The organism is Cupriavidus sp. UGS-1, assembly GCF_021213615.1.
In the GTDB taxonomy this organism is placed as follows: domain Bacteria; phylum Pseudomonadota; class Gammaproteobacteria; order Burkholderiales; family Burkholderiaceae; genus Cupriavidus.
On record NZ_JAJQJF010000021.1, the window covers coordinates 1 to 95,367 of the forward strand.

Genomic DNA, 95,367 nt, shown 5'->3' on the forward strand with positions numbered 1-95,367 from the left:
ATGCCTGGTGACCATAGCAAGTCGGAACCACCCCTTCCCATCCCGAACAGGACCGTGAAACGACTTCGCGCCGATGATAGTGCGGACTACCCGTGTGAAAGTAGGTCATCGCCAGGCTCTCCATTCAGAAACGCCCCAGATCTCACCAGGTCTGGGGCGTTTTGCTTTGCGGCAGGCCGAAATAGAACGACATTGTGTGCCCCAGCCCGCAGACGGAATACAACAGATTGGCCGCCAAGGTGAAGTCACCGGTTCCGCACCCGATCGGGCTCTGCTATGGTGTCGCTCGGCGTTGGCACCCGCCCTGTTTCAGGGCATGGCAGGCCGGCGTCGTGCAATCACAGCCGCGGCCGATCCAGCGCCCGGCGATCGGAAGTTCGGGAGAGAGGGATGGCCGCAAACAGGCCCGGAATCATCGGCATGGACCTGCGCAGGCCCGCGGTTGCAGCCGCACTTTGTGTGCTGACCGCCGCATTGGCGGCATGTTCGACCTCTTCATCACCACCGATCGACTCAGCGGCCCGCGCGCCGTCGGCGAAGCCATCGATCAAGATCGCCGCGACCGACTGCCGCGGCTTTCATAAGCGGCTCGCCGCTTCTTCCACCGCCAGAATGCTGCGCACGCAAGCATCGGCCGGCACGGGCGCTGCGGGGGTGTTTCACAAAGTTGCCGACGGAAGCGAGCAAGAAGGCGGCGAGCCGACGCCGTTGCCGCATCTTCCATTATTTTCCGCGTCCGATCCCGAGCAATCGCTGCCGGCCGGCTGGCGCAGTTGGACCGTCAACCGCAGCAAGACGCCGACGCAATATGCGCTGGCCGAAGTCGACCAGCGTGTCGTGCTGCATGCCCGCGCCGAGGGCTCGGCGTCGGGGCTCTATGTCCCGCTGACGCCGCGCGATCCCGGCAAGCTGCGTTGGGCCTGGAAGACCCGCGACGTCATCGCCGACGGCGACAACGCCGCCGGGCCACGCGAAGACGCGCCGCTGCGGGTGTTCGTGGCGTTCGATGGCGACAAGAGGACGCTGTCGCTGAAGGACCATCTGATGGACGAGATGGCACGGCTGATGACAGGCCGCGAGATGCCTTACGCGACGTTGATGTACATCTGGGGTTCGAAACGCGCGGAAGGGACCGTCATTCCGAATCCCCATACCGAGCGGGTTCGCATGATCGTGGCCGACTCGGGCACGCGTCACGCGAGGCAATGGCGCTGCCATGAGCGAGATCTGCGGGCCGACTATCGCGCCGCCTTCGGCAAGGAGCCGGGCCGCCTGCTCGCGGTCGGCATCATGACGGACACCGATAACACCAAGAGCCAGGCTGAAGCCTGGTATGGCGACATCGCGCTGGATTAGCGGCGGGCAGACCGATACGACGGTCCATCGCCGAAAATCAATCGCCGAAAATTCGATCGGCGAGGACCAACCGGCGAAGAACAGGCGCTCACGCCGCGAGCACGGGATCGGTCAAGGCCAGCGCCGCGAACGAAGCCAGCCAGTGCGTACCGACATAGTCCCCACTGACCGCCTGCGCCAGCGACGCGTCCAGATGATCGGCCCACGCGGCCGCCGCTTTCGTCCGCAACGGTTCCGGCAGCGACGGCCCCAGCAGGCGCCAGCACCAGGCGCGCGACAGGTTCAGTCCGTCGAGGTGCACCAGCTTCGGATCGGTGCGATCGGCGACCACCACCGGCGTCAGCCAGGTCGCCAGATCGCTGGGCGCCGGCGCAAACATCTCCCACCATTCGGCGAACGCGCAGTCGTCCAGCGCCCTGCGCATCAGCACCGCCTCCATCAGGCCGCCTGACAGGAACTCGTCGCCGCCCGGCTCATAGCGGGCCGGGTAGCGCTGGTCGTGGCCGAACCAGCGATGCGCGCGCCGCGCGATGGCCCGGCGCAGCGCCGGATGGCCCTCGGTGCGCGCATAACCGTCCGCCAACACCAGCGCGAAGGCGCTGTTGGCGTGCGTGCCGGTGCGGATCGGGAAGTCGGCGATATCGAGATAGTCGGTCAGCCGGCCGGCCAGATCGGTCGCCAGCGGCTCGCAGGCCTTCGCCCAGCGCTGGACCTGCTCGTCGGCCCCGGGAAATTCGCGCAACTCCGCCTGCAGCCGCAGGATCCAGGCCCACCCATAGGGACGTTCGAAGGTCGCGCACCCCGGCCGCTGGAAATAGGCAAGTTCGGCCGCGACCGCCTGCGCCTGCCACTGGATATCGAGCGTCGAGCGGATCGCGCCGGCCTCGGGAAGATCGGGCCGCTGCGCCAGCAGCCGGACCAGCAGCCAGTGCATATGCACGCTGGAGTGCCAGTCATAGCTGCCGAAATAGACCGGATGCAGCGTGCGTGGCTCGGCCAGGTCGCCGGCGCCCATCATCATGTGGTCGACGCGGTAGGGATAGGGCCGCAGGATGTTCTCGAGCGCGACCTGGGCGAAGGCGCTGGCGGTCGCGATATCGAGTGCCGGCAGCGCGGCCCGCCCGGCCGTGCCAGTCACGCCGGCAATGTCCTCGCCGCTCACGCCGGCGCCAGCCACTTCTCGACCAGCTTGACGAAGAACGTCGAGCCGACTGGAAGGATCTCGTCGTTGAAGTCGTAGCTGGGGTTGTGCAGCATGCAGGGCCCGATGCCGTGGCCCGCCTCGCGGTGCCCGCCCTCGCCGTTGCCGATGAACAGATAGCAGCCGGGCCGCTCGAGCAGCATGAAGGAAAAGTCCTCGGCGCCCATCGTCGGTTCGACGTTGGCCTCGACGTTGTCGACGCCGACCAGCTCCCGTGCGACCTCGACCGCGAAGGCCGCTTCGGCGGCGCTGTTGACGGTCGGTGGATAGTTGCGGTCGAAGTTGAATTCGATGGTGCAGTCGAAGGCCGTGGCGACGGCGCGCGCCACCTCTTCCATGCGCCGTTCGATCAGGTCGAGCACCGGCAGCGTGAAGGTGCGCACGGTGCCGCCGATCCATGCCTCGTTGGGCACGATATTGGTGGCGTCGCCGGCGTGGAACTGCGTGACCGAGATCACCGCCGCGTCGATCGGCCGCTTGTTGCGGGTGATGATGCCCTGCAGCGCCCCCACGATCTGGGCCGCGGTGAAGACCGGGTCGTTGCCGTTATGCGGCATCGCGGCATGCGCGCCCTTGCCGCGCACGACGATGCGGAACTCGTTGCTCGATGCCATCAGCGGGCCGGGGCAGGTGCCGAACGAACCGGCCGGCATGCCGGGCCAGTTGTGCATGCCGAACACCGCGTCGCACGGGAAGCGCTCGAACAGGCCGTCGCGAATCATCTCGCGCGCACCGCCGCCGCCTTCCTCGGCCGGCTGGAAGATCAGATGGACGGTGCCGTCGAAATTGCGGTGCCGCGCGAGGTAGCGGGCGGCGCCGAGCAGCATCGCGGTATGGCCATCGTGTCCGCACGCGTGCATCTTGCCCTCGTATTGCGAGCGGTGGCCGAAGGTGTTCGCCTCCTGCAGCGGCAGCGCGTCCATGTCGGCGCGCAGTCCGATGCTGCGCGCGCTGCTGCCGTTGCGGATCACGCCGACCAGGCCGGTCTTGCCCAGGCCCCGATGGACCTCGATGCCCCAGTCGGTCAGCGTGCGCGCAACCACGTCGGCGGTGCGCTGCTCCTCGAATCGCAATTCCGGATGAGCGTGAATATCGCGGCGGATCGAACGGATCTCGTCTTGCGCCTGGAGGATTTCGGGGATCAGGGTCATGGCCGTGGCAGCAGCGGTAAGCGGTGATAAACGAGAAGGTAATGACCCGGGGAGAAACACCGGGTCGGCAATACGGAATGGGGAAACCGCAGGGGGTGAAACAACCGGATCATACGACGCCCCGCCGGAATGCGCCAAAACCGGCGCCGAAACCGAGGGTCAACACCAGCGGCCACCATGAAGGGCCAAGGCGCGAGGTTTCCCCCCAGGAGATTTCCCCTATATGCCGCCCAATATACCGCGCGATTTGCCGTCGGCATTCGCCACCGTTGCGCCCGGAGGTGGGTTTCCCCGCATTGCCGCCGGTGCTTCTCTACTGGAACAGTTAATGCTTGCCGTACCGCGTCCGCGAGCCGGGCCCCGCGAGTATCACGACGCCTGCACCAATTTGCGGCGTCGCAGCTTGCGACGGTCACAGGCCGCTCGTTATAGTTGCCCCCACTTTTCGGGAGAATCGCTCGATGCCGCTACGCCACCACCAGAAGGCACTTGCAACCGCCCTGCTCGCCGCAGCCATCAGCTTCGGTGCCGGCGGTCAGGCACTGGCAGCCGATTTCAAGCTGGCCATGAGCTCGCCGCCCACCTCGATGGACCCGCACTTCTACAACCTGTTCTCGAACATCAACGTGTCGGAGCACATCTTCGACAGCCTGATCAAGATGGACGCGGACAGCCGCATCATTCCGGGCCTGGCCGAGTCGTGGAAGCTGGTCAACGAGACCACCTGGGAGTTCAAGATCCGCAAGGGCGTCAAGTTCCATGACGGCTCGCCGCTGACCGCCGAGGACATCCTGTGGTCGCTCGATCGACCCGCGACGATCCAGAACAGCCCGGGCAAGTTCGACGTCTATACCAAGGCCATCGTCGCCAAGAAGGTCATCGATCCGAACACGATCCAGCTGATCACCGCGCAGCCCTATCCGCTGGTGCTGAACGACCTGACCTCGATCTTCATCGTGCAGAAGAAGGCCACGCAGGGCCTGAACTCCGACGACTTCGCCCAAGGCAAGGGCATGATCGGCACCGGTCCGTTCAAGTTCGTCAGCTATGCGCGCGACGACCGGGTCGAACTGACGCGCAACCCCGACTACTGGGGCCCGAAGCCGGCGTGGGACAAGGTGACGCTGCGCTTCATTCCGAACCCCGCCACGCGTCTTGCCGCCCTGCTGTCCGGCGACGTGCAGGCGATCGAGAACGTGCCGACGCCGGATCTTCCGCAGGTGCGCAAGAACCCGAAGCTGTCGTTCTTCTCGAAGATCTCGCACCGCGTGATCTACCTGTATTTCGATGCCAAGCGCGACAAGTCGCCGTACGTCACCAGCAAGGACGGCCAGCCGATGGACAAGAACCCGCTGAAGGATGCGCGCGTGCGCAACGCCATCAGCATGGCCATCAATCGCCAGGGCATCAAGGACCGGCTGATGGAGGGGCTGTCCGAGCCGACCAACAACCTGGTGCCGGCGACGCTGTTCGGCCATAACCCGAACCTGAAGACCGTCAAGTACGACCCCGAGGGCGCCAAGAAGCTGCTGGCCGACGCCGGCTATCCGAACGGCTTCGGCGTGACGCTGCATACGCCGAACAACCGCTACGTCAACGACGAGAAGATCGCGCAGACCATCGCGCAGAACCTGACGCGGATCGGCATTGCCACGCGCGTCGAAGGCATGCCGATGGCGACGTACTCGTCCAAGGGCATCAAGCACGAGTGGTCGTTCGGCCTGCTGGGCTGGGGCGCGCAGACCGGCGAGGTCAGCTCGCCGCTGCGCGCGCTGCTGGCGTGCGAGGATGCCAAGAAGGGCTTTGGCACCACGAACTGGGGCGAGTACTGCAATCCGAAGATGGACGCGGTACTGGAGAAGGCGCTGTCGACGGTCGACGACGGCGAGCGCTCGAAGCTGCTGCAGGAGGCGACCGCGATCGCGATCAACGATGGCGGCATCATCCCGATCCATCAACAGGTGACCACCTGGGCCACGCAGAAGGGCATCACCTACGTGCCGCGGACCGACGAACGGACCTACGCGCACAACTTCAAGCCGCAGCAATAACGCGGCAGGGCCGGCGCCAGGCTGTCGACTTGACAGCCGTGCAGTGCGCGGTGCCCAATGGCGCCGCGCGCTCGACCGGACCGCCGGGCCCAAGCGGACCGCCGCGTGCGGCCGGGGCCCCGCGGGCCGTGGGCCCTCGGACCCGGCCACGCGCCGATCGCCACCCAAACAGCCGCCCGGCGACGATCGGGCGGCGCTAGCCGTCAGCCGGTGCCGCGTCCCGCCGCATGCCTTCGCGCGACTTCTCGCGCGAGCCATGACGGAGGGCGGTGCCGGCGGCGAAGGAAAAGCGTCCCGACTATGCTGGTCTTTATCATCCGGCGCCTGATGCAGAGCGTGGTCGTGCTCTTCGTCATGTCGCTGCTGGTCTTTCTCGGTGTGTTCGCCATCGGCAATCCGGTGGACATCCTGATCAATCCGCAGGCCGATCAGGAGGACATCAAGCGCACCATCGCCGCGCTCGGCCTCGACAAGCCGCTGTGGGAGCAGTACTGGATCTTCCTGACCAATGCGCTGCAGGGCAATCTGGGCATCTCGTTCGCGCACGGCACGCCGGCGCTGAAGCTGATCTTCGAGCGGATGCCGGCGACCATGGAGCTGGCGGTCTGCGCGATCCTGCTGGCGATCGTGCTCGGCATTCCGCTCGGGCTGTGGGCCGGCCTGCGGCCCAACGGCATCGCCGGCAAGTCGATCATGACGGTGTCGATCCTCGGCTTTTCGCTGCCGACCTTCTGGGTCGGCCTGATGCTGATCATGGTGTTCGCGGTGCAGCTGGGCTGGCTGCCATCGAACGGGCGCGGGCAGACCGTCCCGGTGCTCGGCATCCCGGTCAGCTTCCTGACCGTCGACGGCATTCGCCATCTGGTGCTGCCCGCCGTCACGCTGTCGCTGCTCAACATCGCGATGGTGATCCGGCTGACGCGCGCCGGCACGCAGGAGGCGATGCTGCAGGACTACGTCAAGTTCGCGCGGGCCAAGGGGCTGTCGAACACGCGGATCGTCGGCGTGCACGTGCTGAAGAACATCCTGATTCCGATCGTCACCGTGATCGCGCTGCAGTTCGGCTCGATCATCGCGTTCGCCATCGTCACCGAGACGATCTTCGCCTGGCCCGGCATGGGCAAGCTGATCATCGATTCGATCCAGCTGCTGGACCGGCCGGTGATCGTCGCCTACCTGATGGTGATCGTGACGCTGTTCATCCTGATCAACCTGGCGGTCGACATCCTCTACAGCGTGCTCGACCCGCGCGTGCGCATCGCCGACAACAAGGGCTGATCCCATGACCATTGCTACGCAACCGGGCACGCCGGATGGGCTGCCGGTTCCCCCCTCCGATATTCCCGCCGGCCCCCCGGGCACCCCGACCGGCACGCCGACGCCGTCAGCGGCGGCCGTCGATACGCCGTGGCGCCGCTTCGCCCGGCAGTTCTTCTCCAGCAAGATCGCCGTGGCGGGCCTGGCGGTGCTGATCGCGATCGTGCTGGTCGCGATCTTCGCGCCGTGGCTGGCGCCGCAGGACCCCTACGACCTGGCCACGCTGGACGTGCTGGACGCGCGCCTGGCGCCGGGCGAGGTGGCGGGCAACGGCATGACGTTCCTGCTCGGCTCGGACGAGCAGGGCCGCGACATCCTGTCGGCCGTGATGTACGGCCTGCGCATCAGCATCGGCGTCGGCGTGGTCAGCACGGTGATCGCGCTGGTGCTGGGCGCCACGCTCGGGCTGATCGCGGGCTTCGTCGGCGGACGCGTCGAGGCGCTGATCATGCGCGTCGCCGATCTGCAGCTGTCGTTCCCGCCGATCCTGCTGGCGCTGATCCTGCTGGCCTTCCTGCGGCCGGGCATCGGCAACATTGTGATCGCGCTGGTGGCGGTGCAGTGGGCCTACTACGCGCGCACCACGCGCAGCGCGGCGCTGGTCGAGCGGCGCAAGGAATATATCGAGGCGGCCACCTGCCTGGGGCTGCCGGCGCGGCGCATCATGTTCCGCCACCTGCTGCCGAACTGCCTGCCACCGCTGATCGTGATCGCCGCGCTGCAGGTGGCGTCCGCGATCACGCTGGAGGCAACGCTGTCCTTCCTGGGACTGGGCGTGCCGATCACCGAGCCGTCGCTCGGATCGCTGATCTCGAACGGACAGCAATACATGCTGTCCGGCAAGTACTGGATCAGCTTCTTTCCCGGCATCGCGCTGGTGGTGACCATCGTCGCGATGAACCTGGTCGCCGACCAGCTGCGCGACGTGCTGAATCCGCGCCTGCAGACGCTTTGACAGACGACGCCAACAAGGGAATGACCGCATGAGCAGCAAACCAACCCTGCTGGTCGAGGATCTGGAAACGCATTTCTTCACGCGCGGCGGCGTCGCGCGCGCGGTCGATCGCGTCTCCTTCTCGATCGGCCGCGGCGAGATCATGGGCCTGGTCGGCGAGTCCGGCTCGGGCAAGTCGATGACTGGCTATTCGATCATGGGACTGATCGACCCGCCGGGGCAGGTGGTCGGCGGACGCATCGAGCTGACCAGCCGCGACGGCGTCACGCGCGACCTGCGCAGGCTGACGCCGGCGCAGATGCGCAACGTGCGCGGCAACCGCATCGCGATGATCTTCCAGGATCCGATGATGACGCTGAACCCGGTGCTGCGCATCGACACGCAGATGATCGAGGCGGTGCTGGCGCACGAGAAGGTCGACAAGGCGGTGGCGCGCGAGCGCGCGCGCAATGCGCTGGCGCGGGTCGGCATTCCGTCGCCGGACGAGCGGCTGCAGGCCTATCCGCACCAGTTCTCCGGCGGCATGCGCCAGCGCGTCGCGATCGCGATCGCGCTGCTGAACAAGCCGGACCTGATCATCGCCGACGAGCCGACCACCGCGCTGGACGTGACGATCCAGGGCCAGATCCTCTACGAGATGCAGAAGCTGTGCCGCGAGTCCGGCACCGCGCTGATCTGGATCACGCACGACCTGTCGGTGATCGCGGGGCTGGCCGACAGCGTCTGCGTGATGTACGCCGGCAGGATCGTCGAGGCTGGCGACGTGCGCCAGGTGCTCGAGCGTCCCGAACATCCCTATACGCACGGACTGATCGGCTCGGCGCCGTCGCGCAATCCGCGCGGCGCGCCGCTGCGGCAGATCCCCGGCATGACGCCGTCGCTGCTGAACCTGCCCGGCGGCTGCGCGTTCCGCGAGCGCTGCCCGCGCGCCACCGAGATCTGCCGCACCGAGCCGCCGCTGAGCAGCGCGCCCGACGGACGGCGCCTGCGCTGCTTCCACCCGGTGCTCGAAACCCAGGAGGCCGCATGACCGATATGTCCGTGATCGACGCGCCCGCCGACGCGGCAGCGAAGCCGGCCTCGGCGTCGGCAGCCGGCACGCCGCTGCTCGAGCTCCGCGGGGTCTCCAAGCGCTTCGTCAAGTCGCTCGACGCCGCCGCACGCATCGCCAATCTGTTCGGCGCGCATGCGAAGGAAGAAGTGGTGCACGCGGTCGACCATGTCGACCTGGCCATCCGCGCCGGCGAGGTCGTCGGCCTGGTCGGCGAATCCGGCTGCGGCAAGTCGACGCTGGGCCGGATGGCCGTCGGCCTGCATACGCTGACCGAAGGCACGCGGCTGTGGAAGGGCGAGGACCTGGAGCAGCTGCCGGCGGAGAAAAAGCGCGAGAAGCAGCTGGCGATCCAGATGATCTTCCAGGATCCGTACGCCTCGCTGAACCCCCGGCTGCGCGTGCTCGATATCGTCGGCGAGGCGCCGGTGGTGCACGGCATCGTGCCGGCCTCGGGCCAGAAGGCCTATGTCGAGGAGATGCTGACGCGGGTCGGCATGGACCCGACCGTGCTGCGGCGCTTTCCGCATCAATTCTCGGGCGGCCAACGGGCGCGCATCGGCATTGCGCGCGCGCTGGCGGTCAGGCCGGAGTTCCTGGTCTGCGACGAATCGGTGGCGGCGCTGGACGTGTCGATCCAGGCGCAGGTGCTGAACCTGTTCATGCGGCTGCGCCAGGAGCTGAACCTCACCTACCTGTTCATCAGCCACGACCTCGGCGTAGTCAAGCACATCAGCGACCGCGTGGTGATCATGTACCTGGGCCGCGTGGTCGAATCCGCGCCGACCGAGCAGGTGTTCGCCGCGCCGAATCATCCGTACACGCAGGCGCTGCTGGCCGAGGCGCCCAAGCTGGAGGTCGGCAAGAAGACCTATGTGGCGATCCAGGGCGAGATCCCGTCGCCGCTGCATCCGCCGTCGGGCTGCCACTTCCATCCGCGCTGCCCGCATGCGATGCCGCGCTGCCGGGAGGAGGCGCCCGCGCTGAAGGAGATCGCGCCGGGACGGATGTCGGCCTGTCATCTGAACGACCAGCGTTGAGCGCCTGACGCGGACGACGGGACCACTGGCCGGAGGAGGCGAGCAGGGGACGCAGGGAGGCGGCGGCGCCTGCGCCGGCCGCCCCTGGATGGAATCCGATCGAATCCGACGGAATCCGATCGAATACAATCGGCCACAAAGACCATCGCCCCCGGAGAACCCATGTCCACCCGCATCGTCCGCGCCGCCTGCCCGCACGATTGTCCCGACAGCTGCGCGCTGCTCGTCACCGTCGAGGACGGCCGCGCCGTCAAGGTGGCCGGCGATCCCGACCATCCGGGCACGCAGGGCGTGCTGTGCACCAAGGTGTCGCGTTATACCGAGCGCACCTATCATCCCGACCGCCTGCTGACCCCGATGAAGCGGATCGGCCCGAAGGGAAGCGGACAGTTCGCGCCGATCGGCTGGGACGAGGCGCTCGACATCGTCGCGCAGCGGCTCGGCGCAATCGCCGCGCGCGATCCGCAGGCCATCGTGCCCTACAGCTACGCCGGCACGATGGGGCTGGTGCAGGGCGAAAGCATGGCCGCGCGCTTCTTCCACAAGCTCGGCGCCTCGCTGCTCGATCGCACCATCTGCGCCAGCGCCGGCGCCACCGCGCTGCGCTACACCTACGGCGCCAGCGTCGGCATGGACATCGAGCATGTCGAGGACGCGAAGCTGATCGTGATCTGGGGCGGCAATCCGATCGCCTCGAACCTGCACTTCTGGACCCGCGTGCAGCAGGCCAAGCGCCGCGGCGCGACGCTGGTGGCGATCGACCCGTACCGCTCGCTGACGGCCGAGAAGTGCCATCGCCATCTCGCGCCGATGCCGGGCACCGACGGCGCGCTGGCGCTGGCGATCATGCACGTGCTGATCCGCGACGACCTGCTCGACCACGACTACATCGCCCGGCACACGGTCGGCTTCGACGCGCTGCGCGACCGCGCGGCGCAGTATTCCCCGGCGCGCGCCGCGCAGATCTGCGGCATCGATGCGCAGGACATCGAATGGCTGGCCGGCCTGTACGGCACGCTGGCCGTGCGCGAGCGGCAGCCGGTCGCGATCCGCCTGAACTATGGCATGCAGCGCGCCCACGGCGGCGGCCAGGCGGTGCGCGCGGTGGCCTGCCTGCCGTCGCTGGTGGGCGCATGGCGCCACGCCGCCGGCGGGCTGCAGTTGTCGACGTCGGGCTTCTTCCCGATCGACAACGCGGCGCTGCAGCGCCCGGACCTGCTGCCGAGCTGGCCGAAGCTGCCGCGCACGATCAATATGTCGACGATCGGCGATGCGCTGCTGGGCGAGGGGCTGCCGGCCGGCACACCGCCGGTCGAGGCGATCGTCGTCTACAACAGCAATCCGGTCGCGGTCGCGCCGCAATCGAGCAAGGTGGCGGCGGGCTTTGCCCGCGAGGACCTGTTCACCGTGGTGCTCGAGCACTTCCGCACCGATACCGCCGACTATGCCGACATCCTGCTGCCGGCCACCACGCAGCTTGAGCACGTCGACGTGCACAAGGCCTACGGCCACACCTACTTCCTCGCCAACAACCAGGCGATCGCACCGCTGGGCGAGGCGCTGCCCAATACCGAGATCTTCCGCCGGCTGGCACGGCGCATGGGCTTTACCGAGCCGTGCTTCGCCGACAGCGACGAGGACATCGCCGCGCAGGCGATCGCGCGCAACGATCCACGCGCGGCCGGCATCGACTGGCCGACGCTGAAGGAAAGCGGCTGGCAGAAGCTGAAGCTGCCGGCGGCGCCGTTTGCCGAGGGCGGCTTTCCCAGCTCCACCGGCAAGTGCCAGTTCTACGCCGCCGAGATGGTCAAGGACGGCCTCGATCCGCTGCCGGGCTACGTGCCGCCGTACGAGGCGCCCGCCAGCGCGCCGGAGCTGGCGGCGCGCTATCCGCTGGCGATGATCTCGCCGCCGGCGCGCAACTTCCTGAACAGCACCTTCGTCAACGTCGACAGCCTGCGCGCGACCGAGGGCGAGCCGCATCTGGACATCCATCCGGACGACGCCGCCGCGCGCGGCATCGTCGACGGCATGATGGTGCGCGCCTTCAACGACCGCGGCAGCATGCAGGCGCGTGCCCGCGTCACCGACCGCGCGCGCCAGGGGCTGGTGGTCGGGCTGTCGATCTGGTGGAAGAAGCTGGCGCCGGACGGCAAGAACGCCAACGAGCTGACCAGCCAGCGCCTGACCGACATGGGCCGCGCGCCGGTCTTCTACGACTGCCTGGTGCAGGTGGAGGCCGCCGCGCAGGCGGTGACGTGATGGCACGGCGGCCGGCTCGCGTCCGCGTGGCGGCCGCGCTGGCCGCCCTTGCCGCCCCAGCGCTCGGCGCGCTGCTGGCCGGCTGCGAGGCCGTCGGCTACTACGCGCAGTCGATCAGCGGCCATCTGGGCGTGATGGCCCAGGCCACGCCGCTGTCCGACGCGATCGCCTACGCCAACGGCAGCAACGACAAGCGGCTGGCCGACCGGCTCGCGCTGGCCGGACGCATGCGCGACTTTGCCTCGCGCGAACTGGCGCTGCCGGACAACGGCAGCTACCGGCACTACGCCAACCTGCATCGTCCCTATGTGGTGTGGAGCGTCTTTGCGACGCCCGAGCTGTCGATGGAGCTGCACAAGTGGTGCTTCCTGGTGGTCGGCTGCATCAACTACCGCGGCTACTACGCGATCGAGGACGCGCACCGCTATGCCGCGGGGCTGCGCAGCCAGGGGCTGGAGACCTATGTGGCGGGCGTTCCCGCCTATTCGACGCTGGGCTATTTCGACGATCCGCTGCTGAACACCTTCGTCTATCTGCCCGAGGGGGAACTCGCGCGGATGATCTTCCACGAGCTCGCGCATCAGGTGGTCTACGTGCGCAACGACACCACCTTCAACGAGTCGTTTGCCTCGGCGGTGGAGATCGCCGGCGTCGAACGCTGGCTGGCGCGCGAGGCCTCGGCCGACGCGCGCGCCAGCTATCGCCAGTACGATGCGCGCCGCCGGCAGTTCCGCGCGATGCTGCTGCAGGCGCGCGCCGAACTGGACGCGCTGTACCGCAGCCCCATCGACGACGACGCCAAACGGGCCGGCAAGGCGGCGATCTTCGCCGCGCTGCGCCAGCGCTATGCGGCGCTGAAGGAATCGTGGGGCGGCTACAGCGGCTACGACCGCTGGTTCTCGCAGCCGCTGACCAACGCCCATCTGGCCGCGGTCGCCACCTATCAGCAATGGGTGCCGGCGTTCCTCGCGCTGCTGGAGCAATGCGGCGGCGACTGGAAGGCCTTCTATGCCGAGGCCGAACGCATCGGCAAGCTCAAGCCCGAGCAGCGCAAGGCGCGGCTGCGTGCGCTGGCGCCGAATGAGCCGGCGATCGGCGCGGCGACGGTGAACGCCGACGCCGGCGGCGGCGGCGACGCGGCGGGCCATGCCTCGGCCGGCCCGGGTACCGCCCCCGGGCAGTCCGGCGGGTCCTAGGGTATTCCCGCGCCGGCGTGCACACCGACGGCGCGATCGGGCGCCATTACACTGGCAGCGGTCCAGAGGACTTCATCTAACGTGTCGTCCTGGTGTTGTCTTAAGGGGGCCCGCCGTTTAGCATCGCCGTTTAGCGTTGCAAAAATCGAACGATCATTCAGAAACCAGGAGACGGCATATGGAAAAGCAGTGGCTGAAACACTATCCGGCAGGCGTCCCCGCCGAGATCGACGCCAGCCAGTACCGGTCGCTTGCCCAACTGCTGGAGGAATCCTTTCGGGACTACGCGGACCGGCGCGCCTTCGTCTGCATGGACAAGGCGATCACCTATGCCGAGCTGGACCGGCTGTCCGGCCACTTCGCCGCCTGGCTGCAGGCGCGCGGACTGAAGCCCGGCGCGCGCGTCGCGATCATGATGCCGAACGTGCTGCAATACCCGGTGGTGCTGGCCGGCGTGCTGCGCGCCGGCATGGTCGTCGTCAACGTCAATCCGCTGTACACGCCGCGCGAGCTCGAGCACCAGCTCAAGGACAGCGGCGCCGAAGCGATCGTGATCCTGGAGAACTTCGCCGCCACGCTGCAGCAGGTGCTGTCGGCCACGCCGGTCAAGCACGTGGTGGTGGCCAGCATGGGCGACATGCTCGGCGGCCTGAAGGGCGCGGTGGTCAACTTCGTCGTGCGCAACGTCAAGAAGATGGTGCCCGCATGGGAGCTGCCGAACTGCGTGCGCTTCCCCACGGCGCTGGCCGAGGGCAGCCGGCTGCAGCGCAAGCCGGTCGATACCGGCCCGGACGACATCGCCTTCCTGCAGTACACCGGCGGCACCACCGGCGTGTCCAAGGGCGCGGTGCTGCTGCACCGGAACGTGGTCGCCAACGTGCTGCAGTCGCATGCGTGGATGCAGCCCGCGCTGGCCAAAGGCGCGCCGATCGACCAGGTGGTGACGATCACCGCGCTGCCGCTGTATCACATCTTCGCGCTGACGGTCTGCGGGCTGCTGGGCATGCGCAGCGGCGGCCTGAGCGTGCTGATTCCGAATCCGCGCGATATCCCGGGCTTCATCAAGGAGCTGCAGAAGTACCGCTTCCACATGTTCCCGGCGGTCAACACGCTGTACAACGCGCTGATCAACCATCCCGACATCGACAAGGTCGATTTCTCGGGCCTGCGCGTGGCCAACGGCGGTGGCATGGCGGTGCAGGAGGCGGTGGCCAAGAAATGGCTGGCCAAGACCGGCTGCCCGATCATCGAAGGCTATGGCCTGTCCGAGACCTCGCCATCGGCGACCTGCAATCCGACCGACAGCGACGCGTTCTCGGGCACCATCGGACTGCCGCTGCCGTCCACGGAAATCGCCATCCGCGACGACGACGGCCGCGACGTGCCGCTGGGCCAGCCGGGCGAGATCTGCATCCGCGGACCGCAGGTGATGGCCGGCTACTGGAACCGGCCGGACGAGACCGCCAAGGTCATGACGCCGGACGGCTTCTTCAAGACCGGCGATATCGGCATCATCGACGAGCGCGGCTATACCCGCATCGTTGACCGCAAGAAGGACATGATCCTGGTATCGGGCTTCAACGTGTACCCGAACGAGATCGAGGGCGTGGTCGCGGAGTGCCCGGGCGTGCTCGAGGTCGCGGCGGTCGGCGTGCCGGACGAACATTCGGGCGAGGTGGTCAAGCTGTTCGTCGTCAGGAAGGATCCGGCGCTGACCGAGCAGGACGTGATCGCGTTCTGCAAGGACCGTCTGACGGGCTACAAGCGGCCGAAGTACGTCGAGTTCCGCACCGAACTGCCGAAGACCAACGTCGGCAAGATCCTGCGCCGCGAGCTGCGCGATTCGCGCAAGGCCGCCTGATCGCCGCCACGGCGCCGACGATGACGGCGCCGGCTCAGCACTCGTTGGACGGCGCCAGCCCCGGCTCGCGCCGTCCGTCCGCGTAGACCACGCGCACGCAGCTGCCGACATCGAGCCCTGGCGCCGCCGGGCCGTTGACCGTCGCAGCGGTGCCGTCGTTCAGCTTGATCTCGTAGGCAAAGATGTCGACTTGCTGCACCGGCGGGCGATTCAGCAGCCGGCCCAGGTCGAAGGCCAGCCCGACCCCGACGCCGCCACCGCTCCAGCCGCCCCCGCTGGCGGCGCCCACCCCCACGCCATAGCCGGAATAGCCGCGCGCCTGTTCGACGTCGACGCGCGTGACGAAGCGTTTCTCGGCGATCCTGCCCAGCTTGACGGTGGCGTTGACTGGCGTGATCTGCGGCGCCGGCGGCGCGCTCGGCGGCCTGGCGCAGGCGCACGCGAGAACGGCCACGGCGGCGGCCATGGCGGCCACCGCGGCCGTCCTCGCGGGCGCCGGCTGGCGCAAGACACGCAACGCTTGCGCTTGCGGCCGCTGTTGCAACCTCGGTTGCGGCATCAGGGATTTCATGCGGACACCAGAGTCGATTTGAGACGGCCCAGCAGCTTGAACAGCGCGCGCCGCTCGGTCTCGGCGAGCCCTTCGAACAGCTGCTCGACCCATTGCTCGTGCGCGCGCGCCATGCGCGTGAAGGCCGCGCGGCCGGCCGGCGTCAGCCGGATCAGATAGGCGCGCCGGTCGTTGGCGAGCGGCTCGCGCGAAACCAGCCCTTCCTGCTGCAGCTGATCGGTGATGCCGGTTACGTTGCCGCCGGTCACCATCATGCGGCGCGACAGCTCGCCCATCTTCAGGCCCTCGGGATGGCGCTCGAGCTGCGCCATCAGGTCGAAGCGCGGCAGCGTGCAGCCGAACGATTCGCGCAGCCGGCCGCGGATATCGGCCTCGACCAGGTTGGTGCAGGTCAGCAGACGCAGCCACAGGCGCAGCGCCTCGTGGCTGGCGTCATCGGCACGGGTTTCGAGATCGACTGGCGCCGCGTTGGGCGCGGCGTCGGCGGCGGAGGTCGGCATTGCAGGCGGGCATCGAAGAAAAATGGTTGACGCCTGAAGTATATGCGTTTGGCCGACCGCGAGGCTGGCTCAGGCAGCCGGCGCGGCCCGAGTGCGGCGAGGCGGTCAGTCGACCTTGGCGCCCGAGTCCTTGACCACCTTGGCCCACTTGGTGGTTTCCGCGCGGATATGCTGCGCGAACTGCTCCGGCGTATTGCCGACGGGCTCGGCGCCCTGGGCCTGCAGCTTTTCGCGCATTGCCGGGGTGCCCAGCGCCTTGGCGACTTCCTGCTGGATCCTCGACACGATCGCGGGCGGCGTGCCGGCCGGCGCCAGCAGGCCGAACCAGGAACTGGCCTCGTAGCTGGGCAGCTTCGCGGCCTGCGCGATGGTCGGCAGGTCGGGCAGCGCCGGCGACGGCCTGGCGCTCGTTACCGCCAGTGCCTTCAGCTTGCCGGCCTTGATCAGCGACATCGACGACGGCAGGTTGTCGAACATCACCTGCATGGTGCCGCCGGCCAGATCGGTCAGCGCCGGGCCGCTGCCCTTGTACGGGAAGTGGACCATGAAGGTCCGGGTCTGCGTCTTGAACAGTTCGCCGGCCAGGTGGATCGAGGTGCCGTTGCCGCTCGAGGCCATGTTCAGCTTGCCGGGATTGGCGCGCGCGTACGCGATCAGGTCGTTGACGCTGTTGATCTTGTTCTGCTGCGCGAACGCCGGGTTCAACACCAGCACGTTGGGCACCGCGGCGACCAGCGTGATCGGCGCGAAGTCCTTGATCGGGTCGTACGGCAGCTTGCCGTACAGCGACTGGTTGATGCCATGCGTGCCGACCGTGCCCATCAGCAGCGTATAGCCGTCGGGCTCGGCCTTCGAGACGATCTCCGCGCCGATATTGCCTCCCGCGCCGGGACGGTTGTCGACCACCACGTTCCAGCCCGGCAGCTTCGACAGCTCGGCGGCGACCGCGCGCGCCAGGATGTCGGTGGTGCCGCCGGGGGCGAAGGGTACGACCATGCGGATCGGTTTGGCGGGATAGCTGCCGGGATCGGCGGCGTGCGCGGGAATCTGCCATGCCGTCGCGGCGAGCCCGCTCAGGGTGGCGGCCAGGGTCAGGCGCAGCGCGCGGCGGCGGGTTGCTTGCATCGGTTCGTCTCCTCGGGCGCCTGCTGGCGCATCGTCTTGTGCCTGCCGGCGGGCCGGCGGGACTGCTGCATTCTAGTGGCGCCGGCGCAGCGCTGCCGATGAGGTGAAGCCCTATGGCGGCGTGGCCAGCCCAACAAAAAAGGCACCCGGAGGTGCCTTTCGAAAGCGGGCGTGCCCGCGGTGTTGCCGTTGTTCTTAGAACTTGTGGCGGATGCCGATGCCCACGCCGACCATATTGTCTTCGCCGGCGCCCAGCGGGTAGCCGTTGGCGAAGCTGATCACGGCGCTGTCGAAGTTCAGGCCGGCGTTCTTCGTGTAGGCCGCGGTCAGGTAGATGTCGGTCCGCTTGGTGATGTTGTAGTCCGCCACGAAGCTGACCTGCCACGGGTTCGGAGCGTTGACGCCGTTCAGGTTCTTGACGTCGGCGTAGTAGTACGCCAGCGTCAGGCCCAGCGCGGCGGTGGCCTGGTAGTTGGCGCCGGCCCAGTAGTAGTCGTCGCGATAGATGGTGGCGTCGTTCGGGGCCTTGTTCTGGCCCCAACGATAGCCGGCCATCAGCTTGGCCGGGCCGAACGCGTAGCTGGCCGCGGCGCCTGCCTTGCGGAACGTCGCGGTGTCGCCGCCGGTGTTGGCCACCGTCGGGTTCGACTGGTCGTAGGCGATGGTCACGCCCAGCGGACCGGCCGCGTACGCCACCGCGCCACCGTAGCCGGTGTCGCGCCGGAACTGGCCCGGGACTTCGCCGGTGCCGGCCACGCCGTTGCCGAACGACCAGTGCGCGATGGCCGTGACCGGACCGAACTTGCCGGTGTACTTGGCGGTGTTGTCCGAACGGAAGTTGGTGCCCAGCTGATAGGCGATCGGTTCATACTGCGTCGCGTAGCCGGTCGGCGAGAAGTTGGCGAACGCATCGAACATCGAGGTGTACTGGCGGCCGAAGGTGAAGCGGCCGACCTGGTTGCTCTCGATCCCGACGTACGCCTGACGACCGAACAGGCGGCCGCCCTGCTGCATGCGGCCATCATCGACGCCGAAGCCGCTTTCGAGCACGAACAGCGCCTTCATGCCGCCGCCGAGATCCTCCACGCCGCGCAGACCCCAGCGCGAACCGGACAGGCCACCGGAAGTCACCCCGAACTTGTTTTCTCCACGACCCGGAAATCCAGCCGTGCCGGCCGCGGTCGAAGACATGTTGCTGACGTATTCGATGTTGGCGTCGACCACCCCGTACAGCGTGACGCTCGATTGGGCCTGTGCGGTGCCGGCGAAAGCGCCGAGCGCGGCCAATGCAAGAAGCGACTTCTTCATGCTGGTTTATCTCCTGTAGTAAGAATTATTGGTGTGATGCGCGAGGCAGCCTCCTGAGCTCTCCATGGCCCACGCACCCAACTTCGCGAGAAGTTGTCAGGTACTGTAACAAACGGCCTTGTTTGCACAATCGCACAGTCGTTCTATTGTCGGCTTTTCACAACTCAGGGTTTTGGAGTAGCCCGCCAGCCCAAGCCAGTACTGGCAAGGCGCCCGGTGCGGGACGTCCGAAACGGGGGCGGTACAATGCGGGAATTCCCCGAACCGACCCAAGGCGGCTCGTCGTCACTTTCACCGTCACGCGCGCCGCCTCCGCCGTACCGACATGGACAAGCTGATCCACGAATTCGACGTCGCCCTGCGCGCCATCACCGGCGCGACCCGAGCGGGGCGGCCCAGCCCGGCCGAGCCGCTGGGCGAGCATGACGACACGCAACTCGACGCCGGGGAGCGCCGGCATGTCGCCGGGCTGATGCGGGTCAACCATGTCGGCGAGGTCTGCGCCCAGGCGCTGTACCAGGCGCAGAAGCTGACCGCCCGCGATGGCGCGGTGCGCGCGCAGATGGATGCCGCCGCGCGTGAGGAAGAGGATCACCTCGGCTGGTGCGCCGAGCGCCTGCGCGAACTGGGCTCGCGACCGAGCCTGCTGAACCCGCTGTGGTATGCCGGCGCCTTCGCCATCGGCTGGCTGGCCGGACGCGCCGGCGATCGCGCCAGCCTCGGCTTCGTGTCCGAGACCGAACGCCAGGTCGAGCAGCACCTGACCGGCCATCTCGAGCAACTGCCCGCGGCCGACGCGCGCTCGCGGGCGATCCTCGAGCAGATGCGCGACGACGAGGCCCGCCACGGGGCCAGCGCGCGCGAAGCGGGGGGTATCACGCTGCCGGCTCCGGTACGTGCGGCGATGCGCGCGGCCTCGCGCGTGATGACCACCACCGCCTATCGGATCTGACTGGTCATCCCCGACCTTGCGCGCGGCGCCGGACCGCCTGGACCGGCGCGCGCTGCGGGCTCGCCCCAAGGGCCCCCGGCACCGAATCGTTGTATCCTTTGGCCGGGCTCGGGACCGCGGTATTTCCTTGCGCCAGCGACTTCTCCCCGCGTAGTTCTCAGGTGGTTTCTCGGCTTTCTCCCCTAAGACCTTCATTTCATTAGGAATTCACCTTCCTGGTGCGCGCTCGCCCTGCGCTAAGTCTTTGTTCTGATTCCGAAAAACGCCTTTTTGGCACCGTTGACGAGCCTTGACCGCCCAATAGGCTTCCTCTAAAGTGGGGAATAGTGTGAGGAAGTGTATTTTTGTGTGAGGAAAGAGCTTCGGTGTGGGATGATGTGCACTAGCCGAAGCGGACCAGTCAACGCCACGCCAAGCCGCCGCAGGCAGGCGCGGGACGGGGGTGAACTTGTTTCAGGGAGCATCGGCGCTCTCCCTCGATGCCAAGGGTCGGATGTCGATTCCGACGCGGCACCGGGAAGCGCTGCAACAACAGGCCGAGGGCCGGGTGACGCTGACCAAGCACCCGGATGGATGCCTGCTGCTCTTTCCCCGGCCGGAATGGGAAACCTTTCGCACACGGATTGCGGCGTTGCCGATGGACGCGCACTGGTGGAAGCGCATTTTTCTGGGCAATGCCGCGGACGTCGAAATGGACAGCGCCGGGCGCGTGCTGATCGCGCCGGAGCTGCGCAGCGCCGCCATGCTGGACAAGGAAGTGATGCTGCTCGGCATGGGCAGCCATTTCGAGGTCTGGGATGCCGCGACCTACGCCGCCAAGGAACAGCAGGCGATGGCCCAGGGCATGCCTGAAGCATTGAAGAACTTCTCTTTCTGAAGTGGTTATGGAACCGACCCGTACGCCGGGGCCCACCCCCCTGCGCCATCGCACCGTGCTGCTCGACGAAGCCGTCGATGCGCTCGTGTGGCGGCCCGACGGCGTGTACGTGGACGGTACCTTCGGCAGGGGAGGCCACAGCCGGGCCGTGCTGGCGCGGCTGGGACCCGAAGGGGCACTGGTCGCCTTCGACAAGGATCCGGCAGCAATCGCAGAAGCGGGCACCATCAAGGATGCCCGCTTCTCTATTGAGCACGCGAGCTTCGCCGCCATGGGCGAGCGCCTGGCCGGCGCGAAGGTCGCGGGCGTGCTGCTCGACCTGGGGATCAGCTCGCCCCAGATCGACGACGCAGCGAGGGGGTTTTCGTTTCGGTTCGAGGGCCCGCTCGACATGCGCATGGACACCACGCGCGGCATCACTGCCGCCGAGTGGCTGGCGCAGGCCGACGAGCAGGACATCGCGAGGGTGATACGAGACTATGGGGAAGAACGGTTTGCTGTACAGATTGCAAAGGCGATTGTTGCTCGCCGGAGCGAACCCGGCGATGGCGGACGCCTCGCCACTACTGCCGACCTTGCCGCGCTCGTGGCGAAAGCCGTCAAGACACGCGAGAAGGGTCAGGACCCTGCGACCCGCACCTTTCAGGCTCTACGGATTTTCATCAATCAAGAGCTTGCGGACCTCGAAAGTGGTCTGAGCGCGGCCTACGATCTGCTCGAGGTAGGGGGACGGCTGGTGGTGATCAGCTTTCATTCGCTGGAGGACCGCATCGTCAAGCGGTTCATGCAGGCGCACGCACGCCCGCAGCAGGACGCCGATCCGGCGCTGCGGCGCGCGCCGCTGCGCGCGGCCGACCTGCCCCAGCCCACCATGAAGCTGCTCGGCCGGCTCAAGCCCGGCCCCCAGGAAGTCGCCGACAATCCCCGCGCGCGCTCGGCCGTGATGCGCGTCGCTGAAAAACTGGCGCCCACGGCGCCGACACCGCAGGGCGGGGCGCGCGCATGAACCGCCTGACCTTCTTCCTGCTCGGCGCACTGATCCTGTGCGCGCTGTCGCTGGTCAGCGCCCAGCACGAGGCGCGCACGCTGTTCGTCGCGCTCGAGCGCGAGCAGTCGGAGGAGCGCCAGCTCGAGACCGAGTGGTCGCGGCTGCAATACCAGCAGAGCGCGCTGTCCAAGAGCGCGCGCATCGCCGACGCGGCCCGCGCGCAATTGAAAATGTCGCCGGTCAGCCCCGGCCGCACCCAATACCTGCAGGGCATCGTGCTGCCGCGCGCCGAGGGCGCCGCGGCCGGCGAAGGGGCCAATGGCGCAGACAAGCAGCAGTCCAGCGCCAACGCGGAGGCCCGTCCATGACGATGGCCCGCCCCAGCCTGAACCGCCCGCGCGCCGCGCGGCCGGCCGCCACGCGTCCGCGCTCGGGCCAGTTCTCGGCCAGCCCGGTGCTCGGCCTGCGCCTGCCGATGTGGCGCTCCAAGCTGGTGGTGTTCCTGATGTTCGCGGCCTTCGTCGCGCTGGCCGTGCGCGCGCTGTGGATCCAGGGCCCGGGCAACCAGTTCTACGAGGCCGAGGGCAAGAAGCGTTTCCAGCGCACGCTCGAGCTGCCCGCCACGCGCGGCAAGATCCTGGACCGTAACGGCCTGGTGCTGGCCACCAGCCTGCCGGTCAAGGCGATCTGGGCCGTGCCCGAGGACGTACCGTCGAGCCTCGATGCAAGCAAGCTGCGCCAGCTCGCCCGGCTGCTCGACATGTCCGAGAAGGAGCTGCGCAAGAAGCTGACCGAGGACAAGAGCTTCGTCTACCTGAAGCGCCAGGTGCTGCCCGATGTCGCCGAGAAAATCGCCGCGCTGAAGATCGACGGCGTGCACCAGAGCGGCGAGTACAAGCGCTTCTACCCGGAAGGCGAGGCGATGGCGCACATCGTCGGCTTCACCAACGTCGAGGACCGCGGCCAGGAAGGCATGGAGCTGGCCCGCGAAGGCGTGCTGGCCGGCAAGGCCGGCGCGCGCCAGGTCATCAAGGACCGGCTCGGCCGCGTGGTCGAGGACATCGGCGTGCTGCGCAGCCCGCGCGACGGCCAGGACCTGCAGCTGTCGATCGACGCCAAGATCCAGTACCTGGCCTTCAACGAGGTCAAGGCGGTGGCCGAGCGCAGCAAGGCCAAGGCGGCCAGCGCGGTGGTGCTCGACGCGCAGACCGGCGAGGTGCTGGCGCTGGCCAACTGGCCCAGCTACAACCCGAACGACCGCGCGCGCCTGTCCGGCGAGCAGCTGCGCAACCGCGTGCTGACCGACACCTTCGAGCCCGGGTCGATGATGAAGCCGATCACCGCCGCGCTGGCGCTGCAACTGAAGCGCGTGACGCCGTCGACGGTGTTCCAGACCGACGGCCGCTACACCTTCGAACGCGCGACGATCTCGGATACCCACAACTACGGGCCGCTGACCGTCGCCGGCGTGATCCAGAAGTCCAGCAACATCGGCACCATCAAGATGGCGATGCTGATGAAGCCGCAGGAAATGTGGGACATGTTCACCAGCCTGGGCCTGGGCCAGGCGCCCAAGCTCGGCTTCCCCGGCGCCGCCGCCGGCCGCGTGCGCCCGTACAAGAGCTGGCGGCCGATCGAGCAGGCGACGATGTCGTACGGCTACGGCCTGTCGGTGTCGCTGATGCAGATGGCGCACGCCTATACGATCTTTGCCCACGACGGCGAACTGATCCCGATCACGATGTTCCGCACCGACGGTCCGGCCAGCGGCGAGCGCGTGATCTCGCCCCAGGTCGCGCGCGATGTGCGCGGCATGCTGGAAATGGTGACGGCTCCGGGCGGCACCGCGACGCAGGCCCAGGTGATGGGTTACCGCGTCGGCGGCAAGACCGGTACCGCCTACAAGCACGTCGGCCGCGGCTACGACCGCAGCAAGTACCGCGCCTCGTTCATCGGCCTGGCGCCGATGTCGAACCCGCGCATCATCGTCGCCGTCAGCGTCGACGAGCCGACCTCCGGCAGCCACTATGGCGGCGCGGTCGCCGGCCCGGTGTTCGCCGCGATCACCGGCGGCACGCTGCGCGCGCTGAACGTCCAGCCCGATTCGCCGATCCGGCAACTGGTGGTCACCGAGAGCGTGCCCGAGACCCTGCCCGATACGCCGCCCGAAACCCTGTCCGCCCGCGGATCCGGGAGCACCGCCCGATGACCGCCCGCAGCAAGCACGCCGCCCTCGAACAGGCCGCTGCCAAGGCAGCGGCCTGGTTGCGCCAGCACGCAGCGGACACGGCCCGCCTGACCGGCGACACGCGCCGGCTGCGCCAGGGCGACGTCTTCTTCGCCTATGTGCTCGGCAACGCGCGCCTGTCGACCGACGCCCGCCCGTATATCGCCGAGGCGCTGGCGCGCGGCGCCGCCGCGGTGGTCTACGAGAGCCGCGGTTACGACTGGCCGCATGGCGACGCCGTGCCGCATCTGCCGATCGAAGGGCTGGAGCGGCTGGCCGGGCCGATCGCCGCCGCCTGGTACGGCAACGCGGCGCGCGGCCTCGCGATCACCGGCATCACCGGCACCAACGGCAAGACCTCGTGCAGCCAGTGGCTCGCGCGCGTGCTGCAGGCCGCCGGCACCCGTTGCGCGACGATCGGCACGCTCGGCAGCGGCTTTCCGGACGCGCTGCAGCACACCGGCTTCACCACGCCCGACGCGGTCCAGCTGCAGGACAGCCTGGCCGAGCTGCATGCGGCCGGCGCGGCCGCGGTGGCGATGGAAGTGTCCTCGCACGGTCTCGAGCAGGGCCGCGTCGCCGGCACGCCGTTCCAGGTCGCGGTGCTGACCAACCTGACCCAGGACCACCTCGACTATCACGGCACCATGGCCGAGTACGAGGCAGCCAAGACGCTGCTGTTCCATTGGCCGAAGCTGCAGGCCGCGGTGATCAACCGCGACGACGCGATGGGCCGGCGCCTGCTGGCGGCCGGCATGGCGGCGCGGCAGGTGATCGAGTACGGCATTGGCGGCCCCGCCGGGCCGACCGGCTTCAGCGGCGGCGCGGCATGGCTGCGCGCGACCGGCGTCAAGGCGACCCCGACCGGCACGGTGTTCAAGGTCGACGGCAGCTTCGGCAGCGCCGAGGTCACCACGCCGCTGATCGGCGAGTTCAACGTCAGCAATCTGCTGGCCGTGCTCGGCGCGGCGCTGGCCAACGGCGTCGCCTGGGACGCGGCGCTGGCCGCGCTGCGCGCGCTGCGCCCCGTGGACGGCCGCATGGAGCTGTTCGGCGGCCAGGAAGGGCCGCTGGCCGTGGTCGACTACGCGCATACGCCCGACGCGCTGGAGAAGACGTTGAACGCGCTGCGGCCGGTGGTGGCGGCGCGCCAGGGCCGGCTGTGGTGCGTGTTCGGCTGCGGCGGCGACCGCGATCCGGGCAAGCGCCCGCAGATGGGGGCGGTGGCCGAACGCCTGGCCGACGAGGTGGTGCTGACCAGCGACAACCCGCGCAGCGAGGACCCGCAGGCGATCCTCGATGCGATCGCCGACGGCATGCGCGACTTCCGCCGCGGCCGCCAGATCGAGGACCGCGCCGCGGCGATCCTCTATGCGGTCAAGCATGCCGGCACGAACGACGTGGTGCTGGTGGCCGGCAAGGGCCACGAGGCCACGCAGGAAATCCAGGGCCGCAAGCGGCCGTTCTCCGATCGCGAGCATGTCCGCCTGGCGCTGGCGGCGCGCGGGGTATCGGCATGACTGTCGGCATGAGTATCGATATGAACGCGAAGGCGATACCGGAACAGACGATGACCGACCTGCAGCAGGCCGCGGGCTGGATCGCCGGCGCGCGCGTCGAAGGCGATGGCGCGCGGCAGTTCGCCCGCGTGCATACCGACAGCCGTACCGTCGAGCCCGGCGACCTGTTCGTCGCGCTGCGCGGCGAACGTTTCGATGCGCACGACTTCATTGCCGACGTGGCCGCCAGGGGCGCCGCCGCGGTGCTGGTCGAGCGCGATATCTGCGCCGCCGCGCCGGGTCTGCCAGCGATCGTCGTGCCGGATACGCGCGTCGCGCTGGGCCAGCTCGGCGCCGGCTGGCGCGCCCGCTTCACGCTGCCGACGGTGGCGGTGACCGGCAGCAACGGCAAGACCACGGTCAAGGAAATGATCGCGGCGATCTTCGCCGCGGCGGTCGGCGAGCCGCAGCGGCTCGCCACCGGCGGCAACCTGAACAACGACATCGGGCTGCCGCTGACGGTGCTGCGGCTGCGTCCGAGCCACCGGCTCGCGGTGCTCGAGCTCGGCATGAACCATCCGGGCGAGACCGCGTCGCTGGCGGCGATCGCGCAGCCCACGGTCGCGGTGATCACCAACGCGCAGCGCGAACACCAGGAATTCATGGTCAGCGTCGAGGCCGTCGCGCACGAGCACGCCAGCATCCTGGCCGCGCTGCCGGCCGACGGCACCGCGGTGTTCCCGCTCGACGCGGCCAGCGGCGGCGCGCATGCCGGCATCTGGCGCGCCGCCGCCGGCAGCCGGCCGGTGCTGACCTTCGGCCTGGCCGAGGGCGGCAATGCGAGCCAGGCCGACGTCAGCGCCGAAGTGAGCCTGGACGACGGCGTGCAGCGGCTGCAGGTGCGCGCGCCCGGCCGCACGTTCGAGGTCCGGCTGGCGCTGCTCGGCATGCACAACGTGCGCAATGCGCTGGCGGCGATCGCCTGCGCGCTGGCCGCCGGCGTCGAGATCGACGCGATCCAGCGCGGCCTGGCCGGCTTCGCGCCGGTCAAGGGCCGGCTGCAGGTCAAGCGCGCCGCTGTCGGCACCGTGGTGATCGACGACACCTACAACGCCAACCCCGACTCGATGCGCGCCGCCATCGACGTGCTGGCCGGCTTCGCGCCGCCGCGCGTGCTGGTGATTGGCGACATGGGCGAGGTCGGCGATCAGGGACCGGCGTTCCACGCCGAGATCGGCGCCTATGCGCGCGCGCGCGGCATCGAGACGCTGTGGGCCACCGGCGAGGCCTCGCCGCATGCGGTGCAGGCGTTCGGCGAGGGCGCGCGGCACTTTGCCGGCGCCGGCGAACTGGCGGCGACGCTGGCCGCGGATGCCGACGGCACCGTCGCGCGCGCGAGCGCGGTGTTGGTCAAGGGTTCGCGCTTCATGCGGATGGAACGCATGGTGGAAGCGCTGGTGGCGCCGCCGGCGCCGGCGACGCAGGGTTGATGCTGAACGGTAGTGAAGCTTAACGATTGATTGGAATTGGCCGCAGGCCCCGAACCAGGGACACCGCGGCAGCAGACTGGAAACCGAAGAACGATGTTATTGGCCCTGGCCCAATGGCTGCAAGATGACTACAGCTTCCTGCGGGTCGTCAACTATCTGACCTTCCGCGCCGTGATGGCCAACCTCACGGCGCTGGTGATCGGCCTCGCGCTCGGTCCGTGGGTGATCCGCAAGCTGACCGAGATGAAGATCGGCCAGGCGGTGCGCACGATCGGCCCGCAGACCCATCTGGTCAAGTCCGGCACGCCGACCATGGGCGGCGTGCTGGTGCTGCTGTCGATCGGCATCTCGACGGTGCTGTGGTGCGACTGGGGCAACCGCTTCGTCTGGGTGGTGATGCTGGTGACGTTCGGCTACGGCGCGATCGGCTGGGTCGACGACTACCGCAAGGTCGTCTACCGGGATCCGCGCGGCATGTCGAGCGGGGAGAAGTATTTCTGGCAAACGCTGATCGGGCTGGTCGCCGCGGTCTATCTGGCCTTCTCGATTTCCGAGGCGAGCAACGTCAAGGTGTGGGAGCTGTTCCTCAGCTGGGTCGAGGGCGGGCTGTCGCTGGACATGCCCTACAAGTCGAACCTGCTGGTGCCCTTCTTCAAGGAGGTCAGCTATCCGCTCGGCGTGGCCGGCTTCATCGTGCTGACCTATTTCGTGATCGTCGGCTCGAGCAACGCGGTCAACCTGACCGACGGCCTCGACGGCCTGGTGATCATGCCGGTGGTGCTGGTCGGCAGCGCGCTCGGCGTGTTCGCCTACGTGATGGGCAATGCGGTCTACAGCAAGTACCTGCTGTTCCCGCATATCCCTGGCGCCGGCGAGCTGCTGATCTTCTGCTCGGCGATGGCCGGCGCCGGTCTCGCGTTCCTGTGGTTCAACGCGCATCCGGCGCAGGTGTTCATGGGCGATGTCGGCGCGCTGGCGCTGGGCGGGGCGCTCGGCACCATCGCCGTGATCGTGCGCCAGGAGATCGTGCTGTTCGTGATGGGGGGCGTGTTCGTCGCCGAGACGGTGTCGGTGATGCTGCAGGTCACCTGGTTCAAGTTCACCAAGCGGCGTTATGGCGAAGGACGGCGGCTGTTCCGCATGGCGCCGCTGCACCACCACTTCGAGTTGAGCGGGTGGAAGGAAACGCAGGTCACGGTCCGCTTCTGGGTGATCACGCTGCTGCTGGTGCTGATCGGCCTCTCGACGCTGAAGTTGCGCTGAAGCCGGACTGACTGAATTCGCGCGGATGCGCGTTCGCAAGATCGATCGACGACAGGAAATCAAAGGCAGGAAACGAAGTGTTTGGCGAGTTGCAGACCCCTGATGTGCTGGTACTGGGCCTCGGTGAATCGGGCCTGGCGATGGCGCGCTGGTGCGGCCGGTATGGCTGCGCGCTGCGCGTCGCCGATACCCGTCCGGCGCCCGCCAATCTTGCCTTCCTGCAGGCCGAGCTGCCCTCGGCCGAATTCGTCGGCGGCCCGTTCACCGCCGCGCTGCTCGACGGCATCGGGCTGATCGCGATCAGCCCGGGCCTGTCGCCGGCCGAAGCCGACACCGGCGCGCTGCTGGACGCGGCGCGCGAGCGCGGCATCCCGGTGTGGGGCGAGATCGAACTGTTCGCGCGCGCGCTGGCGCATCTGCAGGCCGAAGCGGGCTACGCGCCGAAGCTGCTGGCGATCACCGGCACCAACGGCAAGACCACCACCACCGCGCTGACCGGCCGGCTGGTCGAGCGCGCCGGCAAGACCGTCGCGGTGGCCGGCAATATCAGCCCGTCGGCGCTGGACAAGCTGTCGGCCTGCATCGCCTCGGCGACGCTGCCCGATGTGTGGGTGCTCGAACTGTCCAGCTTCCAGCTGGAGACCACGCATACGCTGGCGCCGCACGCGGCCGCGGTGCTGAACGTCACGCAGGACCACCTGGACTGGCACGGCACGATGCAGGCCTACGCGGCGGCCAAGCAGCGCATCTTCGGGCCGGCCGGCGGCGATGGTTCGCAGTGCGTGCAGGTGCTGAACCGCAACGACCGCCTGACGATGGAGATGGCGCGCCCGGGCACCGTGCCGGTGACCTTCGGCACCGACCTGCCGGAAGTGCCGGGCAGCTTCGGCATCCTGCGCGAGGGCGGCATGCCCTGGCTGGTGCTGGCCGAGCCCGATGGCGAGGCCGACGAGGCGAAGCCGCGCCGCCGCAAGGGCGCCGCCGGCGACGAGGCCGCGCCGGTGCCGGTGCGGCACAAGCGCCTGATGCCGGCCGACGCGCTGCACATCCGCGGCATGCACAACGCCACCAACGCGATGGCGGCGCTGGCGCTGTGCCGCGCCATCGATCTGCCGCTGAACGCGCTGCTGCACGGCCTGCGCGAATACCGCGGCGAACCGCACCGGGTCGAGTGGCTCGCCACGATCGACGATGTCGAGTACTTCGACGACAGCAAGGGCACCAATGTCGGCGCGACCGTCGCCGCGCTGTCCGGGCTGGACAAGCGCGTGGTGCTGATCGCCGGGGGCGAGGGCAAGGGCCAGGACTTCTCGCCGCTGGCCGCGCCGGTCGCGCAGTACGCGCGCGCGGTGGTGCTGATCGGCAAGGCCGCCGCCGAGTTGCGCGCGGCGCTGGAAGGCACCGGCGTCGCGCTGCTCGATGCGGGTTCGCAGGAGGGCGCGCTGGAGGCCGCGGTGCGGCTGGCCGCCGAGCAGGCGCAGCCGGGCGACGTGGTGCTGCTGTCGCCGGCCTGCGCGAGCCTGGACATGTTCCGCAACTACGTGCACCGCGCGCAGGTGTTCCGCGCCGCGGTCGAAGAACTGGCGCTGTCCCGGGGGATCATGCCATGAGCGAGATGCAGGCAGAGCGCCAGGCCAAGCGCAGCGGCTTCGTCGGCGCCACCATCGTCGGCGCGACCATCGGCAACGCCTGGGAAGGGCTGCGCGATGCGGTGTCTGGCGTCAAGCCGACCCGTTCGCGGATGATGGAATACGACCAGCCGCTGCTGTGGGTCGCGATCGTGCTGCTGTCGCTCGGCCTGGTGATGGTCTACTCGGCGACGATCGCGCTGCCCGATTCGCCGCGCTTTGCCAATTACCGCGAGAGCCATTTCCTGATCCGCCATGCGTTCTCGCTGCTGATCGGGTTGGGCGTCGGCCTGCTGGCCTTCCAGATCCCGGTCAAGTACTGGGATCGCTATGCGCCCAAGCTGTTCGTGCTGGCGCTGATCCTGCTGATCATCGTGCTGGTGCCCTTCATCGGCAAGGGCGTCAACGGCGCGCGCCGCTGGATTCCGCTGGGCCTGATGAACTTCCAGCCGTCCGAGCTGATGAAGCTGGCGGTGGTGCTGTACGCGGCCAACTACACGGTGCGCAAGCAGGAATGGATGCAGAGCCTGGGCAAGGGCTTCCTGCCGATGGGCGTCGCGGTCGCGGTGGTCGGCATGCTGCTGCTGCTCGAGCCCGACATGGGCGCGTTCCTGGTGATCGCCGCGGTGGCGATGGGCATCCTGTTCCTCGGCGGCGTCAACGGCAAGCTGTTCGGCGCGCTGGTGGCGATCGCGGTCGGCACCTTCGCGCTGCTGATCGCGGTGTCGCCGTGGCGGCGCGAGCGGATCTTCGCCTATCTGGACCCCTGGCGCGAGGAATACGCGCTGGGCAAGGCCTATCAGCTGACCCATTCGCTGATCGCGTTCGGCCGCGGCGAATGGGCCGGGGTCGGGCTGGGCGGCAGCATCGAGAAGCTGCACTACCTGCCCGAGGCGCATACCGACTTCATCCTGGCCGTGATCGGCGAGGAACTGGGCTTCATCGGCGTGCTGGCCGCGATCGTGCTGTTCTACTGGCTGGTGCGCCGCGCCTTTTCGATCGGCCGCACCGCGCTGCAGCTGGACCGCACCTTCGCCGGCCTGGTCGCCAAGGGCATCGGCATCTGGATCGGCTGGCAGGCCTTCATCAACATGGGCGTGAACCTGGGACTGCTGCCGACCAAGGGGCTGACGCTGCCGATGGTCAGCTATGGCGGGTCCGGGATCCTGATGAACTGTGTGGCGTTGGCGCTGCTGCTGCGCATCGATTACGAAAACCGCGTATTGATGCGTGGAGGGAAGGTATGACCGGAACGCAGCAATACGCGGTTTCGGCGCAGGCTAACTTCCCGCGCCAGCGGGAAGTTAAGCGCAGCGGCCGTAGCCACAATCAGGTATTGATGCGTGGAGGGAAGGTATGACCGGAACGCAGCAATACGCGGTTTCGGCGCAGGCTAACTTCCCGCGCCAGCGGGAAGTCAAGCGCAGCGGCCGTAGCCACAATCAGGTGTTGATGCGTGGAGGGAAGGTATGAGTTCCACGCAGCAGCGCACGCTCCTCGTGATGGCGGGCGGCACCGGGGGCCATGTGTTCCCGGGGCTCGCCGTCGCGCATGCGTTGCGCGCGCAGGGCTGGCGCGTGGTCTGGCTCGGCAACCGCACCGGCATGGAAGCGACGCTGGTGCCGAAGCACGACATCCCGATGGAGTTCATCCAGTTCGGCGGGCTGCGCGGCAAGGGACTGCTGACCAAGCTGCTGCTGCCGCTGAACCTGCTGCGTGCGTTCTGGCAGAGCATCGGCGCGCTGCGCCGGGTGCGCCCGAGCGTGGTGCTCGGCATGGGCGGCTATATCACCTTCCCGGCCGGCATGATGGCCTCGCTGCTGGGCCGGCCGCTGGTGCTGCACGAGCAGAACTCGATCGCGGGGCTGGCCAACAAGGTACTGGCCAGGGTCGCCGACCGCGTGCTGTGCGCATTTCCCCAGACGCTGCCCGGCGCCGAGTGGACCGGCAATCCGGTGCGCGACGAAGTGGCGGCGCTCACCGAACCGGCCGCGCGCTACGACGGCCGCCAGGGTGCGCTGCGGGTGCTGGTGGTCGGCGGCAGCCTCGGCGCCGCGGCGCTGAACTCGGTGGTGCCGCAGGCCCTGGCGCTGCTGCCCGAGGGCGAGCGGCCGCTGGTGCGGCACCAGGCCGGCGTCAAGCAGATCGATACGCTGCGGGCCAATTACGCCGCGGCCGGGGTCGCGGGCGAGGCCGTGCCGTTCATCGACGACATGGCGCAGGCCTACGCCGAAGCCGATCTGGTGATCTGCCGCGCCGGCGCGATGACGGTATCGGAGGTGGCGGCCGCCGGCGTGGCGGCGCTGTTCGTGCCGTTTCCGCATGCGGTGGACGACCACCAGACGACCAACGCGCGTTTCCTGTCGGAACAGGGCGCCGCGCTGCTGGTGCAACAGGACGCATTGACCGCGGAAGGGCTGGCGCAGACGCTGGCGCAGCTGTCGCGGCCGCAATTGAAAGAGATGGCGCTGCGCGCGCGCGGACTGGCCAAGCCGGATGCGACCCGGCGCGTGGCGCAGGTCTGCAGCGAGCTGGCCAGGGATTAGTACGGGGAACCGACGGGATCGAGGTCCACCGACAAGCAGGATTCATGAAGCATATCGTCAAGAACATCCACTTCGTAGGCATCGGCGGCGCCGGCATGAGCGGCATCGCCGAGGTGCTGCTCAATCTCGGCTACCGGGTGTCCGGTTCCGACATGGGCAGCAACGCCGCGACGCGCCGCCTCGCCGCGCTGGGCGCGACGGTGATGCACGGCCACGATGCCGCGCATATCGCCGGCGCCAACGCGGTGGTGGTGTCGACCGCCGTCAGCGGCGACAACCCCGAGGTGCTGGCCGCGCGCGCCAAGCGAATTCCGGTGGTGCCGCGCGCGGTGATGCTGGCCGAACTGATGCGCCTGAAGCAGGGCGTCGCGATCGCCGGCACGCACGGCAAGACCACCACCACCAGCCTGGTGGCGTCGGTGCTGGCCGAGGGCGGACTCGATCCGACCTTCGTGATCGGCGGCCGGCTGAACTCGGCCGGCGCCAACGCGCGGCTGGGCACCGGCGACTTCATCGTCGCCGAGGCGGACGAATCGGACGCGTCGTTCCTGAACCTGTTCCCGGTGATCGAGGTGATCACCAACATCGACGCCGACCATATGGACACCTACGGGCATGACTTCGCCCGTCTGAAGCAGGCGTTCGTCGAATTCACGCAGCGGCTGCCGTTCTACGGCATCGCGGTGCTGTGCGTCGACGATCCCAACGTGCGCGAGATCCTGCCCTTCGTGTCCAAGCCGGTGGTCCGTTACGGCTTCGCCGAGGACGCGCAGGTGCGCGCCGTCAACGCCCGCGCGGTCGACGGCCAGATGCATTTCACGGTGCTGCGCCAGCTGAACAACCATGCCGAGCCGCCGCTGGACGTGGTGCTGAACCTGCCGGGCCTGCACAACGTGCAGAACGCGCTGGCGGCGATCGCGATCGCCACCGAGCTGGAAGTGCCCGATGCCGCCATCGTCAAGGCGCTGCGCGAATTCCACGGCGTCGGCCGGCGCTTCCAGCGCTACGGCGAGGTGGCCTGCGCGGACGGCAGCGGCACCTTCACGCTGGTCGACGACTACGGCCACCACCCGGTCGAGATGGCCGCGACGCTGGCCGCCGCGCGCGGCGCGTTCCCGGGCCGCCGGCTGGTGCTGGCGTTCCAGCCGCATCGCTTCACGCGCACGCGCGACTGCTTCGAGGACTTCGTCAAGGTGCTCGGCACCGTCGACGCGCTGCTGCTGGCCGAGGTCTATCCGGCCGGCGAGGCGCCGATCGTCGCCGCCGACGGCCGCGCGCTGACGCGCGCGCTGCGCGTCGCCGGCAAGGTCGAGCCGGTCTTCGTCGAGCGGATCGACGACATGCCGCAGTCGATCCTGGACGCCGCGCGTCCGGGCGACGTGGTGGTGACGATGGGCGCCGGCACGATCGGCGCGGTGCCGGGCCTGCTGGTGTCGGGCCAGGCCGGGGCCTCATCGACGGCCACGCCTTCCACGGCATCGGCGGCATCTTCCTCTTCGCAACCCGCTGCCCAGCCAGCGTCGCAACAACCAGTGCAAGCGGCCGTGCCGCAAGCCGGAGGCCAGGCATGAGCTTCGTCCCCAATCCCCAAATCGATCCAAAGACGCTCGGCAAGGTCGGCGTGCTGATGGGCGGCCGTTCGGCCGAACGCGAAATCTCGCTGCTGTCGGGCCAGGGGGTGCTGGCCGCGCTGCAGTCGCGCGGCGTCGACGCGCATGCCTTCGATCCCGCGGTGCAAGGCGTCGCCGAACTGGCCGCGGCAGGCTTCGACCGTGTCTTCATCGCGCTGCACGGCCGCTACGGCGAGGACGGCACCATGCAAGGGCTGCTCGAGCAGCTGGGCATCCCGTACAGCGGCAGCGGCGTGCTGGCCTCCGCGCTGGCGATGGACAAGCCGGCCACCAAGCGGCTGTGGAGTACCCATGGCTTGCCGACGCCGCGCTTCGCGATGCTGACGGCCGACTGCACCGAGCGCGAGTTCGACGCGGTGGTGGCGGACCTGGGCCTGCCGCTGATCGTCAAGCCGGCGCGCGAAGGGTCGTCGATCGGGCTGACCAAGGTCACGAACGCGAGCCAGATGCGCGCCGCCTACGAGAAGGCCGCCGCGCTGGACAACGACGTCATCGCCGAGGCGTTCATCGACGGCGCCGAGCTGACCTGCCCGATCGTCGGCGAGGGGCGCGACGCGCGGGCGCTGCCGGTGATCCGCATCGTCGCGCCCGACGCCAACTACGACTATCAAAACAAGTACTTCACGGACGTTACCCAATACCTGTGCCCCGCGAACCTGGGCGAAGAACTCGAGCAGCGCGTGCGCAGCCTCGCGGTCGAGGCCTTCCGCGTGCTGGGCTGCCGCGGCTGGGCGCGCGCCGACGTGATGCTGACCGCCGACGGCCAACCCTACCTGCTCGAGATGAACACCTCGCCCGGCATGACCGGCCATTCGCTGGTGCCGATGTCGGCGCGCGCGGCCGGCATCAGCTACGAGGACTTCGTGCTGCAGGTGGTCGCCGCGGCGACGCTGGACCTGCATCCGAACGAGCACTGGAAACCCGAATAACCCGCACAACGAAGCCTTCGCGCGCACCGAACCGACATGTGGCACAACGCACGCCTGCTTAACCTGATCGCCACCACGCTCTATGCCGTGGTGGTGGTGATGGCGCTCGCGGCCGGCCTGATGTGGCTGGCGCAGCGGCCGGTGTTCGCGATCACCCATGTCGAGCTGGCGCCGATGTACGGCGGCACGCTGCGGCACGTCAACGCGCCGGCGGTGCGCGCCAACGCGCTGGGCAAGCTGTCGGGCAATTTCTTCACGCTGGACCTGGACGCCGCGCGCCAGGCCTTCGAGTCGGTGCCCTGGGTGCGCAAGGCCAGCGTGCGGCGCGAATGGCCGAGCGGCCTGACGGTCAGGATCGAGGAACACGAGGCGCTCGGTACCTGGGGCGCGCCCGATACCGGCCGGCTGATCAATACCTATGGCGAGCTGTTCGTGGCCAATCCGGCCGAGGCGGAAGAGGACGCCCGCCTGCTCGCGCTCGATGGCCCGCCCGGCAGCGAGGCGGACGTCGTCGACAAGCTCGAGATCATGCGCGAGTGGTTCCGGCCGCTGAAGGCCGAACCGCTCGCGGTGACGTTGTCCGGGCGTTACGCCTGGCGGGCCAGGCTGTCCAACGGCATGGTGGTCGAACTGGGACGGGAACAGACCGACCTTGACCGGATGGCGATGGAGGAGCGCGTCAAGCGTTTCGTCATCGCCTGGCCGCAGGTGACGGAGCAGTGGGGCAAGCAGATCGAGTATGCGGATTTGCGCTATCCGAACGGGTTTGCCATCCGGGCAGCCAATGTGCGCTTCCTGACCGAGGCCCAGGCGGCAGCCGCCGCCAAGGCCCGCGAGCAGGGAGCGAGCAATGCGAACGGCGCCAACCGTGCCAATGCCAGTGCCAGTGCAAGCAGCGCGAAGCGTGGCCCGGCTTCCAACAACAATCCGACGCGACTGAGAAAAGAGAACGCGGAGAAAACCCGATGAGCAAGGAATACAAGGACCTGTTGGTTGGTCTGGACATCGGCACCTCGAAGGTGGCGGCGGTGGTCGCGGAATTGCGCCCCGACGGCAGCTACGAAGTGATCGGGATGGGCCAATCCGAGTCCAAGGGGTTGAAGAAAGGGGTCGTGGTCAATATCGAGGCCACCGTGCAGTCGATCCAGAAGGCGCTCGAGGAAGCCGAGCTGATGGCCGACTGCAAGATTGCCGAGGTCTTCACCGGCATTGCCGGCAGCCACATCCGCTCGTTCAACTCGAGCGGCATGGTGGCGATCAAGGACAAGGAGGTGACCCAGACCGATGTGGCGCGGGTCATCGAAACGGCGAAGGCGGTCAACATCCCGACCGACCAGCAGATCCTGCACATCCTGACCCAGGAATTCATCATCGACGGCCAGGAGGACGTGCGCGAGCCGATCGGCATGAGCGGCATCCGCCTGGAGGTCAAGGTCCATATCGTGACCGGCGCGGTCAGCGCGGCGCAGAACATCGTCAAGTGCGTGCGCCGCTGCGGACTGGAGGTGCACGACCTGATCCTGCAGCCACTGGCGTCGAGCCTGGCGGTGCTGACCGAGGACGAGAAGGAGCTCGGCGTGGTGCTGGTCGACATCGGCGGCGGCACCACCGATATCGCGATCTTCAGCGAAGGCGCGATCCGCCATACCGCGGTGATTCCGATCGCCGGCGACCAGATCACCAACGACATCGCGATGGCGCTGCGCACGCCGACGCCCGATGCCGAGGACATCAAGATCCAGTACGGCATCGCCAAGCAGGCGATCGCCGATCCGGAGGAAATGATCGAGGTGCCGGGCGTGGGCGACCGCGGCACGCGCACGCTGTCGCGCCAGGCGCTGGCGGCGGTGATCGAGCCGCGCATCGAGGAGCTGTACTCGCTGGTCCATCAGGTCGTGCGCGAGTCCGGCTACGAGGAATTGCTGTCGTCCGGCATCGTGATCACCGGCGGCACCGCAATGATGCCCGGCATGGTGGAACTGGGAGAGGACATCTTCCTCAAACCGGTTCGGGTTGGCGTTCCCGAGTACCGGGGCAACCTGCACGAGGTCGTCAAGAGCCCGCGCTATTCGACGGTGATGGGCCTGCTGCTGGAAGGCCGCGTGCAACGGATGCGCGGACGCAAGGTGGCGGTGCAGAGCGGTTCGGTCAAGCAGATCTGGACGCGCATGAAGGAATGGTTCGTCGGCAATTTCTGATCGGCGACAGGCATTGATGACACGAATTGGCGACGCGCCGATTGCCGACTGTCCACCGTGGCGGGCCCGGCGCGTTGATGGAGCAGTTTCTTTCTTTTGGTTCTTTGTTCAGGAACCAAGGGTTGCGGCGGGGAGGCCGCAGCGTTTGGCGACTGATTTTTCTCGGAGGCAGTGATGGACTTTGACATGATCGAATCGGAAATGCAGGACGGCACCATCATCAAGGTGGTCGGCGTGGGCGGCGCGGGCGGCAACGCCGTGCAGCACATGATCAACCGCGGGGTGCAGGGCGTCGAATTCATCTGCATGAACACCGATGCGCAGGCGCTCAAGCGCTCGACCGCGGCGCGCGTGCTGCAACTGGGCAATACGGGCCTGGGCGCCGGCGCCAAGCCGGAGGTCGGCCGCACCTGCGCCGAATCGGCGCGCGAACAGATCGCCGACGCGCTGCGCGGCGCGCATATGGTCTTCATCACTGCCGGCATGGGCGGCGGCACCGGTACCGGTGCGGCGCCGATCGTGGCGCAGGTCGCCAAGGAGATGGGCATCCTGACCGTCGGCGTGGTCAGCAAGCCGTTCGACTTCGAAGGCGCGCGCCGCGCGAAGGTCGCCGAGCATGGTTCGGCCGAGCTGGAGAACAACGTCGACTCGCTGATCGTCGTGCTCAACGAGAAGCTGTTCGAGGTGATGGGCGACGACGCCGAGATGGACAAGTGCTTCCAGTGCGCCGATGACGTGCTGCACAACGCGGTGGCCGGCATTGCCGAGATCATCAACGTGGACGGCCTGGTCAACGTCGACTTCGAAGACGTCAAGACCGTGATGGGCGAGCAGGGCAAGGCGATGATGGGCACGGCCACGGTGTCGGGCGTCGATCGCGCGCGCCTGGCCGCCGAGCAGGCGGTTGCCAGCCCGCTGCTGGAAGGCGTGGATCTGTCCGGCGCGCGCGGCGTGCTGGTCAACATCACGGCCAGCCGCTCGCTGAAGCTGTCGGAGACCAAGGAGGTCATGAACACGATCCGCAGCTATGCCGCGGAAGATGCGACCGTGATCTTCGGTACCGTCTACGACGACTCGATGGGCGATGCGCTGCGCGTGACCGTGGTCGCCACGGGCCTGGGCCGCTCGGGCAAGAAGCAGCAGCCGATGACGCTGCTCAAGACCGGTACCGACAACATGCCGGTGCAGATGATGGCCGGCCTGCAGCATGGCTCGGCGCTGCACAGCGCGCCGGACTACAGCGGCCTCGATACGCCGGCGGTGTTCCGCAGCTCGCGCGAGACCGCGTCGGCGCACGTGGCCGCGCTGCAGGAAAAGGGTGTCGACACGTACGACATCCCGGCTTTCCTGCGCAAGCAGGCGGACTGAGCACGGCGCGAAGTCGATCCGCGGCGAGCCGACCCCTCGGCTGGCCGATTGCATCGCCGGCAGGTTGCCGGCCGCGCATCCGCGACAGCGGGGCACGATGGGCGCTCCCCATCCGCCCGTGCCCGCGCTCCGGATGACGGCCGCCGGCCTTTCGCGCGAGCGAGGAGATTGACGCCGCCCGCTGTCCTCCGTCCGCATCCCGTGCCGGGACAGGCGCGCCGCCGGCCGCCTCCCCGGACTGGTCTCCCGCCGTATCCCGGCCGGGATGTGCCTTCCGTCCGCGCGGCGAGCGCAAGCTCGCCGCGCCTGTTTTTGTCAGTTCTGCTTGCCGGCCTGTCGGCATGCGCCGACAGCCGTGCGCGCCGCCGTCCCACTTGGGATGCCGGAAGGCGGCAACTATGATGCAGACTGGGTTTGGCCAAGGCGATCGCCGTCGTTGCCGCGCCGTCGTTGCCGATGGGCGACGTGGACGCCGACGCCGCGGCTACCTGAGGAAAACGCCATGATCGAAATCGGTGCACGCGTGCCCGACGCGACGCTGTACGAGTACTTCGAAACCGAGGCGGGCGGCTGCGCGCTCGGTCCCAACGCCTTCTCGGTCGCCGAGCTGGCCAAGGGCCGCCGCATCGTCGTGTTTGGTCTGCCCGGCGCGTTCACGCCGACCTGTTCCGCACGCCATGTGCCCGGCTTCGTCGAGCAGGCCGAGGCGCTGCGCGCCGCGGGCGTCGACGAGATCTGGTGCGTGTCGGTCAACGATGCGTTCGTGATGGGCGCCTGGGCGCGCGAGCAGGGCACTGCCGGCAAGGTCCGGATGCTCGGCGACGGCAGCGCCGACTGGACCCGTGCGCTGGGCCTGGAGCAGGACCTGGGCAAGCGCGGCATGGGCGTCCGCTCGCAGCGCTATGCGATGGTGATGGACGATGGCGTGGTCACGCACCTGGCCGTCGAAGCCCCGGGCAAATTCGAGCTCAGCAGCGCGGAAGCGGTGCTCGCGATGTTGCGCGCGTAAGACGGCATGCCGTGCTCCATGGCCGCCGTGACCCGGAGGGCGCGGCGTTGAAAGTGCTTGACGAGTCCCTTATAACGCGCCCGTCGACGACTTCGCCGCCATTTCCCGCATCTTTTTCGGGCCTTTACCCGTCGAATGCCACACCGTTAACACGACGAAACAAAACTGGTGCAGCGCAATATTCTCGCCGGTGGTAAGATGCGGTTTATTGGATTTCAAGCCCGATAGATTTTAATAATTAGCAGAGGCCGTCATGCTTAAACAGCGCACCATCAAGTCCCTGGTCAAGACCGTTGGCATTGGCTTGCACTCGGGCCGTAAAGTGACGCTGACATTGCGGCCCGCCCCGACCGACACCGGTATCGTGTTCACCCGGGTCGACCTGCCCGAGCCGGTCGAGATTCCGGTCAAGGCATCGGCGATCGGCGATACGCGGCTGGCCTCCGTGCTGCAGAAGAACGGCGCCCGCGTGTCCACCATCGAACACCTGATGTCCGCCTGCGCGGGTCTCGGCATCGACAACCTGTTCGTCGACGTCGACGCCGAGGAAATTCCGATCATGGACGGCAGCGCGGCGTCCTTCGTGTTCCTGCTGCAGTCGGCAGGAATCGAGGAGCAGCCGGCGGCCAAGCGCTTCATCCGCGTCAAGAAGGCGGTGGAGGTGCGCGAGGGCGACAAGCTGGCGCGGCTCGAGCCGTATTTCGGCTTCAAGCTGTCGTTCACGATCGACTTCCGCCATCCGGCCGTCGACAAGACCGGCCAGACCTTCGAGATCGATTTCGGCGACACCAGCTATGTGCGCGAGATCGCGCGCGCCCGTACCTTCGGCTTCGCGCACGAGGTCGAGGCCCTGCGCGAGATGGGCCTGGCGCGCGGCGGCAGCCTGGACAACGCGATCGTGCTCGACGAGCACCGCATGCTGAACAACGAGGAACTGCGCTATGGCGACGAGTTCGTGCGCCACAAGATCCTCGACGCGATCGGCGACCTCTATGTCGTCGGCCATCCGCTGATCGGCGCCTACGTCGCCAACAAGTCCGGCCACGGGCTGAACAACCAGTTGCTGCGCGCGCTGCTGGCGGACGAGCAGGCCTACGAGATCGTCAGCTTCGAACGCCAGGAAGAGGCCCCGGCCGCCTTCCTGCCGCAGCTGCAGCCGGCCTTCGCCTGATTATTCAAGGGTGGGTTTGCTCCCCTCGCCCGCTTGCGGGAGAGGGGCGGGGGAGAGTGCAACGGCGCTTGCCAGGCGCGCCTGGCCTCAGCGATGCCGCGACAGCAGCGTCTGCACCGCGTCCCGCAGCGGCGAGTCCGGCAAGGTCTGCGCCAATTCCCCCAGGCTGTTCAATCCCGCCGCCGGCACGCCCGTTCTCTTGGGCCGCTCGGCCGGCTCCACGTCCCAGTCGCCGCGCGCGGCGTCGGGCTGTACCCGCACCTTGACCGCATCGATCCGTGCCCCGCGTTGCTGCAGCCGCGCCAGCAGGCTCGGCACGATCTGCCGCACCCGCGCCGCGGCCGCGCCGTGCGCGGCCAGCAGCAGCAGCGTGTTCGGCTGCCCCGGGCTGCGGGTGTCCTGGCGCACACCCCCGACCGCGATGCCGGCGCGCATGCCCGGCGGCAGCAGCGCCATCACCTCGGCTTCCAGCGCGGCCAGCTCGCGCGCCGCCTGCATCAGCGACGACATCGGTCCGGCCTTGGCCAGCCAGTCGTTCAATGGCTTGGCGTGGGGTGTTTGCAGGGCGTGGTGGGTGAACAGGCGCATGCCGGCATTCTAGCCGCTGCCTGCCTCGAGCGGCCCCGGCGCGGCACCCGCGGTGCCGTGCGCGAGACGCCGTGCCGGCACGGTCGGCAGCCACGCCCGGCATGTCCGAAACCGCGCGGGACCGGCCACGGAACCGCCCGCCGCGCGTGATAAACTCGGCGTTTTGCGCTAATCCTCTCTTCGCCACGCGCGCTTCGCGTCCGGCCCTGCGGCTCGGACGGCGGGACCGCAATCGTGCGCAGGTGACACCAATCGATGATCACGGGCCTTCTCAAGAAAGTCTTCGGCAGCCGTAACGAGCGGCTGATCAAACAATATCGACGGACAGTCGAGCGGATCAACGCGCTGGAGCCGAAGTTCGAAGCGCTGTCGGACGACGAGCTGCGCGGCATGACCGAACAGTTCCGCCAGCGCCACGCCGGCGGCGAATCGCTCGAGTCGCTGTTGCCCGAAGCCTTCGCGGTCTGCCGCGAGGCCAGCAAGCGCGTGATGAAGATGCGCCATTTCGACGTGCAGCTGATCGGCGGCATGGTGCTGAACGACAACAAGATCGCGGAGATGCGTACCGGCGAGGGCAAGACCCTGACCGCGACGCTGGCGGTCTACCTGAACGCGCTGACCGGCAAGGGCGTGCACGTGGTCACGGTCAACGACTACCTGGCGCAGCGCGATGCCGAGTGGATGGGCCGGCTGTACAACTTCCTCGGGCTGTCGGTCGGCGTCAACCTGTCGCAGATGCCGCACGACCAGAAGCAGGCGGCCTACAACAGCGACATCACCTACGGCACCAACAACGAATTCGGCTTCGACTACCTGCGCGACAACATGGTCTACGACCCGGGTCAGCGCGTGCAGCGGCCGTTGCACTATGCGATCGTCGACGAGGTCGACTCGATCCTGATCGACGAGGCGCGCACCCCGCTGATCATCTCGGGCCAGGCGGAGAACCATACCGACCTGTACCAGCGCATGAACGGCATCCCGAAGCTGCTCGAGCGCCAGATCGGCGAGGAGAAGGCGGACGGCACCGGCGTCGAGAAGCCGGGCGACTACTACGTCGACGAGAAGGCGCACCAGGTCTACCTGACCGAAGCCGGCCACGAGAAGGCCGAGCAGATCATGGCGCAGCTGGGCCTGATCGGCGAGGGCGAGTCGCTGTACGCGCCGCAGAACATCACGCTGATGCACCATCTGTACGCCGCGCTGCGCGCGCACAGCCTGTTCCATCGCGACCAGCACTACGTGGTGCAGAACGACGAGGTCGTCATCGTCGACGAATTCACCGGCCGCCTGATGACGGGCCGCCGCTGGTCCGACGGCCTGCACCAGGCGGTCGAGGCCAAGGAAGGCGTGACCATCCAGCAGGAAAACCAGACGCTGGCGACGATCACGTTCCAGAACTACTTCCGGATGTACGAGAAGCTGGCCGGCATGACCGGTACGGCCGACACCGAGGCCTATGAATTCCAGGAGATCTACGGCCTGGAAGTGGTCGTGATCCCGACCAACAAGCCGACCCAGCGCAAGGACTTCCAGGACCAGATCTTCAAGACGTCCAAGGAGCGCTACGACGCCGTGGTCCGCGATATCCGCGAATGCTACGAGCGCGGGCAGCCGGTGCTGGTCGGCACCACGTCGATCGAGACCTCGGAATACCTGTCGGACCTGCTGAACAAGGAAAAGCTGCCGCACCAGGTGCTCAACGCCAAGCAGCACGCGCGCGAGGCGGAGATCGTCGCGCAGGCGGGCCGGCCGCAGATGATCACGATCGCCACCAACATGGCGGGCCGCGGTACCGACATCGTGCTGGGCGGCAACGTCGAGAAGCAGGCCGGCTTCATCGAGGCCGATGCCAATCTGTCGGACGACGACAAGGCCTCGCGCATCGCGCAGCTGAAGTCGGAATGGCAGTCGCTGCACGAGCAGGTCAAGGCCGCGGGCGGCCTGCATATCGTCGGCACCGAGCGCCACGAGTCGCGCCGGATCGACAACCAGCTGCGCGGCCGCGCCGGCCGCCAGGGCGACCCGGGTTCGTCGCGCTTCTATCTGTCGCTGGACGACCAGCTGCTGCGCATCTTCGCCGGCGACCGCGTGCGCGCGATCATGGACCGCCTGAAGATGCCCGAGGGCGAACCGATCGAGGCCGGCATCGTCACGCGCTCGATCGAATCGGCGCAGCGCAAGGTCGAGGGCCGCAACTTCGATATCCGCAAGCAGCTGCTGCAGTACGACGACGTCGCCAACGACCAGCGCAAGGAAATCTACAAGCTGCGCAACGAGGTGCTCGAGGCGCAGGACGTCGGCGAGATGATCAAGAGCCTGCGCGAGGGCGTGCTGGTCGATCTGTTCCGCGAGTACGTGCCGGCCGAATCGATGGAAGAGCAGTGGGACATCGCCGGCCTGGAGAAGCGCCTGCGCGACGACTTCGGCCTGGAGCTGCCGCTGGCGCAGACCATCGAGAACGCGCAGAGCATCGAGGACGAGGAACTGCTGCAGATGATCGTCTCGGCCGCGGCCGAGCGTTACGAGGCCAAGGTCGCGCAGGTCGGCCGCGAGGCCTTTGCCGGCTTCGAGCGCTCGGTGATGCTGCAGAGCATCGACACGCACTGGCGCGAGCACCTGGCCGCGCTGGACCATCTGCGCCAGGGCATCCACCTGCGCGGCTATGCGCAGAAGGATCCGAAGCAGGAGTACAAGCGCGAGTCGTTCGAGCTGTTCGCGCGGCTGCTGGACGTGATCAAGAGCGAAGTCACCCGCGTCGTCTTCAACGTCCAGATCCAGTCGCCGGAAGAGCTCGAGCACGCCTCCGAGCAGATCGAGGACGACCTGTCGCATCTGGGCAATGTGCGATACCAGCATGACGAGTTCGGCGGCGCCGGTCCCGACACCGGCGAGCGCGCGATTGCCGCCGCGGCACGCGGCGCGCGCGACGACAGCGAAGTGGCGACCATGCCCCGCGTCGGCCGCAACGACCCGTGCCCGTGCGGCTCGGGCAAGAAGTTCAAGCAGTGCCACGGCCGGCTGAGCTGAGCCGGCCGCAAGACACCGGCACTGGGTATCGCATCGAAGCAAGGAATCGAACATGGCCGTCAACTTGCCGCTGCCGCAGGCAGAGAATCTGAAACCGGTCGCCGGCGTCGAGCTCGGCTGGGCTGAAGCGGGCATCCGCAAGGCCAACCGCAAGGACGTGCTGGTGGTGCGCCTGGCCGAAGGCAGCACCGTGGCGGGCGTCTTCACGCGCAACCGCTTCTGCGCCGCGCCGGTGCAGGTCTGCCGCGAGCATCTGGCGGCCGGCCGCGGCATCCGCGCGCTGGTGATCAATACCGGCAATGCCAATGCCGGCACCGGCGAGCCGGGCCTGGCCAACGCCCGCGCGACCTGCGACGCGGTCGCCGGCGCGCTGGGCATCGGAGCCGATCAGGTGCTGCCGTTCTCGACCGGCGTGATTCTCGAACCGCTGCCGATGGACCGCCTGCTGGCCGGCGTGCCGAAGGCGATCGCCAACGCGCGCGAGGACAACTGGCTGGCGGCGGCCGAATCGATCATGACCACCGACACGCAGCCGAAGGCCGCGTCGCGCACGGTGGCGATCGGCGGCAAGACCGTCACGCTGACCGGCATCAGCAAGGGCGCCGGCATGATCCGTCCCAATATGGCCACGATGCTGGGCTTCATCGCCACCGATGCGACCGTGGCGCAGCCGGTGCTGCAGGCGCTGGTGGCGCACGCGGCGGACCACTCGTTCAACAGCATCACGATCGATGGCGATACCTCGACCAACGATTCGTTCGTGCTGATCGCCACCGGCCGCGCCGGCGCGCCCGCGATCGAGCGCGCCGACGGTGCCGAGTTCGCGGCGCTGCGCGATGCGGTGACGTCGCTGGCGCAGGAGTTGGCGCAGATGATCGTGCGCGACGGCGAAGGCGCGACCAAGCTGATGACGATCCGGGTCGAGGGCGGCCGCGATGTCGCCGAGTGCCGCCAGATCGCCTATGCGGTCGCCCACTCGCCGCTGGTCAAGACCGCGTTCTACGCGTCCGACCCCAATCTGGGCCGGATCCTGGCCGCGGTCGGCTATGCCGGTGTCGACGACCTCGATGTCGGCGGCGTCAACCTGTGGCTCGACGATGTCTGGGTCGCCAGGGACGGCGGCCGCCACCCCGACTACCGCGAGGAAGACGGTCAGCGCGTGATGAAGCAGGCCGAGATCACGGTGCGTATCGCGCTGGGCCGCGGCAATGCCACGGCCACGGTCTGGACCTGCGACCTGTCGCACGACTACGTATCGATCAACGCGGACTATCGTTCCTGATTGCTGCCTGACGATGCCTTGCCGATTGGCGAGGCATCGCGCACGCCGAGGGCCGGGCATCGGCCCATCGTGCTCGCCTCGCTGTTCCGCTTCTGCCATCCCCCGCCTTTCCGGATTGCCGCCATGTCCGATCTCGCCTCCCGTCTCGACCAGTTTCTGTCCCGGCTCGAACAATGGCTGCCGCCGCAGCTGACCGAGGACGATTGGCAGCAGGCCGTCGCCTTCCGCTGGCGCAAGCGCCAAAGCCTGTTCGGCAATATCGGCTACCTGCAGGCCATCCGGCAGTTGCCGCCGATCCATCTGGACGACCTGAAGAACATCGAGCGCCAGAAGGACGCGATCGTCGCCAATACGCGCCAGTTCGTGCACAGGCTGCCGGCCAACAACGTGCTGCTGACCGGGGCGCGCGGCACCGGCAAGTCGTCGCTGATCAAGGCCTGCCTGAACGCCTTCGTGGATGAGGGGCTACGCCTGGTCGAAGTCGACAAGGCCGACCTGGGGGACCTGGGCGATATCGTCGAGCAGCTGACGCAGCGGCCGGAACGCTTCGTGATCTTCTGCGACGACCTGTCGTTCGAGGACGGCGAATCGGGCTACAAGTCGCTGAAGTCGGCGCTCGACGGCTCGGTCGCCGCGCAGTCGGACAACGTGCTGGTCTATGCGACCTCGAACCGCCGCCATCTGCTGCCGGAGTACATGAAGGACAACGAGACCTACCAGCACACCGCGGATGGCGAAATCCATCCCGGCGAGGTGGTCGAGGAAAAGATCTCGCTGTCCGAGCGCTTCGGCCTGTGGCTGTCGTTCTATCCGCCGAAGCAGGACGAATACCTGAATATCGTCGCGCACTGGTTGCGCCAGTTTGGCTGCAGCGACGACGATATTGCCGCGGCTCGCGGCGATGCGCTGGTCTGGGCGCTCGAGCGCGGCTCGCGCTCGGGGCGCGTCGCGTGGCAGTTCGCGCGCGACTGGGGCGGCAAGCATGGCAAGCCTTACGGCGGACATCCGGGCGCGCACCAGGGCGAGCCGGCATGAGCGGGGGACGCAAGGTCACCGAGGTCGCGGTCGGCGTGCTGGTACGGCCGGACGGCCGCTTCCTGCTGGCACAGCGGCCGGCCGGCAAGCCCTACGAGGGCTACTGGGAGTTTCCCGGCGGCAAGCTCGAAGCCGGCGAATCGGTCGAAGCGGCGCTGGCGCGCGAGCTGCACGAGGAACTGGGCCTGGACATCACGGCCTCGACGCGCTGGCACGTGCTCGAGCACGATTACCCGCACGCCTATGTGCGGCTGCACTTCTGCAAGGTCACAGGCTGGACCGGCGAACCGGTCGGGCGCGAAGGCCAGGCGTTCTCGTGGGAGCAGGTGCCCGTTGCCGTCGGCCCCCTGCTGCCGGCGACGATTCCGGTGGTCCAGTGGTTGGGGGAGGAGGCGGCCTGAGCGTTGCCGCCGTGCGAGCGCGGGCGTTCAGTCCTCGTTCCGGTCCTGCTCGTCCTCGGTCGGATCGGCCGGCTTGCCGCCGATCACGTATTTCTCCGAGGCCCAGGCACCCAGGTCGATCTGCTTGCAACGTTCGGAACAGAAGGGACGGAACTTGTTTTCCGGCACCCAAACCACGTCCTTGCCACAGGTCGGGCATTTGACTACGGATGGCATGGCAAATCAGAAGTTGCAGAGTTTGAGCAGGAAGGGGATGTCGGCGTCGACCGAGCGCGGTCGCATGTCGCCGTCCTGCTGGGTGAAGCGCACCCACAGCATGTACTTGTTGGCGCTCATCTCGGGGATGAAGGCCAGCAGCGAATCGTCGAGCAGCACCTGCATCAGCTGGTAGCTGCGGCCGGACAGCATCTGCTGATAGCTGCCGCCGGTGGCGATCACCTTGCCGCTCTGTCCGGATTCGCGCAGCAGCTTCAGCACCGCATCGGTACCCACGCGCAGCGGAATCAGCGGACGTACCCACTTCAGGATGTCGGCGCGCCGTTCCTCGGCGGGCCGATGCTGCCAGGCATAGTACGAGGGCAGGTCGAACTCGCAGGTGCCGCCGGGAATGATCGCGCGGCTGCGGATGCTGGTCAGCCACTCGTTGTCGGTCAGCAGCTGGCCCGCCTTGCCGACGGTCTGGTTCAGCTGCGCGATGGCCTGCTCGAGCTCGCCGATCACCGCGTCGAGCGTCTGCTGGTCGATCTGCGGGCTCGAACGCAGCGCGCTCAGCGCCTGTCGCTGGCGGTCGAGTTCCTTGATCAGATCGGTCTTCAGGTCGGCGCGGCCAGCGACGTCGATGATCTCGAACAGCGTGGTCAGCGCGACATGATGCTGCAGCGCATGTTCCTGTCCGAGAAAGTAATCCAGCCGATCGAACAGGTCCTCCAGACGCAGGAGTGTCCTGATGCGTTCGTTGAAAGGATATTCGTACAGAATCAAGGGGAAGTCCGTGCAGCGCGGCGTCGGTCAGCTTGCCGGCCCGGTGCTGGATTCGACAGACGAATCGGCTCAGGCTGGCGCGCGAGGCGATCGGTACAGAATGCATGCGAAGCTCGCATGCGGCCGTATGCATGCACTTGGCAGCATATTCCAACGCATTCTATGCGAGACAGCGCGCAAGGACAATGAAACGCCGCCGATGGTGGCCTCGGCGGCGCCTGATGCAAAGTGCAGTGGTACGCCGGCTCCGGCTCAGCGCGCAGTCGGTTTGGCGGACAGCGCTTGCATCGCACGATAGCGGCGATCGAGCGCCTCGACCTGCGGCGGCAATGCCTCGACCGGGCCATCGTTGTCGATCACGTCGTCGGCGACGGCCAGCCGCTGCGCGCGCGTGGCCTGCCGGGCCATGATCGCCTCGACCTGCTCGCGCGAGAAACCGTTGCGCGCCATCACGCGGGCGATCTGCGTCGCTTCGCTGCAGTCGACCACCAGCACGCGGTCGACGCGCTCGCGCCAGCGGCCAGATTCGACCAGCAGCGGCACCACGTGGATCAGATACGGATGGGTGCCGTCGGCGCGAATACGCGCGGTCCGCTGTTCGGTGATCTCGCGGATCAGCGGATGCGTGATTGCCTCGAGCCGGGCCTTGGCGGTCGGATCGGAGAACACCAGCGCACGCATCGCATCGCGGTCCATCGCGCCGTCGGCGCGCAGGCAGGTGGGGCCGAAGGCCTCGACCAGCGCGGCAATCGCCGCGCCGCCGGGGGCGGTGATCTCGTGCGCGATCAGATCGGTATCGATCAGCGCGGCGCCGCGTTCGGCAAACAGATCGGCGACGCGGCTCTTGCCAGAGCCGATGCCCCCGGTCAATCCGATTTCCAGCATAAGTCTCCAGGGTCAGTGGGTCTGCATCGCGCCCGCTTCGATGGCAATGTCGGGCGCCAATGCCGGCAGCAGCCAGTCGGCACCGGCGAACAGCACCAGCAGTCCGGCGCCGGCAATGAACGGCCCGAACGGGAACGGCGTATCGCGATCGTGGCGGCGCAGTGCGATCTTGGCAAGACCGTACATCAGTCCCACCACCGACGACACCAGCACCAGCGCGGGCAGCGCCTGCCAGCCGAACCAGCCGCCCAGCGCGGCCATCAGCTTGAAGTCGCCATAGCCCATGCCCTCCTTGCCGCGCAGCAGCTTGAACAGCCAATAGGTGGTCCACAACAGCAGATAGCCGGCGGCCGCACCAATGACCGCATCGCCGATCGGTGCGAACAGGCCGGTCATGTTCAGCAGCAGGCCCAGCCACAGCAGCGGCTGCGTGATCTGGTCCGGCAGCAGCTGCGTGTCCGCATCGATCAGCGCCAGTGACAGCAGCGACCAGATCAGCACCAGCGCGGCCGCCGCCTGCCAGGTCGGTCCGAAATGCCAGGCCGCCAGCGCGCACAGCGCCGCGCTGATCAGCTCGACGGCGGGATAGCGCAGGCCGATCGGCTTGCGGCAGCTCGAGCAGCGGCCGCGCAGCAGCAGATAGCCGAGCACCGGGATGTTCTCCCACGGCGCGATCGCATGGCCGCAGTGCGGGCACGACGAGCGCGGCACCACGAGGTCGTAGCGGTCCGGGAAGGGCGCGGGCTCGTGGCGCAGCGCCGCCAGATAGTTGGCCTCCTCGCGCTCCATCATGCGCGGCAGCCGATGCACCACCACGTTGAGGAAGCTGCCGACCACCAGTCCGAGCAGCGCCGCCGCGCCCAGCAGGAACCATGGCGGCAGCGCGGCCAGTGCGGCGATGGTCCAGGTACCGGCGGGCATGGCCGCGTTCCAGTTCGACAGGAAGCCTTGCATCTCAGACCACCTGGGCGAGCCTGAAGATCGGCAGGTACATCGCGATCACCAGCGCGCCGATCAGCACGCCCAGCACCACGACGATCAACGGCTCGACCAGGCCGGCGAGCGCGGCGACGCCCTCGTCGACCTCGCGCTCGCAGCATTGCGCGACATGCAGCAGCATCGTGTCGAGCGCGCCGGATTCCTCGCCGATGCGCGTCATCTGCAGCGCCATCGGGTCGAACGCGGCACTGGCGCGCATTGCCGTCGCCAGGCTGGCGCCGCAACGCACCGCGCGTTCGATCTGCCGGGTGGCGTCGCGGTACACGCGATTGCCGGCGGCGCCCGCGACCAGCGCCATGGCCTCGATCAGCGGCGTGCCCGCGGCCGACAGCGTCGCCAGCGTGCGCGTCCAGCGCGCCACCGCCGCCTTGCGCAGCAGCGGACCGGCCAGCGGCAAGCGCAGCAGCGCGCGATCGCGCGCATGGCGCAGCGCAGCCGAGCGCCGCAGCGCATGCCGCAGGCCCAGCCACGCCAGCGCCGGCAGCGCCAGCAGCAGTTGCCAGTTTGCAACCAGGCCATCCGACACCGCGATCACGAATTGCGTCGGCCCAGGAAGTTCGGCGCCGGTGCCGAAGCCGACGAACACCTGCTTGAACGCGGGAATCACGAACAGCATCAGGATCGTCGTCACGGCGGCGGCGACCGCCAGCACCACCAGCGGATAGCGTAGTGCGGCGCGTACCTGGCCGCGCAGCGCGATCGCTTGTTGCTGATAGGCGTACAGCCGGTCAAGCATGCCGCCCAGCGCGCCGCTGTGCTCGCCGGCTTCGACCAGGCTGCAGTACAGCGCGTCAAACGCGCGGGGATGGCGGCGCATGGCCTGCGCCAGGCTGCTGCCGCCTTCGATGTCGCCGCGCAGCTGGGCCAGCAGGCGGCGCCACGCCGGGTCGCCATGGCCGCGCGCGATGATGTCGAGCGCAGGCAGCAGCGGCACGCTGGCGCCCAGCAGCGTCGACAGCTGACGCGTGAAGCGCACGATGTCTTCGGCTCGGAAGCGGGGTGGCGCGATGGTGCGCGCCATGGCCGGAAGGCGGAGCGCGGCGCGTGGGGCCGGCGCCGCCATGGTGGACCCGGATGGCATGATCGTTCGGTCGATCGTCGTTGTGGATTGTCGTTATGGACTGGTGGCCGCCAGCACCTCGGCCAGCGAGGTCGTGCCCGCCCTGACCTTGAGCAGCCCGGCCTCGCGCAACGATAGCACGCCCTCGCGGCGCGCCTGCTGCGCGAGCGCGCGGGCGCTGCCACGCGACAGGATGATGCCCTGCATCGCGTCGGAGACCGGCATCACCTGATGGATGCCGCAGCGGCCGCGATACCCGCTGCCGCGGCAGGCGGCGCAACCGACGGGCTGGCAGGGCTGCCAGTCGCCGTCGAGCAACGTATCCGCGAAACCGGCCTCGCGCAGCACCGACAGCGGCACCGAGCCGGGACGTTTGCAGGCGCACAGCACGCGGGCCAGCCGCTGCGCGGTGATCACCAGCACGCTGGCGGCCAGGTGAAACGGCGCGACGCCGAGCTGCGCGAGCCGCGTCAGCGTGCCCGGCGCGTCGTTGGTATGCAGCGTCGACAGGACCAGATGGCCAGTCTGCGCCGCCTTGACCGCGACATCGGCGGTCTCGGCATCGCGGATCTCGCCGACCATGATCACGTCCGGGTCCTGCCGCAGCAACGCGCGCAGCACGGTGGGGAAGCTCAGGCCGATCTTGTCGTGGATATTGACCTGGTTGATGCCGGCCAGCTGGATCTCGGCAGGATCCTCGGCCGTCGAGATATTGCGCTCCTCCTGGTTCAGCAGGTTCAGGAAGGCGTACAGCGAGACGGTCTTGCCGCTGCCGGTGGGACCGGTGACCAGCACCATGCCGTGCGGGCGGCGCAGCCGCTCGCGCAGCACGGCAAGCTGCGGCGGCTCGAGACCGAGGCCGTCCATGTCGAGCCGCACGCTGGACGCGGCCAGCATGCGCAGCACGATCTTCTCGCCGAACAGCGTCGGCAGCGTCGATACGCGCAGGTCGACCGCGCGGCCGGCGGCCCCGTCAGTCGTCGCCTCGCCGTCGCGCCGCGGCACCACGAAACGCATGCGGCCATCCTGCGGTATCCGCCTCTCGGCGATGTCCAGCCGCGCCAGCACCTTGATGCGCGTCGCGATGCGATCGCGAATGTCCAGCGGCGGACGCGCGACCTCGTGCAGCCGTCCATCGATGCGAAAGCGCACGCGGTAGAAGCCTTCGTACGGTTCGAAGTGCAGATCCGAGGCGCCGCGCAGGCAGGCCTCGGTCAGCAGCCTGTGGACGAAGCGCACGACCGGCGCGTCGTCGGCCGACGGCATGGCGGGGTCGTATTCGATCGGCGCATCGATAGGCGCATCGATAGGCGCATCGGACGGGGCGGTCACGGCGATCATGGCGGGCGGGGCGCAGTGGAGGAGTGGCCCAGTGTGCGATGCACGGGCAGGGAGGGGAATGCGCCCAGTCTCAAATGGGAAGCGCCGGCCAAAGCCAAAACGACCAAAACAAAAGGGCCGTGCATCGCTGCACGGCCCTTTCGGAAAAACTGGTCGGGGTGAGAGGATTCGAACCTCCGGCCTCTACGTCCCGAACGTAGCGCTCTACCAGGCTAAGCTACACCCCGTTTTTTGTTCCCCGCCGCGTCAGGACTGACGTTGCAGCGAGAAAGCACATAACTTTATCAGCGTTTCCTTCAGTTGTGAAGAGGGAAATTGCATTGCCGCGCGTTCGGCCGCATCGGCCTCGCGTTTTGCGGCCTCGAAGGTCGCATCCAGGGCCCCGCATTGATGGATGGCCGAGAACACCGCGTCGAAGTGTTCGGTGCCGCCTTCGACGATCGCCTCGCGCGCCAGCGCGCGTTGCTCGGCGGTGCCATGCTCCATCAGATGCAGCAGCGGCAGCGTCGGCTTGCCCTCGCGCAGATCGTCGCCGGCGTTCTTGCCCATCTGCTCGGCGCTGGCCGTGTAGTCGAGCATGTCGTCGATCAGCTGGAAGGCGGTGCCGATGCGGCGCCCGTATTCGGCGGCCGCCTCTTCCATCGCCGCGTCGGCGCCCGCCAGCACCGCGCCCAGCTGGGCCGAGGCCTCGAACAGCTTGGCCGTCTTGTAGCGGATCACCTGCAGATAGCGCTCCACCGTGACGTCGGGGTCGTGCATGTTCAGCAGCTGCAGCACCTCGCCCTCGGCGATCACATTGGTCGCGTCCGACAGGATCTGCATGATCCGCATGCTGCCGGCGTCGACCATCATCTGGAACGCGCGCGAATAGAGGAAGTCGCCGACCAGCACGCTGGCGGCATTGCCGAACACCGCGTTGGCGGTCTGGCGGCCGCGGCGCAGCTCGGATTCGTCGACCACGTCGTCGTGCAGCAGCGTGGCGGTGTGGATGAATTCCACCACCGCGGCCAGTTCGTGATGGCGATGTCCGTCATAGCCCAGCGCGCGCGCGGACAGCAGCAGGATCACGGGGCGCAGGCGCTTGCCGCCCGCGCCGATGATGTATTCGCCGATCTGTTCGATCAGGGGCACTTCGGAAGACAGGCGCTGCCGGATGACTGCATCGACGGCGCGCATGTCGGCAGCGACCGGAGCGAGCAAGGCAGAAGCGGAAGACTCGGACAAGATGATCACCGTTACGCAGAACGAGCGATTATATGCGATGGCCGTGTCCAGATGGCCCGGATGGCACCTGCTGCGCGCGGTGGCGCGGCGCGCTCTTCGCCGCCGAACCCGGGGGCAGGACGGGCCGGCCGGCGCCTATAATGCCGCCATGAACAAGCCCGCCGCTCCCGATGGCCATGGCCGCCGTCCGTCCCGCCGCCTTGCGTGGTGGGTGGCGTTCGCCGCGCTGGCCGGATTTCTGCTCGCCGAGGCGACCTGAGGGCCGTCAGCGCAAGGGCGCGGGCAAGCGCGCAGTAAGTGCGCTGCCCGTCTCTGCGGGTCTATGTGTTTGTTTTCTTTGCACTTTTCCCGCTGCTCGTATAGAATGCCGAGTTTCCTCCGGCTGAACTGCTGTTGTTGCGTCCGTGCCGGCGGGAGATAACCGGGCCGAAAGCGCGTTGCATGGCCGCTTCGCCTAGCCGCGAAGCCGCGCCAGCGCTGGCTTTTGGGCGTTTATTCACATCGAGAGGTTCGACAATGTACGCGGTCGTAAAAACCGGCGGCAAGCAATACAAGGTTGCTGCTGGCGAAAAACTGAAAGTAGAACAGATACCGGCAGACATTGGCGCAGAAATCACGCTCGACCAAGTGCTCGCAGTGGGCGCTGGCGACCAGATCAAGTTTGGTACGCCGCTGGTCAGCGGGGCTTCCGTCAAAGCTACCGTTATCTCCCAGGGTCGTCACGACAAGGTGAAGATCTTCAAGATGCGCCGTCGCAAGCATTACCAAAAGCGCCAAGGCCATCGCCAGAATTACACCGAACTGCGCATCGAAGCGATCGTTGCCTGAGTCCCCGCGGACCGCAACGAGACAACGCAATCGAGCGACATCAGGTATAGCGACAGGAGTTAAGTCATGGCACAGAAAAAAGGCGGCGGTTCCACACGGAACGGCCGCGATTCCGAATCGAAGCGTCTGGGCGTGAAGGTGTTTGGTGGCCAGGCCATCAACGCCGGCGGCATCATCATCCGCCAGCGCGGTACCCGCGTGCATGCCGGCGAGAACGTCGGCGTGGGCAAGGACCACACCCTCTTCGCCCTGGTTGACGGCCACGTGAAGTTCGCCGTCAAGGGCGCTGCCAAGAAGCAGCAGGTCAGCGTCGTTCCGGCAGCCTGACCACTGCCTTGCAGCACGAAGGCCCCGCAACCCTTGCGGGGCTTTTTCTTTTCTGGCGACAATGTCGCACGTCGCCCGCCGCCGGCAGCGCCTGACAAGGTCTTTCGACGCGGCACGCTCCAGCACGGATCACCATCATGAAGTTCATCGACGAAGCCCGAATCGAAGTCATTGCCGGTAACGGCGGCAATGGCAGCGCGTCGTTCCGGCGCGAGAAGTTTGTGCCGTTCGGCGGGCCGGACGGCGGCGATGGCGGCCGTGGCGGCAGCGTCTACGCGGTGGCCGATCGCAACATCAACACGCTGATCGATTTCCGCTACGCCAAGAAGCATGTCGCCCGCAACGGCGAGAACGGCCGCGGCTCCGACTGCTACGGCGCGGCCGGCGAGGACGTGACCCTGCGCATGCCGGTCGGCACGCTGATCACCGACATGGACAGCGGCGAGGTCATCGCCGATCTGACCGAGCACGGCCAGAAGGTGTGCCTGGCCGAGGGCGGCATCGGCGGCTGGGGCAATCTGCATTTCAAGTCCAGTACCAACCGTGCGCCGCGCCAGCAGGTCGACGGCAAGCCGGGCGAGCGCCGCATGCTCAAGCTCGAGCTGAAGGTGCTGGCCGACGTCGGCCTGCTGGGCATGCCCAATGCCGGCAAGTCGACCTTCATCTCGCACGTGTCCAACGCGCGGCCCAAGGTGGCGGACTATCCGTTCACCACGCTGCATCCGAACCTGGGCGTGGTGCGCGTCGACCACGAGCAATCGTTCGTGATCGCCGATATCCCGGGGCTGATCGAGGGCGCCGCCGAGGGCGCGGGCCTGGGCCACCAGTTCCTGCGCCATCTGCAGCGCACCGGACTGCTGCTGCATATCGTCGATCTGGCACCGTTCGACGAATCGGTCGATCCGGTCGCCGAGGCGCGCGCCATCGTCAACGAGCTGAAGAAATACGACGCCGAGCTGTACGAGAAGCCGCGCTGGCTGGTGCTGAACAAGCTCGACATGGTTCCCGAGGACGAGCGTGAGGCGCGCGTCAAGGACTTCATCAAGCGCTACAAGTGGAAGGGGCCGGTGTTCCGCATCTCGGCGCTGACCGGCGAGGGCTGCCGTGAGCTGGTCTACGCGATCAAGGACCACCTGGCCGCGCTGAAGGCCGAGGAGGCCGCGGCGCTGGCCGAGCCGGACGTGCGTCTGGACGAGCGGCTGCACAACGTCGATCGCGACGAAAATCGCGACGAGCGACAAGGCTGATCCCGCGCCGGAAATCTGCGCCGGAACATCGCCCGGCACGACCCCACTTCAGGAGACACAGTTGCCCACCCAATCGGTCATCGCGCAGGCCCGGCGCATCGTCGTCAAGGTCGGATCGAGCCTCGTCACCAACGACGGCAAGGGGCTGGACCACGATGCCATCGCCCGCTGGGCGGCGCAGATCGCCAGGCTGCGCACCGCCGGCAAGGAAGTGGTGCTGGTCAGCTCGGGCGCGATCGCCGAGGGCATGCAGCGGCTGGGATGGGCGCGCCGTCCGCGCGAGATCCATGAACTGCAGGCCGCGGCCGCGGTCGGGCAGATGGGGCTGGCCCAGGTCTACGAAAGCCAGTTCGGCCGCTATGGCATCCGCACCGCGCAGGTGCTGCTGACCCATGCCGACCTGGCCGACCGCGAGCGCTACCTGAATGCGCGCTCGACGCTGCTGACGCTGCTCGGCCTGGGCGTGGTGCCGATCATCAACGAGAACGACACGGTCGTCACCGACGAAATCAAGTTCGGCGACAACGATACGCTGGGCGCGCTGGTCACCAACCTGATCGAGGGCGATGCGCTGGTGATCCTGACCGACCAGCGCGGCCTCTACACCGCCGATCCGCGCAAGGATCCGGCCGCCGAGTTCGTGCACGAGGCGCTGGCCGGCACGCCACAGCTCGAGGCGATGGCCGGCGGTGCCGGCACCGCGATCGGCCGCGGCGGCATGCTGACCAAGATCCTGGCGGCCAAGCGCGCGGCCAAGTCGGGCGCCCATACCGTGATCGCGTCCGGACGCGAGGCCGACGTGCTCGCGCGTCTGGCCGGCGGCGAGGCGATCGGCACGCAGCTGCTGGCGCCGACCGGGCGGCTGACCGCGCGCAAGCAGTGGATGGCAGACCATCTGCAGCTGCGCGGGCGCGTCGTCATCGACGCGGGCGCGGTCGACAAGCTGACCGCGGGCGGCAAGTCGCTGCTGCCGATCGGCGTGGTGGAGGTGCAGGGCGAGTTCGCGCGCGGCGAGGTCATCGCCTGCGTCGATGCGCAGGGGCGCGAGGTGGCGCGTGGCCTCACCAACTACTCGAGCGCCGAGGCGCGGCTGATCGCCCGCAAGCCGTCATCGGAAATCGAAGCGGTGCTCGGCCATCTGAACGAGCCCGAGCTGATCCACCGGGACAACCTCGTACTCGTCTGAGCGGACGCAAAAAGGCCGGCGATGGCAATCCGCCGCCGCGGGCCTTCATCGTAGGCTGTCGATAGCCCTTACTGGTACGCGCCCTGCCGGGCCACGCCGTCGCGGATCGCGCGCACGATGTCCTCGGTCTTGCCCGCCACCGCGCGGCCGTCGCACAGATATTCGGACGCCAGCGTCGCCGCATAGCTGTTGCGCACGCTGGTGCTCATCGTCCGCCATTGCTCGGCGCCCGCGCTCTGGTTCGGCACCCAGGTCTTGCTGCCGGGCGGCATGGTGGCGAACAGCTTGCGCTGGAACACGTCGCAGCGCACCCCTTCGTAGCTGATGTTGCGCACGCCGGTCGGGCTGGTGATCACCGCGGTGTAGCGCACCGCGCCGTCCTCGCCGACCAGGATCGACTTGGCGTCCACCGCGAACGACAGGCGCCCGGTCGTGCTGACGTCAAACGGCAGCAGATCGGCGTCGGCCGGCGGCGGCGGCAGCTTGGTCGCGGCCTCCTGAAAGCCCTTGGAGGCGAGCCGGTCGAGCAGGAAGACCGGTTCCTCGGCCTCCTCCGCTTCGAGCTGGGCGGCGCGCTTGGGCGTCTCGGTGCTGGTCGAACAGGCGCTCACCAGGGCGAGTGCCAACAGCGTGGCAAGTCCGGCAGCCAGACCCGTGGGGGTTGCGCTGCCGGTGCGGCGTCGGCCGAAGCCGGCGGGTTTAGTCATCAGTGCTCCGCGTTTGCACGCAGACCGGCGCTTCCGGCTGCGTCAGGGTAGGGGACGGCTGGCTGGCGGCCGGCGCATTGCCCGGACCTTGCCGGCCCGCGCGCTGGCCGCCGGCGCGGCCGGCGTTGCCATGGGTCCCGGCATGGTGGTTGCCGTAGGGACTGAGCGGCGCCCGCTGGCCGCGATGCAGAAAGCGCGACAGCTCCGTCAGCGCCATCTGGTAGACCTCGCGCTTGAATTCGATCACCGCGTCGAGCGGCACCCAGTACTGGCTCCAGCGCCAGGCATCGAATTCCGGGTGGTCGGTGGCGCGCAGGCAGATATCGCAATCGCGCGCCGCCATGCGCAGCAGGAACCAGATCTGTTTCTGCCCCTTGTAATGCCCGCGAATCTCGCGGCGTATGAACTTGTCCGGCACCTCGTAACGCAGCCAGTCGCGCGTGCGACCGACGATCCTGACGTGCTCGGGCAGCAGTCCGACCTCTTCATGCAGTTCGCGGTACATCGCCTGTTCCGGCGTCTCGCCGTATTTGATGCCGCCTTGGGGAAACTGCCAAGAATGTTCGCCGATTCGCTTGCCCCAGAACACCTCGTTCCGTGCGTTGATGAGGATGATGCCGACGTTCGGGCGGAAGCCTTCACGATCGAGCATGACTGCACCTCGAATCCTTTAGAATTACGTCGATTATAAAGGAAGCGCGGGGTCCGTCCGGGCCGGTCCGGCGTGCTGGTTTTCCCCGACGAAATGCGCCGTTTCAGGCGCCTTTCGCCGGCCCAGACACCGTGTCGCGACCGTGTGCCCGGCCGCATTTTTTTACCCAGTCCTTGCCCTGTCGGACCCCTTACCCTTTTTCCCATCGATCCGCGCCGCGCGCGCTGTCCCAACCCGCTGTCCCAACCGAAAGCCACGGATGAAAGCTTCGCAATTCTTCATTTCCACTCTCAAGGAAGCCCCCGCCGACGCGGAGATCGTCTCGCACAAGCTAATGATGCGCGCCGGCATGATCAAGAAGCTGGGTGCCGGCATCTATAGCTATATGCCAACCGGCCTGCGCGTGATCCGCAAGATCGAGCAGATCGTCCGTGAGGAGATGAACCGCGCCGGCGCCGTCGAACTGCTGATGCCGTTCGTGCAGCCGGCCGAGCTGTGGCAGGAGACCGGCCGCTGGGACAAGATGGGGCCGGAGCTGCTGCGCCTGAAGGATCGCCATGAGCGCGACTTCGTGCTGCAGCCGACTTCCGAAGAGGTTGTCACCGACATCGTCCGCACCGAGATCCGCAGCTACAAGCAGCTGCCGCTGAACCTGTACCAGATCCAGACCAAGTTCCGCGACGAGCGCCGGCCGCGCTTCGGCATCATGCGCGGGCGCGAGTTCACGATGAAGGACGCCTATTCGTTCGACCGCGACGAGGACGGCATGAAGGTGTCGTACCGCCAGATGTACGACGCCTATATCCGCATCTTCCAGCGCTTCGGGCTGGAGTTCCGCGCGGTGGCGGCCGACAACGGCGCGATCGGCGGCTCGGGCTCGCATGAATTCCACGTGATCGCGGACACCGGCGAGGACGCGATCGTCTACTGCCCCGAGTCGGACTACGCCGCGAACATGGAGGCCGCCGAGGCGCTGCCGCTGCTGGCCGAGCGTGCGCCCGCGCGCGAGCCGCTGACGCGCACGCCGACGCCGGGCAAGGCCAAGTGCGAGGACGTCGCCGAACTGCTCGGCATTCCGCTGGAGCGCACCGTCAAGTCGATCGTGCTGGCGACCGAGGGCACGGCCGGCGAGCCCGCGCAGATCTGGCTGCTGCTGCTGCGCGGCGACCACGACCTGAACGAGATCAAGGCGTCGAAGGTGCCGGGCCTGGGCGAGTTCCGCTTCGCCACCGAGGCGGAGATCGTCGCCACCTTCGGCACGCCCCCGGGCTATCTGGGCCCGATCGGTGCCAAGGCGCCGATCCGCGTGGTGGCCGACCGCACCGTCGCCAACATGAGCGACTTCGTCTGCGGCGCCAACGAGCGCGACTATCACCTGACCGGCGTCAACTGGGGCCGCGACCTGCCCGAGCCGGTGGTCGCGGACCTGCGCAACGTGGTCGAGGGCGATGCCTCGCCCGACGGCAAGGGCCGGCTGGCGATCTGCCGCGGCATCGAGGTCGGCCATGTGTTCATGCTCGGCACGCGCTATTCGGCGGCGATGAACGCGACCTTCCTCGACGAGAACGGCAAGACCCAGCCGATGCAGATGGGCTGCTACGGCATCGGCGTGACGCGCATCGTCGGCGCGGCGGTCGAGCAGAACTACGACGAGCGCGGCATCATCTGGCCGGCCGCGATCGCGCCGTTCGAGGTGGTGGTGTGCCCGGTCGGCTACGACCGCTCGGAAGCGGTCAAGGCCGAGGCCGACCGTATCCATGCCGAGCTGCTGGCGGCCGGCGTCGATGCGATCCTGGACGACCGCGGCGAGCGCCCCGGCGTGATGTTCGCCGACTGGGAACTGATCGGCGTGCCGCATCGCGTGGTGGTCGGCGACCGCGGCCTGAAGGAAGGCCAGGTCGAGTATCAGGGCCGGCGCGATGCCGAGGCGAGCCGCGTGGCGGTGGCCGACATCGTCGGGCATGTCCGCAAGCTGCTGGCCAACTGACGCCATGCCCAGGCCGCGATGCGCCGCCATCGCGGCGCTGCTGACAGCGCTGGCGTTGCTGACCGCGCCGCCCGCGCACGCCGGCGCCCAGCGCGAGGAGCAGCTGGCCGACGCCGTGCGCGGCGCGCTGGCCGCGGCGATTGCCGATGCGCGCCCCACCCGGCCGGTGTTCGTCTCCGCCGGCGAGCGTGACGCCTATCTGCGCTGGGTCGCCGAGATGTCGCGCCGCCTCGAGCGGCGCATTCCCGAGCCGCTGATCCGCACCGAGCTGGTCGAGACCGTCTACTACGAGGCCAAGCGGGCCGGACTCGAGCCCGCGCTGGTGCTGGGGCTGATCCAGGTCGAGAGCAATTTCCGCAAGTACGCGATCAGCACGGCGGGCGCACGCGGGCTGATGCAGGTGATGCCGTTCTGGGCGCGCACCATCGGCGACGGCGACGCCCGCAAGCTGTTCCATCTGCAGAGCAATCTGCGCTACGGCTGCACGATCCTGCGCCACTATCTGGACCGCGAGTCCGGCGACCTGTTCCTCGCGCTGGGCCGCTACAACGGCAGCCGCGGCCGGGCCGACTATCCGAACGCGGTGCTGGCCGCGTGGAAGCGCTGGCAAGAGGCCGAGGCCGCGGTGACGGTGGCGAACACCGCCGCGCCTGCCGCGTTCCCATCCACCCGCCTGTCCGATCCGTCATGACTTCGCGCCCGCATCCGGCGGCCGGCAAGACCGGCTACGCCACCTCGTCGCCCGAACTGGAACGCTGGCTGGCCCGGCATATCGCGCAAGGCTTCGGCGCCGACGCGCTGGTGCGGTCGATGTGCCAGTCCGGCTACGACGCGGCCTTCGCGCGCGCCACGGTGCAGGCCGCCTTTGCCGGATCCGGGCAGCGCGGCGCGCGGTCGGGACATTCGCCATCGCCGACCGCCAGGGCGAAGGCCGCTGCGCAGTCCATGCCCAACGCCGCGCACCACGCTGCCACCGCGGCGGCGGCGACCCCTGCGATCACCGCGCCCAATGCATTGCCAGCCGGCGACGGCCGCGACGTGCCGGTGCTGTTCGCGATCGAGTCGCCGCGCATCGCGCTGTTCCAGCGGCTGTTGATGCCGGACGAATGCGAGGCGCTGATCGCGCTGTCGCGCGGCCGGCTGGCGCGCTCGCCGGTGGTCAATCCCGATACCGGCGACGAGAACCTGATCGACGCGCGCACCAGCATGGGCGCGATGTTCCAGGTCGGCGAGCATCCGCTGATCGAGCGGCTGGAGGCGCGCATCGCCGCGGTGACCGGCGTGCCGGTCGAGCACGGCGAAGGGCTGCAGATCCTGAACTACAAGCCCGGCGCCGAGTACCAGCCGCACTACGACTTCTTCAACCCGCAGCGCCCCGGCGAGGCACGCCAGCTGCGCGTTGGCGGACAGCGGATGGCGACGCTGGTGATCTACCTGAACGATGTGCCGGCCGGCGGCGCGACCGCGTTCCCGAAGCTGGGTTTGCGCGTCAATCCGGTGCAGGGCAATGCGGTGTTCTTCGCCTATCTCGGCGAGGACGGCTCGCTCGACGAACGGACGCTGCACGCGGGGCTGCCGGTCGAGCAGGGCGAGAAGTGGATCGCCACCAAGTGGCTGCGCGAAGCGCCGTATCGCGGCGAAGGCTGACCCGCTGCCGCCCGGAGGCACGGAGCCCGTGGTCGCGCTCCGCCCTGCCACATCTGTGCTGAACCGGCAGCAGCACTGTGCCGGACTTTACCGGTGAATCTGTACCGGTACTGTATAGGACCGCCGCGCTAGACTGCCGCTTCCCCTGTATTCAAGGAGTTGCCATGGCACTGTCGGAACTGGCGGCGGGCTCTGCCGTGTTTGCCGCGTTCGGCGGCTTCGTGCTGGTGTCGTCCATCACGCCCGGACCGAACAACACGATGGTGCTGGCCTCGGGCGTCAATTTCGGTTTCGCGCGCACCATTCCCCATCTGCTCGGCATCAGCAGCGGCTTCGCGGTGATGATCGCGCTGATCGGCCTCGGCCTCGGTTCGCTGTTCACCGCGCTGCCGTGGACCTGGCCGCTGCTGCGCGTGGCCGCCACCGTCTATCTGGTCTACCTGGCCTGGAAGCTGGCCACCGCCGGTGGCGTGCAGGACCGGCAGGTGGCCAGGCCGATGGGCTTCCTGCAGGCGGCCGCGTTCCAGTGGGTCAATCCGAAGGCGTGGGTGATGGCGGTGGGCGCGTGCAGCGCCTATGTGCTGCACCCGAATGTCTGGCTCAACGTGCTGCTGCTGGCCAGCCTGTCGGCGATCATCAATCTGCCGAGCGTGGCGGTGTGGGCAGTGTTCGGCGCGTCGCTGCGCCGCTGGCTGGCGCGGCCGCGCGTGCTGCGCGTGTTCAACGTGACGATGGCGCTGCTGCTGCTCGGCTCGCTGTGGCCGATCCTGGCGGCCGGACACTGAAAGCAGGCGCGTCCGGCCGGGACGGGGAAGGGGCGGGGAAGGGGCGGGGAAGAAAGGCGGGCGCCTCAGTCCTTTAGCGCGCGGATGGTGCCGAGGTTACGCCAGTAGCCCTTGGCATCCATGCCGCAGCCGAACACATAGCGGTCCGGCACCGTGAAGCCGCAGAAGTCCGGATGCATCGGCTTGGACTTGGCCAGCGTCTTCTCGCACAGCACTGCCGCGTAGAAATCGCGCGCGCCCATGTCCATGATGCGCTGGCGGATCGCCGCCATGGTCTCGCCCTCGTCGAGGATGTCGTCGAGCACCAGCACGGTCCGGTCCTTGACCGACTCGCGCGGCGCGACGCGCCATTGCATCTCGCCGCCGACCGTCTTGTTGTTGTAGCGGGACAGGTGGATGTAGTCGAACTCGAGCGGGAATTCGAGCTTGGGCAGCAGCATGCCGGTGAAGACCACGGCGCCGCCCATCACCGACAGCACCAGTGGGAAGCGGTCTCCCATCTTGTCGGTGATCTCGCGCGCCATGCGGTCCAGCGACTGCTGCACCTGCTGCGCGCTGACGATTTCCTCGGAGTTCGCCCACAGTTCGCGGGCCTGTTCGGCAGTCATCATGATGTTCGGTCCTGTCTGGTGTTCTTTGCGGGCGGCAGTTCGATGGGGCGGATCAGCGGTTGAACAGGCCCTTCATGCCGCCCTTCATCGCGCCCATCGAGCGCATCATCTTGGCCATGCCGCCGCCCTTGAGCTTCTTCATCATGCTCTGCATCTGGTCGAACTGGTTCAGCAGGCGGTTCACTTCCTGCACCGGCACGCCGGCGCCCGCGGCGATGCGGCGCTTGCGGCTGGCCTTGATCAGCTCGGGCTTGGCGCGCTCGGCCGGCGTCATGCTGTTGATGATGCCTTCCATGCGGCGCACCTGCTTCTCGGCCTGATCCATATTGGCGCCCTGGGCCTGCTGGGCGAACTGCGCCGGCAGCTTGTCGACCAGGCTGCCAAGGCCGCCCATCTTCTTCATCTGGCCGATCTGCGCCTTGAAGTCCTCGAGGTCGAAGCCGCCGGTCTTCTTGATCTTCTTGGCGAGCTTCTCGGCCGCTTCCATGTCGACGCCGCGCTGCGCCTCCTCGACCAGCGCGAGGATGTCGCCCATGCCGAGAATGCGCTGGGCCATGCGATCCGGGTAGAACGGTTCGAGGCCGTCGAGCTTTTCGCCAACGCCAACGAACTTGATGGGGCGGCCGGTCACGTGCCGCACCGACAGCGCGGCGCCGCCGCGCGCATCGCCGTCGAGCTTGGTCAGCACCACGCCCGTCAGCGGCAGCGTGTCGTTGAACGCCTTGGCCGTGTTGACCGCGTCCTGGCCCAGCATCGCGTCGACCACGAACAGCGTCTCGGCGGGCTTGAGCGCGGCGTGCAGCGCGGCGATCTCCTGCATCATCGCCTCGTCGATGCCGAGCCGGCCGGCCGTGTCGACGATCAGCACGTCGTGATAGTGCTTGCGGGCCCAGTCGAGCGCGGCGCGGGCGATGTCGACCGGCTTCTGATCCGGCTGCGACGGGAAGAAGTCGGCACCGACCTGGTCCGACACGGTCTTGAGCTGCGCGATCGCGGCGGGGCGGTAGACGTCGCACGAGACCGTCAGCACCTTCTTCTTCTTGTTTTCCTTCAGCCATTTGGCCAGCTTGCCGACCGTGGTGGTCTTGCCCGCGCCCTGCAGGCCGGCCATCAGGATGATCGCCGGCGGCTGCACCGCCAGGTTCAGCTCGGCCGCCTTGCCGGCCGCGCCGTCGGCCGCGACGGCTTCCTCGCCGCCGATCACCGCGGTCAGTTCGCGCTGCACCACGCCGACCAGCGCCTGGCCGGGCGTGAGGCTGCCGACCACTTCCTCGCCCAGCGCCTTTTCCTTGACGCGGGCCACGAACTCGCGCACCACCGGCAGCGCGACGTCGGCCTCCAGCATGGCCAGGCGAACCTCCCGCAACATCTCGGCGGTGTTGGCTTCGGTCAGGCGTGCCTCGCCGCGCATGGTCTTGACGACCCGCGCCAGGCGTTGAGTGAGATTGTCCAGCATGGCAGAAATCCGGAGGTGGGCTTTGTAGGGTTGCGGCGCGCCGCCGCGCTTGTCGGCCGGTGGCCGATCGCTGATCGACCATGCGGTGCGGGCCGTGGCGTGGCGGACGGGGGCCGATCGGGCGAATTCGCCGGGCGTCCATCGCGGCGCCGCCATCCGGCCTTGCCGCCGCGGGTCATTGCCGCCGGTCACCGCGGGTCAGTCACCGCCGTCGGTCACCGTAACAGGCGCTAGGGTAAACTGCGCGAATGGCGATTGTACTGTATGCCCTGACGGCACTCCTCTATTGCGCGCTGGCCTATCACGGCTGGGCGACGCGCCACGCCGGGCTGGCCACTAGCACGGCTGGCGGTCCGGGCCTCGGCGGCCAGCCGGGCTCGATGGTGCTGGTGCCGGGCCCCGCGCCGGGCGGCAGCGCCGAGGGGCAGCCCGCCTGGTGGCATCTGCTGATGGTGGCGGTGCTGGCCAGCCACGGCATGCTGCTGCACGAGACCATCTTTCCGGCCGACCGCATGGTGTTCGGCTTTGCCTTCGCGCTGTCGGCGATGCTGTGGCTGGGCGTCGGCATCTACTGGATCGAGAGCTTCTTCTTCTCGCTGGCGGGACTGGGCCTGGTCGTGATCCCGGTGGCGATGCTGGCCAGCCTGATGCCGCTCGCCTTCCCCGGCGCGCAGATCCTCGGCTATGCCGCGCGGCCGCTGTTCAAGCTGCATTTCATCATCGCCAACGTCGCCTACGGGCTGTTCACGCTGGCGGCCTTCCACGCCTTCCTGATGCTGCTGGTCGAGCGCCGGCTGCATGGTTTCAACCGCGGCCACGGCGTACACGTGCCGGGCGGCGCGATGGCCGCCGGCGCGCCGCAGCAGGCCGGCTGGCTGGGCCGCTGGCTCGACCTGCTGCCGCCGCTGCTGACGCTCGAGAAGCTGCTGTTCCGCTTGATCGCGGCCGGCTTCGTGCTGCTGACGATGACGATCGCCTCGGGGCTGCTGTTCTCCGAGGAGCTGTTCGGGCGGGTCTTCCGCTTCGACCACAAGACCGTGTTCGCGCTGGTCTCGTGGGTGATGTTCGCCGGCATCCTGGCGGGCCGGCGGTTCTACGGCTGGCGTGGCCGCGTGGCGCTGCGCTGGGTCATCGCCTCGTTCTGCATCCTGCTGCTGGCCTACGTCGGCAGCCGCTTCGTGATCGAAGTGATTCTGCATCGCCTCTGAAGCAAGGCATCGTCGATGGCACGTCTGTTCCTGTTGCTGGCGGTCCTGCTGGCCATATTCTGGTGGCTCGGCAGCCGCGTGCGCGCGCGCCGCGCCGAACCCCCGCCGGCCGATGCCGCCGCTGACGCGAATCGCCGGGCGCAGGAGCCGATCGTGCCGTGCGCCCACTGCGGCGTGCATCTGCCGCGCAGCGAGGCGATCGCCTATCAGGGCCTGCACTACTGCCGTGCCGGCCATCTCCCTGAAGCTCAGCAGCGATCTGGCGACCGCGGCGGCGACCCCGGCGGTTCCCCATGACCGCGCCGCTTCCGCCCCTGCTGCGGCTGGACGGCGCGGGCTGGGTCGAGGGCGCGCGCCGGGTGCCGTCGCCGAACTTCGATCCGCGCCCGCCCGGCATGCCGGTCGATCTGCTGGTGATCCACAACATCAGCCTGCCGCCCGGCGAATTCGGCAGCGACGATATCGAGGCGCTGTTCCTGAACCGGCTCGATCCGGCGCGCCATCCGTTCTTCGCCACCATCCACGAGGTCCGTGTGTCGGCGCATTTCCTGGTGCGGCGCAGCGGCGAGCTGCTGCAGTTCGTCTCGTGCGCCGAGCGCGCCTGGCATGCCGGCCAGTCGGCCTTCTTCGGGCGCGAGCGCTGCAACGACTTCTCGATCGGCATCGAGCTCGAAGGCTGCGACACGCTGCCGTTCGAGCCGGCCCAGTACGACACCGCGGCCGCGCTGTCGCGGCTGCTGGTGCGGGCCTATCCGATCGCGGCCGTGGCCGGCCACAGCGATATCGCCCCCGGCCGCAAGACCGACCCCGGTCCGTGCTTTGACTGGCCGCGCTTTGCGCAGGCCGCGGGACTCGCGCCGGCGATGCTGCCGTACCGTTGCGGCGGCGCCGCGGCCTAGCCGAAAACCCCGCGCCGGCGCGGGGCTATCGGAAGCGTGGCGCTAATCAAAAAAAATTCTTTCGTCGGTGCGCCAGCCGACAAAACGGCCGCAACCCTTGAGCCGCTTGGTCTGGCGGGGAGCCGGGGTGCCGGCGTGACGCCGGACCGGCCCGCGGACGCGCTTGTCAAGACTGGTCAACGCGATTCATTTCACTATACTTAGTCCAGCTTTTCGTCATGACCACTATATCTAGTGGTGCTTTCGGGGAGCCGACCTAGGCGTGCAGCGTCCGCCACGGGCTCGGCAGGTTGCCTTCGCGCCACGCGCGGCGGGCGTTTCCAGCCGGCCCGCAGCACGCGGCACCGGCGCGCCACACGGTCGGCACGTCACAAGAGCCCTCCACGGGAATGCAGCAAGGCAGTAATCCGGCACGGCATCGCCGCGCAGGGGATGTCTCTTTTTGCGCATTTTCCAGGGGCTCTTTGTCGTTGATAACACTGGTCACAAAAACAGGAGTGCTACATGCAGACGGCCCAACAAGACATCGCCGGCAAGGCCGGTATCGCCGCCGTGGCGCAGCCGAGCCCCGCCGCTGAGAACGCCGCTGGCAACTACCAGGATTACAAGATCATCCGCCGCAACGGCGCGGTGGTCGCTTTCGAGCCGAGCAAGATCTCGGTGGCGATGACCAAGGCCTTCCTCGCCGTCAACGGCGGGCAGGGCGCCGCTTCCGCGCGCGTGCGCGAGCTGGTCGAGCAGCTGACCCAGAACGTGGTGCGCGCGCTGCTGCGCAGCCGCCCGAACGGCGGCACCTTCCACATCGAGGACGTGCAGGATCACGTCGAACTGGCGCTGATGCGCTCGGGCGAACATGAAGTGGCGCGCGCCTACGTGCTCTACCGCGAGAAGCGCAACCAGGAGCGCGGCCAGGCCAACGCCCAGGCCGTCGCCCGCGTGGCGCAGTCCGTGGCCAACTTCAACGTCACCGACGGCGGCGTGACGCGTCCGCTGGATCTGGTCGCACTGCACGCGCTGATCGACACCGCCTGCGCCGGCCTGGGCGAAGGCGTCGATGCCGAGCCGATCCTGAAGGAAACGGTCAAGAACCTGTACGACGGCGTGCCGATGAGCCAGGTCTACGACTCGGCCATCCTCGCCGCGCGCACGCTGATCGAAAAGGACCCGGCCTACAGCCAGGTCACCGCCCGCATCCTGCTGCACACGATCCGCAAGGAAATCCTCGGCGAGGAAGTGACGCAGGCCGAGATGGGCAGCCGCTACGCGGAGTACTTCCCCAAGTTCATCGCCCGCGGCATCGAGGCCGAACTGCTCGACGAGAAGCTGGCGACCTTCGACCTGGCGCGCCTGGGCGCGGCGCTGGACGCCTCGCGCGACTTCCAGTTCAACTACCTGGGCCTGCAGACGCTGTACGACCGCTACTTCCTGCACGTCGACGAGACCCGCATCGAGATGCCGCAGGCCTTCTTCATGCGCGTCGCGATGGGCCTGGCGCTGAACGAGACCGACCGTGAAGGCCGTGCGATCGAGTTCTACAACCTGCTGTCGTCGTTCGACTTCATGTCGTCGACGCCGACGCTGTTCAACTCGGGCACCCGCCGCTCGCAGCTGTCCTCGTGCTACCTGACCACGATCTCCGACGATCTGGAAGGCATCTACGAGGGCCTGAAGGAGAACGCGCTGCTGTCGAAGTTCGCCGGCGGCCTGGGCAACGACTGGACCAACGTGCGCGCGCTGGGCTCGCACATCAAGGGCACCAACGGCAAGTCGCAAGGCGTGGTGCCGTTCCTGAAGGTGGTCAACGACACCGCCGTGGCGGTCAACCAGGGCGGCAAGCGCAAGGGCGCGGTCTGCGCCTACCTGGAGACCTGGCACCTGGACATCGAGGAATTCCTCGAGCTGCGCAAGAACACCGGCGACGACCGCCGCCGCACGCACGACATGAATACCGCGAACTGGATTCCGGACCTGTTCATGAAGCGCGTGATGGAGAACGGCGAGTGGACGCTGTTCTCGCCGTCGACCTGCCCGGACCTGCACGACAAGGTCGGCAAGGAATTCGAGAAGGCCTACCTCGGCTACGAGGAGAAGGTCGCGCGCGGCGAGCTGAAGCTGTTCAAGAAGATCCCGGCGATGCAGCTGTGGCGCAAGATGCTGGGCATGCTGTTCGAGACCGGCCATCCGTGGATCACCTTCAAGGATCCGTGCAACATCCGCAGCCCGCAGCAGCATGTCGGCGTGGTCCACAGCTCGAACCTGTGCACCGAGATCACGCTGAACACCAACGACAGCGAAATCGCGGTCTGCAACCTGGGTTCGGTCAACCTGGTCGCGCACCTGAAGCAGCAGGCCGACGGCAGCCACGCACTCGACCACGCCAAGCTCGAGAAGACCATCCGCACCGCGATGCGCATGCTCGACAACGTGATCGACATCAACTACTACGCGGTCGACAAGGCACGCAATTCGAACCTGCGCCACCGTCCGGTCGGCATGGGCATCATGGGCTTCCAGGACTGCCTGCACGTGCTGCGCGTGCCGTACGCCAGCGAAGCCGCGGTGCAGTTCGCCGACACCTCGATGGAGGCGGTCTGCTACTACGCCTACCAGGCCTCGACCGAGCTGGCCGAGGAGCGCGGCCGCTACAGCACCTATCAGGGTTCGCTGTGGGATCGCGGCATCCTGCCGCAGGATTCGCTGAAGCTGCTGGCCGAGGAGCGCGGCGGCTACCTCGAGGTCGACCAGTCGTCGACGATGGATTGGGACAAGCTGCGTGCCCGCATCAAGCAGCACGGCATGCGCAACTCGAACTGCATCGCGATCGCGCCGACCGCGACGATCTCGAACATCATCGGCGTGTCGGCCTGCATCGAGCCGACCTTCCAGAACCTGTACGTCAAGTCGAACCTGTCGGGCGAGTTCACCGTGGTCAACGACTACCTGGTGCGCGACCTGAAGGCACGCGGCCTGTGGGACGAGGTGATGGTCGCCGACCTGAAGTACTTCGACGGCTCGCTCGCCCGCATCGACCGCATTCCGCAGGACCTGCGCGACCTGTACGCGACCGCGTTCGAGGTCGAGCCGACCTGGCTGGTGGAGGCGGCCAGCCGCCGCCAGAAGTGGATCGACCAGGCCCAGTCGCTGAACATCTACATGGCCGGCGCCTCGGGCAAGAAGCTGGACGATACCTACAAGCTGGCGTGGATCCGCGGCCTGAAGACGACCTACTACCTGCGCACGATCGCCGCCACGCACGTCGAGAAGTCGACCGTGTCGCGCGGCTCGCTGAACGCGGTGTCCTCGGGCGCCGCCGCCGGCGGTGCCTCGGCCTCGTCGATCGACCAGGTGGCCGCCTCGGCCCCGGCGATGCCCGAAGCCGAAGGCGCGGTCTGCACGATGCGCCCGGGCGATCCGGGGTTCGACGAGTGCGAAGCCTGCCAGTAAGAGTGGCAGCAGAAGCCGGCCTGGCCGGTCTTTAAGAAAAACCCGTAGGCCGGACAAGGGCCTACGGGTTTTTTGTTTTACGAAGCGACGTCACGCGCAACAACGCGGTCGGGTCGGCACTCGATGTCCTTGCCGACAAGTCCCTTGTTCATCAGGCTTCGGAGCCGTTGCGACACGGCATTCCAATCCGCCTGAACGGATGCCAGATCATCTCCACGCATTCCGCCGAAATGTGGCAGCCGACATAGCACCGTATATTCGTCGTCCGTCAGCAGATGCGTTCGACCTAGCGCGTAAATCTTGACGGTACCGGCCCTTCGCTCGAGCGGTATCGCGTCGATCGGTATTCGCCGGTACATCGCCTCGCCGGTGGGCTGATTAAGAACCGGGAAATCTGCCTTGAGCCTTGCGTTCGCGTGGCCGGAACGATGGAAACGCAAGAACCTGTTCAGATTTTCGTTGCTGATCAGCGTGGTCATGAATTGCAGGCTGTCGTTAACCAGCGCCTGGAATGATCCGCCGTCCGGCCGAATATCGGTAAATGGGATTCCAAAGCGATCCTGCTGCATGCCCCACGCGATGAAATCGGAAACGGTGGGGTAGACCAGGCTGACGGTCAGATGCAGGCTCGGCTCTCCGATCGAAATGACGTCGTGCCAGGTTCCTTTGGGAATGAACAGGATATCGCCGCGCGAAACGGTGATCGTCTCACCGGCCTTCAATGCCTCCTGATCGGACGTTTCGGTAACGAGCGCGTGCCGATAACCATTGGGCGATTGAAAGAAGGTCCATTTTTTCCGGCCATCGATCTGTATGACAATGACGTCGTGGTCATCATTGTGTCGTCCAAATCCGGACGTGCTCCCAAACGACATGTAGGCGTTCGCACTCGATCGGACCCCTAAGGTGCCGCCCATTTGCTCCGTAAACTTCTCCACTGGCGGTGCGAGTTCGTTGACCGCCTCGAGTACGGCGGTTACCCCTTCCTCCATCAACCGGTGCAGTTCGCTGATCACCAGTTGATCGGTCCTTCTGCCGAATCGATCCCTGACTGGGCGAAATGCTCGCCTGTTGACGATGTCGTGATCCCTTTCCGTCGACAGGCGAAGCCGATCGTTGGTCAACCGGTTACACGACAGGCTGTCATTGAGGTCGTCCCAGGAAAACAGCTGCCGCAGCTCCGGGCCGGATGCCTGCATACGCAGGAACGTTCCGCCGTGACAGCTGGCCATGAATGCTTCGTCATGGAGCAGGCGGTGAGCCAGATCAATGTGTTTCACATTAGTCTCCTAGTGCCTGACCTCGACGATGGTCCGATCGAGGCAGCACTGGTCCAGCAGTTCATCCAGGGCTTCACGATTCGGACCATCGAGGTTGGCATCCCATTCATCGAGCAAAATCAGGTTGACGTCATCTAGCTGAAGCAGTTCTGCAATCGAGGCCTTCGTCCGCTCGCCACTGGACAGCGCTGAGAGGTCCGCTTTCCAGATCAGTTGATGATGCTGGGTCGGAAGCAGAAAGCTGCGCTCCTTGAATCGGTCTTTCAAGGCCAGCAGAATGGTGGATTTGCCGCTGCCGTTGGCGCCCGTGATGGTCAGGCGCCCGTTATGCGCGGCACCGATGATCCGGGTGGCCTCCTCGATGCCGGCTACCGCCTGACCGTTGATCTGGACCACGCCGCCAAGATTGAGCCCGTTCTCGCCCTCTCGCGGGATTGACCGCGCGGCATCGAGCAAGACCTGCAGCCGCGAATGGACCGACGAGAAATCCAGCGCCTTGTAGACAAGGGCACTGAGCGAATTGAGTACCAGAAAGACGCGGGTGAGGCTGACGATGATCGCTGCGACCACGCTGGCATCCGCATGCCCCCATTGCGTGACGTACAGGATCAGATAGACGGTCGGCAGCAACGAAGCTGCGGCCAGAACAATGTTGCCAATCTGTCTGGTGGCTTGCAGGCGGTCGGCGCAGCCATAAAAATCGGTCGCCGCGTCGCGGCGCTGCTGTTGCCACAGGCGCTCGTTGTGGCGATTGCCCAGCGTCAGGTTTTCCCATGCGCGGGCCAGCACCGATGCGTACCGGATGTAGTCTCCCTCGTAGCGGGCGGAAGCCCGGGATACGAGGTGCCGGGTGGCGAGCACGATGGCGGTACACAGCATCAGGCTGGAGATATAGCCGATCATCAGTGCCGAAGGCAGCAGCAGCCCGATGACCAGCATGCTCAGGACACTATTGAGCGTGAAGCTGATCAGATCATGGACAAACGTAATGTGGTCCCGCAACACCGGCAACGCATTGCTCGACAGTGCGGCACCGATCCGTTCCTTGAGCGCAGCATTGCGGAACACTTCGGTCCTGTCGCGCAGACATTCGATGAAAAACTGAACGACCGCCCCGTGGGCTTGATTGATCCACCGCTGCATCACGTACAGGGACAGGCAGCCAGGCAAGTAGGGTATGGTCATGCTCGCGAGATAGAGGTAGAGCCATGGTCCGTATTCCCCGCCGGCCTGGAATGGGGTAATGACCCTGTTGAGGAAGTAGGTTGAGCTGGCGATGATCGCCTGGTGCAGAACGATCAGCCCAACGGCAAGCCAGGCGCTCCGGTGCAGCAGGATGATGCGCCAGGTGTTGCAGGCGGGCGCCGCAGGCGTGGGGCAGGTCACGGTTCTGTGCCGAGGGTTCATGATGCCGTCTAGCGCAGCGGTGCGTCGATGCGGTCGCGCAGCCGCTCAGTGCGCGTCACTCGCCGCCGGGCTCAGTTCATCCAGTACGGATGCTGCCTGCCGCAGAAGCGCGGTCGCACGGGGCCGGAATGCTTCCGGATGGAGCGACAGGGTCTTCTTCGTCGACTGGATCGACTCGCGAAGCTGTTCCAGCATCAGATGGCTGGGGGGATGGACGCGTGGCGCCGCGGGATGTCCGGAGCACCGCTCGCGGAACAGAAGCACTTCGGCCGCAACGACGATGCTGTGGAGCACCTTGTCCAGGGGACGTGGGGTTCTCAGGATGGCCGAGGTCGTCCACGTGTCCGAGTCGAAAAGAAGGGAATAGTTATAGTGTGCGTGACGCAGCTCATCCAGAAACATCGCATGATGTGTGAGCTCGTGTACGAGGATTTCCACGACATCGTCCGGCCCATAATCCGGCCTTGGATTCAACCATATCAACCCGATCGCCTGAGACGTCGAGCCACCCTTTGCAACGGCCGACGGTCGAAGCAGGATGTCCGTAACGATGATGTCGAACAACGCCGCATGTTGCGGGGATTGCAGCCCGAGCTGATGGATGGCATCGATCACGATGTCTTTTTTCCGCTCGATGTCGCGGTCGTCGTCGTCCGTGATGACGGATCCCTGGGCCTTGTCGTCCAGCAGGGAGTCGTTGCAGAAAAGCCGTGACAGTTGAACTTGTGTGGCGGCATCCATTACGAACATCGGTTTCAACGCCGACCCTGAAATGGGCCGCTGTTTCAATGTGTGCAGAAAATCCCGATACCGAGCCGCCAAGCCGGTGAGCGAAGCGCATTGTCTTGAGCCTTCAGGATTCGTCGTCGCAGTCAATGTCAGAATGGTCTGGATCTGCGTGTTCATGCTGGTTTGAAATATCAAGGCGACCTCCAGCTCAAAGTGAGTGTGCCCGCCAGTTCGCGGGCACATTCGAAGCATTTAGACTTGGTCTTCGTACGCGATCATGTTCAGCGGTTGATTCATGTTCCAGGCGCGGCCCTCGATTTGTGCTTCGACTTCGAGGGCGGCGAGCTTGACGTCCTGCTCGTCAATGAGCGCTGCCGATGCCTTTACGACTTGATCGAGCTCTGCTTTCGACATGATTGGCTCCAATGGTTGTGGTTGCCCTGGGTCGGGCGAACGGAATATGGCAGGGATCGATTCGGACGAACGCTACGGCTGACAGGAATAAAAAAGGCGCGGCGATTCTCTATACGAACGTGCTGAAAAACCTGATGAAGGCCTCTCTTTGTGCAAGTCGATCGATTTGCCACCTAGGGCCGGCAGCACTCCGCGGTGCGCGACCCGTCCACCCCGTCGAACATGACGAAGTCACGCACTCCATCCGGTCCGCCATACCGCAAGTGACGTGGGCGACGATTCCCCGGGGCAGACGGAGCCTGCGGCCGGAGGGCACTACATCAGCGGAGCCACTACTACCAATAGTGTTTCAGGATGATCTCCCCACGATCAGTAGTATTTCTTTCGCCTCGCCGTTGGACACGAGTGCTACAATCGCACCCAGATCAACACCGTGATGGAGGGAAGTCGGATGAACGCTCGTTTCGTTCCATTCCAGCCACACGCGCGGTCCGAGAACCAGGCGGTGATAGGGCACCGGCGGGACCCCGCGCAGCCTGAAGCCGCCCCGGGCCAATAAGCCGCAAACGCTTCCGGCGCGACGCCGATCCTGACGGTTTTAGCGCCTGACGCAGGCGTTGTCGGATTGGCGCACCAACGCTTTCCACGGAGAACAACACCATGCTGAGCTGGGACGACGACGTTCAAGCCAATCCGCAGGCTGCCCCGCAGCCCGCGCCTCAACCCGCCCTGCAACCTGCCGTCGGCGCCGCCACCGCCGACCAGCAGGGCGTGCTGCCGCCCGCTGCGACGCAGCCGGGCGCCGGCATCCTCGGCAACAACCCGAACGCCGCGGCCGCGCAGAGCACGCGCCGCGTCAACGCCGCCGACAAGCGCGTGATCAACGGCGCCACCGACGTCAACCAGCTGGTGCCGTTCAAGTACAAGTGGGCCTGGGAGAAGTACCTGGCCGGCTGCGCCAACCACTGGATGCCGCAGGAAATCAACATGTCGCGCGACATCGCGCTGTGGAAGGACCCGAACGGCCTGACCGAGGACGAGCGCCGCATCATCAAGCGCAACCTGGGCTTCTTCGTCACCGCCGATTCGCTGGCCGCCAACAACATCGTGCTGGGCACCTACCGGCAGATCACCGCGCCCGAGTGCCGCCAGTACCTGCTGCGCCAGGCCTTCGAAGAGGCCATCCACACGCACGCCTACCAGTACATCGTCGAGTCGCTGGGGCTGAACGAGGCCGAGATCTTCAACGCCTATCACGAGGTGCCGTCGATCCGCGACAAGGACGAGTTCCTGATCCCGTTCATCGACACGCTGACCGATCCGTCGTTCAAGACCGGCACGCCGGAAAACGACCAGAAGCTGCTGAAGTCGCTGATCGTGTTCGCCTGCATCATGGAAGGCCTGTTCTTCTATGTCGGTTTCACGCAGATCCTGGCGATGGGCCGGCAGAACAAGATGACCGGCGCGGCCGAGCAGTACCAGTACATCCTGCGCGACGAGTCGCTGCACTGCAATTTCGGCATCGACCTGATCAACCAGATCAAGCTCGAGAACCCGCATCTGTGGACCGCCGAGTTCAAGGAAGAGATCGTCGGCCTGTTCAGGAAGGCGGTCGACCTCGAATACCGCTACGCCGAGGACACGATGCCGCGCGGCGTGCTGGGCCTGAACGCGCCGATGTTCAAGAGCTATCTGCGCTTCATCTGCAATCGCCGCTGCCAGCAGATCGGCCTCGACGCGCTGTTCCCGAACGAGGAAAACCCGTTCCCGTGGATGAGCGAGATGATCGACCTGAAGAAGGAGCGCAACTTCTTCGAGACGCGCGTGATCGAATACCAGACGGGTGGCGCGCTGTCCTGGGATTGAGGCAAGGTTGCACCGGCCGGCGGCGTGAAGCCAGCGGCCGGCAGCGACAGCATCGGTAAAGAGTGGGACGTTTCGGCCGAAACGTCCCATTTTTTTTACGCCGCCGGCTTCGCGCGGCGCAAGGAGACGCCATGCAGCAGGGCAGGAACGCCGGCAGGAACGCCGGCAGGGAAGCCGAACTCAAGCGCATGCAATCGGTGGCGCTGGCATGCGTCGGCGTGGCGGCGGCGGTGTTCGTCGCGACGCTGTTCCTGCCTGCTACGTTCTGGGTCCGGCTGCTCCGGGCCGGTGCCGAGGCCGCGATGGTCGGCGGCCTGGCGGACTGGTTCGCGGTCGTGGCGCTGTTCCGTTGCCCGCTGGGCCTGCCGATCCCGCATACGGCGATCATCCCGAAGAGCAAGAACCGCATTGCCGACAATCTCGCGGAGTTCGTCCGCGACAAGTTCCTGAACCCCGAGGTCGTGACGGATCTGACCCGGCGCAGCGATCCTGCCCAGTGGCTGGCTACCTGGTTCAGCGAGCCGGCCAATGCGCGCCGCATCGGCCAGCATGCCGCGAACCTGATGGGCGTGCTGCTCGATCTGGTGGACGACCGGCGGATCCAGGCCTTCCTCAACGATGCCGCGCGTACGGTCATTGGCCGCATCGATTTCTCGCAGGCGCTCGGTTCCGTGCTGGAGATGCTGACCCGCGGCGGCAGCCATCAGCAACTGCTCGACGCCGTGCTCCGACACGCGATCGCCCTGCTGAAACGGCCCGAAACACAGCAGCTGATCGCCCAGCGCGTCGTCAACTGGCTCAAGAGCGAGCACAGGTGGAAGCAGCTCGTGCTGCCGACCGAATGGCTGGGCGACAAGGCCGCCGAGGCGGCGCGCAGCAACGTGATCGACTTTCTCGACGAGGTGGCGCGGATGCCGGCGCACGAGCTGCGCGCGGCCTTCGACGACGCGCTGGAAGGCCTGATCGCCAGGCTCAAGACCGACGAGGCGTTCGTCAGGAAAGGCGAGGAGATCAAGGACTTCGTGCTGCGCAATCCCGAGCTCGCCGACTATGCGCAGAACGTGTGGGCGGCGCTGCGCGACTGGCTGTCGAACGACCTGGCGTCCAGCTCGCCGCAGCTGCAGCAACAGGTCGAACGCGTGGGGCTGTGGTTCGGCCGGAGGCTGTCGGAGGACCGGGAGTTGCGCCGCTCGATCAACGACCACGCCGAGTCGTTCGCCGCGGCGGCCGCGCCTCGGTTCGCCGACTTCCTGACGTCGCATATCAGCGACACGGTGCGCAACTGGGACGCGACGGACATGTCGCGGCAGATCGAACTGAGCATCGGCCCCGACCTGCAGTACATCCGGATCAGCGGTACGGCGGTCGGTTGCTGCATCGGCATCCTGCTATTTCTGGTGTCGCATCTCGGCGAAATGTTGTGAGGCCCATCGTCGTGAGGCCCGCATCACCAACGCCGCAAGGAGTAGACCAAAACCGATAGTCTGCTGCCCTAACGCATGGTCGTACCTCTGCACCACGGGAACAATGGCTGCCATTCGATCCACCGGTCGATCCGACCGTCGAATCGATCCTTTGGCCCAGCAGCCTGATTCCACAGCGGGAGAGCCGAGATGACCATTCCCAGTATCCACCGCGGCATTGCCGCACCCTCCGCGCCGCAGCAGAGCGGCGCGATCCCTCCGGCGTCGACGACGCCGCTGAACGCCGGCATCCAGCTCGCCGTTCATGATGTGCGCCAGCCCGAGCCATCGGGCCAGGATGCCGCGCCGCGGCAGCGCAGCTGGCAACGCTTCCTGGAGCTGGCGCGGCGTCTGGTCGGGCTGCGCGCCGGCGATGCCGCACGGGCCACGCCGCCGGCTGCCGCGCAGCGCAGCGCCCTGCTGCGCGGCCTGAGGCTGGAGCCGGACGACGAGGCGCCGCTGACGGCGCTGGCTTTCGATTTCAGCCATGCTGACCTGGCGGGCGCCGATCCGCCGATCGCCGGCGTATCGCACCTGCGTTTCCACGGTGCCAACCTGAAGCAGGCGACGCTGCGCGAGATCAGCCTGGCGTGGACCGATTTCAGCGGTGCGCAGCTCGAGGGTGCGCACATCACGATTGCCGCAGAGACGCTGGCGCGGCTCGCCCGGCCCAGCGTGCTGGCGCTGACGCTGCAATCGATCGCGACCATCGACCCGTGTCATGCGCAGTTGCGGCGTGCGTTGATGGAGCAGGTGCTGGGCGCGCTGCGGCAGGCCGCGGCGCTGGCGCGCCGGGACCGCGCGATGCTGCCGGCCGAGCTGCGCGCGCTGGTGTCGGTGCACCCGCTGTTTGCCGGCATGACCGGCGTGGAGGCGGTGCTGGAACGGTGCGCGCCGGCGCGTGCCGACCGGCATCCGGCCCGCTGAAGGAAGGGGCCGTCAAAGTCCGGGCCGGCATCGACGCCGGCCCGTATCGTTTCCGGACGAGCCGCCGTCAGCCCTGGCGTTCCCCGCCGAGCGCCTCGGTCAGATCGCCGAGCATGGCTGACAGCTCGCCGGCCATCAGCGCGAAGTCCGCGTCGAAGCGCTCGTCCTCGTCGCTCATGGTGCCGTCGATCTGTTCCTTGACCACGTCGAGCGGCGCCACGCGCTTGATCGCCAGCGCGTCGGTCAGCACGAAGGAGACGCGGTCGTTCCAGGTCATCGCCAGCCGCGTGCAGCGCTTGCCCGCGGCGATATGGCGGCGCAGCTCCTCGGCATCGAGCGGATGGCGGACATAGCGGACGGTGGCCTTGCTCTCGGCGCTGGCCTGCAGCTCGATCTCCTGATCGACGGTAAAGCCGGCCGGCGCCGCATCGTCGGCCAGCCAGCCGGTCATCGCCGCCACCGGCGACTGGTTGACCTGCAGCGACGTCAGCGGCAGCGGGTCCAGCGCCTTGAACAGCAGCGTGCGAACCTCGTCGGCCTTGATCGCCGAGGCCGCGTCGATCGCCAGCCAGCCGCGCTCCGGATCGATCCAGACGCGGGTATCGCGCCGGATGCTGAAGGCGCGCGGCAGCAGTTCCTCGGTGATCTGTTCCTTCAGCTCGCGCAACTGCTTGCGTCCCGGCTTGTAGCCCTGCTGCTCCTCGAGCTCGGCCGCGCGGGCCTTGGTGACGTGGTTGACCACGGTGGCCGGCAGCAGCTTCTTCTCGGCGCGCATGGTCAGCAGCATCTGCTTGCCCACGCGGTGCACCAGCGCGCCGTTATCGCGCGGCGAGGCCCATCCCTGCGTCTGCATGTCGAGGCTGGTACCCGGATAGAAGGCGTGCGAAGCGAGGCAGGCCTCGATCTCGTCGGCGTCCTTGTTCCAGGGTGCGGAGAAGCGGTGTAGCTGAAGATTCTTGAACCACATGAGAATTCGGCACCTCGGCCAGTTGGCGAAAGGGACGAATTCTAGCGGCTTGGCGTGGCCGATGTCGCGTACGGCAACACCGGTGAAGAGAACGGGCAGCCATCCACGGACGAAAAAGCGCCGCGGCCCCCTGCCAAGGGCCGCGGACGCGAGGTGCTGCAAGGCATTGCCGGCGGATGGGCGCCTTACAGGTCCGGCTCTACAGGTCCAGCTTCGTGATCTTGGTGCCTTCGAGGCTCAGGCCAGCCATCAGGCCCGCATTGGTCAGCGCGAAGCCGACCACCGGCTGCTGCACGGTATTGGTATCGAGCGCACCGTTGGCGCCCACCTTGGCTACGGCGACGGTGGCGTCGACGCCCGCGGTCCAGCCTTCGCTGGCGAGGAATTTGTCGAGCGCCTGCTGGTTCATGAACATGAAGATCAGCGCCTTCGATTGCGCGCCGATCTGCCAGCCCAGCGAACCGGAAATGGTGCGGTAATAGCCGCGGGTGGTATTGCCCACGCGCAGCGCGCCATCGCCATATTCGCCGCCGACGAAGAAGCCGGCCGACAGCGTGCGCGGAAACACCAGGATGCCGCGCGCGCGCGAGGCCAGGTCGCGCGAGCCGTTGACCGAGCTGTAGAGCCGGTCCAGCGTGTTCTGCACGCCGGAATCGATCTCGCGGCGGCGCGTCGCCTTCTCGGTCGGGGAAGAGGCCGAATCCCGCGTGGTGGTGCACGCGCCCAGCAGCAGGCCGCTGCCGGCCACCGCCAAACCGAGACCCGCACTGGCGTTCAGGAATGCCCTACGTTCCATGTTGTTCTCCTTTGTTCCTGTCAATCACTGCGATGCCAACCAGGATGGCGTCCTCGCCGACGGTCGTTGCGTCGGACGATGGCGCGCCATCACGCTGTCCTCCGTTTGTGCAATATACAAAGCGCACGCGGCGGCTGCTGTAGGACGACCGACTCAGGCGGTGTGGTGTCTGTCCTACAAAGCACTTTCTGCGGCACCATTGCAACGCGATGTAACCGCCGGTTACCTTGTCGAAGCCGTGGCGCTACCATGCGGCATGCCTAAAGTCCTTGCCCTGATCCCCGCCATCCTGCTGGTCGGCGCCTGCGCCTCGCATGCGCCTTCGGACCAGCAGGCCGCCGCTGCCGCCACCGCCGCTGCCGCCGAGAGCCAGGCCGCCTCCGGGCCGCCGCCCGAGTGGCAAAAGAAGCGGCAGCAATACACCGAGTGCGCGCGCGAGAAGGCCGAAGCCCGTTCGGCCAAGCCGGGCACGACGCAGGCCGTGGTCAACGATGCGCTGCGCGACTGCCGCGGCGAGCTCGACGCGGTGCGCACATCGTTCCGCGAGTACCTGGATGGCCAGATGTCGTCAGCCCACGGCAAGCGTTCGGCGCGCCAGGCGGCCGACCGCGTGGGCCGTGATACCGAAGACAAGGTGCGCGCCTATCTGCTGCGCCACGTCGAGTACCACCGCGCCGTCGCCGCCCGCCAGTAAGGCGGCGTTCCGGCTTCCGCCCAATCCTTCGCTCAATGCGGCGCGCCAGTGCGCGCCGTTTTTGCGTCCGCCTTTGCCTCCGCCTTTGCGTCCGACTTTGCATCGGCCATTGCGTCGGCCATTGCGTCGGCCTGCCGGATTGGAATTCCGCGCAGTTGACCCGCACCATTGGCGCCATGCGTGCTGTCCGGGCGCGGATAGCGCTGCGCGTCGAAGCGGTGCAGCAGCTCGGCCGCCCGCGCCGCAGCGGCGGCATGCGCGGCCAGCTTGATGTGGCCGAAGCCGCGTACCCTGGCGGGCAACTGCGCGATCTCGACCGCGACCGGCAGCCGCGCTTCGGTCAGCGCCGGCAGCAGCGCACGGATGCGAGCCTCGTAGTCCGCGATGGACTGCCGCTCCAGCCGGCGCTCGGCGGTCCTGCCGAACGGATCGAAGCGGGTGCCGCGCAGCCGCTTGCCCTTGGCGAGCCATCCCATCAGCGGCCATAGCCACGCGCCGAACGCGATCTTGCGCGGCGGCTCGCCATGCTTGCCGGGGCGCGACAGCAGCGGTGGCGCCAGATGGAAGCGCAGCCGCGGCGGGCCGTCGAAACGCGCGCGCAGCGCCTGCCGGAAGGCCGGGTCGCTGTGCAGCCGCGCGACCTCGTATTCGTCCTTGTACGCCATCAGCCGGGCGAACTGCTCGGCCACCGCCCGGGTCAGCCGGCGCTCGCGCCCGGCCTCGCCCAGTGCGTTCTCCGCGGCCTGCACCGCCTCGACCAGCGCGGTATAGCGTGCCGCGTAGGCGGCGTCCTGGTAGGCCGTCAGCAGCGCCACGCGGTCGGCCACCAGTTGCGGCAGCGGCGTGGCCGACATTGCCGCGGGCTCGGGCGCGATCAGCGCCAGGCCGTCCGGCTTGCCTTCGCCCGCGGCGAGCCGCGTCAGCGCGAGAGGATCGCCGGCGGCCAGGCGCCCCAGCGCCAGCGCCTCCAGATTGGCGTCCACCGCGACGCCATTGAGTTCGATCGCGCGCGTCAGCGCCGCCAGCGAAACGGGCACCAGGCCCTTCTGCCACGCAAAGCCGAGCACCACGATATTGGCGGCCACGGTATCGCCGAGGAAGGCGGTGGCGAGCGCCTGCGCGTCCAGCGTGTCGATGCCGCCCGAGCCCGTCGCGTGGCGCAGCTTGGCCAGCAGCGCGTCGGCATGCAGGTCGGCATCCGGATTGCGCTGGAATTCGGCGACCGGGGTCGGATGCGTATTGGCGACGATCTGTGTGCGCCGCGGCGCGACCGTCTGCAGCACGTCGGGCGAGGCCCCCACCGCGAGGTCGCAGGCCAGCACCGCGTCGGCCTGCTGCGCGTCGATGCGTGCCTGGTTCAGCCACTGCCGGCCCTGCGCCAGCCGCACGAAGGACAGCACGGATCCGCCTTTCTGCGCGAAGCCCATGAAGTCGAGCACGCTGGCCACGCGCCGCTCCAGATGCGCCGCCATCGCGATCAGCGCGCCGGCCGTGACCACCCCGGTACCGCCGACGCCGGCCACCAGGATGTCGAAGGGGCCGGGGCCGAGCCGCGGTGCCGGTTCACGCAATGCGGCCGCCCGCTCGCGCAGCGCCGCCACGCCGCGCTCATGCCCGACCGGGTGGCGCGGCGTCGCGCCCTCGACGGTGACGAAGCTCGGGCAGAAGCCCTTGATGCACGACTCGTCGTGATTGCAGCTGGCCTGATCGATCTGCCGCTTGCGCCCCAGCGCGGTCTCGACCGGCTGTACCGCCAGGCAGTTGGACTGCACGCTGCAGTCGCCGCAGCCCTCGCAGACCGCCTCGTTGATGAAAACGTGGCGCGTCGGGGCCGGCGCGCGCCCGAGCTTGCGCCGGCGGCGCAGTTCGGCGGCGCAGGTCTGCTCGTACAGCAGCACGGTGACCCCCGGCACCTCGCGCAGCTCGCGCTGCACCGCCTCGAGCGACTCGCGCGGATGGAACGTCGTGCCGGCGGGAAAGCGGACGCGGCGGCCGCGATGCACGTCGATGCGATCGCTGACGAGCGCGACGCGTGCCACGCCCTCGGCGCTGACCTGGCGCGCGATCGCCTCGACGTCGAGCGGGCCATCGACCGGCTGTCCGCCGGTCATCGCCACCGCGTCGTTGCACAGGATCTTGTAGGTCACGTTGGTGCGCGCGGCGACCGCCTGGCGGATCGCCAGGTAGCCCGAGTGATAGTAGGTACCGTCGCCGAGGTTCTGGAACACGTGCGGCGTCGCGGTAAAGCGGCTGTGCGCGACCCAGTCGACCCCTTCGCCGCCCATCTGGATCAGCCCCGAGGTCTCGCGGTTCATCCAGCTCGCCATGAAATGGCAGCCGATGCCGGCCTGCGCGCGCGAGCCTTCCGGTACGCGGGTCGACGTGTTGTGCGGGCAGCCGGGGCAGAAGTAGGGCTGGCGGCGGATGCCGTCGGCCGCATTGGACAGCAGCGGATGTTCGCTGAACTGCGGCACCAGCTCGCGCCGGTCCAGCCCGCGGCTGAGACGGGCGAGCCAGTCGGCCACCGGCTGCATCAGCCGCGATGGCCGCATTTCCTCGCGTTCGGGCAACAGCGGCCGGCCATCGATGCCGAACTTGCCGGCGATCGCCGGCCGCACGCCATCGGGCGCGTTGTAGAACAGCGCCTGCAGCTGCCGTTCCACCAGCGGGCCCTTTTCCTCGACCACCAGGATCTCCTCGAGGCCGCGCGCGAAGGCCAGCAGCCGGGTCGGCTCGACCGGATAGGCGAGCCCCAGCTTGTAGACGCGGATGCCGGCGTCGGCCAGCGCCTGCGTCGAGATGCCCAGGCGCCGGAACACTTCCATCAGATCGTGATGGGCCTTGCCGCAGGTCACGATGCCGGCGCGCGCTTCGTCGGCCTGGACCACCATGCGGTCGATGCTGTTGACGCGGGCGAAGGCGCGCACCGCCTCGAGCTTGGCGCCGAGCCGCTGCTCGATGCGCGGCGACGGCAGGTCGGGCCAGCGATAGTGCAGGCCGTCGGGGGGCGGCATGTGGCCGCTGATCTGGCGTACCGCGTCGGCATCCTGCCAGCAGGCGACGCGCGCATGGATCGGATCCAGATCGACCGTCATCGCGCTCTCGACGGTCTCCGACAGCGCGGTGAAGCCGACCCAGTTGCCCGAGTAGCGCGACAGCGCCCAGCCGTAGAGCCCGAATTCCAGATATTCGGCGACGTCGGCCGGCGCCAGCACCGGCATCGACCACGCCTGCATCGCGAAATCGCTCTGGTGCGACATCGACGAAGACACGCAGCCATGGTCGTCGCCGGCGACCACCAGCACGCCGCCGTGCGGCGAGCTGCCATAGGCGTTGCCATGCTTGAGCGCATCGCCGGCGCGATCGACGCCGGGGCCCTTGCCGTACCAGAGGCTGAATACCGCGTCGACGGTGCGCTGCGGATCGCCCTCGACCTGCTGCGTGCCGAGCACCGCGGTGGCGGCCAGTTCTTCGTTGATCGCGGGCAGGAAGCGCACGCCGGCCGCATCGAGCAGCGGCGCGGCCTTCCACATCGCCTGGTCGACCATGCCGAGCGGGGAGCCGCGATAGCCGCTGACGAAGCCGGCGGTGCCCAGGCCGGCGGCGCGGTCGCGCCGGGCCTGCTCCAGCACCAGGCGGACCAGCGCCTGCGTGCCGCTCAGGAAGACCTGGCCCGCGGGCGCGGTCAGATTGTCCGACAGCCGATAGTCGGCGCGCAGCGTGCCGGCCTCCATTGCAGCGTCCATCTCGGTCTCCTTTCGGCATCATGACCAGCGTTCCGCCAGCCATGCGCGGCCGGTGTTCCGGCCGTCTTGCCGCGCCTGTCCTGAAGACCATGTTAGGCACGCGATCGAAGAAATGGATTTCTCAATTTTGCCGCCACGGCCTAGATTGGAGAAAACCCATCTCGATATCGAGCGATATGAAGAACGAAGAGGTTCTCGACGAGTACTCGCGCCGCATCCTCGCCGAGCTGCAGCGCGACGCGCGCCAGTCGCTGCAGCAGCTGGCCGGGGCGGTGGGCCTGTCGGTCACGCCCTGCTGGAAGCGGCTCAAGGCGATGGAGGAGAGCGGGGTGATCCGCAACTACACGGTCTGGGTCGACCGCGAGCGGGTCGGGCTGTCGAACTGCGTGCTGGCCGAGATCAACCTGACCCGCCACAGCGAGACCGTGGTCGACGAATTCGAGGCCGCGGTGCGCCGCTGCCCGGCCATCGTCGAGTGCTATCGCACCACCGGCCAGGCCGACTATCTGCTGAAGGTGCTGACGCCGGATATCCGCGCCTACGATGCCTTCCTGCACGACGTGATATTCCGGCTGCCGGGCGTGACGGGCATCCGCTCCAGCATCGTGCTGTGCGAGGTCAAGAGCGGGGCGCCGCTGCCGATCGGCGCGTAAGCCTCCCTCCGCGGCAAGCCGCTACAGCATCTCCAGCGGACGGGGCCCGCGCGGCGCCGGGAACAGGGCATCGAGCTCCGCCAGCTGCGCGGCTTCGAGCGCGACCGACAGCGCCGCGGCGTTCTCGCGCAGCGCGTCGCGCCGGCTCGTCTTCGGGATGGCGATGACGCCGTCGCGCGCAAGCAGCCAGGCCAGTGCCGCCTGCGCCGGTGCGATGCCATGACGCGCGGCGAACGCCTTCAGGCCGGCATGGCGCAGCAGCCGGGCCTGCTCGATCGGCGAGTAGGCCATCACCGGCACGCCGCGCTCGCGCAGCCACGGCAGCAGGTCCCATTCGATGCCGCGGCGGCCCAGGTTGTACAGCAGCTGATTGGTCTGGACGCGATCGCCGCCCGGTACCTTCCACAGCTCGCGCATGTCGTCGAGGTCGAGGTTACTGACGCCGAAGTGGCGAATCTTGCCGGCCTGCTGCAGCGCCAGGAAGGCCTCCATCGTTTCGGCCAGCGGCACGCCGCCGCGCCAGTGCAGCAGATACAGGTCGATGCGGTCGGTGCGCAGCCGGCGCAGGCTGCGTTCGCAGGCGGCCACCGCGTCGCGCCGGCCGGCGTTGTGCGGATAGACCTTGGTGACCAGGAAGACCTCGTTGCGCCGGCCCGAGATCGCTTCGCCGACCAGTTGTTCCGACAGCCCCTCGCCATACATCTCGGCGGTATCGATCAGCCGCAGGCCAAGGTCCAGGCCGAGTTGCAGCGTGGCGATCTCCTCGGCGCGGCGCGAACGATCGTCGCCGATATTCCAGGTTCCCATGCCGAGGGCCGGCACGCGTTCACCGCAGGGCAGCAGCACGTCTTTCATGGCGAATCGCTCCTTGTGTTCTGGGTCGGGGTTGCCGATATCCTGAGCGGCCCGGGCTCGGTCATCGGCGCATCGATCGACGCTTCATCCATCGGCGCTTCGATCTCCGGCGCGGCCGTCGATGCCGCTCTGCTGCACCAGCCATTGCCGGAAGGCACGGGCCGCGGCGGGCTCGGCGCGTTCGCGCGGCCACACCGCGTAGTAGCCGCCGCCCAGCGTCGCGCTCGCCTGCGTGGCGCGCGCCAGCAGGCCGTCGCGCAGGCACGCGTCGATCATATGGCGCCAGGCCAGCACGATGCCGTGGCCTTCGATCGCCAGCTGCAGCAGGATCGGATACTGGTTGGCCACCACGCGATGGTGCGGCCGTGCATCCGGCAGGCCGTTCTGGCCGAGCCAGGATTCCCATGACATCCAGTTGCGCTGCGCGTCTTCGAGCACCAGCAGCGTCTCGTCGACGAGGTCGGCGGGCGCCAGCGAGCGGCCGCGCAGATAGCCGGGCGTGCAGACCGGGAACACTTCCTCGTCATAGAGCCGCCGCGCCGCGAACGCGGGGGGCGGTCCTTCGCGCAGGTAATAGAGACCGATATCGAACTCGGCGCCCGACATCGAGGCGAGGCTGTCGTTGACGACCAGGCGCAGGTGGATGTCCGGATGCGCGGCGCGAAAGCGCGCCAGCCTCGGCGTCAGCCACAGCACCGCGACGCCGGACGAGCAGGCCACCGACAGCTCGGTATGCCCCTTGCGCTTCATCACATCCTCCGTCGCCTCCGCGCAGCCGACCAGCAGCCGCTGCACCACCTCGGCATAGCGCTGGCCGCTGACGGTCAGCCGCAGCGCGCGCGGCTCGCGCACGAACAGCTTCTTGCCGAGGAATTGCTCGAGCTGCGCGACCTGCCGGCTGATCGCGCTCTGTGTCAGATGCAGCTCGGCGGCGGCGCGGGTGAAGCTGCCGTGCCGCATCGCCGCCTCGAAGGCGATCAGGCAGGGCAGCGGAGGAAGCGGGGCAATGCGCATGGCGGCGTCCGGTCGGTCAAGCCGCCATGATAGTGGAGCGATGGGCCACGACATCGAGCACGCCCGCGCACGGGTGCTCCCCTCTCCCGCTTGCGGGAGAGGGCGGGGAGAGGTCGCGGTGCCGCCGGGCTTCTACACCACCCTCTCTCCCCAACCCTCTCCCCCTGAGGGGGAGAGGGAGTCCTGCAGCGCTCCCCTCTCCCAACCCTCTCCCCCATGAGGGGGAGGGGGGAGAACGACAAAGGTGGACGTACCGAAGCGCTACCGCGCGGCGCGCGTATGAATCCGCCCGCGCTGCATCACGACCGCCAGATGCTCGCCCTGTCCCATCAGCAGGCCGATGTCGGCAAGCGGGTCGCCGTCGACCACCAGCAGGTCGGCCAGCGCGCCGGCGCGCACCGTGCCGAGCTCGTTCTCGCGCTGCAGCAGCGCGGCGGCGATCGAGGTCGCCGAGCGGATCGCTTCCAGGTTGCCGAGTGCGTCGGCGCGGATGCGGAACTCCTCGCTCTGGCACTGGTGCATCTCGCCGAGCAGGTCGGAGCCGAAGGCCATCGGCACGCCGGCCTCGGCGTAGATGCGCAGCGAGTCGTGGCCGGCCTGGCGCACGGTCTCGATCTTGGCCACCGACTCGGCCGGCAGGCCGAGCCGCGCGCCATCCCGCGCCAGCGCCTCGTAGGTGATCACGGTCGGCACCACGAAGGCGCCATGCTCGCGCATGACCTCGGCAGCGGCGCGGTCCACCAGGTTGCCGTGCTCGATCGAACGGACGCCGCAGCGCACCGCGCGCGCGATCGCGCGCGGCGTGTAGGCGTGCGCCGCCACATAGGTCTGCGCGGCCTCGGCCTCCTCGACGATGGCGCGGATCTCGGCCTCGCTGTATTGCGTGTTGGCGATCGGATCGGTCGGCGAGGCGACGCCGCCCGAGGCCATGATCTTGATCTGCGTCGCGCCCTTCTGGATCTCCTCGCGCACCGCCAGCCGCACCGCGTCGACGCCGTCGACCACGCGCGCGATGGCGCCGGCGCGGAACGCGCACGAGCACGGCTCCAGCGTGTCGCCGCGCGGACGGAAGTCCCCGTGGCCGCCGGTCTGCGACAGCGCCTTGCCCGACGGGAAGATGCGCGGACCCGGGATCAGGCCGCTCTCGACCGCCTGCGACAGGCCCCAGTCGGCACCGCCGGCATCGCGCACGGTGGTGAAGCCGCGCTCGAGCATCGCGCGCATGATCGGCAGCGCGCGGATCGCGACCAGCACATTGGGCTGCGTCGCGTTCAAACCAAGGTTGGCCAGCGAGGCCAGCACGTGCACGTGGCAGTCGATCAGCCCCGGCATCACGGTCTTGCCGGCGACGTCGATGCGCCGCAGGTCGGGGGCGTCGGGCAGGTCGAGCGGCGTGGCCGATACCGCGGCGATGCGCTCGCCGTCGATCAGCACGTCATGGCGGCGCAGCAGGCTGCCGTGCGCCGGGTCGAGGACGTTGCCGCCCTGAAGCAGGATTCTGGTCATCGGTAAATCAGTGTCGTTGCAGATAGGCTGGCTCGCGGACGAAGCGGGTGCCGACGAAGCTGATCGCGGCGGCGATCATCACGTAGAAGGCGGGCGCCATGGTGCTGCCGGTGCTGGCGATCAGCCAGGTGATGATGAACGAGGCGAAGCCGCCGAAGATCGTCACCGCCAGGTTGTAGGCGACCGACAGGCCGGTCGACAGCACCTTGGCCGGGAACAGTTCGGAGAAGGCCGCCAGGATCGGGCCGGTGTACGCGGCGATCAGCACCCCGAACACCAGCTGGAACACCAGCAGCGATACCAGGCCCGGCACCTGGTTGATATAGAAGAACATCGGATAGGCCAGCAGCAGGATCAGCAGCGCCGAACCGGACAGCAGCGCGCGGCGGCCGATGCGGTCGGCGAGCCAGCCGACGATCGGCGAGAACACCATGATCGCGAGTCCGCCGACCATGCCGGCGATGAAGCCGGTGGACTGCGGCACCTGGAGCACTTTGACCGAGTAGGTCGGCATATAGAACAGCAGCACGTAGGTGCAGACGGTCCACAGGATCACCATCGAGAAGCTGGCCGTGGTCTCGCGCGGGTAGGTCTGCACGATCTCCTTGAGCGGCGAGTCGGAGCGCTCGGCGTTGTCGCGGAAGGTCGGCGTTTCGTCCAGGTGATGGCGGATGTAGTAGCCGACCGGACCGATGACGATGCCCAGCAGGAAGGGCAGGCGCCAGCCCCAGCTGTTCAGCGCCTCCGGGCTCAGCGCGCTGGTGACGAAGGTACCGACCGCGGCGCCGAGCAGCACCGCGACGCCGATGCTGGCCTGGATCCAGCTCGAGTAGAAGGCGCGCTGGCGGGCCGGCGCGTACTCGGTCAGGAAGGCGGTCGCGCCGCCCATCTCGCCGCCGGCGGAGAAGCCCTGCATCAGCCGCGCGATCACGATCAGCAGCGGCGCGAACACGCCGATCTGGTCGTAGGTCGGGGCGATGCCGATGATGGTGGTGCCCACCGCCATCAGCAGGATGGTCAGCGATAACGCCTGCTTGCGGCCGACGCGGTCGGCATAGATGCCGAGCACGATGCCGCCGACCGGACGCATGAAGAAGCCGACGCCGAACGTGGCGACCGCCAGCAGCAGCGACGACAGGTCGTTGCCGGTCGGAAAGAACAGCCTGGCGATGATCACCGCGAAGAAGCTGTAGACGGTGAAGTCGAACCACTCGAGGCCGTTGCCGATCACCGTCGCGACGATGGCGCGGCGGCGTTCCCTGGCGTGAGTGACGGGCAGCGCGTCGGCGTGGGCTACGCTCGCTTGCATGGGGTTCTCCTCTTCATGGTGTTCTCCTCTGGGATGGGCAGGCGCCCGCGTGCGGCTGGCGCAGCGGGCCGGACGGCCGATGTTAGAAGCTGGGCCGGCGCGGGCGGTAACGAAATCTGCGCATGTCCGCATGCCGTCGGCGCATGCATCGCACAGCGGTGGCGCGACGTTGGTGTCCGCCGTCCTCCGACAGCGCGCGCGTACGAGCGATCGAGATCGACCAAGGCCGATGGTGGTGGTCGACCGTGGGCGATGACCATCGACGGTCATCGATCGAGCGTCGTTCGACAGTCGATCGCGCATCGGTGAGGCGTCGATCGGGCGTCGATCCGGGGTCGATGAGGCGTCGATGAGGCGTCGATGCAGCAGCGATACCGAGCTCGCGAATGGCAAAGCGTTGCGTCGACGCATCACTCGAACGGCGCTCGCGCGCGATGCGCGATGGCGCGCGATGCGAAGCCGATGCGCGATGCGCGCTTCGCTGTCGCGATGGCCGTCGGCATCATCGGCGCGCTCGTCGCCGGACTGCCGTCGTCGCGATCGCACGCGGCCGCGATGCGCCTCGACGCCGCCGCGTCGCGCGACGCGCAGCGCGCGCATGGCACGCGCGACCGCTCTTCACTGCTTGCCGCAAAGCCTTGTTGCAAGCGGCTTTGCGGCGAGCATGCGGGTTCTCCCTCGTGTCTTCTGCGTGTCCGCTCGAAGGCCTTCGAGCGGTCCACGCGAACGTCGCCGCAAGGTCTTCACGCGCGGCTCGACCAGTGCGTCGTCGGCATGTCGACGGAGCCGCGATGCGAGCAACGCAGAGGGTCGGCGAGCGTGTCGTCGCGGCATGCGACGCGTGTCTCGACAGCGCGTCGCGCGTGTCATTGCATCGATGCGTTCGTCATTGCAAAGCGCGCGCATTCGATGGCGTGATTTTTTGGAACTTTTTTCTTAACATCACCGACCAAACGAATTATGATTCGCCTTGACAAGAGTCTCTCTTCATTGCATGAAGCAGGACATCGCAAAGCGAAGAACTCGAACAACAACCGCGGCGCGATTCGATGCAGTGATGCAGGTAGCCGAGGAGCAACAGAACTTTGACGCAGACCAGACCGGGCTGGCTTCTTACAACGCGTACAGTCTCCTGTGGCCCATTGACGGGATGGGTTCGCTACCTCGAACAACACGGCGTCTGCCTGGCGCGGGCCATGACCGCGAATGCAGGTCTGCCGTCGGAATACTCCTACTTTGAAGCCGCGTGTCGTCGGGCAACGACGCGCGAGCGGATCGAATACTGCGGGACGCGACGAGCGTTGCGCGCGGGTCATCGCGTTGCACGTCGCCACGGAAGCCTTGCCCTGCGCAAGGCGCCCGCCAAGGAATTCATTAGCGTGCGGCAGCCGTATTGCGGCACGCCGATGAATCGCTCGCTCGACTGGGGTTTGCAAGCCTGCGGCTTGCAGGCATTAACGCCTCGGGTCGGTCGGGTCGCCAATTTTGGACATTCGATATTCACGCTTTAGTGAAGGAGTCATCCATGGCAACGACTGCGAAGAAGAAACCTGCGGCCAAGAAGGCCGCGCCCGCCAAGAAGGCAGCCGCCAAGAAGGCCGCACCGGCCAAGAAGACCGCGGTGAAGAAGGTCGCCGCGAAGAAGGCGGCGCCGGCCAAGAAGGCCGCAGCGAAGAAGGCCCCCGCCAAGAAGGTCGCGACCAAGAAGGTAGCGGCGAAGAAGGCGGCGCCGGCCAAGAAGGCTGCAGCGAAGAAGGCTCCCGCCAAGAAGGTCGCGACCAAGAAGGTAGCGGCGAAGAAGGCCGCACCGGCCAAGAAGGCTGCAGCGAAGAAGGCCCCCGCCAAGAAGGTCGCGACCAAGAAGGTAGCGGCGAAGAAGGCGGCACCGGCCAAGAAGGCCGCGGCCAAGAAGACCACCGCGAAGAAGGCGACCGCCAAGAAGGCCGCGCCGGCCAAGAAGGCTGCCGCGAAGAAGGCGCCGGCGAAGAAGGCTGCCGGCAAGAAGGCCGCCGCCCAGCCTGCCGCGGCCCCTGCCTCGTCGCCTGCCTCGGCTCCCGCGCCGGCCGCCAAGACCGCGCTGAGCCCGGCCGCCGCCTGGCCGTTCCCGACCGGCAGCCGTCCGTAAGCGTTGAAGCGCGACCCGTGCGCGCTCGATTCCTGCGGGAATCCTCGGGGCACCTTCGCGTGCCCGAATGACCGGATACCCCGTACCCGGTCGGCATGACAGTGGTCCTGCCAACCCGCCGCCGGCGCAAGCCGCGGCGGGTTTTTCATTTTGGGCGGGTGCACCGATCGATAACCCGCAGGACTGCTCCCCCTCTCCCGCTTGCGGGAGAGGGGCCGGGGGAGAGGGCAAGGACGATGGCCATGCTACTGCCGTTTGAAACCACCTCCCTCTCCCCAGCCCTCTCCCCCTGACGGGGAGAGGGAGAACACCGCCGGGCTGGGACCACAAAGAAAAACGCCGCCCCCCCGAAGGGGGCGGCGTCTCGATCGACGGCCGGTGAAGCGCGCCGCTTGGTGGCGATGCTCAGTGCGTGACGCGCGTGACGCCGCCCGAGGACAGCAGCCGCACCCGTTCGCCCGGACGGAAGATCTCGTCGGCGTCCTGCGTGATCGCGCGCATCTCGCCATTGTCCAGGCGCACCGTGATCTCCAGCCCGCGACGCTGATCGACGCGGTTCTCGATCGCGCTGCCGGCCATGCCGCCGAGCACCGCGCCGAGGATGCCGGCCGCCACCGAGCCGCTGCCGCTGCCGATCGAGCTGCCGGCCGCGATGCCGCCGATGGCGCCGCCCGCGAGCGTGCCGACGCCCGATTGCTGACCCTGGATCATCACCTCGCGCACGCTCTCGACCACACCATAGCGCAGCGTCTGTTCACGCTGCGCCTGCCCCGGCGTATAGATGCTGGCGGAGTTCGATTGCGTGGCGCAGCCGGCCACGAGACTGGCGGCCGCCACGAGCGCGACGCCGCAGGTTCGGAGAAGGGTTTGCATGGTGATTCCCCAGCGAGGGTTTACGCGTAACGGTAGCCGAATGCCGACTCGAACATCTGGCCGATCTGCTCGCGCGAGACCTTGTAGTTCTGCGGTCCCTGGTGCGCGATCTTGATCGCCCCCATCAGACTCGCGAGCCGGCCGGTAGTTTCCCAGTCGAAGCCCTGTTCGATGCCGTACAGCAGGCCGCCGCGGAAGGCGTCGCCGCAGCCGGTCGGGTCGACGACCCGTTCGGCCTGCACCGCGGGAATATTGTACTGCCGGCCATCGGCGTGAATGGTGGCGCCGCGCTCGCCGTGCGTCACGATGAAGGCGCGCACGCGGGCCGCCACTTCGGCGCTGCTCCAGCCGGTGCGCGAGAGCAGCACCTGTCCTTCGTAATCGTTGACGGTCACGTAGCTGGCCAGCTCGACGAACTGGCGCAGGTCCTCGCCGCCGAACAGCGGCATCGCCTGGCCGAGGTCGAAGATGAACGGAACGCCGGCCTCGGCGAATTGCCGGGCGTGGTGCAGCATCCCTTCGCGGCTGTCCGGCGCGACGATGCCCAGCCGCGGCGCGCGCTCGCCCTTCAGGGCGTCCTGCACGTGCGACAGCTGCGACTGGTTCATCGCGCCCGGGTGGAAGGCGGTGATCTGGTTGTTCTCCAGATCGGTGGTGATCATCGCCTGCGCGGTGAAGGTATCGGGCAGCATGCGGATATGCTCCGTGCCGATGCCGAGCGCGCGCAGGTAGTCCAGATACGGGCCGGCATCCTCGCCGACCGTCGCCATCACCACCGGCTCGCCGCCGAGCAGCTTCAGGCTGTAGGCGATATTGCCGGCGCAGCCGCCGAATTCGCGGCGCATGCCGGGGACCAGGAAGGACACATTGAGCATGTGGATCTGGTCCGGCAGGATGTGTTCGCGGAACCTGCCCTCGAACGTCATGATGGTGTCGTAGGCGACGGAGCCGCAGATCAGGCTGGGCATGGATGCTCCAAGGTGTTTGGTACTGGTGGTTCGCTGGTGGTGCTGCTGGTGCTGCTGGTGCTGCTGGTGCTGCTGGTGGTTTGTCTCCCCTCTCCCGCCTGCGGGAGAGGGGCGGGGGAGAGGGCAGAGGGCGGTGGCCATGCCACTGCCGTTTGAAACCACCTCCCTCTCCCCGGCCCTCTCCCCCTGAGGAGAGAGAGAGCAAAGGGGTTCGGCCTCGCGCTTACTTCAACGCCGCCAGCGCCGCGTCGTAGTCCGGCTCGTTCTTGATCTCGGGCACCAGCTGGCTGTAGGTCACCGTGTCGTTCTGGTCGAGCACCACCACCGCGCGGGCGGTCACGCCGGCCAGCGGGCCGCTCTTGATGTCGACGCCGTAGTCGTTCTTGAACTGCGCGCCGCGCATCGTCGACAGCGGCACCACATTGTTCAGGCCTTCCGCGGTGCAGAAGCGGCCCATCGCGAACGGCAGGTCGGCCGAGATCGTCAGCACCACGGTGTCGGCCAGCGCGCTGGCCTTCTCGTTGAACTTGCGGGCCGAGGCCTGGCACACCGGCGTGTCCAGGCTCGGCACGATATTGAGGACCTTGCGCTTGCCGGCGAAGTCGGCCAGCGTCACGTCCTTCAGGTCCTTGCCGACCAGCGAGAATGCGGGGGCCTTGTCACCGGGTTGGGGAAATTTGCCGCCGACTTCGATCGGGTTGCCGCCGAGGGTCACAGTGCTCATGGTCGCTCCTGGGTTGAAGGGGACGCGGCGCGCGGCCGGATGCCGCGGCGGCGCATCCCGGGGATTCGGGGATGGTTCGAGGATGCTCGGCGATGGTCAGGGATAAAAGACCGACACGCGGTAGTTGTTCGCGGCCTGCCGAGTCCGGAATCGTACCTGAAGGGGCAGCTCGGCGCCCGCCTGCAGGCCCGTGGCGCCATCCGGATCGCGCGCTCGCTGCGCGGCCGGCAGGTAGTCGGCCGGCGTCAGCACAAGCCGCTGCACCGGGCGATCCTGCGCATCGGTCAGCACCAGCTCGATCGCCGGCAGCGCCACCAGCGCGCGGCCCTCGTTGCGCAGCGTCATCGTCAGCAGATAGTCGTCGGCGCCGGCATCGGGCATCTGCAGCTGCGAGCCGTCGATGCGCAGCGCGGCGAGCTGCCTGGCCGGCGGCACGCGGCAGCCCAGCGGTGCGCAGGCCGCCTCGAGCCACGGCCGCAGCGCCGGCACACGCCCGGCCAGTTCGGTGCGCCACAGCAGC

84 protein-coding genes, 1 tRNA gene, 1 rRNA gene and 1 pseudogene are annotated in these 95,367 nt (G+C 67.8%); 53 read left to right on the plus strand and 34 right to left on the minus strand.

Annotation, left to right across the window (positions count from 1 at the left end):
- Positions 1–3: 3 nt before the first annotated feature.
- Together rrf and LRR16_RS21300 are read left to right on the plus strand one after the other, a co-directional pair.
- Positions 4–117, plus strand: a 5S ribosomal RNA gene (gene rrf / locus LRR16_RS21295).
- Between the two features lie 273 nt (positions 118–390).
- Positions 391–1,356: a DUF3047 domain-containing protein gene (locus LRR16_RS21300; RefSeq protein WP_232207050.1), complete on the plus strand. Its 966-nt coding sequence runs from the start codon at positions 391–393 to the stop codon at positions 1,354–1,356.
- Positions 1,357–1,444: 88 nt separating this feature from the next.
- Here the strand turns inward: LRR16_RS21300 and LRR16_RS21305 are convergent, their stop codons facing one another.
- Both LRR16_RS21305 and LRR16_RS21310 read right to left on the minus strand, forming a co-directional pair.
- The gene (locus LRR16_RS21305; RefSeq protein ID WP_232207051.1) at positions 1,445–2,494 is read right to left on the minus strand and encodes a DUF2891 domain-containing protein; all 1,050 of its coding nucleotides are present in this window, start codon (positions 2,492–2,494) and stop codon (positions 1,445–1,447) included.
- 20 nt (positions 2,495–2,514) lie between these two features.
- A complete protein-coding gene (locus LRR16_RS21310; RefSeq protein WP_232207052.1) occupies positions 2,515–3,708 on the minus strand; it encodes a M20 aminoacylase family protein in 1,194 nt (397 codons plus the stop codon).
- Positions 3,709–4,169: 461 nt separating this feature from the next.
- Between LRR16_RS21310 and LRR16_RS21315 the strand changes: the two genes are divergently transcribed.
- From LRR16_RS21315 to LRR16_RS21350, 8 genes are all read left to right on the plus strand, one after another.
- A complete protein-coding gene (locus LRR16_RS21315; RefSeq protein ID WP_232207053.1) occupies positions 4,170–5,759 on the plus strand; it encodes an ABC transporter substrate-binding protein in 1,590 nt (529 codons plus the stop codon).
- A 300-nt stretch (positions 5,760–6,059) separates the two neighbouring features.
- A complete protein-coding gene (locus LRR16_RS21320) occupies positions 6,060–7,037 on the plus strand; it encodes an ABC transporter permease (RefSeq protein ID WP_023264134.1) in 978 nt (325 codons plus the stop codon).
- A gap of 4 nt (positions 7,038–7,041) precedes the next feature.
- The gene (locus tag LRR16_RS21325) at positions 7,042–8,031 is read left to right on the plus strand and encodes an ABC transporter permease (protein ID WP_023264133.1); all 990 of its coding nucleotides are present in this window, start codon (positions 7,042–7,044) and stop codon (positions 8,029–8,031) included.
- 28 nt (positions 8,032–8,059) lie between these two features.
- The gene (locus tag LRR16_RS21330; protein WP_064577267.1) at positions 8,060–9,061 is read left to right on the plus strand and encodes an ABC transporter ATP-binding protein; all 1,002 of its coding nucleotides are present in this window, start codon (positions 8,060–8,062) and stop codon (positions 9,059–9,061) included.
- 5 nt (positions 9,062–9,066) lie between these two features.
- Positions 9,067–10,122: an ABC transporter ATP-binding protein gene (locus tag LRR16_RS21335; RefSeq protein WP_064577272.1), complete on the plus strand. Its 1,056-nt coding sequence runs from the start codon at positions 9,067–9,069 to the stop codon at positions 10,120–10,122.
- A gap of 162 nt (positions 10,123–10,284) precedes the next feature.
- The gene (locus LRR16_RS21340) at positions 10,285–12,384 is read left to right on the plus strand and encodes a molybdopterin-dependent oxidoreductase (RefSeq protein ID WP_232207054.1); all 2,100 of its coding nucleotides are present in this window, start codon (positions 10,285–10,287) and stop codon (positions 12,382–12,384) included.
- Positions 12,384–13,580 (plus strand): aminopeptidase, encoded by a 1,197-nt coding sequence (locus LRR16_RS21345; RefSeq protein WP_232207055.1) that lies wholly within the window; start codon positions 12,384–12,386, stop codon positions 13,578–13,580. The genes LRR16_RS21340 and LRR16_RS21345 overlap by 1 nt, the downstream gene beginning before the upstream one ends.
- A 178-nt stretch (positions 13,581–13,758) precedes the next feature.
- Positions 13,759–15,441, plus strand: a complete 1,683-nt coding sequence (locus LRR16_RS21350) for a long-chain fatty acid--CoA ligase (RefSeq protein WP_232207056.1) — start codon at positions 13,759–13,761, stop codon at positions 15,439–15,441.
- 34 nt (positions 15,442–15,475) lie between these two features.
- Here LRR16_RS21350 and LRR16_RS21355 read toward each other — a convergent pair whose 3' ends face one another.
- The 4 genes from LRR16_RS21355 to LRR16_RS21370 all read right to left on the minus strand — a co-directional run bounded on the left by LRR16_RS21355 (position 15,476) and on the right by LRR16_RS21370 (position 18,945).
- Positions 15,476–15,907: a hypothetical protein gene (locus LRR16_RS21355; protein ID WP_232207057.1), complete on the minus strand. Its 432-nt coding sequence runs from the start codon at positions 15,905–15,907 to the stop codon at positions 15,476–15,478.
- Between the two features lie 101 nt (positions 15,908–16,008).
- A complete protein-coding gene (locus LRR16_RS21360; protein ID WP_006577768.1) occupies positions 16,009–16,512 on the minus strand; it encodes a MarR family winged helix-turn-helix transcriptional regulator in 504 nt (167 codons plus the stop codon).
- Between the two features lie 105 nt (positions 16,513–16,617).
- Positions 16,618–17,637: a tripartite tricarboxylate transporter substrate binding protein gene (locus tag LRR16_RS21365; protein ID WP_006577767.1), complete on the minus strand. Its 1,020-nt coding sequence runs from the start codon at positions 17,635–17,637 to the stop codon at positions 16,618–16,620.
- A 195-nt stretch (positions 17,638–17,832) separates the two neighbouring features.
- Complete coding sequence (locus tag LRR16_RS21370; RefSeq protein WP_006577766.1) at positions 17,833–18,945, minus strand: porin; 1,113 nt, start codon at positions 18,943–18,945, stop codon at positions 17,833–17,835.
- A gap of 325 nt (positions 18,946–19,270) precedes the next feature.
- Between LRR16_RS21370 and coq7 the strand changes: the two genes are divergently transcribed.
- From coq7 to lpxC, 18 genes are all read left to right on the plus strand, one after another.
- On the plus strand, positions 19,271–19,897 hold the full coding sequence (coq7, locus tag LRR16_RS21375) for a 2-polyprenyl-3-methyl-6-methoxy-1,4-benzoquinone monooxygenase (protein WP_064577263.1): 627 nt from the start codon (positions 19,271–19,273) through the stop codon (positions 19,895–19,897).
- A gap of 448 nt (positions 19,898–20,345) precedes the next feature.
- Positions 20,346–20,774, plus strand: a complete 429-nt coding sequence (mraZ, locus tag LRR16_RS21380; protein ID WP_006577764.1) for a division/cell wall cluster transcriptional repressor MraZ — start codon at positions 20,346–20,348, stop codon at positions 20,772–20,774.
- A gap of 7 nt (positions 20,775–20,781) precedes the next feature.
- Positions 20,782–21,780 (plus strand): 16S rRNA (cytosine(1402)-N(4))-methyltransferase RsmH, encoded by a 999-nt coding sequence (rsmH, locus tag LRR16_RS21385; RefSeq protein WP_232207058.1) that lies wholly within the window; start codon positions 20,782–20,784, stop codon positions 21,778–21,780.
- Positions 21,777–22,130, plus strand: coding sequence for a cell division protein FtsL (gene ftsL / locus LRR16_RS21390; protein ID WP_006579884.1), 354 nt, complete (start codon positions 21,777–21,779; stop codon positions 22,128–22,130). The genes rsmH and ftsL overlap by 4 nt, the downstream gene beginning before the upstream one ends.
- Complete coding sequence (locus tag LRR16_RS21395; protein ID WP_006579883.1) at positions 22,127–23,971, plus strand: penicillin-binding protein 2; 1,845 nt, start codon at positions 22,127–22,129, stop codon at positions 23,969–23,971. The genes ftsL and LRR16_RS21395 overlap by 4 nt, the downstream gene beginning before the upstream one ends.
- Positions 23,968–25,509 carry a UDP-N-acetylmuramoyl-L-alanyl-D-glutamate--2,6-diaminopimelate ligase gene (locus LRR16_RS21400; protein WP_232207059.1) on the plus strand — a complete coding sequence of 514 codons (1,542 nt, stop codon included), beginning with the start codon at positions 23,968–23,970 and terminating at the stop codon, positions 25,507–25,509. The genes LRR16_RS21395 and LRR16_RS21400 overlap by 4 nt, the downstream gene beginning before the upstream one ends.
- A gap of 8 nt (positions 25,510–25,517) precedes the next feature.
- Positions 25,518–26,978, plus strand: coding sequence for a UDP-N-acetylmuramoyl-tripeptide--D-alanyl-D-alanine ligase (gene murF, locus LRR16_RS21405; protein WP_255674195.1), 1,461 nt, complete (start codon positions 25,518–25,520; stop codon positions 26,976–26,978).
- A 93-nt stretch (positions 26,979–27,071) separates the two neighbouring features.
- Positions 27,072–28,241, plus strand: coding sequence for a phospho-N-acetylmuramoyl-pentapeptide-transferase (gene mraY, locus LRR16_RS21410; RefSeq protein WP_023264842.1), 1,170 nt, complete (start codon positions 27,072–27,074; stop codon positions 28,239–28,241).
- Positions 28,242–28,318: 77 nt separating this feature from the next.
- Positions 28,319–29,851, plus strand: a complete 1,533-nt coding sequence (murD, locus tag LRR16_RS21415; protein WP_232207060.1) for a UDP-N-acetylmuramoyl-L-alanine--D-glutamate ligase — start codon at positions 28,319–28,321, stop codon at positions 29,849–29,851.
- Positions 29,848–31,116 carry a putative lipid II flippase FtsW gene (gene ftsW / locus LRR16_RS21420; RefSeq protein WP_006580277.1) on the plus strand — a complete coding sequence of 423 codons (1,269 nt, stop codon included), beginning with the start codon at positions 29,848–29,850 and terminating at the stop codon, positions 31,114–31,116. Before murD ends, ftsW begins: the two co-directional genes overlap by 4 nt.
- A gap of 222 nt (positions 31,117–31,338) precedes the next feature.
- A complete protein-coding gene (gene murG, locus LRR16_RS21425) occupies positions 31,339–32,415 on the plus strand; it encodes an undecaprenyldiphospho-muramoylpentapeptide beta-N-acetylglucosaminyltransferase (RefSeq protein ID WP_232207061.1) in 1,077 nt (358 codons plus the stop codon).
- A 44-nt stretch (positions 32,416–32,459) separates the two neighbouring features.
- A complete protein-coding gene (gene murC / locus LRR16_RS21430) occupies positions 32,460–33,986 on the plus strand; it encodes a UDP-N-acetylmuramate--L-alanine ligase (protein ID WP_232207062.1) in 1,527 nt (508 codons plus the stop codon).
- A complete protein-coding gene (locus tag LRR16_RS21435) occupies positions 33,983–34,975 on the plus strand; it encodes a D-alanine--D-alanine ligase (protein WP_006579114.1) in 993 nt (330 codons plus the stop codon). The genes murC and LRR16_RS21435 overlap by 4 nt, the downstream gene beginning before the upstream one ends.
- 36 nt (positions 34,976–35,011) lie before the next feature.
- Entirely contained in the window at positions 35,012–35,944 is a 933-nt protein-coding gene (locus LRR16_RS21440) for a cell division protein FtsQ/DivIB (RefSeq protein WP_232207063.1), read from the plus strand.
- Positions 35,941–37,173, plus strand: coding sequence for a cell division protein FtsA (gene ftsA, locus LRR16_RS21445; RefSeq protein ID WP_006579112.1), 1,233 nt, complete (start codon positions 35,941–35,943; stop codon positions 37,171–37,173). Before LRR16_RS21440 ends, ftsA begins: the two co-directional genes overlap by 4 nt.
- Before the next feature lie 174 nt (positions 37,174–37,347).
- A complete protein-coding gene (ftsZ, locus tag LRR16_RS21450) occupies positions 37,348–38,541 on the plus strand; it encodes a cell division protein FtsZ (RefSeq protein ID WP_006579111.1) in 1,194 nt (397 codons plus the stop codon).
- A gap of 502 nt (positions 38,542–39,043) precedes the next feature.
- Positions 39,044–39,550: a peroxiredoxin gene (locus LRR16_RS21455; protein WP_232207064.1), complete on the plus strand. Its 507-nt coding sequence runs from the start codon at positions 39,044–39,046 to the stop codon at positions 39,548–39,550.
- Positions 39,551–39,803: 253 nt separating this feature from the next.
- Positions 39,804–40,721: a UDP-3-O-acyl-N-acetylglucosamine deacetylase gene (gene lpxC / locus LRR16_RS21460; protein WP_150082112.1), complete on the plus strand. Its 918-nt coding sequence runs from the start codon at positions 39,804–39,806 to the stop codon at positions 40,719–40,721.
- Between the two features lie 87 nt (positions 40,722–40,808).
- On the opposite strand, the gene LRR16_RS21465 is transcribed toward lpxC, so the two are convergent.
- Positions 40,809–41,309: a DciA family protein gene (locus LRR16_RS21465; RefSeq protein ID WP_023264846.1), complete on the minus strand. Its 501-nt coding sequence runs from the start codon at positions 41,307–41,309 to the stop codon at positions 40,809–40,811.
- A 255-nt stretch (positions 41,310–41,564) separates the two neighbouring features.
- On the opposite strand from LRR16_RS21465, the gene secA reads away from it, so the two are divergent.
- The 4 genes from secA (at position 41,565) to LRR16_RS21485 (ending at position 47,057) form a co-directional block, all read left to right on the plus strand.
- Positions 41,565–44,339: a preprotein translocase subunit SecA gene (gene secA / locus LRR16_RS21470; protein WP_006578261.1), complete on the plus strand. Its 2,775-nt coding sequence runs from the start codon at positions 41,565–41,567 to the stop codon at positions 44,337–44,339.
- Positions 44,340–44,391: 52 nt separating this feature from the next.
- Positions 44,392–45,621, plus strand: a complete 1,230-nt coding sequence (argJ, locus tag LRR16_RS21475; protein ID WP_232207065.1) for a bifunctional glutamate N-acetyltransferase/amino-acid acetyltransferase ArgJ — start codon at positions 44,392–44,394, stop codon at positions 45,619–45,621.
- A 123-nt stretch (positions 45,622–45,744) separates the two neighbouring features.
- Entirely contained in the window at positions 45,745–46,656 is a 912-nt protein-coding gene (locus LRR16_RS21480) for an ATP-binding protein (RefSeq protein ID WP_064577270.1), read from the plus strand.
- Positions 46,653–47,057: an NUDIX domain-containing protein gene (locus LRR16_RS21485; protein WP_232207066.1), complete on the plus strand. Its 405-nt coding sequence runs from the start codon at positions 46,653–46,655 to the stop codon at positions 47,055–47,057. The genes LRR16_RS21480 and LRR16_RS21485 overlap by 4 nt, the downstream gene beginning before the upstream one ends.
- Before the next feature lie 27 nt (positions 47,058–47,084).
- Here the strand turns inward: LRR16_RS21485 and LRR16_RS21490 are convergent, their stop codons facing one another.
- The 8 genes and pseudogenes from LRR16_RS21490 to ispB form a co-directional block, all read right to left on the minus strand.
- Positions 47,085–47,273 carry a DNA gyrase inhibitor YacG gene (locus LRR16_RS21490; RefSeq protein ID WP_023264847.1) on the minus strand — a complete coding sequence of 63 codons (189 nt, stop codon included), beginning with the start codon at positions 47,271–47,273 and terminating at the stop codon, positions 47,085–47,087.
- A gap of 6 nt (positions 47,274–47,279) precedes the next feature.
- A complete protein-coding gene (gene zapD / locus LRR16_RS21495; protein ID WP_006578256.1) occupies positions 47,280–48,038 on the minus strand; it encodes a cell division protein ZapD in 759 nt (252 codons plus the stop codon).
- Positions 48,039–48,290: 252 nt separating this feature from the next.
- Positions 48,291–48,923, minus strand: coding sequence for a dephospho-CoA kinase (gene coaE / locus LRR16_RS21500; RefSeq protein ID WP_232207067.1), 633 nt, complete (start codon positions 48,921–48,923; stop codon positions 48,291–48,293).
- Positions 48,924–48,935: 12 nt separating this feature from the next.
- Positions 48,936–49,877 (minus strand): A24 family peptidase, encoded by a 942-nt coding sequence (locus LRR16_RS21505; RefSeq protein ID WP_304524546.1) that lies wholly within the window; start codon positions 49,875–49,877, stop codon positions 48,936–48,938.
- A gap of 1 nt (position 49,878) precedes the next feature.
- Entirely contained in the window at positions 49,879–50,943 is a 1,065-nt protein-coding gene (locus LRR16_RS21510; protein ID WP_232207068.1) for a type II secretion system F family protein, read from the minus strand.
- A 93-nt stretch (positions 50,944–51,036) separates the two neighbouring features.
- Positions 51,037–52,266: pseudogene (locus tag LRR16_RS21515) on the minus strand (GspE/PulE family protein); the annotation flags it as partial.
- 207 nt (positions 52,267–52,473) lie between these two features.
- Positions 52,474–52,550 (minus strand) — tRNA-Pro (locus tag LRR16_RS21520).
- 19 nt (positions 52,551–52,569) lie between these two features.
- Entirely contained in the window at positions 52,570–53,499 is a 930-nt protein-coding gene (gene ispB / locus LRR16_RS21525) for an octaprenyl diphosphate synthase (protein ID WP_006576526.1), read from the minus strand.
- Here ispB and LRR16_RS21530 point away from each other — a divergent pair.
- From LRR16_RS21530 to proB, 5 genes are all read left to right on the plus strand, one after another.
- Positions 53,477–53,806 (plus strand): hypothetical protein, encoded by a 330-nt coding sequence (locus LRR16_RS21530; RefSeq protein WP_156526620.1) that lies wholly within the window; start codon positions 53,477–53,479, stop codon positions 53,804–53,806. The two genes, ispB and LRR16_RS21530, sit on opposite strands and share 23 nt — an antisense overlap.
- 257 nt (positions 53,807–54,063) lie before the next feature.
- Positions 54,064–54,375 (plus strand): 50S ribosomal protein L21, encoded by a 312-nt coding sequence (rplU, locus tag LRR16_RS21535; protein ID WP_006576525.1) that lies wholly within the window; start codon positions 54,064–54,066, stop codon positions 54,373–54,375.
- Positions 54,376–54,441: 66 nt separating this feature from the next.
- Positions 54,442–54,702 carry a 50S ribosomal protein L27 gene (gene rpmA, locus LRR16_RS21540; protein WP_006576524.1) on the plus strand — a complete coding sequence of 87 codons (261 nt, stop codon included), beginning with the start codon at positions 54,442–54,444 and terminating at the stop codon, positions 54,700–54,702.
- 137 nt (positions 54,703–54,839) lie between these two features.
- Positions 54,840–55,949 (plus strand): Obg family GTPase CgtA, encoded by a 1,110-nt coding sequence (cgtA, locus tag LRR16_RS21545; protein ID WP_232207069.1) that lies wholly within the window; start codon positions 54,840–54,842, stop codon positions 55,947–55,949.
- Positions 55,950–56,010: 61 nt separating this feature from the next.
- Complete coding sequence (proB, locus tag LRR16_RS21550; protein WP_064577249.1) at positions 56,011–57,135, plus strand: glutamate 5-kinase; 1,125 nt, start codon at positions 56,011–56,013, stop codon at positions 57,133–57,135.
- Between the two features lie 68 nt (positions 57,136–57,203).
- Here proB and LRR16_RS21555 read toward each other — a convergent pair whose 3' ends face one another.
- Both LRR16_RS21555 and LRR16_RS21560 read right to left on the minus strand, forming a co-directional pair.
- Positions 57,204–57,842, minus strand: coding sequence for a CNP1-like family protein (locus LRR16_RS21555; protein ID WP_043438063.1), 639 nt, complete (start codon positions 57,840–57,842; stop codon positions 57,204–57,206).
- The gene (locus tag LRR16_RS21560) at positions 57,835–58,494 is read right to left on the minus strand and encodes an RNA pyrophosphohydrolase (protein WP_006576520.1); all 660 of its coding nucleotides are present in this window, start codon (positions 58,492–58,494) and stop codon (positions 57,835–57,837) included. The genes LRR16_RS21555 and LRR16_RS21560 overlap by 8 nt, the downstream gene beginning before the upstream one ends.
- 259 nt (positions 58,495–58,753) lie before the next feature.
- Between LRR16_RS21560 and LRR16_RS21565 the strand changes: the two genes are divergently transcribed.
- From LRR16_RS21565 to LRR16_RS21580, 4 genes are all read left to right on the plus strand, one after another.
- Positions 58,754–60,481, plus strand: coding sequence for a proline--tRNA ligase (locus LRR16_RS21565; protein ID WP_232207070.1), 1,728 nt, complete (start codon positions 58,754–58,756; stop codon positions 60,479–60,481).
- 4 nt (positions 60,482–60,485) lie between these two features.
- Complete coding sequence (locus tag LRR16_RS21570) at positions 60,486–61,172, plus strand: lytic transglycosylase domain-containing protein (protein WP_370646870.1); 687 nt, start codon at positions 60,486–60,488, stop codon at positions 61,170–61,172.
- Positions 61,169–62,128 (plus strand): 2OG-Fe(II) oxygenase, encoded by a 960-nt coding sequence (locus tag LRR16_RS21575; RefSeq protein ID WP_006579217.1) that lies wholly within the window; start codon positions 61,169–61,171, stop codon positions 62,126–62,128. The genes LRR16_RS21570 and LRR16_RS21575 overlap by 4 nt, the downstream gene beginning before the upstream one ends.
- Positions 62,129–62,292: 164 nt before the next feature.
- Positions 62,293–62,913: a LysE family translocator gene (locus LRR16_RS21580; RefSeq protein WP_006579216.1), complete on the plus strand. Its 621-nt coding sequence runs from the start codon at positions 62,293–62,295 to the stop codon at positions 62,911–62,913.
- A gap of 65 nt (positions 62,914–62,978) precedes the next feature.
- Here LRR16_RS21580 and LRR16_RS21585 read toward each other — a convergent pair whose 3' ends face one another.
- Both LRR16_RS21585 and ffh read right to left on the minus strand, forming a co-directional pair.
- Positions 62,979–63,524 carry a hypoxanthine-guanine phosphoribosyltransferase gene (locus tag LRR16_RS21585; RefSeq protein WP_023264223.1) on the minus strand — a complete coding sequence of 182 codons (546 nt, stop codon included), beginning with the start codon at positions 63,522–63,524 and terminating at the stop codon, positions 62,979–62,981.
- A 52-nt stretch (positions 63,525–63,576) separates the two neighbouring features.
- Positions 63,577–64,980, minus strand: coding sequence for a signal recognition particle protein (gene ffh / locus LRR16_RS21590; RefSeq protein WP_006579214.1), 1,404 nt, complete (start codon positions 64,978–64,980; stop codon positions 63,577–63,579).
- 248 nt (positions 64,981–65,228) lie between these two features.
- On the opposite strand from ffh, the gene LRR16_RS21595 reads away from it, so the two are divergent.
- The 4 genes from LRR16_RS21595 to LRR16_RS21610 all read left to right on the plus strand — a co-directional run bounded on the left by LRR16_RS21595 (position 65,229) and on the right by LRR16_RS21610 (position 70,531).
- Complete coding sequence (locus tag LRR16_RS21595; RefSeq protein WP_023264221.1) at positions 65,229–66,188, plus strand: inner membrane protein YpjD; 960 nt, start codon at positions 65,229–65,231, stop codon at positions 66,186–66,188.
- Between the two features lie 15 nt (positions 66,189–66,203).
- Positions 66,204–66,485 (plus strand): PP0621 family protein, encoded by a 282-nt coding sequence (locus LRR16_RS21600; RefSeq protein WP_006577076.1) that lies wholly within the window; start codon positions 66,204–66,206, stop codon positions 66,483–66,485.
- A complete protein-coding gene (gene ampD / locus LRR16_RS21605) occupies positions 66,482–67,087 on the plus strand; it encodes a 1,6-anhydro-N-acetylmuramyl-L-alanine amidase AmpD (RefSeq protein ID WP_006577077.1) in 606 nt (201 codons plus the stop codon). Before LRR16_RS21600 ends, ampD begins: the two co-directional genes overlap by 4 nt.
- A 504-nt stretch (positions 67,088–67,591) precedes the next feature.
- Positions 67,592–70,531 (plus strand): ribonucleoside-diphosphate reductase subunit alpha, encoded by a 2,940-nt coding sequence (locus LRR16_RS21610; protein WP_023263578.1) that lies wholly within the window; start codon positions 67,592–67,594, stop codon positions 70,529–70,531.
- A 77-nt stretch (positions 70,532–70,608) separates the two neighbouring features.
- Here LRR16_RS21610 and LRR16_RS21615 read toward each other — a convergent pair whose 3' ends face one another.
- From LRR16_RS21615 to LRR16_RS21630, 4 genes are all read right to left on the minus strand, one after another.
- Positions 70,609–71,811: a JmjC domain-containing protein gene (locus LRR16_RS21615; RefSeq protein WP_232207072.1), complete on the minus strand. Its 1,203-nt coding sequence runs from the start codon at positions 71,809–71,811 to the stop codon at positions 70,609–70,611.
- Between the two features lie 9 nt (positions 71,812–71,820).
- Complete coding sequence (locus LRR16_RS21620) at positions 71,821–73,218, minus strand: hypothetical protein (RefSeq protein WP_232207073.1); 1,398 nt, start codon at positions 73,216–73,218, stop codon at positions 71,821–71,823.
- 45 nt (positions 73,219–73,263) lie between these two features.
- On the minus strand, positions 73,264–74,124 hold the full coding sequence (locus LRR16_RS21625; protein WP_232207074.1) for an HEXXH motif-containing putative peptide modification protein: 861 nt from the start codon (positions 74,122–74,124) through the stop codon (positions 73,264–73,266).
- A gap of 75 nt (positions 74,125–74,199) precedes the next feature.
- Complete coding sequence (locus LRR16_RS21630; RefSeq protein ID WP_232207075.1) at positions 74,200–74,361, minus strand: hypothetical protein; 162 nt, start codon at positions 74,359–74,361, stop codon at positions 74,200–74,202.
- A gap of 660 nt (positions 74,362–75,021) precedes the next feature.
- On the opposite strand from LRR16_RS21630, the gene LRR16_RS21635 reads away from it, so the two are divergent.
- The 3 genes from LRR16_RS21635 to LRR16_RS21645 all read left to right on the plus strand — a co-directional run bounded on the left by LRR16_RS21635 (position 75,022) and on the right by LRR16_RS21645 (position 78,617).
- Positions 75,022–76,227 (plus strand): ribonucleotide-diphosphate reductase subunit beta, encoded by a 1,206-nt coding sequence (locus tag LRR16_RS21635; RefSeq protein WP_023263575.1) that lies wholly within the window; start codon positions 75,022–75,024, stop codon positions 76,225–76,227.
- Between the two features lie 131 nt (positions 76,228–76,358).
- Positions 76,359–77,651 carry a DUF445 domain-containing protein gene (locus LRR16_RS21640; protein WP_232207076.1) on the plus strand — a complete coding sequence of 431 codons (1,293 nt, stop codon included), beginning with the start codon at positions 76,359–76,361 and terminating at the stop codon, positions 77,649–77,651.
- 189 nt (positions 77,652–77,840) lie between these two features.
- Positions 77,841–78,617, plus strand: coding sequence for a pentapeptide repeat-containing protein (locus tag LRR16_RS21645; RefSeq protein WP_232207077.1), 777 nt, complete (start codon positions 77,841–77,843; stop codon positions 78,615–78,617).
- Positions 78,618–78,684: 67 nt separating this feature from the next.
- Here the strand turns inward: LRR16_RS21645 and LRR16_RS21650 are convergent, their stop codons facing one another.
- Together LRR16_RS21650 and LRR16_RS21655 are read right to left on the minus strand one after the other, a co-directional pair.
- Positions 78,685–79,584 (minus strand): recombination-associated protein RdgC, encoded by a 900-nt coding sequence (locus LRR16_RS21650; protein WP_232207078.1) that lies wholly within the window; start codon positions 79,582–79,584, stop codon positions 78,685–78,687.
- 199 nt (positions 79,585–79,783) lie between these two features.
- The gene (locus LRR16_RS21655) at positions 79,784–80,380 is read right to left on the minus strand and encodes a YSC84-related protein (RefSeq protein WP_232207079.1); all 597 of its coding nucleotides are present in this window, start codon (positions 80,378–80,380) and stop codon (positions 79,784–79,786) included.
- Between the two features lie 256 nt (positions 80,381–80,636).
- On the opposite strand from LRR16_RS21655, the gene LRR16_RS21660 reads away from it, so the two are divergent.
- Positions 80,637–81,074 (plus strand): hypothetical protein, encoded by a 438-nt coding sequence (locus LRR16_RS21660; RefSeq protein ID WP_023263515.1) that lies wholly within the window; start codon positions 80,637–80,639, stop codon positions 81,072–81,074.
- Positions 81,075–81,106: 32 nt separating this feature from the next.
- On the opposite strand, the gene LRR16_RS21665 is transcribed toward LRR16_RS21660, so the two are convergent.
- Positions 81,107–84,820, minus strand: coding sequence for an indolepyruvate ferredoxin oxidoreductase family protein (locus LRR16_RS21665; RefSeq protein WP_232207080.1), 3,714 nt, complete (start codon positions 84,818–84,820; stop codon positions 81,107–81,109).
- Positions 84,821–84,996: 176 nt separating this feature from the next.
- Between LRR16_RS21665 and LRR16_RS21670 the strand changes: the two genes are divergently transcribed.
- Positions 84,997–85,473, plus strand: a complete 477-nt coding sequence (locus LRR16_RS21670; RefSeq protein WP_006578359.1) for an Lrp/AsnC family transcriptional regulator — start codon at positions 84,997–84,999, stop codon at positions 85,471–85,473.
- A 21-nt stretch (positions 85,474–85,494) separates the two neighbouring features.
- Here the strand turns inward: LRR16_RS21670 and LRR16_RS21675 are convergent, their stop codons facing one another.
- The 4 genes from LRR16_RS21675 to LRR16_RS21690 form a co-directional block, all read right to left on the minus strand.
- A complete protein-coding gene (locus LRR16_RS21675; RefSeq protein WP_232207081.1) occupies positions 85,495–86,328 on the minus strand; it encodes an aldo/keto reductase in 834 nt (277 codons plus the stop codon).
- Between the two features lie 84 nt (positions 86,329–86,412).
- Positions 86,413–87,342, minus strand: coding sequence for a LysR substrate-binding domain-containing protein (locus LRR16_RS21680; RefSeq protein WP_232207082.1), 930 nt, complete (start codon positions 87,340–87,342; stop codon positions 86,413–86,415).
- 261 nt (positions 87,343–87,603) lie between these two features.
- On the minus strand, positions 87,604–88,848 hold the full coding sequence (locus tag LRR16_RS21685) for an amidohydrolase family protein (RefSeq protein WP_232207083.1): 1,245 nt from the start codon (positions 88,846–88,848) through the stop codon (positions 87,604–87,606).
- Positions 88,849–88,855: 7 nt separating this feature from the next.
- Positions 88,856–90,157: an MFS transporter gene (locus LRR16_RS21690; RefSeq protein WP_064577236.1), complete on the minus strand. Its 1,302-nt coding sequence runs from the start codon at positions 90,155–90,157 to the stop codon at positions 88,856–88,858.
- 360 nt (positions 90,158–90,517) lie between these two features.
- Here LRR16_RS21690 and LRR16_RS21695 point away from each other — a divergent pair, with 360 nt between their 5' ends.
- A complete protein-coding gene (locus tag LRR16_RS21695; RefSeq protein ID WP_232207084.1) occupies positions 90,518–91,075 on the plus strand; it encodes a hypothetical protein in 558 nt (185 codons plus the stop codon).
- A gap of 475 nt (positions 91,076–91,550) precedes the next feature.
- A complete protein-coding gene (locus tag LRR16_RS21700) occupies positions 91,551–92,282 on the plus strand; it encodes a histone H1-like DNA-binding protein (protein WP_197498377.1) in 732 nt (243 codons plus the stop codon).
- 405 nt (positions 92,283–92,687) lie between these two features.
- On the opposite strand, the gene LRR16_RS21705 is transcribed toward LRR16_RS21700, so the two are convergent.
- Positions 92,688–93,155 carry a hypothetical protein gene (locus tag LRR16_RS21705; RefSeq protein ID WP_064577234.1) on the minus strand — a complete coding sequence of 156 codons (468 nt, stop codon included), beginning with the start codon at positions 93,153–93,155 and terminating at the stop codon, positions 92,688–92,690.
- Between the two features lie 20 nt (positions 93,156–93,175).
- Positions 93,176–94,123, minus strand: coding sequence for a carbohydrate kinase family protein (locus tag LRR16_RS21710; RefSeq protein ID WP_006579693.1), 948 nt, complete (start codon positions 94,121–94,123; stop codon positions 93,176–93,178).
- Positions 94,124–94,135: 12 nt separating this feature from the next.
- Here LRR16_RS21710 and LRR16_RS21715 point away from each other — a divergent pair, with 12 nt between their 5' ends.
- A complete protein-coding gene (locus LRR16_RS21715; RefSeq protein WP_232207085.1) occupies positions 94,136–94,279 on the plus strand; it encodes a hypothetical protein in 144 nt (47 codons plus the stop codon).
- Between the two features lie 67 nt (positions 94,280–94,346).
- Here LRR16_RS21715 and tpx read toward each other — a convergent pair whose 3' ends face one another.
- Both tpx and LRR16_RS21725 read right to left on the minus strand, forming a co-directional pair.
- Positions 94,347–94,847, minus strand: coding sequence for a thiol peroxidase (gene tpx / locus LRR16_RS21720; RefSeq protein ID WP_064577233.1), 501 nt, complete (start codon positions 94,845–94,847; stop codon positions 94,347–94,349).
- A 96-nt stretch (positions 94,848–94,943) separates the two neighbouring features.
- A partial coding sequence (locus tag LRR16_RS21725) for a DUF3426 domain-containing protein (protein WP_232207086.1) occupies positions 94,944–95,367 on the minus strand: 424 nt, incomplete at its 5' end.

What these genes read in the sequence shown, in the direction of transcription:
- LRR16_RS21300 (WP_232207050.1), top strand. Translation starts at nt 391, where the DNA reads ATGGCCGCAAACAGGCCCGGAATCATCGGCATGGACCTGCGCAGGCCC.
- LRR16_RS21310 (WP_232207052.1), bottom strand. Translation starts at nt 3,708, where the DNA reads ATGACCCTGATCCCCGAAATCCTCCAGGCGCAAGACGAGATCCGTTCG.
- LRR16_RS21315 (WP_232207053.1), top strand. Translation starts at nt 4,170, where the DNA reads ATGCCGCTACGCCACCACCAGAAGGCACTTGCAACCGCCCTGCTCGCC.
- LRR16_RS21320 (WP_023264134.1), top strand. Translation starts at nt 6,060, where the DNA reads ATGCTGGTCTTTATCATCCGGCGCCTGATGCAGAGCGTGGTCGTGCTC.
- LRR16_RS21325 (WP_023264133.1), top strand. Translation starts at nt 7,042, where the DNA reads ATGACCATTGCTACGCAACCGGGCACGCCGGATGGGCTGCCGGTTCCC.
- LRR16_RS21330 (WP_064577267.1), top strand. Translation starts at nt 8,060, where the DNA reads ATGAGCAGCAAACCAACCCTGCTGGTCGAGGATCTGGAAACGCATTTC.
- LRR16_RS21335 (WP_064577272.1), top strand. Translation starts at nt 9,067, where the DNA reads ATGTCCGTGATCGACGCGCCCGCCGACGCGGCAGCGAAGCCGGCCTCG.
- LRR16_RS21340 (WP_232207054.1), top strand. Translation starts at nt 10,285, where the DNA reads ATGTCCACCCGCATCGTCCGCGCCGCCTGCCCGCACGATTGTCCCGAC.
- LRR16_RS21345 (WP_232207055.1), top strand. Translation starts at nt 12,384, where the DNA reads ATGGCACGGCGGCCGGCTCGCGTCCGCGTGGCGGCCGCGCTGGCCGCC.
- LRR16_RS21350 (WP_232207056.1), top strand. Translation starts at nt 13,759, where the DNA reads ATGGAAAAGCAGTGGCTGAAACACTATCCGGCAGGCGTCCCCGCCGAG.
- LRR16_RS21355 (WP_232207057.1), bottom strand. Translation starts at nt 15,907, where the DNA reads ATGGCCGCCGCCGTGGCCGTTCTCGCGTGCGCCTGCGCCAGGCCGCCG.
- LRR16_RS21360 (WP_006577768.1), bottom strand. Translation starts at nt 16,512, where the DNA reads ATGCCGACCTCCGCCGCCGACGCCGCGCCCAACGCGGCGCCAGTCGAT.
- LRR16_RS21365 (WP_006577767.1), bottom strand. Translation starts at nt 17,637, where the DNA reads ATGCAAGCAACCCGCCGCCGCGCGCTGCGCCTGACCCTGGCCGCCACC.
- LRR16_RS21370 (WP_006577766.1), bottom strand. Translation starts at nt 18,945, where the DNA reads ATGAAGAAGTCGCTTCTTGCATTGGCCGCGCTCGGCGCTTTCGCCGGC.
- coq7 (WP_064577263.1), top strand. Translation starts at nt 19,271, where the DNA reads ATGGACAAGCTGATCCACGAATTCGACGTCGCCCTGCGCGCCATCACC.
- rsmH (WP_232207058.1), top strand. Translation starts at nt 20,782, where the DNA reads ATGGAACCGACCCGTACGCCGGGGCCCACCCCCCTGCGCCATCGCACC.
- ftsL (WP_006579884.1), top strand. Translation starts at nt 21,777, where the DNA reads ATGAACCGCCTGACCTTCTTCCTGCTCGGCGCACTGATCCTGTGCGCG.
- LRR16_RS21395 (WP_006579883.1), top strand. Translation starts at nt 22,127, where the DNA reads ATGACGATGGCCCGCCCCAGCCTGAACCGCCCGCGCGCCGCGCGGCCG.
- LRR16_RS21400 (WP_232207059.1), top strand. Translation starts at nt 23,968, where the DNA reads ATGACCGCCCGCAGCAAGCACGCCGCCCTCGAACAGGCCGCTGCCAAG.
- murF (WP_255674195.1), top strand. Translation starts at nt 25,518, where the DNA reads ATGAGTATCGATATGAACGCGAAGGCGATACCGGAACAGACGATGACC.
- mraY (WP_023264842.1), top strand. Translation starts at nt 27,072, where the DNA reads ATGTTATTGGCCCTGGCCCAATGGCTGCAAGATGACTACAGCTTCCTG.
- ftsW (WP_006580277.1), top strand. Translation starts at nt 29,848, where the DNA reads ATGAGCGAGATGCAGGCAGAGCGCCAGGCCAAGCGCAGCGGCTTCGTC.
- murG (WP_232207061.1), top strand. Translation starts at nt 31,339, where the DNA reads ATGAGTTCCACGCAGCAGCGCACGCTCCTCGTGATGGCGGGCGGCACC.
- murC (WP_232207062.1), top strand. Translation starts at nt 32,460, where the DNA reads ATGAAGCATATCGTCAAGAACATCCACTTCGTAGGCATCGGCGGCGCC.
- LRR16_RS21435 (WP_006579114.1), top strand. Translation starts at nt 33,983, where the DNA reads ATGAGCTTCGTCCCCAATCCCCAAATCGATCCAAAGACGCTCGGCAAG.
- LRR16_RS21440 (WP_232207063.1), top strand. Translation starts at nt 35,012, where the DNA reads ATGTGGCACAACGCACGCCTGCTTAACCTGATCGCCACCACGCTCTAT.
- ftsA (WP_006579112.1), top strand. Translation starts at nt 35,941, where the DNA reads ATGAGCAAGGAATACAAGGACCTGTTGGTTGGTCTGGACATCGGCACC.
- ftsZ (WP_006579111.1), top strand. Translation starts at nt 37,348, where the DNA reads ATGGACTTTGACATGATCGAATCGGAAATGCAGGACGGCACCATCATC.
- LRR16_RS21455 (WP_232207064.1), top strand. Translation starts at nt 39,044, where the DNA reads ATGATCGAAATCGGTGCACGCGTGCCCGACGCGACGCTGTACGAGTAC.
- lpxC (WP_150082112.1), top strand. Translation starts at nt 39,804, where the DNA reads ATGCTTAAACAGCGCACCATCAAGTCCCTGGTCAAGACCGTTGGCATT.
- LRR16_RS21465 (WP_023264846.1), bottom strand. Translation starts at nt 41,309, where the DNA reads ATGCGCCTGTTCACCCACCACGCCCTGCAAACACCCCACGCCAAGCCA.
- secA (WP_006578261.1), top strand. Translation starts at nt 41,565, where the DNA reads ATGATCACGGGCCTTCTCAAGAAAGTCTTCGGCAGCCGTAACGAGCGG.
- argJ (WP_232207065.1), top strand. Translation starts at nt 44,392, where the DNA reads ATGGCCGTCAACTTGCCGCTGCCGCAGGCAGAGAATCTGAAACCGGTC.
- LRR16_RS21480 (WP_064577270.1), top strand. Translation starts at nt 45,745, where the DNA reads ATGTCCGATCTCGCCTCCCGTCTCGACCAGTTTCTGTCCCGGCTCGAA.
- LRR16_RS21485 (WP_232207066.1), top strand. Translation starts at nt 46,653, where the DNA reads ATGAGCGGGGGACGCAAGGTCACCGAGGTCGCGGTCGGCGTGCTGGTA.
- LRR16_RS21490 (WP_023264847.1), bottom strand. Translation starts at nt 47,273, where the DNA reads ATGCCATCCGTAGTCAAATGCCCGACCTGTGGCAAGGACGTGGTTTGG.
- coaE (WP_232207067.1), bottom strand. Translation starts at nt 48,923, where the DNA reads ATGCTGGAAATCGGATTGACCGGGGGCATCGGCTCTGGCAAGAGCCGC.
- LRR16_RS21505 (WP_304524546.1), bottom strand. Translation starts at nt 49,877, where the DNA reads ATGCAAGGCTTCCTGTCGAACTGGAACGCGGCCATGCCCGCCGGTACC.
- LRR16_RS21510 (WP_232207068.1), bottom strand. Translation starts at nt 50,943, where the DNA reads ATGGCGCGCACCATCGCGCCACCCCGCTTCCGAGCCGAAGACATCGTG.
- LRR16_RS21530 (WP_156526620.1), top strand. Translation starts at nt 53,477, where the DNA reads ATGACTGCATCGACGGCGCGCATGTCGGCAGCGACCGGAGCGAGCAAG.
- ispB (WP_006576526.1), bottom strand. Translation starts at nt 53,499, where the DNA reads ATGCGCGCCGTCGATGCAGTCATCCGGCAGCGCCTGTCTTCCGAAGTG.
- rplU (WP_006576525.1), top strand. Translation starts at nt 54,064, where the DNA reads ATGTACGCGGTCGTAAAAACCGGCGGCAAGCAATACAAGGTTGCTGCT.
- rpmA (WP_006576524.1), top strand. Translation starts at nt 54,442, where the DNA reads ATGGCACAGAAAAAAGGCGGCGGTTCCACACGGAACGGCCGCGATTCC.
- cgtA (WP_232207069.1), top strand. Translation starts at nt 54,840, where the DNA reads ATGAAGTTCATCGACGAAGCCCGAATCGAAGTCATTGCCGGTAACGGC.
- LRR16_RS21555 (WP_043438063.1), bottom strand. Translation starts at nt 57,842, where the DNA reads ATGACTAAACCCGCCGGCTTCGGCCGACGCCGCACCGGCAGCGCAACC.
- LRR16_RS21560 (WP_006576520.1), bottom strand. Translation starts at nt 58,494, where the DNA reads ATGCTCGATCGTGAAGGCTTCCGCCCGAACGTCGGCATCATCCTCATC.
- LRR16_RS21565 (WP_232207070.1), top strand. Translation starts at nt 58,754, where the DNA reads ATGAAAGCTTCGCAATTCTTCATTTCCACTCTCAAGGAAGCCCCCGCC.
- LRR16_RS21570 (WP_370646870.1), top strand. Translation starts at nt 60,486, where the DNA reads ATGCCCAGGCCGCGATGCGCCGCCATCGCGGCGCTGCTGACAGCGCTG.
- LRR16_RS21575 (WP_006579217.1), top strand. Translation starts at nt 61,169, where the DNA reads ATGACTTCGCGCCCGCATCCGGCGGCCGGCAAGACCGGCTACGCCACC.
- LRR16_RS21580 (WP_006579216.1), top strand. Translation starts at nt 62,293, where the DNA reads ATGGCACTGTCGGAACTGGCGGCGGGCTCTGCCGTGTTTGCCGCGTTC.
- LRR16_RS21585 (WP_023264223.1), bottom strand. Translation starts at nt 63,524, where the DNA reads ATGATGACTGCCGAACAGGCCCGCGAACTGTGGGCGAACTCCGAGGAA.
- ffh (WP_006579214.1), bottom strand. Translation starts at nt 64,980, where the DNA reads ATGCTGGACAATCTCACTCAACGCCTGGCGCGGGTCGTCAAGACCATG.
- LRR16_RS21595 (WP_023264221.1), top strand. Translation starts at nt 65,229, where the DNA reads ATGGCGATTGTACTGTATGCCCTGACGGCACTCCTCTATTGCGCGCTG.
- LRR16_RS21600 (WP_006577076.1), top strand. Translation starts at nt 66,204, where the DNA reads ATGGCACGTCTGTTCCTGTTGCTGGCGGTCCTGCTGGCCATATTCTGG.
- ampD (WP_006577077.1), top strand. Translation starts at nt 66,482, where the DNA reads ATGACCGCGCCGCTTCCGCCCCTGCTGCGGCTGGACGGCGCGGGCTGG.
- LRR16_RS21610 (WP_023263578.1), top strand. Translation starts at nt 67,592, where the DNA reads ATGCAGACGGCCCAACAAGACATCGCCGGCAAGGCCGGTATCGCCGCC.
- LRR16_RS21620 (WP_232207073.1), bottom strand. Translation starts at nt 73,218, where the DNA reads ATGAACCCTCGGCACAGAACCGTGACCTGCCCCACGCCTGCGGCGCCC.
- LRR16_RS21625 (WP_232207074.1), bottom strand. Translation starts at nt 74,124, where the DNA reads ATGAACACGCAGATCCAGACCATTCTGACATTGACTGCGACGACGAAT.
- LRR16_RS21630 (WP_232207075.1), bottom strand. Translation starts at nt 74,361, where the DNA reads ATGTCGAAAGCAGAGCTCGATCAAGTCGTAAAGGCATCGGCAGCGCTC.
- LRR16_RS21635 (WP_023263575.1), top strand. Translation starts at nt 75,022, where the DNA reads ATGCTGAGCTGGGACGACGACGTTCAAGCCAATCCGCAGGCTGCCCCG.
- LRR16_RS21640 (WP_232207076.1), top strand. Translation starts at nt 76,359, where the DNA reads ATGCAGCAGGGCAGGAACGCCGGCAGGAACGCCGGCAGGGAAGCCGAA.
- LRR16_RS21645 (WP_232207077.1), top strand. Translation starts at nt 77,841, where the DNA reads ATGACCATTCCCAGTATCCACCGCGGCATTGCCGCACCCTCCGCGCCG.
- LRR16_RS21650 (WP_232207078.1), bottom strand. Translation starts at nt 79,584, where the DNA reads ATGTGGTTCAAGAATCTTCAGCTACACCGCTTCTCCGCACCCTGGAAC.
- LRR16_RS21655 (WP_232207079.1), bottom strand. Translation starts at nt 80,380, where the DNA reads ATGGAACGTAGGGCATTCCTGAACGCCAGTGCGGGTCTCGGTTTGGCG.
- LRR16_RS21660 (WP_023263515.1), top strand. Translation starts at nt 80,637, where the DNA reads ATGCCTAAAGTCCTTGCCCTGATCCCCGCCATCCTGCTGGTCGGCGCC.
- LRR16_RS21665 (WP_232207080.1), bottom strand. Translation starts at nt 84,820, where the DNA reads ATGGACGCTGCAATGGAGGCCGGCACGCTGCGCGCCGACTATCGGCTG.
- LRR16_RS21670 (WP_006578359.1), top strand. Translation starts at nt 84,997, where the DNA reads ATGAAGAACGAAGAGGTTCTCGACGAGTACTCGCGCCGCATCCTCGCC.
- LRR16_RS21675 (WP_232207081.1), bottom strand. Translation starts at nt 86,328, where the DNA reads ATGAAAGACGTGCTGCTGCCCTGCGGTGAACGCGTGCCGGCCCTCGGC.
- LRR16_RS21680 (WP_232207082.1), bottom strand. Translation starts at nt 87,342, where the DNA reads ATGCGCATTGCCCCGCTTCCTCCGCTGCCCTGCCTGATCGCCTTCGAG.
- LRR16_RS21685 (WP_232207083.1), bottom strand. Translation starts at nt 88,848, where the DNA reads ATGACCAGAATCCTGCTTCAGGGCGGCAACGTCCTCGACCCGGCGCAC.
- LRR16_RS21690 (WP_064577236.1), bottom strand. Translation starts at nt 90,157, where the DNA reads ATGCAAGCGAGCGTAGCCCACGCCGACGCGCTGCCCGTCACTCACGCC.
- LRR16_RS21695 (WP_232207084.1), top strand. Translation starts at nt 90,518, where the DNA reads ATGCAGCAGCGATACCGAGCTCGCGAATGGCAAAGCGTTGCGTCGACG.
- LRR16_RS21705 (WP_064577234.1), bottom strand. Translation starts at nt 93,155, where the DNA reads ATGCAAACCCTTCTCCGAACCTGCGGCGTCGCGCTCGTGGCGGCCGCC.
- LRR16_RS21710 (WP_006579693.1), bottom strand. Translation starts at nt 94,123, where the DNA reads ATGCCCAGCCTGATCTGCGGCTCCGTCGCCTACGACACCATCATGACG.
- tpx (WP_064577233.1), bottom strand. Translation starts at nt 94,847, where the DNA reads ATGAGCACTGTGACCCTCGGCGGCAACCCGATCGAAGTCGGCGGCAAA.